This window comes from Cupriavidus sp. GW822-FHT02D05, assembly GCF_058802485.1.
Genome location: NZ_JBXAOE010000007.1, coordinates 169,521 through 282,907, shown reverse-complemented (window position 1 = coordinate 282,907; position 113,387 = coordinate 169,521). Strand labels below are relative to the sequence as shown.

The window sequence follows — 113,387 nt, the reverse complement described above, 5'->3', positions numbered from 1 at the left end:
GAGCGTCAGCACCATCGGCGCCTGGCTTGCCGCCTGGACCGGCGCGCGCGCGCGTAGCCGCACCAGGTAGGACAGCGCAGCGCCGAAGCGCAGTTCATCGCCGTCGCGTAGCCTGGCCGGCTGCTGTGCCACAGCCGCGCCATTGACGGTGGTGCCGTTCTTGCTGCCCAGGTCAGCGATATAGGCCGCGCCATGCTCGGAAAAAATGCGCGCATGACGGCGCGAGAGCACCGCGGCTACATCGGGCGGGTATGCCGCGAAAGGCGCTTCCGCGCGCCCCACGGCGAACAGGCTCTCGTCGATGCGGATCTCGCCGAGCTCAGGGTTGGAGATGGGCTCGAGCACGATATCGAACGCCTGCCCCACCTTTGCCCGCATCTCGACAATCAGAGCTTCGTCTGGAGCCATGTTTCGATACCACCAACAGCGCGTGCCACGACGCGTGCGCCAGCGGCAAGCCATGTTTCATGGCGACGGCGCGAGCCGGTGCGGCCCGCTGCGTCGTGAACGTGTTGACTAAGGACATAGTAGGCCACGCTTGCCCGTAGTCAAACGTCCGCCGGTGGCGTACTTCGCGCCTTGCCGGGCGTGCCCGGCTCCTCGTGCGCAACGGGTTGCAGGCCCCTACTTCGAGACCTGCTGCGACGCCTCCTTCGGCGCGTTGCTCACCTCGGTGCTTGGCCACCCGCCCCCTAGTGCCTTGTAGAGGGTGACAGTGTCGGCCAGGATCTGTTGGTGGTTGGCCAACAATTCCTGCTGCGCGCTCAGCAGCGATCGCTCGGTCTCGAATACATCGAGCTGGGACACCACGCCTTCCTTCAACTGGGCCTCGATCTGCGCCGACACCACACGCAGTTGCGCAACCTGCTGCTGCAGTTCGACGCGCTGCTTCTTGTGTGCGTCGACATTGACCAGCGCGTTCTCCACTTCCTCGAATGCCGTAATCACGGTGCGGCCGTATTCGCTCTCGGCGACCTTGGTCTGCGCCTCGCTGGTCTTCACCCGGGCACGCACGCCCGGGTCCAGCATGGGCAGATTGATGCTCGGCATGAAGCCGAAGGTGAAGGACTTCAGCAGGTCGCTCAGCGCGAAGCTCGCCGTGCCGCCGCGGCCCGTCAGGCTGACGCTGGGCAGTTGCGCCAGGCGCGCCTGGCCGACCAGGTTGACGGACTCGAGCACGCGATACTCCGCCGCCACGATGTCAGGGCGCCGCGAGAGCAATTGCGACGGCAGCCCCGCCGGCACCGCCGGCAGCTGCACGCGCTCCTGCAGTCGCCCGGCCGGCACCTTGAACACGCCAGCCGGCACGCCCACCAGCGTGGCCAGTGCGTTCTCGGAAATGTCGCGCGAGCGGCGCAGTTCCAGCAGGTCCTTGGTGAGCCGGTTGATCTCGGCCTGCTGCTGCATCACGCGGATCTTCGGAATCAGGCCGTTCTGGAACATGGCCTGGTAGGTGGCGAGGATCTGCTTGTTCCTCGCTAGTGTCTTGCTCTGCTGATCGATCTGTTCGTCGAACTGCAGTATCTGGAAGTAGGTGGTGGACACATCCGAGACCAGGGTGAGGTAGCCGGCACGCCAATCCGCTTCGGTTGCGTTGAATTCGGCGGTCTGGGCCTGCACACCCTTCTCCACCTTGCCCCATATATCGATGTCCCAGTTGACCTGGGTGCCGAGGTTGTAGGTCTTGACGAGCGACGTGCCTGTGCTCTTCTCGAAGCTTGCCCCTGCCCCCACGTCGAAGACGGGTAGCGCGCCGGCCTTGACCTCGGCAATCTGCGCGCCCGCCACCTTGATGCGTGCGGCCAGCACCTTGATGTCGTAGTTCCCCGCAATCGCCTTGTCGACCAGTCCGTCGAGGTACGGATCCCGGAATGCCTGCCACCAGTTCGGCACGATCGTGTCCGCCGGCGAAACCGTGATCGATCCCTGGCGCGCCCAGTCCGGCTTGGCCGGCGTTTCGGGCCGCTGGTACACCGGCGGACGAAAGTCGGCGCAAGCGGCCAGCACCAGCAGGCAGGCGCCTGCCATCAGGCATCGCCGCAACGCGGCGCGCGCACCATGCACGATGAACGGGGTGGAATGGTCTGGCACGATCGCCTCCTGCGAGCGTCGGCGGGGTGAGGAGGCCACGGCGGGCACCGGCCCCCGTCAGCCACATCGCCAGCGCCAGCTGCGCCGGGTCAGTCACGGCCCGGATGCAAAGGAGCCGCGCCATCAACACGCCATGCATGCATTGTGTATCCGCTAGCGGCGCGATCCAACCTGTAAATAGAGGCCCTGCGGCAAGAAAAGGGCCGCCCTGCCCGGCACGCCGGGAGGGCGGCGGTGGCTTCAACGATAGATGTTGTTCTCTGCGTTCTGCGTTGAGCTCACGTGGGACTTGATGTCGTCGGCAAAGGCCGTGTTGTTGCCGTTCATATTGACGACGTTTTGCGTCTGCCCAATCAGCTGCTGGGCATTGAAGGTCGAGTCGATCTTGACCGCGCTGAAGACAGGCATGAAGGGCACGAAGCCGCCGCGCACGGCGCGCATGGCGCGGGCGTCGAGTTCTTCGGTGACGGACAGGTCCTTGATGGCGAGGGTGGTAGTCATGGCAGTTCTCCGGGGTATTCAGTGGATTGCGAATTTGGCTTGGGGCGTGGCCCGCGGCTCAGTAGATGTTGTTGGTGGCGTTCTGGGTCGACGTCACGTGGGACTTGATGTCGTCGGCAAAGGCCGTGTTGTTGCCGTTCATGTTCACAACGTTCTGGGTCTGGCCGATCAGCTGCGAAGCATTGAAGTTCGAGTCGATCTTGGTCAGGCTGAAGACAGGCATGAAGGGCACGAAGCCGCCGCGTACGGCGCGCATGGCGCGGGCGTCGAGTTCTTCGGTGACCGACAGGTCCTTGATGGCGAGGGTGGTAGTCATGGCAGTTCTCCGGGGTATTCAGTGGATTGCGAATTCAGCTTGGGGCGTGGCCCGCGGCTTAGTAGATGTTGTTGGTGGCGTTTTGCGTCGAATCGACATGGGACTTGATGTCGGTCACGAAGGCGGCGTTGTTGCCGTTCATGTTCACGACGTTCTGGGTCTGGCCGATCAGTTGCGAAGCGTTGAAGGTCGAGTCGAGCTTGACCGAGCTGAAGACGGGCATGAAGGGCACGAAGCCGCCGCGCACGGCGCGCATGGCACGGGCGTCGAGTTCTTCGGTGACCGACAGGTCCTTGATGGCGAGGGTGGTAGTCATGGCAGTTCTCCTTGGGAGCGATTGGGACTTTGGTTCATTTGGGTTGAGCATCTGTGCTGCGCTCGGGAGGTACAAACGCATGGAGTGTGCCAAGGCGGGCCATGCCATCGCAGATCGCCCGCAAACGCAGGCTGGGCCTGGGGAAAAAATTTATCGAGCCGAAAAAGACGCGCCAGCAAGCGGTTCGGGGCAGCCTGGATCTGATGGGTGGCGGCCAACACAACAGACACCATGTGTTTGCTCGCTGGCGACAAACGTCCGCCTCATGCGGCGCGCACGGCCGGAGCGATGAAGACATGGGGGAGTTGTGCTACGAGCGCCGCCTGGAAAGCGCGCAATGAGATCCGCAGCGAAGCGCGAGCAGCACGCGTCATGCGGCGCAGCGAAAACAGCGCGAACCCGAATGAACGACCGGGGTTACTTCACGTAGATCGTGATCTTCTTGGAGTAGATCGGCGGGTTGTGCGGAATGTGCTTGTCGTCGGCCATCAGCAGTTGCAAGGTATGTTTGCCCGGCGGCAGCTCGATCGTGGTCTCGGTCTCGCCGGCGCCGAAATGCAGATGGTTGCGGTCGTTCGGGATTTCCTTGTCCATGGGCGGCAGGTCGGTATCGATCAGCAGATGGTGATGGCCGCTGTTCGGAAACTTCACGCCGCGCGGCGCCACGCCCATGCCGCGCAGCCCGAACCACACCTTGATCGGCTTGCCCGCCGGCAAGACCTGGTTGTTGTTGGGAAAGCCGATATACAGGTAGGCATGGGCGGGCGCGGGCGTGGCGTCCGCGCTTGCGCCGCTCGGCATGCCACCGATCAGAAGCAGGCTGGCGGCGAGCGCAGCAGCCGGAATGAGCTTACGCATGGACTGTCTCCCGCATCGTGCCGCCGGCCCGGCGGCCCGGGGCTCTATCTAACGGTGATGGTGATCTTCTTGGAGTAGATCGGCGGGTCGTGGGGCTTGTGATCCTTGTCGCCGAGCAGCAACTGCAAGGTGTGCTTGCCCGGCGGCAACTCGATCCGCGCCTCGGTCTCGCCGGCGCCGAAGTGCAGGTGGTTCCGGTCATTCGGAATCTCCTTGTCCATCGGCGGCAGGTCCGTGTCAATCAACAGGTGGTGGTGGCCGACGTTGGCCATGTCGACGCCCTTGGGGGCGATCCCCATATTGCGCAGGCCCATGCGCACCCAGAATTTTCCGCCATCGATCACGGCGCCGTCGGGCGGCCAGATGATGTAGACCTCGGCATTGGGTGGGGACGTCGTGGACAACGAGATCGAAGGCAACGGAGTCAGCAGCGACGCTGCCAATGTGCCGAGCACGGTTCGCCTGTGCATACGTTAGCCCTCCCGAACAGCTTGTCTCGAAACGCGGTGAATTCTTGCTATTGGTGCTTGGCTTTTGGCTGATTCGTTGATTGGCTTCAGGCCGGCGTGCTGCATTTCGTCATCCAATTTCGTCATTCAGCTTAGAACGGAAAACAGCAAAAAGATACTTGGCGATACCCTGCGCCGCGCCGGCGCCGCGCGGTTGTGAGCTTGCTACGCCACCCGGCGTTGCGAAGCACCTCCGGATTCACAATCGCTGTGCTATGGTTGATTGAGCCAGCCCAGTGCCGCTAGCGCTGCATCACGTCGGCGCAAAGGACAAGGCGGGCCGGCCAGGTGATGGCCGGGCATCATCGCTCTCGCGTGCCGCGTCACGCCGTTGGCACGTGGACCGCCGATGCACTTCGGCGCCGTACGAACAAGGCCTGCATATGTGGCGAAAATTCCTTGTCGTGTGCCTGCTCGGGTTGGCTGCGGTCGTGCGCGCCGAAGCCGGTATCGACACGCCTACCCTCCCCCCCGAGGCAAGGCACCCGGCCGCCGCCCCCGCGAGCGCTCCGGGCAGGCGCCTCGCCCTGGTCATCGGCAACGGCGCCTATGTGGACGAGCCGCTGCCCAACGCCGCCAATGACGCCCGGGCAATGCGCCGCACCTTGGCCGCGCTCGGCTTCGACGTCATGCTCCGCGAGAACCTGGACCGGGAAGGCATGGCGCGCGCGCTTGCCGAATTCCAGCAGCGCCTGCAGGCCGGCGGCACGGGGTTGTTCTATTTCGCGGGGCACGGCATCGAGGTCGCGGACACCCCGGTGATGATTCCCGTCGATGTGGGCAGCCGCACACCTGGCCGCTTGCTCACCGCGGGCACCGCGCTTGACGCCGTACTGGCCAGCATGTCGGCGCCAAGGCCGGACATGCTTAACGTGGTGATCCTCGATAGCTGCCTGGACAACCCCTATCGCGGCAGTGCCGTCAAGCCGCCCGCCGCCCCCGCCAACACGCTGATTGCCTATGCCACGGCCCCCGGCGCCGTGGCAGCCGAGGGCGCGCGGCACGGCGCGTTCACCGGCGCCCTGCTGCGCACGATGCGCATACCCGGCCTTGATGCCGAGGCCGCCCTGCGCCGGGCCGGCGAAATGGTGAGCCAGCACACCGGGCGGCGGCAGCAACCGTGGCTATCATCGTCGTTATCCGCCCCGCTCCGATTCGCGGCGAACGCCGCGGCCACCGGCGAAAACGACAACGACACGGACACCGTCAACGACAAGGACAACGCACCCTTCACGCTCGCGCACAGGCAAGCCCATCCGCTGATCCTTGCGCAGCATCGCGGCATCCTTCCCAAGGACAGCGACGAGCAGTACGAGCTCAGCTTCTGGGACTCCATCAAGAACAGCAATTTCGCAAGTGACTACGAGGCCTACCTTAAGGCCTATCCGAACGGCCGCTTCGCGCCGCTGGCGCGCGCCAGGATCGAGCGGCTGCGCGCGGCCGGGCCGCCTGCCGAGCGTGCTCGCACGCCAGGCGCCTCATCCGGGCAAGCCACCGCGCAAGGCACCGTCACGCCGCCGCCAGCACGCGCCCAGTCCGGCAAGGTGCAGGCGCCGCCTGCCGCGCCATCACCAACCGCGCCTGCCGCATCCACTCCACCCGCCCCGGCCGCAAGCGCGCCTGCACCCGCCACGCAACGAGCTGCCGCGGCCGGCGCCGTGACAGTCGAGATCAAGCCGGGCGAGGTCAAGGACTGCCCGGCCTGTCCCGTGCTGCACAGCCTGCCGGCGGGCAGCTTCACCATGGGCAGCAACGGCGGTGACCCGACCGAGAAGCCGCCGCATCACGTCACCATCGGCCAGCCCTTCGCGATCGGCAAGTACGAAGTCACGGTGGAACAATGGGGCGCCTGCGCTGATGCGGGGGCATGCCAGCGCATCGCCACTGTCGCCAACGCACCCAGGAACGCCCCCGTGCGCGATGTGAGCTGGGACGATGCCCAGCAGTACGTCGCCTGGCTGAGCAAGGTCAGCGGCAAGCACTACCGCCTGCCGACCGAAGCCGAGTGGGAGTACGCCGCCCGGGGCGGCACCACGACGCTCTACTGGTGGGGCGACCAGATGCGCAAAGGCACGGCCAACTGCAAGGACTGCGGCGAACCGTGGAATGCCGACGCGCCCGCCAACGTCGGCTCCTTTGCCGCCAATGGCTACGGCCTCCACGACATGAACGGCAGCGTGTGGGAATGGGTCGCCGACTGCTGGCATATCTCCTACAAAAACGCGCCTGCCGACGGACGCGCCTGGGACGAGCCCGGCTGCGGCGTGCGCGTGATCCGCGGCGGCTCATGGCATGAAGGCGCGAGCTATATGCTCTCCTCCACCCGCTTCAAGTACAGCGCGAGCGTACGCCAGTCGCAAAACGGCTTTCGCGTCGTGCGGGACCTGAAGTAGCCGCTGCCAATGGCGCCTTGCCTGGCTAGCGCGGGTTGGTGGATATCTGCACCATGTCGGCACCGATGTGGCTTTCTCCGTGCTTCGCCGCCATCGGACCCAGCTGCCTGTCGAGCGCGCGCAGGTAGTCCTGCCTGGGCTCCGACTCGGGGCGCAGCGCGTCGAACAGCGGCGCAGGCGTGGTGATCAGCACGATCAGCTCCGTGCCGAACGGCTTCGAGATCACCCAGTCCCCGAGGCTGCCCACGGCAGCGGTGTAGCTGGCGGGTGCCTGGTTGGCCTTGGCGCGCTGGCTTGGCACCATATGCACGACCTTGCCATCGGCCATGTAGTAGTCGACGTAGACATAGGTGTCGTAAGGCGGCGTGGTGATATCCACGATCAGTGGCGTTCCCTCCGTGAGTTGCGCGCCGGGCGCCCGGGTACGGATCGTGGTCAGCGCGGTTGCGCTGCGGCGCCCCGACCAGTATGGCGAGATCAGCTTGACCACGTCGCACTTGTCATCGCCCAGCGTCTGCACGTCCAGGTTTAGCGTCTGCACGCCGGGCACCGCGCCCAGTTCGTCTTTCAGGCGCTTGATGCCAAAGCGCTCCGCCACGTAGCCACGCACCTGCAGTACATGGTCCTGCCCGGTGGCCGACAGCAGCGAGCAAGGCGCGCGTGCCAGCACCGGCGCCACGGCCTGCATGGAGAGCGTGCGCTCGGGCCGGGCTTCCTCGCTCGGTTGCGCCGGCGGCGGCGAGCCCGGCGCGGCGGATGGCGTCACTGCGGCTTGGGGAGTGGCGGATACCACCGCGCTTGACGCGGATTGCGCCGCAGGTTGCTGTCCCTCCTGCGCGGTGCGCGCGCGCCACACGTAGTAACCCAGCCCGCCCGCCAGCAGCACACCGGCCACCGACGCAGCGCCAAGCTTGGCCATTGGCATGCCACCGTGGCGCTCGGTGCCCATGTCGGCCAGGAAACGCGCCACGGTAGGCGTGCGCGTCGCGCGATCGAAAGACAGCGCCGCGCGCAGTGCACGCCACTGCCCGCGGCTTAGCACCTTGGGGCGCTGTGGCTTGAGGCCGGCGCCGCGCGCCTGGTTGGCCGACAGCCGCTCATAGGGGTGCCTGCCGGTCAGCAGTTCATAGGTCACGCAGGCCAGCGCGTAGATGTCGTCGCGCGGATCCGGCTCGCGATGCTCGAACATCTCGGGGCTGGCATAAGCGGGGGTCATGCCGCCGAGCGTGCCGGGGTCGAACACGGTCGGGTCCGCGTCGTCCGCCGGTTGCTGGAAGACGCGCGCGATGCCGAAATCGATCACCTTCACTTCGCCGCTATCGGTGAGGAAGACATTGGCGGGCTTGAAGTCGCAGTGGACGAAGCCGCGCTCGTGCGCATAGGACAAGGCCCGGCCCATGCCGGTGATGATCGGCAGCGCCTTGGCGTAAGGCATGCCGGCAAAGTCTGGCGCGCGCAAGACACGATTGAGCGACTTGCCCGACAGGTACTCCATGGTCAGGTAGACCACCGAGCCATCGCGGTCGAAGTCATAGACCGTCACGATATTGCGGTGCGCCAGCGTCTGCGCCTTGCGCGCCTCGCGCTGCAGCGCGATCAGCGATTTCGGATGACCCCGGAACTGCACATTGAGGACCTTGATGGCGATGTACGGCTTGCGGTCCGAGGCCTCGAGCTTGCGCAGGTCGAGCGCCTTGTAGACCGTCCCCATGCCGCCCACGCCCAGGCACTCCTCCAGCACGAAGCGGCCATTCAAGGTATCGCCCACCCCTTTGGTCTGCTCCGCCCCGGCAATCGCCTGATCGCTCGCGGGCGCTTGCGATGGCAGGGAAGGCGCGGACGCCATGCCAGCGTGGCCAGTCTGCACGCGGGTTTCCTCGCCGCCATCCTCGAACTGGGTTGCCCCGCGGCGCTCGATGCGCCGCAACACCTCTTCATAAACGCCAGGCGGCAGCGGGAAGCGGGTGTTCTCCTCGCTGAGCATGTCCGCTAGCTGCGTGGCGCTTGCCTGGTCCGCGGCCAAGGTGCTGTCAATGCGGGCCAACAGTTCGTCGTGCGACAGACCACCGCTTTGGAAGGTACGTATCAGGTCTGGAATGCTAGGCATCGATGCAGCCACGACGTGATTGCGCGAAGTTGCGCATTGAGCGCCCACTCGCCCGTCTACAGCGAGTACCTGCCCACGATGGATACTAGTGCGCACTCACGCCAATCGCAAACCCCTCGTGCTTTGCATCAACGCCGGCAAGCCAAGCCAGCGGCACGATGGCGCCGCAAGAGCCACTACCTGTCGCACATGCGCGAACACCCGGTGTTGCTGTGTTGGCCGCCACCCATCAGATCCAGGCCACCCCGGACCGCTTGCTGGCACGTCTTTCCGGCTCGATGAATTTTTTCCCCAAGCCCCGCCTGCGTTTGCGGGCGATCTGCGATGGCATGGCCCGCCTTGGCACACTCCATGCATTTGTACCTCCCGAGCGCAGCACAGATGCTCAACCCAAATGAACCAAAGTCCCAATCGCTCCCAAGGAGAACTGCCATGACTACCACCCTCGCCATCAAGGACCTGTCGGTCACCGAAGAACTCGACACCCGCGCCATGCGCGCCGTGCGCGGCGGCTTCGTGCCCTTCATGCCCGTCTTCAGCCTGACCAAGATCGACTCGACCTTCAATGCTTCGCAGCTGATCGGCCAGACCCAGAATGTTGTGAACATGAACGGCAACAACGCCGCCTTCGTGGCCGACATCAAGTCCCATGTCGACTCGACGCAAAACGCCACCAACAACATCTACTGAGCCGCGGGCCACGCCCCAAGCCAAATTCGCAATCCACTGAATACCCCGGAGAACTGCCATGACTACCACCCTCGCCATCAAGGACCTGTCGGTCACCGAAGAACTCGACGCCCGCGCCATGCGCGCCGTGCGCGGCGGCTTCGTGCCCTTCATGCCCGTCTTCAGCGCGGTCAAGATCGACTCGACCTTCAATGCTTCGCAGTTGATCGGCCAGACCCAGAACGTCGTGAACATGAACGGCAACAACACGGCCTTTGCCGACGACATCAAGTCCCACGTGACGTCGACCCAGAACGCCAGCAACAACATTTATTGAATGGTCCCGGCACCGGCAAGAGGCGGCACCGCCGCCTGCGCTGCCAGCCAGTACCCGCCATTTCCAGCAATCAAGTCAAGTGAAGTCTAGGAGAACCATCATGTCATCCATCATCGTGCGCGACCTCGCCCTGAACCAAGACCTCGACAGCAAGTCCCTGGCCGCGGTGCGCGGCGGCAATTCCTGGTTGCAAGGACTGGGCCCGGTGGCCAACGTCAATGTCAACGTCAACCAGAACATCGCCCAGTTGCAGAGCATCAACGTGAACACGCTCAACAACGTCGGCGTGATCGGCTCCGGCTTCGGCCCGCTGAGCATCGACGTCAACCCGTCGCAGTGGGCCGCCACCCACGCCGCGGTCTGAGCGAGATGCGCCCCGCTCCGTGGAAACCCAAGGGTTTCCACGGCTGTTGCGCACGAGCTGGCACTGCCCCGGAGGTAAAACCCGTGGCCTATACTGATCTGGCTGGGCTTGCCGCATCGCGCGCACCCACCCGGCGAACCCCGGCCGAGCCGGCCTTCGCCACCCTGCAGGAGGAAGTCATGGCCGTCATCGTCATCAAGGATTTGCCGGACAGCGTGGATCTCGACAGAGAAGCCATGGTGGCAATCACAGGCGGCGCGAGAACGCGCGCCGGTCATGCATGGACGTCGCGCAAGCTCGGGGGAGCCTTGCGCGTCATCAGCTATCCGGAGGGCTTTCCAGGCCAACCGCTGGCAGGCACGCAGTCGCGGCCGGCCGGGGACATCAAGCGCAAGTAAGTCGAATCAGAAGCGCAAGGCAGCGATATTCTGCCCTCCGCGCCCGTTGCCCTGTCGGCAACGGGCGTCAGTGTTTTTGGGGGATGGGTTTTGGGAGCGTTGGCGATTACTTTGCTGGTTACTTTGCCGCTTAACGAGCCGCGTTGCGCTCGATCCAGGCGGCGTAGGTAGCCAGGTATTTGCCCAGGAAGCCGCGGGTGGACTCGCTGGCGATGCCGCCCTGCTCGTCGAAGAGCTTGTCGACGCCGCTGATGTAGGCTTCCGGTTGCTGGAGGACCGGGATATTGAGGAAGACGAGCGACTGGCGCAGGTGGTGGTTGGCACCGAAGCCGCCGACAGCGCCAGGCGAGGCGCTGATGACGCCGCCGGGCTTGCCGTCCCAGGCGCTCTGGCCGTAGGGGCGCGAGCCGACGTCGATGGCGTTCTTGAGCGCGGCCGGCACCGAGCGGTTGTGCTCGGGTGTCACGAAGAGCACGGCGTCGGCGCGCCGGATGCGGTCACGAAAGGCGACCCATGGCGCGGGCGGGCTGGCGTCGTCGTCCTGGTTGTACAGCGGCAACTGGCCGATCTCGACGATTTCGAGCTTGAGCCCGGCCGGCGCCATCGCGGCCAGCGCGAGTGCCAGCTTGCGGTTGAAGGAGTCCTTGCGCAGGCTGCCTACCAATACGGCTACATCACGTGGAGTACTCATCGCGATTCCTTTCTCGTTCACAGCACTATGGGTGGGCGGAGCCGGCGCTCGCGCACCGCATTGCTGCGCCGCGGGGCCGCTCCAAGCGTCACTCTAATCCATTTGCGCGAAAGGCACCGCCAGTCGCCAGCCTACAGCGCCGCCAGCGGATGCTCACCATGTGCCCAGGGGCTGTCGAAAAACGCGTGCACGCGCTCGCGGGTGACCTCATCAAGGCGCGCTGGCTGCCACTTCGGCGCGTGGTCCTTGTCGACTGCCAGCGCGCGAATGCCCTCGACGCCGTCGCCATGGCGGAACACGTAGTACATCATGTCCAGCTCCATGCGCAGCTCGTCGTTCAGCGCCATGGTGCGGGCGCGGCGGATCTGCTCCAGCGTGACGTTGAGCATCAGCGGCGAACGCGCGCGCAGCATGGCGGCCGTCTGCGCGGCCCAGTCGGAGCCGGCATCGCTCACCGCTGCCACGATCCCGGTCACCGAGGCGCCGGCAAACAGGCCGTCGATCTCGTCCTGCAGCTTGGCCAGCTGGCTTTCGCCCGGCAGGCAGGCGGCGCGGTGCGCCGCGGTGGCCTCGTCGATGCAGGCGAGCACGGCGTCGCCATCGGCAAACTGACGCGCGCGCAGCACCTCCACCAGTTCCGCCATGGCATTGCCCGGCAGGTAGGCATCCGCCAGGCCTGCGTACAGTGCGTCGGCAGCATGAATCATGGCGCCGGTCAGGCCCAGGTATTCACCCAGGCGGCCGGGCGTGCGCGACAGGAACCAGCCGCCGCCCACGTCCGGGAACAAGCCGATATTGGTCTCCGGCATTGCCATCTTGGTCCGCTCGGTCACCAGACGGCGGCGTGCGCCTTGCGAGATGCCCATGCCCCCGCCCATCACCACGCCGTCCATCAGCGCGATGTAAGGCTTGGCGTAGGTATGGATCAAGTGATTGAGCGCGTATTCCTCGACGAAGAACTGATCGAGCGCCGGATCGCCGGCGAGCGCGGCCTTGTGGAAAAAGCGGATGTCGCCTCCGGCGCAAAAAGCCTTGCCGCCCGCGCCGGCGATGACTACGGCCGCCACTTCGGGCGCCACCGCCCATGCGTTGAGCGCCTGGGTGATGGCGCGAATCATCTCGAGCGACAGTGCGTTGAGCGCCTGGGGCCGGTTCAGCGTCAGGTAGCCGATGCCACCCCGGATCTCGCTTGTGACCAAGTCAGTCATGTCTCTTTTCTCCGCGAATGCAACCCGCAACTTTACACCAGCCAAGCTGCGCGCCGCACCCCCCTGAGCGGCGTCCGAGACACTGCGCTCAGGCCACCCGAAATGCCGACATCAGCCCGGTGAGCCGCTGCGCCTGGTCCTCCAGCGAAGCCGCTGCCGCAGCGGCCTGCTCGACCAGCGCGGCGTTCTGCTGGGTCATGCCGTCCATCTGCGCCACCGCCTGGTTGACCTGCTCGATGCCGCGCGATTGCTCATCGGATGCCGAACTAATGCCGCCCATGATGCCGCTCACGCGGCGCACCGCACCCACCATTTCCTGCATCACCTGCCCCGCTTGCTCGACCATCTCGCCGCCGGCGCGCACGCGCGACACAGAGTCGCCGATCAGCGTGCGAATCTCCTTGGACGCGCCCGCGCAGCGCTGCGAGAGATCGCGCACATCGCCCGCGACCACCGCGAAACCTCGTCCGTGCTCGCCGGCCCGCGCGGCTTCCACCGCCGCGTTGAGAGCGAGGATATTGGTCTGGAATGCGATCTTCTCGATCACATCGATGATGTCGACGATCTTGTTGGCGCTGGCGTCGATCGCCTGCATGGTGCTGGCTACGCGCGCCACCGCGTCGCTGCCACGCTCCGCCAGGCCGGTGGCGCTGCTGGCCAGGTCATTGGCCTCGCGCGCGCTATCCGCGTTCTGGCGCACCGTGCCCGTGAGCTCCTCCATGCTGGACGCCGTTTCCTCGAGCGACGCGGCCTGCTGCTCCGTGCGTTGCGACAAGTCGCTGTTGCCGCTGGCAATCTGCTTGCTGGCGGCGGCAATGGAATCGGCCCCGCCACGCACGTCGCTCACCATCGCGGCCAGGCTCTCTTGCATGCGCCCGAGCATGGCGAGCATGCGGCCAGTCTCGCTGCGCTCCGCCTCGGCGCCGGAGCCAGCGCCATCCGCCTTCGCGCCAAGATCGCCGGCGGCGATGCGCTCGAAGCGGGCGATGGCCGTATCGAGCGGACCCACGATGGAACGCCGCAGGCGCCAGGCCACCACCGTGCTGAAACACAAGCCAAACCCCAGCACGCCGATCGACAGCGAGCGCAGCGTGGTGTAGCGCTCCTGCGACCCGTGATAGACCTCCAGCGCGCCGGCGAGCTGCAGCTTGCCCAACTCGGTATTGACGGCCGTGAAAGCGATATCGAGCTTGGGAATGGTTTCCAGCACGGCGCGCATCACCGCCTCGCGGTCGCCTTGCTTAAGCGCGGCGATCATCGGCGACACACCTTGCGTGAACAGCGCCTCGCGCTTGGCGGCGACGTCCGCGGCCGCGCGGGCTTCTTGCGCCGAACGCGGCAGCGCCAGATAGGCCTTCCAGGCCGCATCGGACTGGCGCGCAAAACCCTCGGCGGTATCAGCGCGCGCGCGAGCGTCGGCGGGATCGGCGGCGAAGGTGGCCTGGTCGAGCAAGACTCGCACGAGCAACTGGTTGGAACGCGCCTCGGCCAGGTTGACCGCGGCGGAGAGCTGATGCTGGTAGATCTGCCGCGTGGCGTCATTGCTGCGCGACATGCCAAGCCAGCCTACGGCACCGACAATCATCAACAGCGCATTGGTGACGATAGTCAGAATCCACAATCCTGTACCGATCGTAGTGTTGCGAAACATGAGGGCTCCCCGTTGGATTTAGTGCTGATGCGGCTCCGTTTTTGGCCGCCCCGCTATAACGGCGCCCCTCACCGCTCCTTGACCCCGCGCATGCGGATATTCAGTCATGCAAAATAATCAGGAATGCGAATGTGCGCAGGGAGCATTTTTGGGTGCGCTAGCGTACGCATTTGGCAACACCGCACGACCGTATAGAGGATCGCCTCCAGACAAAACCGACAGAATCAGGCAACACTTTGCGCATGACACCGTCAACAATCGATCCCGGCCTGATCCTGCTAGCATTCGCGCCAGTCTTCCTGCTGATCATCGGCGCGGAGGCCTGGTACTGGGCCCGCCGCGACCCCGCCATCTACAGCCTGCGCGATACCGCGTCCAACGCTGCGCTGGCGCTGATGCACCAGGCGTCGGACGCGTTCTTCCTGTGGCTGATGGTGCGCACGGTCTACACGTGGAGCTACCAGCATGGCCTGAGGGCGATGCCGCAGACGGTCTGGTCGTTCCTGCTATTGCTGCTGCTGCAGGATTTCCTCTACTACTGGTTTCATCGCGCTAGCCATCGGGTGCGCTGGATGTGGGCTTCGCACGTCACCCATCATTCCTCGGAGGGCATGAATTTCTCGACGGCGTTCCGCCAGAGCCTGACGTATCCGCTCTCGGGCATGTGGCTGTTCTGGATTCCGCTGGCGCTGATTGGCTTCACGCCCGACTGGGTGATCCTGGCGGTGGGGTTGAACCTGGCCTTCCAGTTTTTCGTGCACACCCGGCTGGGCGGCCGCTGGCACCGGCTTGAATGGCTGTTCAATACGCCGTCAGTACACCGGGTACACCATGCGCGCAACCCGCAGTACATCGACCGCAACTATGCGGGCGTGCTGACCGTGTGGGACCGCATGTTCGGCTCCTTCGTGCCCGAAGAGGCGCCGCCCGAATACGGCATTACGCGTCGCATCGTCAGCCATAACCCGATCACTCTCACCTTCCATGAATGGCGCGACATGTTCGCCGACGCGTGGCGTCATCGCGACCTGCGGCACCTCTGGAAACCGCCCGAGTGGCGTCATCCGCGCGACTTGGCGGCCAGGGACGTGCCGCTGGCCGGCACCGCATTTGGGACGGACCACAGCCAGGACGCATGATGGCTGAATAGGCCGAATAGGCTGGATAGCCGAAGGCGCCAAGAAAAACAGACAACAAAAAACCGCGCACAAGGCGCGGTTTATTTGCTGGCAAAGTAGCCTGGGACGAAAACGCTTACACGGATTCGCGCGAAGCACGCTTACGCTCGTGCTCCTTCAGGTGACGCTTGCGCAGGCGGATGCTCTTCGGCGTGATTTCCACCAGTTCGTCGTCGGAGATGAACTCCACGGCGTATTCCAGCGACATCTGGATCGGCGTGACCAGGCGCACGGCTTCGTCGGTACCCGAGGCGCGCACGTTGGTCAGCTGCTTGCCCTTGATCGGGTTCACAACCAGGTCGTTGTCGCGGCTGTGGATGCCGATGATCATGCCTTCGTACAGTGCATCGCCCGGCTTGACGAACATGCGGCCGCGATCCTGCAGCTTCCACAGCGCGTAGGCCACGGCGTCGCCGTCGTCCTGCGAGATCAGCACGCCGTTGTGGCGCTCACCCAGGCCGCCTTCGCGCAGGGGCGCGTAGTCGTCGAAGATGTGGCTGATCAGGCCGGTGCCGCGGGTCAGCGTCAGGAACTCGCCCTGGAAGCCGATCAGGCCACGGGCCGGAACGCGGTACTCGAGGCGGGTGCGGCCCTTGCCGTCGGACGCCATGTCGAGCAGTTCGCCCTTGCGGCGGCCCAGCTCTTCCATCACGCTGCCCTGGTGGCCGTCTTCGACGTCCACGGTCAGCAGTTCATACGGCTCGTGCTTGACGCCGTCAATTTCCTTGAACACCACGCGCGGGCGCGACACGGCCAGCTCGTAGCCTTCGCGGCGCATGTTTTCCAGCAGGATGGTCAGGTGCAGCTCGCCGCGGCCCGACACTTCGAAGATGGTGTCGTCGCCGGTCTCGGCCACGCGCAGCGCCACGTTCGACTTCAGTTCGCGGTCCAGGCGTTCGCGCAGCTGGCGGCTGGTCACGAACTTGCCTTCACGGCCGGCCAGCGGCGACGTGTTGACACAGAAGTTCATGGTCAGCGTGGGCTCGTCCACCTTCAGCATCGGCAGCGCGTCTTGCGCATCCGGTGCGCACACGGTGCAACCAATGCCCAGTTCTTCGATGCCGTTGATCAGCACGATGTCACCGGCTTCGGCTTCCGCCACGATTTCGCGCTCCAGGCCCTGGAACTTCAGCACCTGGTTGATACGACCCTTGATGGGGTTGCCTTCCGGGCCGAACTTGACCACCACGTCTTGCAGCGAACGGGCGCGGCCACGCGAAATGCGGCCTACGCCGATCTTGCCGACATAGCTGTTGTAATCGAGCGAGATGATCTGCAGCTGCAGCGGACCGTCCGGGTTGTCGTCACGGACCGGCACCTTGGCCAGCACGGTCTCGAACAGCGGCTTCATGTCGCCTTCGCGCACGTCGTCGGTCAGGCCGGCGTAGCCGTTCAGGCCGGATGCGTAGATCACCGGGAAATCGAGCTGCTCATCGGTGGCGCCCAGCTTGTCGAACAGGTCGAACGTCTGGTTGATCACCCATTCCGGACGCGCGCCCGGACGGTCGACCTTGTTGATCACCACGATCGGCTTCAGGCCCAGCGCCAGCGCCTTGCGCGTGACGAAACGGGTCTGCGGCATCGGGCCTTCGACAGCGTCAACCAGCAGCAGCACGCCGTCAACCATCGACAGCACGCGCTCCACTTCACCGCCGAAGTCGGCGTGGCCAGGGGTATCGACGATATTGATGTGGGTGCCGTTGTATTCGACAGCACAGTTCTTCGCGAGGATGGTGATCCCGCGTTCCTTTTCAATGTCGTTCGAGTCCATCACGCGCTCGACCATTTGCTGGTTGTCGCGGAAGGTGCCTGCCTGGCGCAGGAGTTGGTCGACCAGAGTGGTCTTGCCATGATCGACGTGAGCGATGATGGCGATATTGCGGATGGCGCGGGTCATTGCAGCGTCTCGCTTTGGGGCTGAGCATCAAAAGATAACCCGAAATTATAGCATGCTGCGGCGCAAAACCCGAGGACGACATTGGGAAGCTTCCCAAGCCGTCACCCCGTCACATACCCAATTATTGCGATATCCGCAATAGCAAATTGACGTCCTTGCGGATCGGCGAACGTGAACATATAGTTGCCACGGCAAACATTGCACCGACAAGCACCGAGCCGAGATGTCCGAGCAGAGCCAGCCCATTTCCGACGAAGCCTTCCCGTTCGACCCGGCCGAGTACCGCATGGGCGAAAGCATCGGCTATCTGATGGCACGCGCCAAGAACGTGCTGTCGCACGGCGTGGAGCAGGAGGTCGATGGCCTGGACATCACGCACGCCCAGGCCACCTGCCTGATGATGCTGGCCGCCGGCCGTGGCAGCACGGTGACTGACCTTGGCCGGGAGCTCAATTGCGATATGGGTTCGGTCACGCGCCTGCTCAGCCGCCTGGAAAAGCGCGGCCTGATCGAGCGTCAGCGCAGCGATGCCGACCGGCGTGTGGTCGACCTGTCGATCACGCCCGCCGGCCAGATCCTCGTGAACCAGCTGCCTCAGATCTATTGCCGCGTGCTGAACCGGCATTTCCGCGGCTTCTCCGAAGCCGAATTACAGACCTTCCGCTCGATGCTGCACCGGATCATCGGCAACAACAGCGGGTAGCGGCCAGGCTTGGCGGCCAGTGACGCCAGCGGCGCCACGATCTCTCAAATACAAGAACAAACACTAACGCTCTATCGCAGGGCACCCAGATGAACCAAGCTCTCTCTTCTTTTTCCGCTTTGTCGCCGCGCGCGCGCGCCGCGGGCCGCCGGACCGGCACGCTGGTGCTGAGCGCACTGGCGGCCGCGGTGCTGACGGGCTGCGCCGCGTTCGGCAACTCGCACAGCACGCAGACCGTTACCGCGCCGGCCTCGCTCGCCAGCGCCCAGGCGCTGCCCTCGCAGCATGGCCAGTGGCCTTCGCTTGACTGGGTCGACCAGTTCAAGGACCCGCAACTGCGCGCCCTGGTCGACGAGGCGGTAAAGGACAGCCCCAGCCTGCAAGCCGCTTTCGCGCGTGTGGAAGCTTCCCGCGCGATGGCGGACGCCACGCGCAGCGCGCTGTACCCGCACGTCGACTTTGACGGCAGCCTGGTGCGCCAGCGCTTCTCGCAAACGGACCTGTTCGAAGGCACGCCGCTGGCCGGCTCGTGGCAGAACCAGTCACGCCTGCAAGCCGGGCTCTCCTATGATTTCGACTTCTGGGGCAAGAACCGCAAGGCGCTCGAAGCCGCGCTGTCCGACGACCGCGCCGCCGAGGCCGAAAGCCAGGCTTCGCGCCTGATCCTGACTACGTCGGTCGCCCGCACCTATGCCCGGCTGGCCGCCTTGTACGCGCAACGCGACGTGGCTGAGCGCGCCATCGCCCAGCGCCGCGGCCTGAGCGATCTGTCACGCGACCGGCTCAACGCCGGCCTGGACACGCAGGTCGAAACCACGCAGGCACGCGGCACGGTGGCATCGGCTCAAACCGACCTGTTGCGCGTGGATGAAGACATCCTGCTGGCGCGCAACCAGCTCGCCGCGCTGCTGGGCAAGGGCCCGGACCGCGGCCTGGCGATCCAGCGCCCGACCATCCTGGCGCAAAGCACGCCGCTGCTGCCGGACAACCTCACCATCGACCTGCTGGGCCGCCGCCCGGACCTGGTTGCCGCACGCTGGCGCGTGGAGGCCACCAGCAAGGATATCGAGGTGGCGCGCACGGAATTCCTGCCGGCCGTCACCTTGTCCGCTTTTGCCGGCGTTGCGTCGCTGGACCCGTCCAACCTGCTGATGGGCATCAGCCGGACCTTTGGCATCGGCCCGGCGATCCGCCTGCCGATCTTCGAGGGCGGCAAGCTGCGCGCCAACCTGAAGGGCAAGTACGCGCAATACGACCTCGCCGTGGCCAACTACAACCAGGCGCTGGTCGATGCGCTGCGCGAAGCCGCCGACACGGTGGCCAGCATCCGCAGCGTGGACACGCAGATCACGGCCCAGCGCGAGGCGCTGGCTCTCGCCGAGCGCGCCTACTCACTGTCCACCATCCGCTACAAGGCCGGGCTGGGCACCCAGCTCACGGTGCTCAATGCCGAAAGCAACGTGCTGCAGCAACGCCGCCTTGCCACCGACCTGCAGGCGCGCCGCCTGGACCTGCAGATGGGCCTGATGAAGGCGCTCGGCGGGGGTTACCAGGAACAAGCCGAAAGCGCCGGGACGGATGCGCAGAAGCCAGCCGAGGCACGCGGCTAAACGGTTAGGTGGCTACGGCCAAGCGGCCGGAAAAACAACGAGCAGTACCGACAGCATTCTTAAAAGACGATCATGAGCGATAACAAGCAAGCGGCCCAGACTCCCGCCTCCCCGGCGGCTCCCGTCAACAACAACGGCAAGCGCAAGCGCCTGCTGCTCTCGCTGACCGCCGCGGTCGTGGTGGCCGGCGTGGCCTACGGCATCTACTGGGGCATGTACGCGCGCCACTTCGAGAGCACCGACGACGCGTATGTCGCGGGCAACGTGGTGCAGGTCACCCCACTGGTCGGCGGCACCGTGATTTCGATCGCGGCCGACGACACGCAACTGGTCACCGCGGGCCAGCCCCTGATCCAGCTCGACCGCGCCGACTCGCAGGTCGCCATGGAGCAGGCCGAGGCGCAACTGGCGCAAGCCGTGCGTGAAGTGCGCACGCTCTACGTCAACAACGGCTCGCTGGCGGCCAACGTGACCATGCGCGAAGCCGACGTGGCCAAGGCGCGTGAAGATCTGAAGCGCCGCGAGGCCATCGCCGGCTCCGGCGCGGTTTCGGGCGAAGAAATCTCCCACGCACAGACCGCCCTCACGGCCGCGCAATCGGCGCTCCTGGCCACGCGCGAGCAACTGGCATCCAACAAGGTGCTGACCGACCAGACCACGGTGGAGAAGCACCCCAACGTGCAGCGCGCCGCCGCCAACCTGCGCGCCGCCTATCTCGCGTTCGCACGCTCGACACTGCCCGCGCCGGTGACCGGCTACGTGGCCAAGCGCTCGGTGCAGGTCGGCCAGCGCGTGGCCCCGGGCGCACCACTGATGGCCGTGGTGCCGCTGGACCAGGTGTGGATCGACGCCAACTTCAAGGAAGTGCAGATCACGCATATGCGCGTAGGCCAGCCGGTCACGCTGGAGGCCGACCTGTACGGCTCCAAGGTGACCTACAACGGTAAGGTGGAAGGCTTCTCGGCCGGCACCGGCTCGGCCTTCTCGCTGCTGCCGGCGCAGAACGCCACCGGCAACTGGATCAAGGTGGTGCAGCGCCTGCCGGTGCGCATCGCGCTGGACCCGCAGCAGCTCAAGGACCACCCGCTGCGGGTTGGCCTGTCGATGAACGTGACGGTGGATGTGCGCAAGGAAGAAGGCGCGGCCATGACCAACGCCACGGTTGCGCGCCCGATGCAGACCGACGTCTATGAGAAGGTCGCGCAGGACGCCGACGCGCTGATCGCCCGCATCATCTCGCTGAACAACGGCGGCCGCCAGGCGACCGAGCCCATGGCAGCGCCAGTCTCGTCGGCGCCGGCCGCCGCCAAGCCCGCCAACACCTGAACATGGCTACCTCCCTCCCCGCGCGCGACGGCGCCTCGCCCGGCCCGACGGCGCCAGCGGCGCGCCCCGCCGCGCCAGTGCCGTTGTCGGGCGCAAAGCTGATCGTCGGCACGATCGCGCTGTCGCTGGCCACGTTCATGAACGTGCTCGACTCCTCGATCGCCAACGTATCGATCCCGGCCATCTCGGGCGACCTTGGCGTGGCACCCAACCAGGGCACTTGGGTCATCACCTCGTTCGCGGTGGCGAACGCCATCTCGGTGCCGCTGACCGGATGGATGACCACGCGCTTCGGGGCGGTGCGGCTGTTCATCACTTCGATCCTGCTGTTCGTGATCTCGTCGTGGCTGTGCGGTGTCGCGCCCAACCTCGAAGTGCTGCTGGCCGCGCGCGTGCTGCAGGGCGCAGTGGCAGGGCCAATGATTCCGCTGTCGCAATCGCTGCTGCTGTCGAGCTATCCGCCGCAGAAAAGCACCATGGCGCTCGCCCTATGGGGCATGACCACGCTGGTGGCGCCGATCATGGGGCCGCTGCTGGGCGGCTGGATCTCGGACAACATGACCTGGCCGTGGATCTTCTACATCAACATCCCGGTGGGCCTGGGCGCCGCCTATGCGACCTGGGCGATCTACCGCGACCGCGAGACGCCGATCAAGATCCTGCCGATCGACCGGATCGGGCTGGCGCTGCTGGTGATCTGGGTAGGCTCGATGCAGCTCATGCTCGACAAGGGCAAGGAGCTCGACTGGTTTCACTCGACCTCGATCGTCGTGTTGACGGTGGTGGCCATTGTGGGCTTCCTGTTCTTCCTGATCTGGGAGAGCTACGAGAAGCATCCGATCGTCGATATCACCTTGTTCAAGGGACGTAACTTCAGCGCGGGGGTGGTGGCCATCTCGGTGGCCTACGGCCTGTTCTTCGGCAACCTGGTGATCCTGCCGCTATGGCTGCAAACCATCGTCGGCTATACCGCGACGGATGCCGGCATCGTGATGGCGCCGGTCGGGATCTTCGCCATCCTGCTGTCGCCGCTGATCGGCAAGAACCTGCCCAAGATGGATGCGCGCTGGGTCGCGACCATGGCCTTCGTCACCTTTGGCGTGGTCAGCCTGATGCGCTCGGGATTCACCTTGCAGGTCGATACCCGCACGCTGATGATCCCCACGCTGATCCAGGGCGCGGCGATGGCGATGTTCTTCATTCCGCTGACCTCGATCATCCTGTCGGGCCAGCCGCCGGAGAAGATCCCGTCGGCCTCCGGGGTGTCCAACTTCGTGCGGATCACGTTCGGTGCGATCGGTGCGTCGATCTCGACCACCATCTGGGAAAACCGCACGGCGCTGCATCACGCGCAACTGGTTGAACAGGTCAACCCGTACAACCCGACCTATCTCGACCAGCTCAACCACCTGATGCAGATGGGCATGAGCCAGGCCCAGGCCAACGGCCAGATCGAGCGCAGCATTTCGCAGCAGGCGGCCATGCTGGGCGCCAACGATATCTTCTGGATCTCGGGCGTGCTGTTCTTCGTGCTGATTGTCTTTGTCTGGCTGACCAAGCCCAAGAAGGGAGGCGATCTGGACGCCTCCGCGGCCGGGGCCCACTAACTGCATTAGTTGCACTCAGTACACGCGCCGCACAGCGAGGCCGATGCCGTCACAGGCATCGGCCTCGTGCTTTCTGGCCCTGCCCCCTCACCCCAAGCTCAAGCCGTCAGGATTTCGTGCCCGATGCAGCCGCATTGGCCGCGTTAGAGCTTGACCAGCCGCTCGGGCCGCAAGGCGCCTTCACGCATGCGCGCCACGCCAAGCAAGCGGCGCGGCTCGCCGCCATAGACACTGGCGAGTTCGTCTTCCGCCAGCGCCACGCCCGCCGGCAGGTCGCGCTGCGCGATGCGCTGGCCCTGCAGGAAGCGCGCCATCGCGGCCTCGTCGAGCGTCACTGCTACGCAGCGTTGCAACAGCGCATCGACCGGCGCAAGCATTCCGGGGCGCTCCTCGTCGGAGCGCTGCTCAATCTGCTCCAGCGTGACCGCGCCTTCCAGGCTCAGGTCGCCTACCGCCGTACGGCGCAAGCCGGTCAGGTGGGCGCCACACCCAAGCGCCTCGCCGATGTCCTCGGCCAGGGTGCGGATATAAGTGCCCTTGCTGCAGGTCACGCGCATGCTGAAGGTGGGCACCTGCGGCAGCCCGCAATCGAGCAGCATGATTTCGTGGATGGTGACGCGGCGCGCGGCGCGCTCCACCGTCTGGCCGGCACGTGCGTATTCGTACAGTGGACGCCCGTCCTTCTTCAGTGCGGAATGCATCGGCGGCACCTGCTCGATTTCGCCGGCGAAGCGCAGCATTGCGGCGCGTAGCGCCGCGATATCGCAGGTTACCGGACGCTCGGCGATTACCTCGCCCTCGGCGTCGCCGGTCGCGGTCTTGAGGCCCAGCCGCACAGTGGCTTCGTACGTCTTGTCGGCCTCGAGCAGGTCCTGCGAGAACTTGGTCGCCTCGCCAAAGCACAGCGGCAGCAAGCCGGTGGCCAGCGGGTCGAGCGTGCCGGTGTGTCCGGCCTTTAGCGCGCGCAGCATGCGCTTGGCACGCACCAGCGCATCGTTGGACGAAAGGCCGAGCGGCTTGTCGAGCAGCAGCACGCCATGCACCTCGCGGCGCGGTTGCCGGGGCGGGCGATTGGTGTTGGGATGGGTCATGACGGGGAGCTATGTGACGCCGGCAAAGCTTCGGGGCCGGGCGCGACAGACAGGGACAAAGGAGACGCGAAGCAACCAGCGCGAACAAGAAAACGGCCCGTGGTTACGGGCCGTCTATCAGTCTTCTTTTGCGCGTGTGGAGTTGGCTTCTTTGATCAGCTTGGACATCTCGATCGCTTGTTCCACCGAGGTATCGTGGAAGAAGCGCAGCGTCGGCACGGTATGGATATGCAACCGCTTGTAGAGCAGCGAATGCAGGTAACCGGACTTTTCGTTGAGGATGCCCTCCACTTCCGTAGCATCAGCCGCCAGGACGGTGAAGTACACCTTGGCGTGCGCGTAGTCGGGGGTCAGCGTGACCGACTGCAGTGTGACGAGCCCCAGGCGGGGATCGCGCAGCTCACGCTGGATCATCTCGGCCAGGTCGCGCTGGATCTGGTCGGAAATCCGGAGATTACGAGAGGAGATATTGCCTTTCTTGGCCATTCAATACGCTTGCTGTCGAGAAGGGCAGCGGCGGGCCAGTTGGCCCGCCGCCCGCAACACGCCTTACAGCGTGCGCGCCACCTCGGTGATTTCATACACTTCGAGCTGGTCGCCTTCCTGAACGTCGTTGAAGTTCTTGATCGACAAACCGCACTCGAAGCCTTGCTTGACTTCCTTGACGTCATCCTTGAAGCGCTTGAGCGAATCAAGCTCGCCGGTATGGATGACCACGTTGTTGCGCAGCACCCGTACCAGGGCGGTACGCTTGACCAGCCCGTCGGTGACCATACAACCAGCCACCGCGCCAATCTTCGGCACGCGGAAGACCTGGCGCACTTCGACCGTACCCAGCGTGACTTCGCGCTTTTCCGGTGCCAGCATGCCCGACATTGCCGCCTTGATCTCGTCTACCGCATCGTAAATGATGTTGTAGTAGCGAATATCGATGCCGTTGTTCTCGGCCAGCTTGCGCGCGCCAGCATCGGCACGCACGTTGAAACCGATGATGACCGCCTTCGAGGCCGTAGCCAGGTTGACGTCCGACTCCGAGATGCCGCCCACGCCGCCGTGCACGATCTGTACGCGCACTTCTTCGGTGGAGAGCTTCTGCAGCGATTGCACCAGTGCTTCCTGCGAACCCTGAACGTCGGCCTTGACGATCAACGGCAGCGTCTGCACTTCGCCTTCGCTCATCTGTTCCAGCATCGTTTCCAGCTTGGCCGCCTGCTGCTTGGCCAGCTTGACGTCGCGGTACTTGCCTTGACGGAACAGCGCGATTTCGCGCGCCTTGCGCTCGTCCGGCAGCACCAGCACTTCTTCACCAGCTGCCGGCACTTCGGACAGGCCCTGGATCTCGACCGGAATCGAGGGACCGGCTTCCTTGGTCGGCTTGCCGGTTTCGTCCAGCATGGCGCGAACGCGGCCATAAGCGCTGCCAGCCAGCACCACATCGCCACGCTTGAGCGTGCCGCTGGTGACCAGGATGGTTGCGATCGGGCCCTTGCCCTTGTCCAGCTGGGCTTCCACCACCAGGCCCTTGGCCGGGGCGTCCACCGGTGCCTTCAGTTCCAGCACTTCGGCCTGCAGCAATACTTGCTCGAGCAGGTCGTCGATACCGGCTCCGGTCTTGGCGGATACCGGGACGAACGGCGAATCACCGCCGTACTCTTCCGGCAGCACCTGCTCGGCCACCAGTTCCTGCTTGACGCGGTCCGGGTTGGCTTCGGGCTTGTCGATCTTGTTGATCGCGACCACGATGGGCACGCCCGCCGCCTTGGCGTGGGCAATGGCTTCCTTCGTCTGCGGCATCACGCCGTCGTCGGCCGCGACCACCAGGATCACGATGTCGGTTGCCTTGGCACCGCGAGCACGCATGGCCGTGAAGGCCTCGTGACCCGGGGTGTCCAGGAAGGTGATCACGCCGCGCTCGGTTTCCACATGGTAGGCACCGATGTGCTGCGTAATACCGCCGGCTTCGCCCGCCGCAACCTTGGCACGACGGATGTAGTCCAGCAGCGAGGTCTTGCCGTGGTCGACGTGACCCATCACGGTCACCACCGGCGGACGCGGCAGCTGCTCGGCGTCGGTGTGGTCTTCACCACCCACGACCAGCAGCGCTTCCGGATCGTCAAGCTTGGCGGCAAACGCCTTGTGGCCCATTTCTTCCACCACGATCATGGCGGTTTCCTGGTCCAGCACCTGGTTGATGGTCACCATCTGGCCGAGCTTCATCATCTGCTTGATGACCTCGGAAGCCTTGACGGCCATCTTGTGCGCCAGGTCGGCCACCGAAATGGTCTCGGGGATGTGCACTTCGCGCACCACCGGTTCCGTCGGCGCCTGGAAATTCGTGCCGCGATCGTCTTGCTGGTGACGGTTGCCACGGCCGCGCGGACCGCCGCGCCAGCCGCCAACGCCACCGGACGAATCGCCGCGGGTCTTCAGGCCGCTGCCCTTCTTCTTCGAGCCTTCGTCCTGCCAGGTCGAGGAAGTCCCTGCCTTCACTACCTTGCCGGTCTTCTTGTCGACGGTGGTGGTAGCGGTGGCCGTGGTCGTTGCGGGCTTCTTCTCGTCTTTCTTGACTTCGGTGCCAGGCGGCTTGACCGGTTTGTGCAGCGTGCCGGTTTGCTCGGCCTTCTTTTCTTCAGCCTTGCGTTCCGACGGCGCCTTGAGCACGCGCGCCGGCGCATTCAGCATCTGCTGAATGGCACGGGCTTCGGCTTCGGCGGCCTCGCGGCGCTTGCGCGCTGCGTCCTGTTCGGCACGCGCCTTGTCGGCAGCCTGCTTGGCGTCGTCGGCGGCCTTCTGCGCGGCAGCGCGTTCGGCGGCCAGGCGAGCCTTTTCGTCTTCGGCCTTCTTGCGCGAATCGTCGTCTTCCGGCGCCTTGGCCGTAGCGGCGGCGCGCAGGGCGGCAGCTTCCTCTTCCGCCTTGCGGGCGGCGAGCTCAGCCTGGCGGCGCTCTTCAGCCTCCAGCGCTTCCTGCTTGGCGCGACGCTCGACCTCCTCGCGTTCGGCCGCTTCCTGGCGTGCCTTCGACTCGGCTTCCTGGCGTGCCAGCAACTCGGCTTGCTGACGATCTTCCTCATCCTGGCGTGCCTGCTCGGCCGCATCGACCGGAAGCTCGACCACTTCGTGGCCATCGGCGCCATCGGTGGTAGCCTCGTCGCGCTTGATCAGGACGCGCTTCTTGCGCACCTCGACCTGCACCGTGCGAGTCTTGCCGGTGGAATCAGCCTGGCGGATCTCGGAGGTCTCACGCTTGGTCAACGTGATCTTCTTGCGCGCGCTGTCATCGGCCGCCCCGTGGGAACGCTTGAGGTAATCCAGCAACTTGGTCTTGTCGGATTCGGTGATGATGTCGTCAGGCGTCACCTTGCCCACCCCAGCTGCCTGCAATTGTTCCAGCAGGGCAGCTGCGCTGCGGCTCAGTTCTGCGGCCAGTTGGGCAACTGTTGTGCTTGCCATTCAAACCCTTTCAATGCTCGGTTTATACGTCGGGACAATTGTGTGTGGAATGCGCGCTCAAGCAGCCTGGAAAAGCACTACGTGAGCGTGTCCCTCAGTTAAACCAATGTTCCCGTGCTTTCATGATCAGCGCGCGGGCATCATCCTCGCCAAGACCAACCATGTCGACGAGTTCGTCGACGGCCAATTCGGCCAGTTCGTCACGCGTGTGGATATTGCCTTCGGCCAGCTTGCCGATCAGTTCCGGGGTCAGGCCGTCGAGCGAGCGCAGATCCTGCGACACCTCTTCCACCTTTTCTTCCCGGGCCAGTTCCATCGTCAAGAGCGCATCGCGGGCGCGGTTGCGCAGCTCGTTGACGGTATCTTCATCGAAGGCGTCGATTTCCAACATCTCGCTGATGGGCACATAGGCCACTTCTTCCAGCGTGGAGAAACCTTCGTCGATCAAGATGTCAGCCACTTCTTCGTCCACGTCCAGCTTGGCCATGAACAACTTGCGCACCACGTCGCTTTCCTCGGCTTGCTTCTGTGCCGATTCTTCCTGCGTCATGATGTTGATCTGCCAGCCGGTCAGCTCGGACGCCAGGCGTACGTTCTGACCACTGCGGCCGATGGCGACGGCGAGGTTTTCCTCGTCGACCACCACGTCCATGCTGTGCTTTTCCTCGTCGACAACGATCGACTGTACCTGTGCCGGCGCCAGGGCGCCAATCACGAACTGCGCCGGGTCTTCCGACCACAGCACGATGTCGACCGCCTCGCCGCCAATCTCGTTACGCACCGCGGTCACCCGCGTGCCGCGCACGCCGACGCAGGTACCGATCGGATCGATACGCTTGTCATGCGCCACCACGGCGATCTTGGCGCGCACGCCGGGGTCGCGAGCGGCTGCCTTGATTTCCAGCAGGCCCTGCTCCATCTCCGGCACTTCGTTCTCGAACAGCTTGATCAGGAACTCGGGCGCGGTGCGCGAGAGCTCGATCTGCGGACCGCGTGCCGTGCGGTCCACATTCAGGATATATGCGCGGACACGGTCGCCGGTGCGCAGGTTTTCCTTGGGGATGATCTGGTCGCGGGCCAGCAGCGCTTCGACGCGACCGGACTCGACGATCAGGCCCTTCTTGTCGGCACGCTTGACCGTGCCGGTCATGACCTTCTCGCCACGATCAAGGTAATCGTTGAGGATCTGCTCGCGCTCGGCGTCACGGATCTTCTGCAGGATCACCTGCTTGGCGGCTTGCGCACCGATACGGCCGAACTCGACCGACTCGATCTGCTCTTCGACAAACTCATCAAGCTGGATGTCCGGATCCTGCTCGCGTGCCTCGAACATGAGGATCTGCTTGTCCGGCTCCTGCAGGCCCTGTTCATCGGGGACTACAAGCCAGCGGCGGAACGTCTCGTGCTCACCGGACTCACGATCGATGGCGACGCGAATATCCACGTCTTCCTCGAAACGCTTCTTGGTTGCCGAAGCGAGTGCCGCTTCCAGCGCACCGAATACCACATCCTTGTCGACGTTCTTCTCACGCGCAAGCGCATCGACGAGCAACAGAACTTCGCGGCTCATTGCTTGTTCCCTTTTTTCTGATTTCCTTTGAAGTCGATCACCGGCACCAGGCGTGCGCGATCAACATCGGATATGGTGAATTCCAGCAGCGCCGTGCCGTTCTGGCCTTCGAACTCGAGGCCAATCTGCTCTGCCCCCGGCTCACCGGTAGGCGTCTGCAAGATGCCGACGAAGTTCTTCTGCCCGTTGACCGGAAGGCGCAAGGTAACCCTGGCTTCCTGGCCCGCGAAGCGGACGAAGTCAGCCAGTTTCTTGAGCGGCCGGTCCAGCCCCGGCGAGGACACTTCGAGGCGCTCGTAGTCGATGTTCTCGACGGTGAGCACGTGGGTAAGCTGACGGCTTACCTTCTCGCAATCCTCAATGACGATGCCGGTTTCAGGCTGATCGATATAGACGCGCATGAGTCCGCCTGGAGCGCGCTCGAGCTCAACCAGCTCGTACCCCATGCCGTTCAGGGTGGTTTCGATCAAATCTGCCAGATGCACTGTATTCCCGAATAATGGCCATCAATACCGTGGCAGACCCAGCCCATCGGCACGGCCGTCTTGGTTGACGGCTTCAGCCAGCTTGCCTGCCAGTCATCCCGACCGGCGCGCCGCGAAACACGGCAAGCACACGAAACGGGCGAAGCAAAAAAAAATGGGCGCAATGCCCATCATTCGCCCACCCTTTTTGCAGGATGACTTTTGAATAGACTTTGATTATACGCTGTCGCGGTGCAAAAGGCAAAGGCACCCAGCTTTGGCAAGACAGGGATGCGGCCTGCGCCGCTCTTTTCCCTGCCAGGCCCGCCCAAGGCACCCTGCCTCGCATCGCTCAACGATTGCCGTCGCGGCCACCACCACGAGGACGGCGATTGCCGTTGGGCTTGCCGGCCTGCGGCATCACATTCCCATTGGCTTCGCCACCACCGCGGCGCTGGGAACGATTCTGACCGCCGCCCATACCGCCCATACCGCCCATGCCGCCGCCCATGCCAGCGCCACGGCCGCCACTGCGGCCGCCGCGGCCCGGGCCGCCCGGGCCGCGGGGGGAACCCGCCGCGCCACCACCCAGCTTGGTGGTATGGGACGTCAGCAGGGTCGGGCCACCGATGTAGCCCATCGACGTTTGCATCGGATCCGGCTGGCCGCGGCCAGCACCGCTGCCGCGCGGGCCGTTGCCGCGGTTGACGCGCGGCAGGCCGTCCATGCCGGTCGGCATCGGCATGCCGGCAATGGCTGCCTCGGTGCGCTGCTGCCGGCCACCCACCTTGCTGCCGCCGCGGGGACCGCTATCCCCCTTGGACGGCGCCTTCAGGCCGATGGATGCCATCAGCGCGCGCACGTCGTCCGCCGCGAGTTCCTGCCAGCGGCCGCGCTTCAGGCCGCGCGGCAGCAGGAACTGGCCGTAACGGGTACGGATCAGGCGCGACACGGTCAGGCCGACGGCCTCGAACATGCGGCGGACTTCGCGGTTGCGGCCTTCGGTCAGCGCCACGTGGTACCAGTGGTTGATGCCTTCGCCACCACCGTCCGCGATGCGCAGAAAATTAGCCTCGCCATCGTCGAGCTTGATGCCATGCAGCAGGCGCTGGCGATCGGCCTCGGCCAGCTCACCCAGCGTGCGCACCGCATATTCGCGCTCCACGCCGTAGCGCGGATGCATGAACTTGTTGGCGATATCGCCCGAGGAGGTAAAGATCAGCAAGCCCTCGGTGTTGAAGTCGAGGCGGCCCACGGCCACCCACTTCCCTGCCTTGATGCGCGGCAGGCTGTCGAACACGGTCGGACGGCCTTCCGGATCCGACTGGCTGACGATTTCGCCGGACGGCTTGTGATACAGCAGCACGCGCGGAGGCTTGGACGACACACGGCGATGAATCAGCTTGCCGTTGACCCGGACCTGGTCGGCCGGCAGGATGCGCTGGCCGATGTGGGCAGGCAGGCCATTGACCGAAACCCGGCCCTGCAGGATCAGCTCTTCCATTTCCCGGCGCGAGCCCAGTCCACCCTCGGCGAGCACTTTGTGCAGCTTGGGCGCATCATCGTCTGCAGACAGCTCGCGCACCGGCTTGACCCGGGCTTGCGGACCACTCGACTCTTCCTGGTCGTACTGACCGGAAATGACAAAGCGGAACAGGTCCTCGCCGCTCGCGGCGGCGGGCGCCTTCTCAGGCACACCCGCGGCTGGGCGCTGCGCGCCGCCTTTGCCCTTGTTACCCTTGCCTTGCTGGCGCGGGCCACCTTGCTGCCCTTCGGCGCCACCACGGCGAGCCGCGCCTTGCGGCTGCAGGCCTTGCTGCGGCTTGCGCTTGCGGGCGCCATTCCCGTTCGGGTTGGCGCGCGCGCCGTCACGCTGGCGCTCGCCCGTGGCTTCTCCGCCAGCTTCGCTTGCGCCTTCGGCATTGTCACCGCTGAAGTTCCGGCGGCCTCGCGGCGCCGGGCGTTCGCCCTGCTGCTCGCCGGCCTGCACAGCCTCGCCTTCCGCGAGCTTGCGTTTGCCACGCGTACGTCCCTTCCTTGCGCCGTCGCCACGCGCGTCTTGCGCGGCGCCCGCATCGGGGCCGCCCGCAGGGATTGCCGCCCCGCCGTCCGCGGCACGGTCGCCGTCGCGGTCCTGCGCGGCCTGGCGGCGCGTGGCCACCAGATTGCGCAAGCCACGGCGCAGGCCCTTGCGGCGCGGCGCGCCATCGGTGCCGGCGCCGCCTTCGGCGCCATTGCCGGCATCGCCGGCCGGCGTATCCGCCTGGCGGACGTCTTGATCAGAATCGGACAAGGTATTCACATTCGGATGTTGCATGGTGTTCAGTTGGACACGCGCTGGTCGTGCTCGTCGTGCTCGCTGGGGTGCGCCGGATTCGTCGTGGACGCCCCCGGGACTTCGGACGCCTGCTCGCCGGAGGCCACTTGTACGTGGTAACCGTTGGCGGGCGTGTCCGTTTGCTCATTTGTTTCACCGTCTTCGACGGCTTGCTCCGCGGCTATGTCGCCAGACAGCGCGCCGGCGGGCTCGGCGGACACCGGCTCGCTCCCTGGCTCACTGCCTGGCCCGGGCGTCGCCGGCACTTCCGCCTCGGCCTCGGGCGCGGGTGTGAACCCGGCTTCCGCTTGCGCCAAGGCCTCCTTCCTTTCAAACGCATCCACCAAATCGGCGATGCCATCCATGGCGCCGGCCGCAAGACCGTCGTGGGCAACCACGCCGGAAGAGGTCGGTTCACCCTCTCCGGCATCCGCCGCAACCAGCGCGGCAGCGCCGGCCTGATCAGCGCCAGGTTCCGCGAATGCCTCTTCGTCGCTATCCGCCGGCACCTTGCCCAGCGCCTCGAAGTCAATCGGCTCCTGATTCAGCAGCGCGACCTGCGCCTGGGCCTGGATGTCCTCCAGCGGCGGCAATTCATCGAGCGTGCGCAGGCCAAGGTCATCAAGGAAGTTCTTGGTGGTGGCATAAAGCGCAGGCCGCCCGGGCACGTCACGGTGGCCGATCACCTCGATCCAGCTGCGGTCCTCGAGCTTCTTCACGACTTCGGTGCTGACCGCGACACCACGGATTTCCTCGATATCGCCCCGCGTGACCGGTTGCCGGTAGGCAATGATCGCCAGCGTCTCCATCACGGCGCGGGAGTACTTGGGCGGCTTTTCAGGATTCAGCCGATCCAGGTATTCACGCATGACAGGGCGGCTCTGGAAACGCCAGCCACTGGCCAGTGCCACGAGTTCCACGCCGCGTTGCTCCCAGTCGCGGCGCAGCTCTTCGAGCAGCACACGAATGGTGTCGGCACCGACGTCGTCGGCAAACAGCCGGCGCAAGTCATTGACGCGCAAGGGTTCCTGCGCGCAGATCAGCGCGGTCTCGAGGACGATCTTCGCCTCTTGGGTATTCATGTTGATTGCGTGCAGCCTGTCTTTGCACCTGCGCCCCGGTTGATCCCGGGCGCACTGGAGATTGCGGGTTCAGCGGTAGGGATTGCCACCGCCATCTGGCCGCGCAGCCAACCGCATGCTTGATGCATGCCAGCCGTGCGCCTTCTTTTATTGCATCGGGTGCCGGACCTGACCGGCAGGAGATCGCCCGGCCACCGGCATTATCTGCCAGTCGACGGAGCCCTTGCGTCGCGCCTTCCCCCTGATGTGGCGGACCTGTCCGGCGCGGCGTTTATCATCGAACGCGCCGGGTGCAAGAAAATACGGATATCGGGCCTGCTGGCCTATTTCACCCCGCCCTGCCGTAGCTGGTCTTTTGAACCGAATCTTTTGAACCGGACGGCGGATGGGGAACGGTCCCTGGCGCTGATGCCTGCCTGGGTGTTCCTGGCATGCATCCCTGAGCAGCGGATGCTACCTGACGATGCCACGATGAAATACGTGCGCGATATCGCTGTTCTTGCGATTGTATGGCATTCCCTGGCAAACCTGCAACCGATTCGCACAGCTACCTCAGCGAAGAAGTGACAGATACACCACGAAGCAGCGCTTCAGAAGACCAGGCAGAATCCATGCGCGGCAAGCGTCTCAGGCAAAAGCAGCGCGCGCGCCACCCCGGCCAAGCCAAAGGCCACCACCGCAAGCCCAGCGCCAGCCCGCAACGCCGGGCGCCGCGAAAGCTGCCTGAGATAGCCGGACAGGCCCGAGATCACCAGCAGGTTCGGCAGGGTGCCCAGGCCAAACACGGCCATCACCAGCGCGCCCGACGGGGCATTGCCGGCCAGCAACGCCATGGCAAGAGCACCGTACACCATGCCGCACGGGACCAGCCCCCAGGCTAGCCCCATGCCGTAGCGGCGCAGCAACCGGCCCTGCCCATACGCCCGGGCCACAGCCGGCAAGCGCGCCCCGACGGCACCAAGGCCGCGCAGCAAGCCACCCGCGCCCCGGGCGGCGAGCCGCTCCAGCCAACCCGTACCCATGGTGCGCCCGCGCAACATCCACAAGCCCGACAGCACCAGCATTACACTGCCGACCCCGAACAGCCAGCGCTGCAGCGGCAGGTACTGCGTCTTCCAGACGCCGGCGCCAAGGGCGCCCAGCAAGCCTCCCAGCACCGCATACATGCTCAGCCGCCCGGCATGCATGACAAGCAGTTCCAGCAACCAATGGCCGGGACGCCGGAGCACCGTGGCAGGCACGCGCGCAACGCCGCCCTGCTCCGCCGCCAGCGCGATCCCGCCGCACATGGCGGCGCAGTGCACGCCGCCCAGCAAAGCCAAGGTAAATACGCTGATAAGCACGCCTATGGTCAACTTCTCCTCCCAATCACACAATCGCAACGTCTGGCGCGGTAAAATGCGGCGAACGCGCCCCCGCAGCTCCAAGAGGCGCTATCAACATGAGGCCTTGCGCCCGCGCACACCAGCGCGCTCGCACAACATGACGACGGGCACGGCAAGCCGCGCTGCACAGATAGCGCACTGCCGCAAGACCCGCGCGCCAGGCCGATGTGGATAGCGCTTCCAACCGACGACTCTCAACGTCAAGCTCTCAACTCAATGCGCCCGCCACATCGCGCTTGACTGACTGCGCTAAACCGACAGGCCCCAATTGCTCACCACCATTCCCATTACCGAGATGTCGCCCCGCTGCTCCACTTGCTCGCTCGGCCAGCTCTGCCTGCCCGTCGGCATGTCGCAGCAGGACCTCGAAAAGATGGATACGCTGGTCCAGGACCGGGTGCGCGTACGCAAGGGCGAAACCCTGTACCGCCTCGGCGATCCTCTCACCGCCGTCTACGCGATCCGCTTCGGCACGCTCAAGACCCACCTGACAATGGAAGACGGCCGCTCGCAGATCACGGGCTTCCACCTTCCCGGCGAAGTCGTCGGCCTCGACGGCCTTGGCGAGATGCAGCATGCGTCGGACGCCACCGCGCTGGAAGATACCGAAGTCTGCGTGGTACGCTTTGGCGATCTCCAGACGCTGTCCAACGTCCTGCCGTCGCTGCAGCATCAGTTCATGCGCCTGATGAGCAAGGAGATCTCGCAGGACCAGGTCATGTTGATCACGCTCGGATCGATGCGCGCCGAGGAGCGGCTTGCCGCTTTCCTGATCAACCTGTCCGAGCGCTTGTCCGCGCGCGGCTATTCGGCCTCCGAGTTCGTGCTGCGCATGAGCCGCGAGGAAATCGGCAGCTACCTGGGGCTCAAGCTCGAAACCGTCAGCCGCCTGTTCTCGCGCTTTGCGGAAGCCGGCCTGATCCAGATCCGCCAGCGCCACGTCAAGCTGGTCGACATGGTGGGGATCAAGCAGATCGTCAACAAGTCCTGCTGACCTGCACGTCGCGCGCCGCCCTCGCCCGCGGCGGCTCGCCGCGATGCCGCGCCTGCTGGCCTGAACCGGCAAGGCGCGCATCGCAATCACTCCAGCTCGTCCGTGTCCGCCAGCCGCGTGGGCATGGTGTACAGCGTCAAGCCGCTCGACAGCGCGCACAGCACCCACGCGATCAGGAAACCCACGGTGTAGACCGCCTCCCGCGATGCCTCGACCGGCTGGCCGAAGAAGCGCAGGTCGCCGGGATCGACCATGGAGAATACCAGCGCGGTCGTCAGCCCGGCGACCAGGAAAGCGGGCCACAGCACCCACATCAGCCAGCGTAGCCTCATGATCACCTCGCTTGCGCCGCGACCGGCGCTGCCTGGCGTGCCGCGCTGCCCGCCTTCTCAACCACCAGGCCGTGGCGCGCCACCCCTTCCTCAATGGGCGGATCCGGATGGGTCATGGCCAGCCAGATCGTGACCCCGCAGGCCACCATGGCCACGAACGGCCCACTCATCAGCAGCCACGGCCATGGCTCCTTCCACCAGGGATTACTTTGCTGCGTCATCTGGCCTCCTCTAGATCTAGATCGCGTATGTTGCGTACGGATTGGTGCAACCAGCGTCCCTGCCGCCTCATAGATTGCGCGGCACGATAAAGCTGGTGCTCTGTCGAATCTCCGCGCCATGGCTCCCCGCGCCCTCGTCGGGCACCGCGGTCACTGTGACCTCGATCTTGTGCGTGCCCTGCGCCGCGGACTCGATCGGCACGCGCACCCGGATGGGAATCAGGCGATTGGACGTGGGCTCCAGGTTGCCGGCAGCGTGATCATATTCCACAGCCAGGCCCTTGAGCTCATCGCTGCCCGCGCTGACGGCGACGCGCATTGGCGCCTCGGTCGTGTTGATCAGCTGCAGCCGGTACACGTTCTCGATCCAGCGCCCTTCCACTTCCCGCCCCAGCGCGCCGCGGTCGCGGATGATATCGACCTTGAGCGGCGTGCGCATGGCCAGCGAGGCCATGAAGCCGGCGACCAGCGCCAGCCAGATCACCGAGTAGATCACCGTGCGCGGCCGCACCAGGCGCTTGCGCGCCACGGTCTCGGAGAGCGCGCTGCGCATGGCGTTCTCGGACGTATAGCGGATCAGCCCGCGCGGGTAAGCCATCTTGTCCATGACCTGGTTGCAGGCGTCGATACAGGCGCCGCAGCCAATGCAGTCGTATTGCAGGCCATCGCGGATATCGATGCCAGTAGGACAGACCTGCACGCAGATGCTGCAATTCACGCACGAGCCCAGCCCGGCGGCCTTGTGGTCCGCCTTGCGCGAGCGGCTGCCGCGCGGCTCGCCGCGGCCCACGTCATAGGTGACCACATAGGTGTCGCGATCCACCATCACGCTCTGGAAGCGCGCATACGGGCACATGTACTTGCAGACCTGCTCGCGCATGAAGCCGGCGTTGCCCCAGGTGGCAAACGAGTAAAACAGCATCCAGAACGTCTGCCACGGACCCAGCGAGAGGCTCAGCACCTGCGCGCCGAGCGTGCGAATGGGCGAGAAATAGCCGACGAAGGTAAAGCCCGTCCATAGCGCGATCACGATCCAGAGCGTGTGCTTGGTGGCCTTCAGGCGCAGCTTGCGCACGCTCCAAGGATCGCCGTCCAGGCGGATGCGGGCAAAGCGGTCGCCTTCCACATGCCGCTCGATCCACATGAAGATCTCGGTGTACACCGTCTGCGGACAAGCGTAGCCGCAAAACAGCCGCCCCGCGATCGCCGTGAAGAGAAACAGCGACACCGCGGAGATCACCAGCAGCACGGCAAGGTAGATCACGTCCTGGGGCCACAGCACCAGGCCAAAGATATAGAACTTGCGCGCGCCGAGATCGAACAACATGGCCTGGCGGCCATTCCACTGCAGCCAGGGCATGCCATAGAAGAACAGCTGGGTCAGGACCACCATCCAGACCCGCCAGCTCGAGAACGCACCCGACACCGAGCGCGGATAGATCTTGCGGCGGACTTCGTACAGGGTCTCGTCCGACGTTTCCGCGTCCGCCGAATCAGGCGTGGGCGCTCGCAGCGGCGCCCACGCGGCCCCGTTCCTTTCAAGCGGCTCCGGTCCGGGGGCGTTCATGGGCGAACACCCCCGCCGCGGTGCGGGCCCGGCTGACAAGCATAAGCGCAGTGGCTCATTGCTTCGCCCCCTCGCCTGCGCCGCCGGTGTTGGACAGGCCCCAGACATAGGCCGTCAACATGCGGATACGCTCTGGCGTGAGGATTTCCTCGTGCGCCGGCATATGGTTGTTGTGGCCCTTCAGGATGGCGTCGACGATGTTCGCCTCCGAGCTGCCGTACAGCCACACGCGGTCCGACAGGTTAGGCGCGCCAAGCGCCTGGTTGCCCTTGCCGGTGGAGCCATGGCAGGCCGCGCAGGTGGACTTGAACGTGCTCTCGCCGCGCGAGGCGCGGATCGGGTCGTAAGACAGGCCGGACAGCGAGCGCACGTATTGCGCCACGTCGCCAGCGAGCTTGCCGTCGATGGTCGAGGCGAACGACGGCATCACGCCGTTGCGGCCCTTGGTAATGGTCTGCGTGATGGTCTCGGGCTCCCCGCCGTACAGCCAGTCGTTATCGGTCAGGTTGGGAAAGCCGCGGCTGCCGCGCGCATCGGAGCCGTGGCATTGCGCGCAGTAGTTGAGAAACAGGCGTTGCCCGATCTCGCGCGCCGCCGGGTCGGCCGCCACCTGCTTGACGTCCATCTGCATGTACTTGCCATAGACCTCGCGCTGCAGTTGTTCGGCCGCCTGGCGGTGCGCCTCCAGCTCAACCCGGCTGGAGGTCTTGAGCACGCCGGCGTAGGATCCCAGGCCGGGGTACAGCACTAGGTAACCCAGGCCAAAGATGCATGCCAGCAGGAACATCCACATCCACCAGCGTGGCAGCGGGTTGTTCAGCTCGCGCAGGTCGCCGTCCCACACGTGGCCGGTGTCCTCGGGCGCACCCACAATCTTGGTGACCTTGCGCTGGGAAAACAGCAGCCACACGCACCAGACGATGCCGACCAGCGCGATGGCGGCAATGTAGTAGCTCCAGAAATCCGTGAAGAAGTCGCTCATGACTCAGTGTTCCTGCTTGGTGTTGTTTGCGCCGCCGGCATGACGCGCGACGCGGTGGCCGGCATCGGGCCTGGCGTCTTGGCGTGCGGCCAGCGGCTCGTCGGGCAAGGCGAACGGCAGCATGGCCGACTCCTGGTTGGCGGCCTTGCGCCCTGACGACCAGGCCCACCAGCAGATGGCAATGAAGGCAGCCATCGAGACCACGGTGGAAAACGCGGTGATCATTGCCATGGCTTACTCCTTGGCCGGCGTGGCCGCGGGCTGCGCGGCAGCCGCGGTATCGACACGCACATTGCGCTTGGCGATGCCAAGCTCCTGCAGGTAGGCGACCATCGCGTCTTCCTCGGTCTTGCCGGCCAGCGTGGCAGGCGCCTGCTCAATCTCGGCGTCGGTGTACGGCACGCCGAGACGGCGCAGCGCACGCATGCGGTCGCGGACATCGTTGGTCTGCAACGGCGTTTTCTCCAGCCACGGGTAGGACGGCATCACCGATTCGGGCACCACGTCGCGCGGATTGCGCAAGTGGATGCGCTGCCAGTCATCGGAGTAGCGTCCGCCCACGCGCGCCAGGTCGGGACCGGTACGCTTGGAGCCCCACAGGAAGGGATGGTCGTAGACCGATTCGCCCGCCGTGGAGTAGTGGCCATAGCGCTCGACATCGCCTTGCAAGGTGCGCACCTGCTGCGAATGGCAGCCCACGCAGCCCTCGCGGATATAGATATCGCGGCCCATCAGGCGCAGCGCGGAGTACGGCTTGATACCCGCGTCGGGCTCGGTGGTGGAGTGCTGGAAGAACAGCGGCACGATCTGGACGAGCCCGGCGATGCTGACCACCAGGATGGTACAGATGATCAGCCACCCGATATTCTTCTCCAGGGTCTCGTGCGTAAAGAAGCTTCGTTTTTCGGACATCGTTTCTATCCTGGAATGATCAATGGGCGGAGGCGGAAACGCTGGTCGGGATCAGTGCATCCACGGCAGGCTTGCCGATGATGGTCCTGGCCACGTTGTATGCCATCAGCAGCATGCCTGAGAGGAAGCACAAGCCACCCAGCAAGCGGATCAGGTAGAACGGGTACTTGGCCTTGACCGCTTCCACGAAGGCGTAGGTCAGCGTGCCGTCGGGCTGGGTGGCGCGCCACATCAGGCCCTCCATCACACCGGCAATCCACATCGAGGCGATGTACAGCACCACGCCGATGGTAGCGATCCAGAAATGCAGCTCGATCAGGCGCACGCTGTACATCTCCTTCTCGCCAAAGAGCCGCGGGATCAGGTAGTAGAGCGAACCGATCGAGATCATCGCGACCCAGCCCAGCGCGCCGGAGTGCACGTGGCCAATGGTCCAGTCCGTGTAGTGCGACAGCGCGTTGACGGTCTTGATCGACATCATCGAGCCCTCGAAGGTCGCCATGCCGTAGAACGACAGCGCCACCACCAGGAACTTGAGGATGGGATCGGTGCGCAGCTTGTGCCAGGCACCCGACAAGGTCATGATGCCGTTGATCATGCCGCCCCACGAAGGCGCCAGCAGGATCAGCGAGAACACCATGCCGAGCGATTGCGCCCAGTCCGGCAGCGAGGTGAACTGCAGGTGGTGGGGACCAGCCCACATATAGGTGAAGTTGAGCGCCCAGAAGTGAACGATCGACAGGCGGTAGGAATAGATCGGGCGGCCGGCCTGCTTGGGGATGAAGTAATACATCATGCCCAGGAAGCTGGTGGTCAGGAAGAAGCCCACCGCGTTATGGCCGTACCACCACTGCACCATGGCGTCCTGCACGCCGGCATACGCCGAGTAGGACTTCCACATGCCCACCGGCATCTCGGCGTTGTTGACGAGATGCAGGATGGCGATGGTCAGGATGTACGCGCCGAAGAACCAGTTGGCCACGTAGATATGGCGGGTCTTGCGCTTCATGATGGTGCCGAAGAACACGATGGCATAAGCCACCCAGACCAGCGTGATCAGGATGTCGATCGGCCATTCGAGCTCGGCGTATTCCTTCGAGCTGGTGATGCCCAGCGGCAGCGTGATGACCGCGGCCACGATCACCAGTTGCCAGCCCCAGAACGTGAAGGCCGCCAGTGGGCCGCAGAACAGCCGCGCCTGGCAGGTGCGCTGCACGATGTAGTACGAAGTAGCGAACAGCGCGCTGCCGCCGAAGGCGAAGATGACCGCATTGGTGTGCAGCGGGCGCAAGCGTCCGAACGACAGCCATGGCGTGTTGAAATTAAGCTCCGGCCAGATCAACTGTGCCGCGAGCAGAACGCCTACGGCCATACCGACAATCCCCCAGACTACCGTCATGACGGCAAACTGCCGCACAACGCCGTAATTGAAGGTGTCGGCGCGAGAATACGCGGCGGTGACAGCCATTCAGACCCCCAGATTGGATAAACATGAATTGATGTTGTGACTGTAGGAAAAGCGCGCGCAAGCTGTCTTGATCTGTATCAAGCGCACCGGAAAGCATGGGAACTCAGGTGCAACGGCGTCTCACATCCGCACACACGGCAACGCGGCCGCGCACGGGCACGGCCGCATTGCCGTGATCACTCAGGGCTTATCGTTGTCGAGCAGAATGGCCTCGCCGGGCCGGTCGAGGTCGTCGTATTGCCCGGCGTGCAGCGCCCACCAGAGCGCGCCGGCGATCACCGCGACCAGCACCAGACTCATCGGCACCAGCAGGTAGAGCATGTCCATGGCGTCAATCTCCGGGCTTGCCGGCGCGCAGCAGGCGCCAGGCGTTGGCTACCACCAGCAGCGACGACACCGACATGCCGATGCCCGCCATCCAGGCGGTGACATAGCCGGTTGCCGCCAGCGGAATGGCGATCACGTTATAGGCAAAGGCCCAGGCGAGGTTCTGGCGCACCACACTGCGCGCACGGCGGGCCATCTTGAGCGCGTTCGCGATCTCCGCCACGCGGCCATGGGTCAGCACCGCGTCGGCGCCGGCCTGCGCCAGCGGCGCGCCGCTGCCGATGGCGATCGAGACTTGCGCCTGCGCCAGCACCGGCGCGTCGTTGATGCCGTCGCCCACCGCCAGCACCACGGCGCCGCCGCGCTGCAGGCGCGCCACGTACTCGCGCTTGCCTTCGGGCGTGACACCGCCCTCGCGGCGCGGGATCTGGAAATGATCGGCCCACCAGCCGACGGTGGCCGGCGTATCGCCCGAGACGAGATGGCAGGTCACGCCGAGCGCGCGCAACTCGCTGAGCAAGCGCGCGGATTGCTCACGCGCCACATCGGCCAACTCGAACACCGCCAGCGCACCGGCGGCGCTGCCCAGCCATACCAGCGTGGCGCCGCGGCGCTCGCTGCCGGCAAGTTCTGCGTGCCAGCTGGCGGCGCTGCCGTGCTCGCACAGCGCCTCCACGAACTCGCGCCGGCCAAGGCGGTAACGCTGCCCATCCAGATCGGCTTCAAGGCCCTGCCCCGGCACATTACGCATGCCGTCGATGGCGAGCGTCTCGTGCGCAAGGCCTTGGGCTTGCGCGGCGTCGACGATGCCGCGCGCGATCGGGTGCTCGCCGGAGCGTTCCATGGCCGCGGCCAGGCGCAGGCAGGTAGCGGCATCGGCATCGCCGCTGGACTGCGTGCGCACCAGTGCGAAACGCCCCTGCGTGAGCGTGCCGGTCTTGTCGAGCATCACGTCCGTGACGCTGGCCAGGGTCTCCAGCGCGTGGCCGCGCGTGAGCAGCAAGCCGCGGCGCGACAACGCGGCCCCGGCCGCGGCCAGCGCCGCCGGCGTGGCCAGCGAGAGCGCGCACGGGCAACTCACCACCAGCACCGCCACCGTCACAAGCAACGCGCGCGCGGGATCGATCCAGGCCCACCAGACGGCGCCGGTGACGGCCGCCAGCACCAGCAAGATGGCGACGAACCAGCCCGCCACGCGGTCGGCCACGGTGGCAAGGCGCGGCTTCTCGGCCAGCGCGCGGTCCAGCACGGCGACGATCTCCGCCAGCCGGGTGCCCGCCCCTACCTTGGCCACGCGCAACTCAAGCGGGCTCGCGGTGTTGAAGCAACCTGCCAGCACGGGATCCCCGATGCTGCGCGGCACCGGCCGGCTCTCGCCGGTCAGCATGGATTCATCGAGCTCGCTTGCGCCGGCGATCACCGTGGCATCGGCGGGTACCACCTCGCCCGCCTTGACGCGGATCAGGTCGCCAGCGCGCAGGCGTGCCACCGGCACCCGCTCGCCCGCGCCGCCCTCGGCACGCAGGCGCTCGCAGGTGGCGGGCAACTGCCGCGCCAGCATCTCGGCACCACTGCGCGATGCCTGGCGCACGCGCAACTCCAGGTAGCGCGCCAGCAGCAAGAACGCGACAAACATGGTGACGGAATCGAAGTACACCTCGCCGGTGCCGCGTAGCGTCGCCACGGTGCTGGCGATAAAGCCCGCCCCCACGCCCAGCGCCACCGGCACATCCATGCCCAGGTGGCGCTGCCGCAGCCCACGCCACGCCCCAGCGAAGATCGGCGAGGCCGAGTACAGCACCACAGGCAAGGTCAGCACCAGGCTGGCCCAGCGCATCAGCTGCAACTGGCCCGGATCGATGGTGGCTTCATGGGTATAGATGGGCCATGCGTACATCATCACCTGCATCATGCCGAGCATGGCCACCGCCATGCGCATCAGCAGGCCACGGCGCGCATGACGGTCCTGCCGGTCCGAGCGCGAAACCTCGAACGGCCACGCCAGGTAGCCGATCCCCGCCAGCGCAGCGAGCAAGGCGGAGACCGGCTGCTCGGCCGCGCGCCAGCGCACCACCACGCGGCGCGTGGCCACGTTGGCGATCACCGATTCCACACCGGGCAGGCTGCCCAGGTGCTGCTCGATCAGCCAGGCGCAGGCGGCGCAGCGGATATTCTCCGGCGCCAGCGTGATCTCGGCCCGACGTTCGTCCAGCGGGCGCACGAACTGGGCCCGTAACTCCTCGGTGTCGTAGGCGGCCCAGACAGGCTCGGCCTCGCGCCGCGCCGCGTCGTCGATCGGCCGGGCAAAGCGGGCCTGGTCGCCATAGAGATGGCCGAACCCGGCTGCGTGCAGTGTCTGCGCCAGGGCCTGGCAGCCACCGCAGCAAAACGCCTGTTCTTCGCCGTCGATGCTGGCATGCAAGGGCGGCTCGCCGGCCACGAGCGGCTGTCCGCAGTGGAAGCAGCCCGCACGCCCGGCGGCCGCAGGCACGCCGCTTGCGCGTGCAGGCGGCGGATTGGGCAGGGACCGGGCGGAATAGGCTGGGGCTGGGGAAGTCGGCATCGGGACTCTTTTTTACCATCTGCATGGTAAGAGTCCCGGTGGCAAGCCGCCTTGATACAGATCAAGCGGGTGGCCAGACGGCGCACGGCGCGCCGCCTGCGCAGGGCATCAGGTCAGAGAGGTGTCGACCGTACGGCGCGGCGCTTCCAGGTATTCGCGCGACTGCATCTCGATGATGCGCGACACCGTGCGGCTGAACTCGTTGGCCATCTGGCCTTCGGTGTAGAGTTCATCCGCCGGCACTTCCGCCGAGATCAGCAGCTTGACCTTGTGGTCGTAGAACACGTCGATCAGCCAGGTGAAACGGCGTGCCTCCGACGACATGCGCGGCGTCATCCTGGGCACGTCGGAGAGGATCACCGTGTGGAACTCGGTGGCGAGCTCCAGGTAGTCGTTCTGCGAGCGCGGGCCACCGCACAGCGTATTGAAATCGAACCAGACCACCCCGCCCGCCTTGCGCAGCGCGCGCAGTTCGCGGTGCTCGATATGCAGGATGGGGGATTCGTCGGCCACGCCGGCAATACCGGTAAAGGCATGGCGCAGGGCCGAGCTGGCCTCGGGTCCCAGCGGCGTGTGATACGCCTCCACCTGCTCCAGCGCGCGCTTGCGGTAGTCGATGCCGGCATCGACATTGAGCACGTCGAGCTTGTGCTGCAGCAGCGCGATGGCCGGCAGCACGCGATCCCGGTGCAAGCCGTCCGGGTACAGCAGGTCCGGCCGGTAGTTCGACGTCATCACGAACTGCACGCCATTCTCGAACATCTGCTGCAGCAGGCGGTGCAGGATCATCGCATCGGCCACGTCGCTGACATGGAACTCATCAAAGCAGATCAGGCGGAACCGCCGCGCGATGCGCTTGGCCAGTTCGTCCAGCGGATCCGGGCGCCCGCGCAGCTCTTCGAGCTGGCGATGCACCTCGCGCATGAATTCGTGGAAATGCAGCCGAGTCTTGCGCACCACCGGTACGCAGGTATAGAAGCTGTCCATCAGGAAGGACTTGCCGCGGCCGACCCCGCCCCACAGGTACACGCCCTTGGGCACGTCCGGGTGCACCAGCAGCTTTTTCAGCGTGCTGTTGCGCCGGCTCTTGTAGGCCACCCACTCGTCATAGCATTGCTGCAGGCGCTCGACGGCGCGCAACTGCGCGGGGTCGGTGGTGTAGCCACGTTGCTTCAGTTCCTGCTCGTAGTACTCACGGACGTTCATGCTGACTGCTTGCGCTGGATGCCGGGAGGCGCCGGCTTGAATGAGGATCGAGGCGCGTGACAGGGCCATCTGCCCCTGCCGCCCCGAAAGCGAAAACGGCGCGCCGCTGGAGCGGCGCGCCGGTACTCAACAATACGAAGGCTTATGCCTTACATATTGAGCTGGCGCTTGTCGACAGCGAGTGCGGCTTCGCGCATGACTTCCGACATCGACGGATGCGGATGGCAGGTGCGGCCGATGTCTTCGCTGGCAGCCTTGAACTCCATCGCCACCACGGCTTCGGCGATCAGGTCCGACGCGTTCGCGGCAACCACATGCACGCCCAGGATCTCATCGGTCTTGGCATCGGCCAGCATCTTGACGAAGCCATCCGAATGACCCATGCCCAGTGCACGGCCGTTGGCCATGAACGGGAACTGGCCGGACTTGTACTCGCGGCCTTCGGCCTTGAGCTGCTGCTCGGTCTTGCCCACCCATGCGATTTCCGGGAAGGTGTAGATCACCCACGGAATGCAGTTGTAGTCGATGTGCGGCTTCTGGCCGGCGATGCGCTCGGCAACCGCCACGCCTTCGTCCTCTGCCTTGTGGGCCAGCATCGGGCCACGCACCACGTCGCCGATGGCCCACAGGCCCGGCACCTTGGTCGCGCAGTGGTCATCCACCTCGATGAAGCCGCGCGGGTCGGCCGCCAGGCCGATGGCGTCGAGGCCGAGGTTGTCGGTGTTGGGCACGCGGCCAACCGACACGATCAGGCGATCGACTTCCAGGGTCTGGGCAGCGCCGTCCTTGTCGGTGTAGCTGACGGTGACGTTATCCTTGCCGGTCTTGACTTCATTGACCTTCACGCCCAGGCTGAACTTCAGGCCTTGCTTGGTCAGCAGCTTCTGCGCTTCCTTGGCCACGCCTTCGTCGGCGGCGCCCAGGAACGACGGCAGCGCTTCCAGCACGGTCACTTCGGCACCCAGGCGGCGCCACACGGAACCCAGCTCGAGGCCGATCACGCCAGCGCCGATCACGCCCAGCTTCTTCGGCACGCCGGCGAACTTGAGCGCGCCTTCGTTATCGCTGACCAGCACGTTGTCCACCGCGATACCCGGCAGGTGACGCGCCTTGGAACCCGTAGCGACGATGACCTGCTTGGCCGTCACGACTTCGGTACCTGCCTTGCCGGCGATCTCGACCTGGAAGCCCTCGGCGGTCTTGCCGACGAACTTGCCGTAGCCCTTGAGCAGCGTGACCTTGTTCTTGCGGAACAGGAACTCGATGCCCTTGGTCATCTTGCCGACGATATCGTCCTTGCGCTTGAGCATCTTGGCCACGTCGACCTTGACATCGCCAACCGTGATGCCGTGGTCGCCCAGGTGATGCTGTACGTTCTCGAACTCTTCCGAGGATGCCAGCAATGCCTTGGAGGGGATGCAACCCACGTTCAGGCAGGTGCCGCCCAGGCGCGGTTCGTCCTTGGGATCGTCGTAGGCATTGCCTTCGCAGCAGGCCACATTCAGGCCCAGCTGGCCGGCACGAATGGCGGCGATGTAGCCGCCGGGGCCGGCACCGATCACCAGCACGTCGAATTGTTTGCTCATGGAGATTCCTTTTGCAGCCACGGCGGGGCAACGTCGCCCGCCAGGCCGCTTTCAACTCTTCGGTCCGTCATGCCCGCCAGCGCCGCACCCGATGACAGGCGCGGCGGAGGAAATGCGGGCAAGACCTCAGGCTTTGCAGATGATTACAGGTCCAGCAGCAGGCGTGCCGGATCTTCCAGCGCGTCCTTCATGGCGACCAGGCCCAGGACGGCTTCGCGGCCGTCGATGATGCGGTGGTCGTAGGACATGGCGAGGTAGTTCATCGGACGGATCACGATCTGGCCGTCTTCCACCACCGGGCGGTCCTTGGTGGCGTGCACGCCCAGGATCGCGGATTGCGGCGGGTTGATGATCGGCGTCGACAGCATCGAGCCGAAGGTACCGCCGTTGGAGATCGAGAACGTACCACCGGTCAGCTCTTCCAGCGACAGCTTGCCGTCGCGGGCCTTGGCGCCGAATTCAGCGATCTTCTTTTCGATGTCGGCCAGGCTCATCTGGTCGGCGTTGCGCAGGATAGGCACCACCAGGCCACGCGGCGAGCCCACCGCGATACCGATGTCGAAGTAGCCGTGATAGACGATGTCGTTGCCGTCGATCGATGCGTTGATCAGCGGGAACTTCTTCAGCGCGTGAACCGCGGCCTTGACGAAGAAGGACATGAAGCCCAGCTTCACGCCGTGTTCCTTCTCGAAGCGGTCCTTGTACTTGTTACGCAGGTCCATCACCGGCTTCATGTTCACTTCATTGAAGGTGGTGAGGATCGCGTTGGTGCTTTGCGATTGCAGCAGGCGCTCGGCGATACGGGCGCGCAGGCGGCTCATCGGCACGCGTTCTTCCGGGCGGTCGCCCAGGGCGGCGAAGTCCATCGGGGCGGAAACCTGCTGCAGCGCCGGCTTGGCAGCGGCCGGAGCCGGTGCTGCCTTGGCGGCCGGTGCGGGAGCGGGTGCGGCGGTCGCGGCCAGCACGTCACCCTTGGTGATGCGGCCATCCTTGCCCGTGCCTGCAACCTGGCCAGCGGACAGGCCGCCTTCGGCCATCAGCTTGGCTGCCGAAGGCATGGCCACGGCGCCGGCTGCTGCCGGAGCGGCCGCGGCCGCGGCGGCCGGGGCAGCGGCAGCGGGTGCCGGTGCGGCAGCGGCGGGAGCGACGGCGCCAGCGGTGGCTTCAGTGTCGATCTTGGCGATCACTTCGTCGGCAACCACGGTGTCGCCGTCGTTGCGGATGATCTGCGACAGCACGCCAGCTGACGGGGCCGGCACTTCGAGCACGACTTTGTCAGTCTCGATTTCAATCAGGATTTCGTCTTGGGCAACAGCTTCGCCCGGCTTCTTCTTCCAGTTCAGCATGGTTGCTTCTGCAACCGATTCAGAGAGTTGCGGAACCTTGACGTCAACAATAGCCATGGTTGGAATTTCCTTGATGTATTCGTTTTTGCTTAAGGCAGGTGGCAAAAAACATGGCGGTGCGCGCTCTTCGCGCGCGCCGCCATGCTGGCCACGATCATTTGGTCAGGACAAAGCCCTTGAGCTTGGAGAACGCCGCATCCAGCAGCGCCTTTTGTTGCTCGTTGTGCTTGGCGTAGTAGCCCACCGCCGGCGATGCCGAGGCGGGACGACCCGCGTAACCGAGCTTCTGGCCCTCCGCCATGTTTTCCATGATGAAGTGCTGGACGAAGAACCAGGCACCCTGGTTCTGCGGCTCGTCCTGGCACCACACGATTTCGTTGGCGTTCGGGTACTTCTTCAGCTCGGCTGCCACTGCCTTGTGCGGGAACGGATACAGCTGTTCCATGCGGATGACGGCCGTGTCGGTAGCGCCGCGTTCCTTGCGGGTGTTGACCAGGTCGTAGTAGACCTTGCCCGAGCACATGATCACGCGCTTGACCTTGCTGGCGTTCAGTTCTTCGTGATCGGGGATGACCGTCTCGAAGTGACCCTTGGCCAGGTCGGACAGCGGCGAGACCGCTTCCTTGTTACGCAGCAGCGACTTCGGCGTCATGATCACCAGCGGCTTGCGGAACAGACGGATCATCTGGCGGCGCAGCAGGTGGAAGATCTGGGCCGGGGTGGTCGGCTGGCAGACTTGCATGTTGTGGTCCGCGCACAGCTGCAGGAAGCGCTCGATGCGCGCCGAGCTGTGTTCCGGGCCCTGGCCTTCGTAGCCGTGCGGCAGCATCAGGGTCAGGCCCGAGGCGCGGCCCCACTTCACTTCGCCGGAGGAGATGAACTGGTCGATCACCACCTGGGCGCCGTTGACGAAGTCGCCGAACTGGGCTTCCCAGATCACGAGTGCGTTCGGCTCAGCGGTGGAGAAGCCGTATTCAAAGCCGAGCACAGCCTCTTCCGACAGCACCGAGTCGATCACCGTGAACGGTGCCTGGTTTTCCGACACGTTCTGCAGGGGCACGTAGCTGCCGGCATCCCAGCGCTCGCGGTTCTGATCGTGCAGCACTGAGTGGCGGTGGGTAAAGGTGCCACGGCCGGCGTCCTGGCCGGTGATGCGCACCGGGTAGCCCGAAGCCACCAGCGAGGCGAAGGCCAGATGCTCGCCCATGCCCCAGTCCAGCGGCTGGTCGCCGCGGCCCATGTTGGCGCGATCCTTCACCACCTTCTCGACCAGCGGATGCAGCTTGAGGTGCTCGGGAATGCTGGTAATGCGTTCGGCCAGGCGCTTGAGCTCGGTCACCGGCACGGCGGTGTCGGCGGCGTCGGTCCACTTGCGGTTCAGGAACGGCATCCAGTCCACGGCGAACTTGTTCTTGAAGTTCGACAGGACGGGGTCGACCGTGTGCTTGCCCGCGTCCATCGCGGCACGGTATTCCTTGACCAGCTGGTCGCCGAAGTCGGCAGCCACCAGGTTCTGCGCGGTCAGCTTGTCAGCGTACAGCTTGCGCGTGCCCGGGTGCTGGGCGATCTTCTTGTACATCAGCGGCTGGGTAACGGCCGGCGTGTCCTGCTCGTTGTGGCCCAGCTTGCGGAAGCAGATGATGTCGACCACGACATCCTTCTTGAACTCCATGCGGAAGTCCACGGCCAGCTGCATGGCGAACACCACGGCTTCGGGATCGTCGCCGTTGACGTGCAGCACCGGTGCCTCGATCATCTTGACGACGTCGGTGCAATACAGCGTGGAACGCGAGTCGCGCGGGTCCGAGGTGGTGAAGCCGATCTGGTTGTTGATCACGATGTGCATCGTGCCGCCCGTGCCGTAGCCGCGGGTCTGCGCCAGGTTCAGCGTTTCCATCACCACGCCCTGGCCTGCGAATGCCGCGTCGCCGTGCACTTGCACCGGCAGCACTTCCGCATGGCCTGCGGGCTCGCCGCGGCGTTCCTGGCGGGCCTTGACCGAGCCCTCGACGACCGGGTTGACGATTTCCAGGTGGGACGGGTTGAAGGCGAGCGACAGGTGGACCGGGCCGCCTTCGGTGGAGACGTCGCTGGAGAAGCCCTTGTGGTACTTCACGTCGCCTGCCGGCAGGTCATCGACGTGCTTGCCTTCGAACTCGGCGAACAGGTCAGCCGGCATCTTGCCCAGCGTATTGACCAGCACATTCAGGCGGCCGCGGTGGGCCATGCCGATCACGATTTCCTGCACGCCCTTGCTGCCGCTGTGCTGGATCAGTTCGTCCATGGCAGCGATGAAGCTTTCGCCGCCTTCCAGCGAGAAGCGCTTCTGGCCAACGTACTTGGTGTGGAGGAAGCGCTCCAGGCCTTCAGCCGCGGTCAGGCGGTCGAGCACGTGCTTCTTCTTTTCGAGGGTGAACACCGGCTTGGAACGCGTGGTTTCCAGGCGCTCTTGCCACCAGCGCTTTTGCGCCTGGTCGCTGATGTACATGAACTCGGCGCCGATGCTGCTGCAGTACGTTTCGCGCAGGTTGTTGAGCAGCTCGCGCAGGCTCATCGATTCCTTGCCGAAATACGTATTGCTGGCGTTGAAGACGATGTCGAGATCGCTTTCGGAGAAGCCGTAGAACGCGGGGTCGAGGTCTGGCAGGGGCGGACGCTCCTGGCGCTTGAGCGGATCCAGGTCTGCCCAGTGCGAACCGATGTTGCGGTAGGCGGCGATCAGCTGCGTGGCAGCGACGCGCTTGCGCCCCATATCGGAGTCGGCCGAGGCAACAATAGTCTTGATCGGACCCGCCTTGGCACGCTCAGCGAACGAGGCGACGATGGGAGCGTGGGGGATATCGCGGGCGTTGGAGCCATCGACAGCCGGCACGTTCTGCATCGCGTCGAAGTACGCGCGCCAGTTATCGGGAACCGAGGAGGGATTTTCGAGGTAGGCCTCGTACAGCTCTTCTACATAGGGGGCATTGCCGCCGAAGAGGTACGAATTGCTCTGATACTGCTGCATCATGGGGCGCTCACTATTATCCGGGAATGCCGGAATAAAGCGGGTTCATCAACCTTCCGCGACACGGCTTGACCGGTTAGCGGATTGCAAACAACTCTTTCTGGGCAGCAACTGAAACACATTAAATGCATCATTATGCAAACGGCACCGCAGCGGGTGCCGATCTGTTCAGTCGCCCTGAAAGGGTCAGTTGTGCGTGGAAGGACCTAAGTCTTCACTCGCATAAGAATAGCACGTTTGCCGCGTGAGCCGAGGGAATTTTGCCGTAACGCGCGCGGGCCGATCCGCAGTGTTGCGAAGCGGCCAAGACCACCTCCCGAAGCAGATGACGAAACCCATGCGTTCGATAGCATGGAGCCGGAAACCAAAGGAGCGATCCGTGCATCTCTTGCCACACCCCCTGCGGGCCAGCGCCCGGCCCCGTCAATGATGCCCGCCCCCACCGCCGACGCCGCGGCGTCGGGCGCCGCTTCCGCCACATGGCGCGCGGACCTGGTGGCCGGCCTGGCCATCGCCGGGCTGCTGCTGCCCGAGGCCGTGGCCTATTCCGGCATTGCCGGGCTGCCGCCGCAAGCCGGCGTGATCGCGCTGTTCGCAGGCCTGCTGGTCTACGGCCTGCTTGGCAGCAGCCGCTTTGCGATCGTTTCGGCCACCTCGTCGTCTGCCGCGGTGCTGCTGGCAGCCACCACGGCTGCCGCCGAGGGCGACGCCGGACTGCGCATCGCCCTCGGCGCCGCCGTGATCCTGCTGGCGGGGGTGCTGTTCCTGCTGGCATCGCTGGCGCACCTGGGGGCGATCTCCAACCTGATCGCCAAGCCGGTGCTGCGCGGCTTCGCGCTGGGACTGGCGCTGACCATCGTGCTCAAGCAATGCCCGAAGGTCCTGGACGTGCATCCGGCGCACGGCGACTTCCTGCGCCTGGCCTGGGAACTGCTCGCCAGCTGGCGCCACTGGAACCTGGCAGGCGCGGCGGTGGCACTGGTTGCGCTGGCGCTGCTGCACGTGTTCGCGCGCTGGCGCGCCATGCCGGGCGCGCTACTGGTCATCGCCACCGGCATCATGCTCGACCTCAGCGGCTGGACCCAGGCGCATGGCGTGGCAGCCGTCGGCAACATCGCCCTGCAGTTCTCGGCGCCACGGGTGCCGGAACTGAGCACGGCCGACTGGATGCGGGTGGGCGAACTGGCCGCCGCGCTGGCCCTGATCCTGTACGCCGAGAGCTACGGCTCGATCCGCACCTTTGCCATGCGCCACGGCGACATCGTCTCGCCCAACCGCGACCTGGCAGCGCTGGGGCTGGCCAACCTCGCTTCGGGGTTGTTCCAGGGCATGCCGGTGGGCGCGGGTTTTTCCGGCACCTCGGCTAACGAAGCAGCCGGCGCGCAAAGCCGCCGTGCCGGCTTGATTGCGGGTGCCGTGGTCTTTGCCGCGGTATGCACCCTGCTCCCCTGGATCTCGCACACGCCAGAACCGGTACTCGCGGCCATCGTGATCCGCGCGGTCGGGCACAGCCTAAACCCGGGCAGCCTCAAGCCTTATTTCGACTGGCGGCGCGACCGCCTGGTCGCGGTGACCGCCTTTGCCGGCGTGCTGTTGCTGGGCGTGCTGCATGGGCTGCTGCTGGCAATCGGGGTCAGCCTGGCGATGCTGCTGCAGCGCTTGTCGCGCCCGCAGGTGAGCTGGCTGGGGCGTTGGGCCGATGGCCACGACTTCGTCGACACGGCGCGCCACCCCGAGGCCACCGCGCCCAAGGGACTGCTGATCGCGCGCCCGGAGGTACCGCTTTTCTTCGGCAACGTCGATAGCGTGCTGGGCACCGTGCGCCAGGCGCTGGCGCGCGAGCATCCCCAGTACGGCCTGATACTCAGCCTGGAAGAATCGTCGGACCTCGACGGCACTGCCCTTGAAGCCTTGGGCGAACTGGCGGTGTTCGCGAAGGCCCACGGCATGCCGCTATGGCTCGCGCGGGTCAAGGACGAGGTGCGCGACCTGCTGGCGCATGCGCGCAACCCCGCCCTGCCCGAGGAAATATGGCGCGGCTGGAGCGTGGACGATGCGGTGCGCGAAGCGTTGGCGCAGCCTGCATGAACAGGCCGCGCCGGCACCACCGGGCGGACTAGCCCTGACGCGGTGCGATCAGGTCGACCGCGTCGGTAATCAGTGTGTCCAGCCCCCAAGTCAGCAGTTCCGTCGCGCGCACCGGGTCATTGACGGTATAGCAGGCCACCCGGAAACCGGCCGCATGGGCCGCCTGGATGACCTCGGCGGTAAGCTCGCGATGGTTGGCATCGAGCGCCACGCAGTCCAGCCGGCGCAGCCGCTCCAGCCAGTCGGGCGGCAGCTTGTCCAGCAGCAGCGCGCGCGGCAGGCCAGGCGCGGCCTTGCGGGCCGCTTCCAGCGACTCTTCCGAGAATGACGACAGCAGCGGCAGCACATCGCTGCCGGCCCACAGTGCCTGCGCGTCGAGGGCTACCGCCGCGCCGGTGCGCCATTCCGCGCCGGGCACGGGCTTGATCTCGATATTGACGAAGAAGCCGTTGGCACGGGTATAGCGAGCAATCGCCGCCAGCGTGGGCACTGGTTCGCCGGCATAGGCAGGGCTGTGCCAGCTGCCCGCGTCCAGCATGGCGATCTCGCCCAGCGTCAGCGCATCGGCCCGCCCCTGGCCGTTGGTGGTGCGGTCCAGCGTGGCGTCGTGCAGCAGCACCGGGCGTCCGTCGCCCGACAGCTTCACGTCGAACTCGAACATGCGGTAGCCAAACGATGCCCCGTGGCGGAATGCCGCCAGGGTGTTCTCGGGTGCGAGCTTGCCCGCGCCACGATGGGCGACATGGCGCGGATAGGGCCAGGCGGCTAGGGTCATGTCAGGCCTCGATGCGCTTGCCGGAATCGGCGTCGAAGAAATGCAGGTGCTCGGCCGTGGCCGTGATCGGCAGGCGATCGCCGCTGCGCACAGGCATATTGCTGTCCAGCCGCACCACTACCGGCTGGCCGCCCAGTGTGCCATACGCATAGGAGTCGGCGCCAAGCGCCTCGACCAGGCGGACCTCGATCTCGGCGATCGCCTCATGCGCCGCACACGGCTCGATATGCTCCGGACGCAGGCCGAGCAGCGCGCGCTCGGGCAGGTGCAGGCCCATTGGCAAGTGGCCGAGGGTGGCGGGTACGCCTTGGGCACCCGGCTTCTGCTCCACGCGCATCTGCGCTTCGCCCTGCCCGCCATTGGTCCGCGCCACCGGAACCAGATTCATCGGCGGCGAGCCGATAAAGCTGGCCACGAAGGTACTGGCCGGGCGTGCATAGACTTCCAGCGGCGTGCCGATCTGCTCCACGCGCCCGCCATTGAGCACCATCATGCGGTCCGCCAGCGTCATGGCTTCGACCTGATCGTGGGTCACATACATGCTGGTGGTGCGCAGGCGGCGGTGCAACTCCTTCAACTCCAGGCGCATCTGCACGCGCAGCTTGGCGTCGAGGTTGGACAGCGGCTCGTCGAACAGGAACACGGCAGGCTCACGCACGATCGCGCGGCCCATGGCCACACGCTGGCGCTGGCCGCCCGACAGCGCGCGCGGCTTGCGCTCGAGCAGCGGCGCCAGCTCCAGGATGCCGGCGGCGTGCTTGACGCGCTGCTCGATCTCGCTCTTGTCCATGCCGCGGATCTTCAGCCCGTAGGCCATGTTGTCGTACACGCTCATATGCGGGTAGAGCGCGTAGTTCTGGAACACCATGGCGATGTCCCGCTCGGCGGGCTCGAGGTGATTGACGACCTTGTCGCCAATATGCACCTCGCCAACGCTGATGGCCTCCAGCCCGGCCACCATGCGCAGCAGCGTGGATTTGCCGCAACCCGAGGGGCCGACGATGACGATGAACTCGCCGTCGTTGATTTCCATATCGATGCCGTGCACAACCTTGACGTTGCCGGCGTAAGTCTTCTGTACGTTGCGAAGCGACAGTTTTGCCATTGCTATTCTTTCTCGCTGGGCAAGCGTGGCGGGCACGTCATCCTATGAGCGCCCCGCCCCGCCCGCTTATTTTTCGGTTTCGACCAGGCCCTTGACGAACCACTTCTGCATCAGCACCACCACGATCGCGGGCGGCACCATGGCCAGCATCACGGTGGCCATCACCAGGTTCCAGTCGGTCGCGGCATCCCCGGAGCGGGAGATCATCTGCGTGACCCCCACCACCACCGGCGTCATCGACTTCTGCGTGGTGATCAGGAGCGGCCACAGGTACTGGTTCCAGCCGTAGATGAACTGGATCACAAAGAGCGCCGCGATGCTGGTCTTGGACAGCGGCAGCACCACGTCCTTGAAGAAGCGCAGCGGCCCCGCGCCGTCGATGCGCGCGGCCTCGGCCAGCTCATCCGGAATGGTCAGGAAGAACTGGCGGAACAGGAAGGTCGCGGTTGCCGAGGCGATGATCGGGATGGTCAGGCCGAAGTAGCTGTCCAGCATGCCGAGATCGGACACCACCTTGTAGGTCGGCAGGATCCGCACTTCCACCGGCAGCATCAGCGTGATGAAGATCATCCAGAAGAAGGTCTTGCGCAGCGGGAACTTGAAGTACACCACCGCGAAAGCCGAGATGATCGAGATCGTGATCTTGCCCAGCGCGATGCCCAGCGCCATGATCAAGCTGTTCAACATCATGGTGGAGACAGGCGAGGCGGCATTGCCCACGCCGGCTACCAGCACGGTGCGATAGTTCTCCAGAAAATGGCTGCCCGGCAGCAGCGTCATCGGTGCCTGCAGCACCTCCTCGGCGGTCAGCGTCGAGGCAACAAACGTGACATAGACGGGGAAAGCCACTACCACTACGCCCAGCACCAGCATCAGGTGCGAGAGAAAATCTAGAAAGGGTCGTCGTTCTACCATTTTGCCAATCCTTCAGTACTGCACCTTGCGTTCCACGTAGCGGAACTGCACCACCGTGAGAACAATCACGATCCCCATCAGCACAACCGACTGCGCGGCCGAGCCGCCGATATCGAGTCCGCGGAAGCCATCCTGGTAGACCTTGTAGACCAGCGTATTGGTAGCGTTGACGGGGCCGCCATGGGTCACCGCGTCGATAATGGCAAAGGTGTCGAAGAAGGCGTACACCACGTTGATCACCATCAGGAAGAACGTGGTCGGCGACAGTAACGGGAATATGATCGACCAGAACCGGCGCCAAGGCCCCGCGCCATCGATGGCGGCTGCCTCGATCAGCGATTTAGGGATGCTCTGCAAGCCGGCCAGGAAGAACAGGAAGTTGTAGCTGATCTGCTTCCACGCTGCAATCAGCACCACGAGCAGCATGGCCTGGTTGCTATTGAGCAGGAAGTTCCAGTCCACACCGAACCGATGCAGCGCGTAGGACACCACGCCCAGCGTCGGGTTGAACATGAACATCCACAGCACGCCCGCCACCGCCGGCGCCACGGCATACGGCCAGATCAGCAGCATCTTGTAGCCACTGGCGCCCCGCACCACGCGATCGGCGAAGTAGGCAAGCATCAGCGAGACCGTCAGCCCGACCAGCGTCACCCCGACGGCGAACACCCCCGTGACGCGAAACGAGTTCAGGTACTGCGCATCACTGAACAGATCGCGGAAGTTCTCCAGGCCAACGAACTGGAGATCAATACCGAAGGCATCCTGCCGCAGCACAGACTGGTACAGCGCCTGCCCGGCCGGCCAAAAAAAGAAGATCAGCGTCACCGCCATCTGCGGAAGCACCAGCAGATAAGGCAACCATGAAGATCGGAATACGACCCGTTTTTCCATCACGCATCCAAGCCACCGCTATGCGCGGCGCGTCATCAGTCATAGCCAGTGCGGCGAGGCCGCCGCACAAACCAAAGACGGAGGCACAGCCTCCGCCTCCCAAACACTCAAGAAGCCGCAGCGCTTATTCGCGGACCGTCTTCTGGAAACGCTCCAGCAATTCATTGCCGCGCGCAACCGCCGAATCCAGTGCTTCCTTAGGTTGCTTCTTGCCGGTCCACACCGCTTCGAGCTCTTCGTCGATCACCGTACGGATCTGTGGGAAGTTGCCCAGGCGGATGCCTCGCGACTTGTCGGTGGTCTTGACAATCATCTGCTTGACCGCCACGTCCGCGCCGGGGTTCTTCTCATAGAAGCCCGATTTCTTGGTGAGTTCGTAGGCTGCCGTCGTCACCGGCAGGTAGCCGGTCGACTGGTGCCAGTCGGCCTGCACCTCGGGGCGTGACAGATAGGTGAAGAACTTGGCTACGCCCTTGTATTCCTCGGCCTTCTTGCCGCCCATCACCCACAACGAAGCCCCGCCGATGATGGTGTTTTGCGGAGCGCCCGGCACGCCTTGCTCGTACGGCAGCTGCGCCACGGTGAAATCGAACTTGGCGTTCTTGCGGATATTCGCCAGCGCCGCCGAGGAACCGGTCAGCATCGCGCACTGGCCGGCAATAAACTTCGCCTTCGGCTCGTCCTTGCGGCCGCCATAGACAAAGTAGCCCTTCTGCTGCATGTCGAGCAGGTTGGCAATATGCTTGACGTGCAGCGGCGAATTGAACACCAGGCGCGCGCCCGTGCCACCGAAGCCATTGTTCTCGGTGGCGAACAAGACGTTGTGCCAGGCCGAGAAGCTTTCCAGCTGCACCCACGACTGCCAGTCGGTGGTGTAACCGCAAGAGATGCCGGCAGCCTTGAGCTTGGCGGAATCGGTGGCCACCTCTTGCCAGGTCACGGGCGGCTTGTTCGGATCCAGCCCGGCCTTCTTGAAGGCGTCCTTGTTGTAGTACATCACCGTGGTGGAGCTATTGAACGGGAACGACAGCATCTCACCCTTGTTCGAGGTGTAGTAGCCAGCCACCGCCGGGATGTACATCTTGGCGTCGAACTTCTCGCCAGCGTCCTTCATGACCGTCGCCACCGGCTTGATGGCACCCTTGGCGCTCATCATGGTAGCCGTGCCCACCTCGAATACCTGCAGGATCGCCGGCGCGTTGCCCGAGCGGAAGGCAGCGATGCCCGCGGCCAGCGATTCGTCGTACTGGCCCTTGTAGATCGGTACGATCTTGTAGTCGGACTGGCTGGCATTGAACTGCGTGGCGATCGCGTTCACCTTCTCGTTGAGCGCACCTTCCATCGAATGCCACCACTGGATCTCGACGGCGGCATTGGCCGATCCTGCGCCGGCCAGCATGGCAAAAGCGGCCAGGGTCAACGCGGTACGTTTTACGGTCATGGAAATCTCTCCTGTTCTATCTTGCGGCATTGGACAAAAATCGTCCGACTGTATGCAGTTTTTGTGACAGGCGGATGTTACCCCGCCTTGTTGGATTGGAAAACCGGGCATTTCTACTAAATTACAATAATATGACAACGATTTATCGGCAGCTTGACAGGGTAGAATCTCGCGCTATGCAAGCCATACAAAGCCTTCCCGCCCCGGCGTTGCGCCGGATTCGCGGCGTACTGACCGATATCGACGGCACCATCACCACCGACGGCAGGCTGCCGGCGGCCACCTACCTGGCGCTCGACCGCCTCAAGGCAGCCGGGCTGCACGTGATCCCGGTCACGGGACGCTGCATCGCCTGGGCCGAGATCCTGACGCGGTTATGGCCGGTGGACGCCATCATCGGCGAAAACGGTGCGTTCTACTCCCACCTGCGCGCGGGCAAGCTGGTGACCCGTTACCTGGACGACGCCGCCACCCGAGCCGACAACCTGGCGCGCATCCACGCGCTTGGCAAACGCATCGTGCAAGAGGTGCCAGGCTGCGCGCTGGCCTCGGACCAGGCCTGGCACGCCGCCGACCTGGCCGTCGACCACGCCGAGGACGTCGCGCCCCTGCCGCCCGCCGCGGTCGAGCGCATTGCCGGGCTGATGCGCGAAGCGGGCATGACCGCCACGGTCTCGTCCATTCACGTCAATGGCTGGTTCGGTGATCACGACAAGCTCAGCATGAGCCGTTTGTGCGCCGCGGAATTACTGGGCGCCGACCTGGATGCCGAACGGGAGGAATGGCTGTTTATCGGCGACTCAGCGAACGACGCCAGCATGTTTGCTCATTTCCCGCTGTCGGTCGGGGTGGCCAACATCCGCGACATCCTGCCTCAGCTGCCAGCCAAGCCGGCCTATATCACCGAGGCGGCCTGCGGCGAGGGCTTTGCGGAAATGGCCGAACTTCTGCTGGCCGCGCGCGGCTGACCTGCCAAGAGCGCGCCGACAATAAAAAAACAGCCGGGCAAGCCCGGCTGTTTTTTTATGCGCTGCAACGACGGCCATGACCCGATTCAATCGAAGCCCAGCTCCTGCAGCTTGCGCGTGATGGTATTGCGGCCGATGCCCAGGCGCGTGGCCGCCTCGACGCGGCGCCCGCGGGTAACGCCCAGCGCAGCCTCCAGCACTGCCTTCTCGAAACGCCGCGTCAGCGCATCCATGACTTCCGGCTGGCCGGACTCCAGCATGGCGCGGGCCTCCCCCGCCAGCAGGTGCTCCCAGCCGGCCAGCGCGCTGGCCGCGGCCGAGCGGCCGGCGTAAGCCAGCGCGGTGTCTGGCTCCCCACCCAGGGTGGAAGGCGCGGCGCCGTAGTCGACGGCGTCATGGCCGTCGGCATCGTCCGCCCTGCCCTCTGCCCGGAACTCCGCCTGGCGCGCCGCGCCGGCACCGCCGCCCGGCGCCGTGCCGGTGCCGATCATCTCGGCTGGCATGTCCTTGACCTCGATGGTCTGCGCGGGCGCCATCACGGTCAGCCAGTTGCACAGGTTCTCCAGCTGACGCACGTTGCCAGGGAACGGCAGTGTGCTGACATAGGCCAGGGCCTCGTCCGACATGCGCTTGGGCTCCACGCCCAGTTCCTTGGCACTCTTCTGCAGGAAATGACGCGCCAGCAGCGTGATGTCTTCCGGCCGTTCGCGCAGCGGCGGCAAGCGCAGGCGGATCACGTTGAGGCGGTGGAACAAGTCCTCGCGGAACAGCCCTTCCTTGACGCGCGTTTCCAGGTTCTGGTGGGTGGCGGCAATCACGCGCACGTTGGCGCGCAGCGGATTGTGGCCACCCACGCGGTAGAAATTGCCATCCGACAGCACACGCAGCAGGCGCGTTTGCAAGTCGAACGGCATGTCGCCGATTTCGTCGAGGAACAGCGTGCCGCCCTCGGCCTGCTCGAAGCGGCCGCGGCGCATGGTCTGCGCGCCGGTAAAGGCGCCGCGCTCATGGCCGAACAGCTCCGACTCCAGCAAGTCCTTCGGAATGGCCGCGGTATTGAGGGCGATAAAGGGCCCGTTGGCGCGCGGGCTGTGCTTGTGCAGCGCCTGCGCCACCAGTTCCTTGCCGGTACCGGACTCGCCGGTGATCAGCACTGTCACGTTAGATTGCGACAGGCGGCCGATGGCGCGGAACACGTCCTGCATGGCCGGCGCCTGGCCGAGGATTTCGGGCGCGTCGACCAGGCGGTCTTCGAGCTCCTCCTCGCGCAGGCTTTCCTGCAGCGCGCGGCGAATCAGCTCGACCGCCTTATCCACATCGAAGGGCTTGGCCAGGTATTCGAAGGCGCCGCCCTGGAAGGCCGCTACCGCGCTATCCAGGTCGGAGTATGCCGTCATCACGATGACGGGCAGCCCCGGATGCCGCGCCTTGAGCGCTTGCAGCAGGTCCAGGCCCGAGCCACCCGGCATGCGGATATCGGAGATCAGGACCTGTGGCTCGTCGTCTTCCAGTGCGGCCAGTACGTCGCGCACGTTGGTGAAGCTGCGTGAGAGCAGGCTTTCGCGGGCGAGGGCCTTCTCAAGAACCCAGCGGATTGATTGATCGTCGTCGACTATCCAGATCGGCTTCATGTGCGTCGCTTGTCTGCTCGGTGTCATTTGGTCTTCCGTGAACCTGGCCGCACACCGCCGGCAAGCCGGTCGGCAGCAATCATTGGGGCAGTTCCAATTGCTGTCGCCGATGCGATCAATGCAGGGGCAGCAGGATACGGAAGTCGGTACAGCCCGGCCGGCTCTCGCATTCGATCAAGCCCTCGTGCTGCTGCACGAAGGTTTGAGCGAGTGTGAGACCGAGGCCGCTACCGCCATCCCTGCCCGACACCAGCGGGTAGAAGATGCGTTCGCGGATATCCTCGGGGATGCCCGGACCGTTATCAATGACATGCAAGTCCAATGCCAGCTTGAACAATCGCTTCGCTATGGTTACCTGGCGGGCCACCCGGGTCCGCAGGATGATCTGCGCATCGCCCCGCGCCACGCGCTCCGCGAGTGCCTGGGCCGCGTTGTGGACGATGTTGAGCACGGCCTGGATCAACTGCTCCATGTCGCCGCGCAGGTCGGGCAGGCTCGCGTCGTAGTCGCGCACGATATCCAGCCCGGAGGGGAATTCGGCCAGCACCACCGAGCGCACGCGCTCCAGCACCTCGTGGATGTTGAGGTCGGACACGATGTGCGGATGGCGGTGCGGCTCCAGCAGGCGGTCCACCAGCGTCTGCAGGCGGTCCGACTCCTTGATGATGACCTGGGTGTACTCCCGCAGCGAACGGTCAGGCAACTCGAACTCGAGCAATTGCGCCGCGCCGCGGATGCCGCCCAGCGGGTTCTTGATCTCATGCGCCAGATTGCGGATGAGCTCCTTGTTGGCCGAGGTCAGGTCGAGGATGCGCTCCTCGCGGTCGCTGCGGACCTTTTGCTCGTTGGGCAGCACTTCCACCAGGACCGTGTCGGCCGTGGCATCCAGCGCGCCGATCACCACGTGCGCGTGCATCGGCTCCTGCAGGGGCGGATGCAGTACCACATCCTGCCTGCGCGCATCGAACTGCCGTGAAATCACGGTCTCGATCATGCTGCCGAGCTCTTCCGAAGCGCCGAACAGGTCTGCCAGCGACAACTCCACCATGGCTTTGCGCGACACCGCGAAGCTGGCCTCGGCGGCGGGATTGGCGTAGACGATGCGCAGGCCGGGCTGGCGCACCAGCAACACGGGGTTGGCGACCACGTCCAGCCCCTGGTGGTAGGACACATCGCCCAATGGCAGCACCATGGCTCCACCCTCGGCCGGCGTGCCAGCCCCGGCCGAAGCCACCTTGCGCGAGACGCTGCGAATCAGGCGACGCATAGTGCTAGTCCTTCAAATTGGAGAGTTCGCGCCGCAGCGAAGCGGCATTGGCCTCGCCACGCGCGATGTCGTCGCGCAGCGTGGCGGTGCGGTCGAGGTACTTCTGGTAGTTACGTTCATTGCCCTGGCGCTCGGGCTGGCCGTTGTTGAACTCGGCGCGCAGCGCGGCCAGCTTGGCCTCCTCGCTTTGCAGCTCCTGCTCAAGCACCGCGCGGCGCTCGCCATCGCGGCTTTTCTGGGTCGCGCTGTCCACGCGCGGAAACGCGGTGGGCGCCATCGCGGGCCCGGCGCCCTTGCCCGCCGAAGGGGCGCTCACGCGCCCGCCCGGCACCGTCGTGACTTCCGGCAGGCTGAGCCGCTTGCAGCCCTTGCCCCCGTTGCCGTTGCGGTATTCAGGCACGCCGTTGGGGCCAGCGCAGACATAGATATCCGACTGCGCCGGGGCCGGCCGGCTCCAGCACACCAGCACAAGCGCCAGCATGGCGCAGGCAGCCGCCGATACGTGCATGGAGGCACTGAACCGGTGCATCGGTCGAAGCGAGGAAAGCGGGAATTCGAGCGCGTCCATTGACATCAGCAGGGATGGTGGGAAAGGAGCCCCATTCTAGCGATCAAACCGGCGAACAAAACAAAAAGGGACAGCCGAGGCCGCCCCTTCCTGGTGCAACTGTTGCCCGGTCACAACCTGGCAACGCCTCGCCTTACAGCGAGTAGTACATATCGAACTCGATCGGGTGCGTCGTCATGCGGAAGCGGGTCACTTCTTCCATCTTCAGCTCGATGTAGGCATCGATCATGGAGTTGGAGAAGACGCCGCCGCGCGTCAGGAACTCGCGGTCGTTGTCGAGGTACTCCAGAGCCTGATCGAGGCTGTTACACACGGTCGGGATCTTTGCATCCTCTTCCGGCGGCAGGTCGTACAGGTTCTTGTCGGCAGCTTCGCCCGGGTGGATCTTGTTCTGCACGCCGTCCAGGCCAGCCATCAGCAGCGCCGAGAAGCCCAGGTACGGGTTCATCAGCGGATCCGGGAAGCGGGTCTCGATACGACGGCCCTTCGGGTTGGCAACGTACGGAATACGGATCGATGCCGAACGGTTGCGAGCCGAGTAAGCCAGCTTGACCGGTGCTTCGAAGCCCGGCACCAGACGCTTGTACGAGTTCGTGCCCGGGTTGGTCAGGGCATTCAGCGCGCGAGCGTGCTTGATGATGCCGCCAATGTAGTACAGCGCGAACTCCGACAGGCCGGCGTAGCCGTTGCCCGCGAACAGGTTCTGGCCATCCTTCCATACGGACTGGTGCACGTGCATGCCCGAACCGTTGTCGCCAACGACCGGCTTCGGCATGAAGGTGGCGGTCTTGCCGTAGGTGTGGGCGACGTTCTGGATCACGTACTTTTGCAGCTGGGTCCAGTCGGCGCGCTGCACCAGCGTGCTAAAGCGGGTGCCAATTTCGTTCTGGCCCTGGCCGGCGACTTCGTGGTGGTGCACTTCCACGGGGATGCCCAGCGATTCCAGAATCAGGCACATTTCCGAACGGATGTCCTGGAACGTATCGATCGGGGCAACGGGGAAGTAGCCGCCCTTCTTGCCCGGACGGTGACCGCTGTTGCCGTGCTCGAATTCCTTGCCCGACGACCACGGTGCTTCTTCCGAGTTGATCTTGACGGAGCAACCCTGCATGTCGATGTTCCAGGTCACGCCGTCGAAGATGAAGAACTCGGGTTCCGGGCCAAAGTAGGCGGTGTCGCCCAGGCCGGTGCTCTTCAGGTAAGCCTCGGCGCGCTTGGCGATGGAACGCGGGTCGCGGTCGTAGCCCTTGCCATCCGACGGCTCAACCACGTCGCAGGTCAGGATCAGGGTCGGTTCTTCGTAAAACGGATCGACGTTAGCGGTATTCGGATCCGGCATCAGCAGCATGTCCGAAGCCTCGATACCCTTCCAGCCGGCGATCGACGAACCGTCGAAAGCGTGGCCGCTTTCAAACTTGTCTTCATCGAAGTGCGACACGGGTACCGACACGTGCTGCTCTTTGCCTTTGGTATCGGTGAAACGGAAGTCGACGAACTTGACGTCGTTTTCCTTCACAAGCTTCATCACATCTGCAACGCTGTGGGCCATGCCTATCTCCTGGAAATTCGGCTGAATCTAGAAAAGCCATTCTTGCGTCGATCCCCGCTGTGCAACGCATCAAAGACGTTTGCATCAATACAAAGATCGGCCACGAAAGGGACGAGGAATGTTAGCAGAAAGCATGCCAAGGCAACCCCCTAGTTACCCCTGCGTTCCCGAAAAAAGTGCAGCCAGACGGCGCGATACGGGGGCCCAGGCGCGTTTCGGGTGCCGCATATGGCATACGCATAAATCCGTTTGGCTTCCGCCTCATTCCGGGAACGCCAGCGGCTCTCCCCGCCCTCCATGAAAATCACCAAAAACGTGCATACGCACGCCTCATTGCCCAATTTTGGTGCCTACGCACCAGATTAGAACATTTTGGTGCAAAGCGAATGCCGTTGCCTGCTTGCGGTGCAAGATCCTGCTACCAAGGTACCCGCAGCGCGCGACCAAGCCGGCGCAACTCCGGCACAACCGATGCCGCTAGCTGCCGTTCGCATCCAAAGGCCGCCGGCGAGCACGCCCGCCGCGCTAGAATATCCCGCAGCCTCTGCCAGATGCCATTTCACCCACCGATTTTGTCACCCAGATGACCACCCGAGACGATCTACTCCAAGCGGCGCGTGAGCGCCAGCAGCAAAACCAACTGCCGTACTTCGGCGCCCTCTCCCCGCAGGAAGCCTTTGCACTGCTGCAGGGCGACCCGACCGCCGTGATGGTGGACGTGCGCACGCAAGCTGAGCTCGACTGGATCGGCGGGCCGGACCTGCCGGAAGCCCAATCGGCGCATGTGGAATGGAGCAGCTATCCGGGCGGCGCGCAGAACGCCGCCTTTATCGCGCAGCTCAAGGCTCGCGTGCGCGCGGATGTGCCCGTGCTGTTCCTGTGCCGCAGTGCGGCACGCTCCAAGCACGCCGCCCGCGTCGCCACGGAAGCCGGCTATCAGTTCGCCATGGACGTGCTGGAAGGCTTCGAAGGCGCTCGCGATGAACAGCACCACCGCAAGACGGTGGAAGGCTGGTGCTTCCGCGGCCTGCCCTGGCACGGCGGCTGAAGCTCGGGAACGCGTAAATCGCGTAAATCACCTGCATCGTGCCAGAAAAAGCAAAACGGGACAGCATGGCTGTCCCGTTTTTTCATTGCACCGGCCACGCCCGCCCCGCGGCTCAGTCCCCTGCCGGATCTCCCGGGCGCCGCGCCGCCACCTCCACCAGCTCGAAGCCCATCGCCTGCACGCCTTCGCGCAGCATGGCATAGGCTGGCTCGACCAGGTCGGCCAATCCCTTTACACCCAGGTCGATGTGGCGGCGCGCATAGAGCTCGCCGCGCTTGGCGTCGCCCACTGACGGCAGGCTGAACACGCGGACGCCCTCGAAGGCGGCCTCGACCCGCTCCATCAGCGGCGTCAGCGTGGATTCCGGCGCCTCGAACACCAGGAACGACCGCTCCACTTGCACCGCCTGATGGAACAGGTGGGAATAGTAGGTATCCAGCACCCATTCCATCATCGGCCACGCCATGACCGGGAAGCCAGGCATGAAATGATGGTCCGCCACGGAAAAACCCGGGATGCGGTTGTAGCTGTTCGGGATGATGCGCGCCCCGGCGGGGAATTCGCCCATCTTGAAGCGATGCTGGTTCTCCGGCAGGTTCAGGTCGGCCTTGGCGGGATCGCCCGCCGCGGTCTCCGCGATCCGCAAGGCGATCTGCTCGCGGGCGTCCGGATGCAGTTCCAGCGGCACGCCGAGCGCGGCCGCGGCGCACTGCCGGGTGTGGTCATCGGGCGTGGCGCCGATGCCGCCGGTGCAGAACACCACATCATTGCCCGCGAACGTGCGGCGCAGTGTGGCGGTGATGCGCGCGCGCTCGTCGCCCACGTACTCCGCCCAGTCCAGCGCCAGCCCGCGCGCCGCCAGCAGTTCGATGGCACGGCGCATATGCTTGTCTTCGCGCCGCCCCGACAGAATCTCGTCACCAATGACGATCAGGCCGAAACCCATGATGCCCTCGCTTCAGGATTGTTCAATGCGCCGTACATCGGACGGCGCCAGGTCGATAACGTCCACCACCGGCGCCGCCGCGGCTGCCGCGGCAGCGCGCTCGGCGCGCAATTGCTCCAGCGCGCGCAGGCAGAAATGGCCAAACCACAGTGCCGAGAAAATAAAGATCAGCACATACAGCCACAGCGTGCCCGCGAGCACGAACGGGAACAGGAAAATCAGCGCCGCCGAAGCCACCCAGATCAGCGTCGGCGCCGAGCCCAGCAGGCCCACTGCCACGCCGATGGAGAGCAACGCCATGCGATGGCGCTTCATCAGCGTCTTGCGCTCCTCTGGCGTGGCATGCTGCGCGAGCGCGTCGTAGGTCATCACGCGATAGGTCAGCCAGCCCCACAGCACGGGTGGGATCAAGGCAAAGAAAGGCGGGATCAGCCACAGCGGCAGCGTCACCAGCGCCAGCAACAGGAACACCATGGTGCTGCCCAGCGCCTGAAACACGCTGCCCACCATGCTGCCACCCTTGGCCTTCACCAGGTCCGGATAGCTGCGCTCCAGGTGCCGCACCGCGGCTGGCACCGAGAACAAGCTGATAAACACCAGCATGGAGGCAATCACCAGCGGGATCATCAGCGCTATCACGAACAGCGGCGCCACCACCGTGCGCAAGGACTGCAGGCCGAACCAGTCGAGCGCGCCGTAGATCCAGCTGGTCAGCACCGACGTCTCGAGCACGCCGCGCGCGGCCGTCATGATCGGCTCCCACCCCCACAGCAGCAGGCCACCCCACAGCCCGGTGGCGAGCAGGAAAGGAATGACGGTAAGCATCAGCATGCGCGGATGCAACTGGCTGATCAGGGCACGGCCTAGCGCGCGAAAAATATCGTTCATGCAGTAAATTGGGGTTCCACAAAGGCGGGGATAACTAGACTAGCACACGTCATAAGTGCCGCGGGGGACGCGTGCGCCGCTAGCGCAAGACGGCAGGGCGCGGGGCGCGCACCTTGCGAGGAAATACGCGCTCACGGGGCTGCCACGGCAGGCGCCCCGCCGCTTCAGCCGAGCCGCAACAGGCGCTTGATCCCGTACCACTGCTGGGACAGGAAGCCAGCGCCGTAGTCGCGCCCCTTGCCTGCCGGTGGCGGCATCTGGTCGCGCACACCGGTGGGGTAGTAGGCGTCGGTGAACACGGCGGTGCGGAACAACATGTCCCACCACGGAAAGATCACCCCATAGTTGCATCCGCCCAGCTTGGTGGGCCGGCCGATGGCTTCGTGGCCGACGCCAACCGCATGGTGGGTGCGGTGAAAGCGCGGTGAGACCAGCAGCCGCTCGCCCAATGTGCCAAAGTGCAGGCGCAGGTTGGCATGCTGCAGGCTCTGCAGCAGTTGCGACAGCGCCACCAGCAGCACGTACTGGGAAGGCTCCACGCCCACCGCGAGCGCCGCCACCGCAAACACCACGTCGCGCAGCATGTCGTCGAGCAGGTGGTTGCGGTTATCGCTCCATAGCGTCATCTGGCGCTGGCTGTGATGCAGCGAATGCAGGCTCCACCACCAGCGGTAGGTATGCGAGAGGCGGTGGTACCAGTAGTCGAGCAGGTCGAACAGCAGCAGGTAGATAAAGAAGCTGACCAGCGGGATCGACGTCACCGCCGGCCACCAGTCTTCCACATTGACCCGCTGCCAGCCGAGCAGGCGCAGATGCCCTTCCACACCGTCCATCAGCGGACCGAGCAGGAAGAACATGGCCAGCCGGAACAGGCCGAGGCGATGCACGACGGTGTAGAGGATGTCGGTGCGAATGGCGGCGCGGTCGGTCACGGCTTCGACCGGGCGCAGCTTTTCCAGCGGCCCGAGGATCAGCACCATCACCACGATCTGCACCAGCCCGACCAGCAGCCATTCGGTGCCGGTGAAGGCGTCCTCGGCATAGCCGCCCAGCCCAAGCTGGTAGACCACCGGCAGGATCACGTCCTGGAACAGCGTGGCTTCAATCTGGCCGATCCAGCCGTTGAGCAGGTCGAGCATCAGCGGCTCCCGGCTGGTTGTCCGGCCACCGTGGCGGACTGCCCGCGCTGCCAGTCGCGATAGGCGGGATGCTCGCGCAACGTGGCAAAGCAGAAACCCTTGCGCTCCAGGCCGCTGATCAGCGGCTCGAGCACGCCGGGCGCCCAGGGGTCCTTGCGCGACCAGATCCCGAGGTGCGCCATGGCGATGTCGCCATCGCGCAGGCCGCTCAATGCGCGCTCCAGCAGCGCCTTGTTCGGGAAACGCTCGGACGAAAGCTCGTCACCCAGGAAGCCGGCTGGCGCCCAGGCCACGTGCTTGAACCCGCATTGCTCGGCCCATTGCAGCGTCTGCGGCGCGGTATGGCCGCCCGGCGCCCGCCACAGCGGCGACATGGTCGCGCCGCTGAGGTGCTTCAGCGCCTGCGCGCTGCGGTTCAGCTCGCTGCAAAAGCTTTGCTGGTCCATCACCACGTCCTGCCCCGCATGCGCGCCGAACTGCGGCCGCATGGTGACCTTGCCGTCGCGTACGCCGCGCAGGTAGACATGATCGAACGTGTGGCTGCCAAAAACATGGCCATCGGCGGCCAGCGTCTTCCAGTACGCCGCCCAGCCCGGGTCGAGCGAGCTGTCCTTGTTGATGGTGGGTTCGTTGGCGAGGAAGAACGTGGCCTTGATATGGTGCCGGCGCAGCGTATCGGCGATCAGCGCCGCCTGGCTCATGCTGCCGGTGTCGAAGGTCAGGTAGAGCGTGCCGGCGCGGCAGGCCTGGGGCGCGCCGGCAGGCACCGGGCCCGCCGAACTGGCCGGCCCGGCGGCCAGCGCCAGTCCGGTGGCTGCAAGCCCGGCAGCCACCGCGCGGACCAAAGCGCGGGGCAACCGGGGCTGCGAATGCTTGCTCATGATGCCTGTCCTGATTTCCTGTGACTGCATTGGAGTGGCGGCGGCCATACTAGTTCGATGCCGCGCCCGCCATGGCGTTCCCGGACGGGCGCCCTCTCTCAATAAAGCGGTGCGCGGGTACGGAAATAAATGCCGTGCGGCGAGCGGCCCACGCGGATGGTCTTGACCAGCTTGCGGCTGGCCACGTCGATCAGGCCCACCGAACGCGCCCAGCGGAAGCTCACCCACAAGGTCTTGCCGTCGGCGGTCAGCTCCATGTCATCGGGGCCAGCCGGCAGGCCGGTGATGTCGCCAACCTTGGTCAGGGTCTGCTGGTCGATGATGCTGATGGTGCCGGAGACCCGGTTGGACAAGAACAGATGGCGCTTGTCGCCCACCGCGCGGAAATTGTGCGCGCCCTTGCCGGTCTGGATCTGCTTGACCACGGTGCGGGTATGCCAGTCGATCACGGCGACATAGTCGGCACCGGTCATGCCCACCAGCAGGTATTTCTGGTCCGGCGTAACCCACACGCCCGCCGGCGCCGAACCGGCGTTCATGCGCCACATCACGGTCTGCGTGGGCAGGTCGATGGCGACCACTTCGTTGGAGTCCTGCAGCGTGACGAAGGCAACACGGCTGTCGGCGGTAAAGGCGATATGGCTCGGCGTCTTGGCCAGTGGCAGTTGCTTGGCGATCTTGAGCGCCTTGCCGTCCCAGCGATACACGTCGACGCGATCAAGGCGGTTGCCCGTGGTCAGGAACCACTTCTGGTCGGGCGAGAAGCCGATCTGGTAGGGATCGTCGATATTGGCCACGCGCTGCTGGACCTTGCCGGTAACCGGGTCGAGGAACACGAGGTCGTTGCCGACCGCATTGGCAACGATCAGCGATTTGTCGTCGGGCGTGGCGATCAAGTGGTGCGGCTCCTTCCCGACCGGGAACGTCTCCAGCACCTTCTGGGTGTCCTTGTCGATCAAGGTGACGGTAGCATCACCCGAATTGAGCACCACCACCACTTCCGCCAACGCCGGCGCCGCTACCATCCCCAGGGCCAGGGTGCCGATGGCGGCAAACCCGGAAACTACACGACGCAATGCGAGCATAAGACTGTTAAACAATGACTTAATCGACCATTCTAACGTTTTCGGACTGTGATCCGATGACGAAGCGCAACAAACTAACATTTGGTCACAATCTCCGCGCGGGCTAGCGTTCGCGCGAAAGGCCGGCAACCCTGGTTTCAGCGCTGCATCGCTTCCCACACCTTTTGCAGACGCTTGACCGACATCGGCACAGGCGTGCGCAACTCCTGCGCGAACAGCGCCACACGGAGTTCTTCCAGCATCCAGCGGAACTCGTCCAGGCGCGCGTCTTCCACGCCCCGCCCCTGCTGCCGCAACTGCGTCTCGGCCCGCTGCCATTGCTGCAGCAGCGGCGTGATTTCCTGCAACCGCTGGGTGTCGCGCGCGGGATCGCCCTTGATCTTGTCGATGCGCATGGCGATGCCCTTCAGGTAGCGCGGGAAATGCACCAGTTGCAGGTAAGGCGTATCGGCCACAAAGTGCTTGCCCATCAGCCGCGTCAGCTGCGCCTGCATGTCGGCGTGCGCCGCGGCGAACGGCTTGGCCTGGATCAGCTTGCGCGGCAGCGTCGCGTACTCGGCCAGCACTGCCCCTACCAGCCGGGCAATCTCCTGCGCCAGCAGGCTCAGGCGCGAGCGCCCTTCTTCCTTGCGGGCGGCGAACTCAGCCTCGTTGCGCGGCAGCGGCGCCTGCAGGCAGGCCCGCTCCAGCGCCAGCATCACGATCTGGTCGCGCAACATTTCCTGCGTGCCCAGCGTCATGTACTGCATCGCCATCTGCTGCATGCCGGGGATGTTCTTCTCCAGGAACTTCACCTGCTCGCGCAACTGCAACGCAAACAGGCGGCGTAGCCCGGCTTGATGGATGCGCGCAGCTTCCTGCGGATCGTCGAACACCTCCACGTCGCAATGCGTGGCGTGGTCGACCAGCGCAGGATAGCCGTACAGCGTCTGGTTGCCCTTGCGGACCTCCAGCAGCTCGGGCAGTTCGCCGAAGGACCAGCTGGTCAGGTTTTCGTATTGCCCCGCCTCGGCCGCCGGCACATCGCGCGCGGCGATGTTCTGGAACGACTGCTGCGCCTGCCCGCCAAACTCGGCGCGCAACTGCGCCAGGTTGCGGCCCATGTCCAGTTGCCGGCCGTGCTCGTCCACCACCTTGAAGTTCATGGCGTGGTGGGCGGGCAAGGTTTCCAGCTTGAAGTCGGCGCGCTTGACCATGGTGCCGGTCTGCTCGCGGATGTCGGCAATCAGCACATCCAGCAACTCGCCCTCGCCAAAGGCATTGCGATCGACGAAGCCCGCCGCGTAATCCGGCAGCGGCACGCAATGGCGGCGCAGCTTCTGCGGCAGCGACTTGAGCAGCAGGTGCACCTTCTCCTTGACCATGCCCGGCACCAGCCAGTCCGCACGCTCCTGGCGCACCTGGTTGAGCGCATACAGCGGCACCGTCAGCGTCACGCCGTCGCGATGGCTGCCGGGCTCGAAGTGGTACGTCAGCGACATATCCACGCCCGCCACCGGCATCAGCTTGGGGAACAGGTCCGTGGTGATGCCGGCCGCCTCGTGGCGCATCAGCTCCTCGCGGTTCAGGTAAAGCAGCTTGCGCTCGCGCGCGCTCTCGGCCTGGTACCACTGCTCGAAGGTGGCCTGCTGGTGAATCTCGGCGGGGATCAGGCGATCGTAGAACGCGAAGATCAGCTCATCGTCGACCAGAACGTCCTGGCGGCGCGCCTTGTGCTCCAGGTTTTCGATCTCGCGCGTCAAGCGCTGGTTATGGGCGAAGAACGGCAGCTTGGTATCGAACTCGCCTTCCACCAGCCCGCGGCGGATAAACAGCTCGCGCGCCTCGGCCGGGTTCATCGGCCCGTAGTGCACGCGCCGGTGCTGGTAGACCACCAGCCCATACAGCGTGGCGCGCTCCATTGCCATCACCTGGCCGGATTTCTTCTCCCAATGCGGATCGCTCCAGCTGACGCGGAGCAAATGGCGGCCGACCTGCTCCAGCCATTCCGGCTCGATCTTGGCCAGCGTGCGCGCAAACAGCCGGCTGGTTTCGATCAGCTCGGCGCCGATGATCCAGCGGCCGACCTTGCGCGCGATCAGCGAGCCGGGCCACAGGTGGAACTTGATGCCGCGCGCGCCCAGGTACTCGCGCCCGCGGCCGTCGGCGTCTTCAATCTTGCAACCTACGTTGCCGAGCAACCCCGTGAGCAGCGCCTTATGCACCTGCTCATAGGTGGGCTCGCTCTCGTTGAGCTTCCAGCCCTGCTCGGTGACGGTAGTCAGCAGCTGCGAATGCACGTCGCGCCATTCGCGCAGGCGCACATGCGACAGGAAACTGGCGCGGCACTGGTCCTGCAGCTGGCGGTTGGTCTTCTTGTGCGCCACCGCGTCCTCGAACCACTTCCACATCTTGACCCAGCCCAGGAACTCGGAGCGTTCGTCCATGAACTTGCGGTGGGCCTGGTCGGCGGCTTCCTGCGCCTCCTGCGGACGATCGCGCGGATCCTGCACCGACAGCGCGCTGGCGATGATCAGCACCTCGCGCAGGCAATGGTGCTCGCGCGCGGCCAGCGTCATGCGGGCCACGCGGGGGTCCAGCGGCAGGCGGGCCAGCTGGCGGCCGACCTGGGTCAGCGCGTTGGCGTCGTCGCCCACGCTTTCCACCGCGCCCAGCTCCTGCAACAGCTGGTAGCCGTCGGCAATGGCGCGGCCCAGCGGCGGCTCGATAAAGGGGAATTCCTCGATCGCCGTCAGCTTCAGCGCCTTCATGCGCAAGATCACCGCGGCCAGCGACGAGCGCAGGATCTCCGGATCGGTAAAGCGCGCCCGGCTGACGAAATCGGCCTCCTCGTACAACCGGATACACACGCCGTCGGCCACCCGGCCGCAACGCCCGGCACGCTGGTTGGCGGCGGCCTGCGAGATCGCCTCGATCTGCAACTGCTCGACCTTGTTGCGGTAGGAATAGCGCTTGACCCGCGCCATCCCGGTATCCACCACATAGCGGATGCCCGGCACGGTCAGCGAGGTTTCTGCCACGTTGGTGGCCAGCACGATGCGCCGCGCGTTGGAAGGCCGGAACACCCGTTCCTGCTCCTGCACCGACAAGCGCGCGAACAGCGGCAGGATCTCGGTATGCGGCGGATGGTGCTTGCGCAGCGCCTCGGCAGCCTCGCGAATTTCGCGCTCGCCGGGCAGGAACACCAGCACATCGCCCGGGCCGAGGCGGCACAGTTCGTCCACCGCCTCGACGATGCCGTCGAACAGGTCGCGATCTTTCGATTGCGCGGACTTGGGCGCGCCCTCGCCGGGCGCCGGCTTGTCCTTCTCGATCGGCCGGTAGCGGATCTCCACCGGATACAGGCGCCCGCTGACCTCGATCACCGGCGCGGGCTTGCCGCCCTGCGCAAAGTGCTCGGCAAAGCGATTGGCGTCGATGGTGGCCGAGGTGATGACCAGCTTGAGGTCTGGCCGCTTTGGCAGGATCTCCTTCAGGTAGCCGATCAGGAAATCGATATTGAGGCTGCGTTCGTGCGCCTCGTCGATGATGATGGTGTCGTAGGCGCGCAGCAACGGATCGTTCTGCGTCTCGGCCAGCAAGATGCCGTCGGTCATCAGCTTGACCGACGCGCCCGCCGACATGGTGTCGTTGAAACGCACCTGGTAGCCCACGTGCTCGCCGAGCGGCGTGCCGATCTCCTGCGCGATGCGCTTGGCCGTGGAGGTGGCGGCAATCCGGCGTGGCTGCGTGTGGCCGATCAGGCCGCCGGTGCCGTCGGCACCCGGACCGCGCCCGATCGACAGGCAGATCTTGGGCAACTGGGTGGTTTTGCCGGAGCCGGTCTCGCCGGAGACGATCACCACCTGGTTGGCCAGCAGCGCCTGTGCGATCTCCTCGCGGCGGCCGGATACCGGCAGCGCCTCGGGGAAGGTGATGGGCGGGAGCAGGTTGGCCTGGCGCACCGGGCGGCGTGCCTCGCGGGGCGGGCGTTCGGTGCGCTCGGTGCGCTCCGGGCGAGGCGGCCGGGGAGGCCGGGGCGTGCCGTTTGCCGGCTGCGGCCTGGCTTGCCGGGCCTGGCCCGGCTGCCGAGGTTGGCGTTCGGCCGGCGGGCCGGCGGCCGGCGTGGTGGACACGGCCGGCGCGCGCGCCGGCCTGGCGACAGGCTGGACAGCAGGCTGGGCTGGCGAGGGGGCGGCCTTGGGCGCGGGGCGGCCGGCATCGGTTTTCCGATCCGGCGACAAAGGTTTGGCGGGGCGTTGTGCTGACATTGGCCGGGATTATAATCCGCGGCATGAATGCAAGAACCGACACGCCAGCCGACGCGCCCGCGCCGTCCGAAATGGACGAGCCCCTGCCCGTCACCGCCCCTTCCACGCTGCCCGCGCACGCTACCGGCGCCGACCCCGTCGAGCGTGGCGCCCCCGACCACCAGCAGTTCGTCGACTGGCTGCGAGCGGTTGCGCCCTATATCCACGCCTTCCGCGGCAAGACCTTCGTGATCGCCTTCGGCGGTGAGCTGGTCAAGGCCAACATCCTTAACGCCCTGGTCAATGACGTGGCCCTGCTGCACGCCATGGGCATGCAGATCGTGCTGGTGCACGGCTCGCGCCCGCAGGTGGAAGAGCAGCTGGCTCTGCGCCATGTCGAGTCGCAATTCGCCGACGGCGTGCGCGTGACCGACAACGCGGCGCTGGAGTGCGCCAAGGAAGCCGCCGGCGAACTGCGCCTGGATATCGAGGCCGCCTTCAGCCAAGGCTTGCCTAACACGCCCATGGCTGGCGCCCAGCTGTCGGTGATCTCCGGCAACTTCGTCACCGCCCGCCCGCTCGGCATCGTCGACGGCGTGGATTACCAGCACACCGGGCTGGTGCGCAAGATCGACGGCGAGTCGGTTCGCATGTCGCTGTCGCACGGCAAGATCGTGCTGCTCTCGCCGCTTGGCTTCTCGCCCACAGGCCAGGCCTTCAACCTGTCGATGGAAGACGTGGCCAGCGCTACCGCCATCGCCCTGAAGGCCGACAAGCTGGTATTCATCACCGAAGTGCCAGGCGTGCAGGACCCCGTTGGCAAGCTGATGCCGGAAATGTCGCTGCGCACCGCCATCGAGCGGCTGCAGAACAACCACCTGCCGCCCGATGTCTCCTACTACCTGGAACACCTGGTCAAGGCGCTCAAGGGCGGCGTGCCGCGCGCCCACCTGATCCCCTTCCAGCTGGACGGCTCGGTGCTGCTGGAGCTGTTCCTGCACGACGGCGTCGGCACCATGATCTCCGACACCGACCTGGAAAGCCTGCGCGAAGCCACGCTGGACGACGTCGGCGGCATCCTGCAGCTGATCGCCCCGCTGGAGCAGGACGGCACGCTGGTGCCACGCGGGCGCCACCTGATCGAGCGCGACATCGCCAACTTCTCGGTGATCGAGCACGATGGCGTGCTGTTCGGCTGCGCCGCGCTCTACCCCTACCCGCGCGAAGGCATGGCCGAGATGGCCTGCCTGACTGTGTCATCCGAAGCCCAGGGCACCGGCGACGGCGAGCGCCTGCTCAAGCGCATCGAGCGCCGCGCCCGCAGCCTCGGCCTTGACCGCCTGTTCGTGCTCACTACCCGCACGGAGCACTGGTTCCTCAAGCGCGGCTTTGTCCACGCCACCGTGGACGACCTGCCGGAAGACAAGCGCAAGCTCTACAACTGGCAGCGCAAGTCGATGGTGCTGATGAAGAAACTGTGACGGCGGTGGGGGTAGCCTGAAGGCCGGCCCCCGCTTCGTTACAATAGCGGCACCGCAACGGTCGGCCCCTCGCCGCGCCGGCTACATCACACGACAACAAGGAGTTCCCATGGCCCGCATGGTTCAATGCGTCAAGCTCAACAAAGAAGCCGAAGGGCTAGACCTGCCGCCGCTGCCGGGCGAACTTGGCAAGAAGATCTGGCAAAGCGTGTCGAAGGAAGCCTGGGCCGGCTGGCTCAAGCACCAGACCATGCTGATCAACGAAAACCGCCTGAACATGGCCGACACCCGCGCTCGCCAGTACCTGCTCAAGCAGACCGAGAAGTACTTCTTCGGCGAAGGCGCGGACCAGGCACAGGGCTACGTGCCGCCGCCGGCTGCCTGATCTGGCTGAGCGCGGCTTGGCGCCGCGCGGTGGAAAACAAAAAGGGTGCCTGTTACGGCACCCTTTTTCATGTAACGATCCTCCAACGGGACCGGCAAACTCAATAATCGCTGCGCTTCACGCCCTCTGGCGTGCCCAGCAACAGTACGTCCGCGCCGCGCAGGGCAAACAGCCCCACCGTGACCACGCCCGGCATGTGATTGATGGCTTCTTCCATCGACTTCGGATTGTTGATCTTCAGGCCTGCCACATCCAGGATCACATTGCCGTTGTCGGTCTTGAAGATACCGCCTTCCTTGGTCATGCGCAGGCGCGGCTGGCCGCCAAATGCGGCCAGTTGGCGTGCGACCGCGGCGCGTGCCATCGGAATCACTTCCACCGGCAGGGGAAACGCGCCCATCACATCCACCAGCTTGCTGCCGTCGGCGATGCAGACAAAGCGCTTGGCCACCGAGGCCACGATCTTCTCGCGCGTCAGCGCGCCGCCGCCGCCCTTGATCATGGCGCCGCTGGCATCGATCTCGTCCGCGCCGTCGACATACACGGGGATCTCGTCGACCTCATTCAGGTCCAAGACCTGGAAGCCGTGCTGCTGCAGGCGGCGCGTGGACGCCTCCGAGCTGGAGACCGCGCCGGAAAAGCGTTCCTTGAACGCCGCCACCGCATCGATAAAGAGGTTGGCCGTGGAGCCCGTGCCCACGCCCAGCACCGCGCCCGCCGGCACTACCTCTTTGACATAGTCGGCCGCGGCTTGCGCCACCAGCGCCTTGAGTTCATCCTGTGTCATGACAACAGCCCATCTGCTTTGGGGGAAACCGCATAGTGTACCGGAATGCCGTGACATCCCCGGCGTAGGCGCGAGCCGACGGTACAATGACCCGAGGCATGCATCAGCGCGGCGCCCGGGGCCTGCCGTTTTGGTCCTGCGCCATCACCAACCCTTAAAAGCAACTCACTGACCATGAACCAGCTCGATCAGCTCAAGCAGTTCACCACCGTGGTGGCGGACACCGGCGATTTCCAGGTGATGAAGCAGTACACGCCGCAGGACGCCACCACCAATCCTTCCCTGATTCTGAAGGCCGTCCAGAAGGCCGAGTACCGTCCCCTGCTGGAAAAGGCCGTGCGCGGCAATGAAGGCACCGACGCCGTGATGGACGCCCTGCTGATCGCCTTTGGCTGCGAGATCCTGGCCATCGTGCCGGGCCGTGTGTCAACCGAGGTCGACGCCCGCCTGTCCTTCAACACTGAAGCCACACTGGCCAAGGCCCGCCACCTGATCTCGCTGTATGAGCAGCGCGGCGTGGCCCGCGAGCGCGTGCTGATCAAGATCGCCTCCACCTGGGAAGGTATCCGCGCAGCTGAAGTGCTGCAGCGAGAAGGCATCAACTGCAACATGACGCTGCTGTTCTCGCTGGCCCAGGCCGTTGCCTGCGCCGAGGCCGGCGCGCAACTGATCTCGCCCTTCGTTGGCCGCATCCTGGACTGGCACAAGAAGCAAGCCGGCGACAAATGGGACACTGCCGCCAACGCGGCCGACAACGATCCCGGCGTGCGTTCCGTGCGCCAGATCTACGACTACTACAAGAAGTTCGGCCACCCCACCGAAGTGATGGGTGCCAGCTTCCGCAGCACCGAGCAGATCCTGGCGCTGGCCGGCTGCGATCTGCTCACCATCAGCCCGGACCTGCTGGAGAAGCTGGCCGCCAGCGAAGGCACCGTGGAGCGCAAGCTGTCGGTCGACCAGGCGCAGGCCGGCAATATCGCCCGCATCGAGTGCGGTGAGGCGGCTTTCCGCTGGCAGCTCAATGAAGACGCGATGGCGACGGAAAAGCTGGCAGAGGGGATCCGCGCATTTGCGGCGGATGCGGTCAAGCTGGAGGCGTTGATTACGGCTTGAGAGGGGGGAATTGAGAGGGAGAAAACAGAAGCCGCCCGGGAATCCAGGCGGCGAGCCGGTTCAAGCTGGTGTCGCGCTCACACCGTCCCACAGCAAAGGCAAGACCACCCCGGCCGGTCCGCGCAGCACCAGATCGGCGGTCTGGTCCAGCGCCGAAGGCTCGGGATTGACCACGATGACATGCGCGCCATGGTCCTTGGCAGCGCCGGGCAAGCCGGCTGCCGGATAGACCAGCCCGGAGGTGCCCACCACGATGCACAGATCGCACTGCTCGGCCGCGTGCTCGGCGCGATAGCGGGCCACGCGCGGCAGTTCCTCGCCGAACCACACCACGCCGGGGCGCATCATGGCATTGCAAAGGGAGCAGCGCGGCGGCATGCCCGGCACGGCGGTCGCCGGGTCGCAACGGCCGCAGCCGTCAAGCCACTTGTTGGCGAACAGGTTGCCGTGCAGCTCGATCACCTCGCGGCTGCCGGCGCGCTGATGCAGGCCATCCACGTTTTGCGTGACCAGGGTCACGGCCTTCTGCGCGGCGAGCGCCACCAGGGCGATATGCGCTGGGTTGGGATCGGTGGCCGCCACCAGCTCGCGCCGGTGCAGGTACCACTCCCAGACCAGCGCGGGCTGTCGCCGGTAGGCGTCTTCCTGGGCCAGCTCCTCGGGATTGAAGCGCGACCACAAGCCGGTCATGGCATCGCGGAACGTGGGCACGCCGGACTCGGCGGATACGCCCGCGCCGGTGAGCACCATGATATTGGTGGCTTCGCCGATCAGGCGGCGCGATGCCGCGAGCGCCTGCGCGTCGATGTACGCCGTCATGGATGCCGCCCCAGCGCTCAGCGCTTCAGGCGGCGCTGGCGCACCGCCTCATACAGGCACACGCCGCTGGCCACGGAAACGTTCAGGCTTTCCACGCCGCCGGCCATCGGGATGCTCACGAGCTCGTCACAGGTTTCGCGGGTGAGGCGGCGCATGCCCTCGCCTTCGGCGCCCATCACCAGGGCAACCGGCCCCTTGAAATCGACGTCATAGAGCGTCTTTTCCGTGCCGTCGTCCGTACCGATCACCCAGATGCCGCGTTCCTGCAACTCGCGCAGCGTGCGTGCCAGGTTGGTGACAGTGATGTAGGGGACGGTTTCCGCCGCACCGCTGGCCACCTTGGCCACCGTGGTGTTCAAACCCACGCTGCGGTCCTTCGGAGCGATCACAGCGTGCGCGCCAGCGCCATCGGCCACGCGCAGGCAAGCGCCCAGGTTGTGCGGATCGGTGACGCCGTCGAGCACCAGCAGCAAGGGCGTGCCCTCGATGCCGTCGAGCAGTTCATCAAGATTGAGGGCCAGCGCCACATCTTCGGCGCGGGCGACCACGCCTTGGTGGCGGTCGGTGCCGGCCATGCCGCGCAGGCGCTCGGCATCCACCGGATGCAGGCGCACTTTGAGGCTTTCGGCAAGGCGGATGAAGTCCTGCATGCGGCGGTCACGCCGCGCGGATTCTACGTAGACATCGGTGACGCCAGCGGCGTCCTGGCGCAGGCGCGCGGTGACGGCGTGAAAGCCGATCAGGAGTTTTTGTTTAGCCATGGCGAGATTGTACATTCCCGCCGGAGCTTGCCCCGTGTCCGCAGCCATGGCGCCGGAACCGGGCAAGCCGGCGCCGGCGCCATGGCCGTCAGGTGCGCTTGCGCGAAGCGCGGCTGCTCTTGCCGGCCGGCTTGGCGCCGCCCTTGTGCGTCGAGCCCAGATGCTGCGGCTTGGGCTTGGCGGCGCGCTTGGCCGGCTTGCCGCCGGCCTTGGCGCCCTGCCCCACGTGCGGCTTGACCGGCGTCATGACAGCTTCGAACACCGGCTGCTCTTCGATCACGCGGTCCAGCGTTTCGTCGAACGACTCTTCCGGCTTGGAGCTGCCACCCAGCAGCGCGGCCAGCTGACGGCCCTTCTTACGCGCGGGCACGGCGTGCGCGGCGGGCACGCGCGGCGCGGCATCGACGGTCGGGGCGCGGCCACGCAGGTTCTTGGCTGAGGGCTCCTGCACCAGGCGGAAGTCGATCTTGCGCGCATCGAGGTCCACGCGCGAAACCTGCACGCGAACGCGGTCGGTGAGGCGGTAGCGGATGCCGGTACGCTCGCCGCGCAGTTCATTGCGCGCCTCGTCGTACTGGAAGTAATCGCTGCCCAGTTCGGTGACATGGACCAGGCCTTCGACATAGAGCTCGTCGAGCTGCACGAAGATGCCGAACGAGGTGACCGAGCTGATGGTGCCCGAATACTCGCTGCCAAGCTTGTCGCGCATGAAGTAGCACTTGAGCCAGGCCTCCACATCGCGCGAGGCTTCATCGGCGCGGCGCTCGTTGGCCGAGCAGTGCAGGCCGAGTTCGTCCCAGATGGCTTCGTTGCGCTGGGCGCGCGCGGCGCTTCGCTCTGCCTTCTCGGCGGCGTCCTTGGCCTGCATGCGGCGCGCCTTGGGCGCGATCGCGGTGTTCAGCGCGGTGCCCGGCGCAAATGCCGGCCGGTACTTGGTATGGGCCAGCACGGCCTTGATGGCGCGGTGCGTGAGCAAGTCCGGATAGCGGCGGATCGGGCTGGTGAAGTGGGCGTAAGCCTCGTACGACAAGCCGAAGTGGCCGATGTTGTCCGGGCTGTAGACCGCCTGCTGCATCGAGCGCAGCAGCATGGTCTGCAACATCGGCGCGTCGGGACGGCTCTTGATCTTGTCCATCACGTCGGCGTAGTCGCCCGCTTGCGGCTTGTCGCCACCGGCCAGCGAAAGCCCGACGGTGCGCAGGAACTCACGCAGGTTCTTCAGCTTTTCCTCGCTCGGGCCGGCGTGGATCCGGTACAGCGTGGGATGCTTGAAGCGTTCGAGAAAGTCGGCGGCGCACACGTTGGCGGCCAGCATGCATTCCTCGATCAGGCGGTGGGCGTCGTTGCGGGTGCGCGGCAGGATCTGCTCGATCTTGCCCTGCGCATTGCAGACGATATAGGTCTCGGTGGTATCGAAGTCGATCGCGCCACGCTCGCGCCGCGCCTTGAGCAGGACCTGGAACAACTCGTACAGGTTCTGCAGGTGCGGCACCAGGTCGGCACGCTTGTGCGCCTCCGGGCCCTTGGTGTTGGACAGCACCGACCAGACCTCGTTATAGGTCAGGCGCGCCGCCGAATGCATCACGGCGGGATAGAACTGATAGCCCTTGAGCTCGCCCTTGGCGGTGATCACCGCATCGCACACCATGCACAGGCGGTCGACTTGCGGGTTCAGCGAGCACAGGCCGTTGGAGAGCTTTTCCGGCAGCATCGGGATGACGCGGCGCGGGAAGTACACCGAGGTGGCGCGATCCAGCGCATCGGCGTCGAGCGCCGTGCCAGGGCGCACGTAGTGCGACACATCGGCAATCGCCACCACCAGGCGCCAGCCCTTCGAGCGGCCGATCTTGACGGGTTCGCAGTAGACGGCGTCGTCGAAGTCGCGCGCGTCTTCGCCGTCGATCGTCACCAGCGGCACGTCGCGCAGGTCGATGCGGTGCTCCAGGTCGGACTCGCGCACCTCGTCGGGCAGGCCGGCGGCTTCTTTGGCGCAGGCATCCGAGAATTCATGCGGCACGCCGTACTTGCGCACGGCGATTTCGATTTCCATGCCGGGGTCGTCGAAGTCCCCCAGCACTTCCACCACTCGGCCCACGGGCTGCACGTAGCGATCGGGGTAGTCGATGATCTCGACGCTGACCACCTGGCCGACTTGCGCCTTGCCTTGCGACTTCGGCGGGATCAGGATGTCCTGGCTGATGCGCTTGTCTTCGGGCGCCACCACGAGCACGCCGCCTTCGCTCAGCAGGCGGCCGATCACGTAGCGGTTGGCGCGCTCAAGGATCTCGACGATCTGGCCTTCGGGCCGGCCGCGCCGGTCGTAGCCGATCACGCGCACCTGGGCACGGTCGTTGTGCATGGCCTTCTGCAGCTCGCGCTCCGGCAGGAAGATGTCGTCATCGCCATCGTCGCGGATCAGGAAGCCGAAGCCATCGCGGTGGCCCTGCACACGGCCGACCACAAAGTTAGGCTGGTTGGCCAGCTCGTAGCGACCCTTGCGGTTGAGTTCGATCTGGCCATCGCGCTCCATGGCGGCGAGGCGCTTCTGGAAGCCGTCGTGTTCTTTGCGCGTGACAGCGAGCGCCTTGGCGATATCGCCGCCCGACAAGGGCGACCCCGACGTCCGCAGGACGCCAAGGATTTCTTCCCGACTAGGGATCGGATAGTTATTCTGATTCAATTTTTTCTAGAATTATTTGACAAACGATTTGCGGTCGCTATAATGAGCGCTTCGGTTGTTTCGACGCCCGCCCAGGTGGCGAAATTGGTAGACGCACTAGGTTCAGGTCCTAGCGGTGGCAACACTGTGGAGGTTCGAGTCCTCTCCTGGGCACCAGATCAAACGGAAAACCCGCAGCGCTTTCGAGCCCTGCGGGTTTTTTGTTTTCCGGCGTCTGATCTTGCAACTTGGCACTCCCGATTCGATATTGGCGCGACTGCGCGACTTAACTATTAACTATTGACTAAATACCAGTCGCAGCAACGACCGCTCCGGGGCGTGGAGTCCGCTCTTGCCTGTTGAGGCAGAGGCATCCACACAGCCTGGCGCTCACACGAACTGCCAGGGCGCGACCGGAGCAGCAGCCGACTGCTGCGCTGCGGGTGAGTGTATCAGTTTCAGTGGCGCTCCCGGCATTCTTCCGCCATTCACACGCTGGAATGTCGCGTTTTCCGACGTATTCAGGCGCAAACCACCCTATTGCTGCAGGCGTATGCCACACCGGCATGCCTGCGTGGCCCGCCAGTCGCTTGACAGCGACGGCCATCTGTAACTAATATAGTTTCACATCGCCTCACCCACCATGACCACCAGCAGCCGATTCGCCGTCGCCGTCCACATCCTCACCTTGCTGGCCAGCGCCGCGGAGCCCTTGCCGTCGTCATTGATCGCGGGCAGCGTGGGCACGAACCCGGTCCTGATCCGCCGCCTGGTCAGCCAGTTGGCCGAGGCGGGGCTGGTGAGCACGGTGATGGGCAGCAACGGCGGCGCCTCGCTGGCGCGCGCGGCGGCATCGATCACGTTGCTCGATGTGTTCCGTGCGGTGGAGTCGGCCACGCTGATCGCGCCGCACCACAGCGTGCCCAATCCGGCGTGCATGGTGGGACGGGAAATTACCGGCGCGCTGAAGCACGCCGCGGACCGCGCCCAGGCCGCGATGGATGGTGCGCTGGCCGAGATCACGATTGCCGGCATGCTCGCCGATGTGGAGCGCGCGGCCCGGCAACGCAAGCCGTAAAAATTTTTATCCCGATATGTAACTAAATTAGTTTCATATCGATATTCAACAGCGCAACAAAGGAGTCAACATGAAGATCGCAATCATCGGCGCCACCGGCCGTGTCGGCACCCGCCTCATCGACGAAGCCCTGAGCCGCGGCCACACGGTCACCGCCATCGCGCGCCAGGCCGACAAGCTGGCCACGCGGCCGGGCCTCGCCACGATCAATGCAGATGTCGCGGACACCAAGGCCCTGGCGGCCGCCCTCGCCGGCCACGACGTGGCAATCAGCACAGTACGTTTCCTGCAGACCACGGCCGAACAGATCACCTCCGCGGTCAAGGCCGCCGGCGTGCCTCGCCTGCTGGTGGTGGGCGGCGCGGGCAGCCTCTTCGTAGCACCAGGCGCGCAACTGGTCGATACGCCGCAGTTCCCGGAAGCCTATAAGGCGGAGGCCCTCGCTGGACGCGACTTCCTCAACGCCCTGCGCAACGAGACAGCGATCGACTGGACCTTCCTGTCCCCCGCCGCCCTGTTCGAGCCGGGCACGCGCACGGGCAAGTTCCGCGTGGGCGAGGAGACGCTGCTCTCCGACGCCAGCGGCAAGAGCTGGATCTCGATGGAGGACTATGCCATCGCCATGATCGACGAAGTGGAAAAACCGGCGCACTCGCGCCAGCGCTACACGGTCGCATACTAAGCAGGAAACAGGCAGGTGCCTCCGAAACATGCGTGCCATGGCGCGTGGCCATCGCGGCAAGCACGACGGAGGGCATAAAGAATAATGGCCGCCCTGCTGGCGGCCATTTGCGGCGAGCCGTGAAAGCGCAGGTTAGCCGAAGCGCCTGCTCCGCGGCGGTGCATTGCGCACTGCCTGCACGATGGGGGCACAAGGATGGGGCGAGCCCGCTCACCTCGGCGGCCATCTTCGATATCGGGCCGCCCGGGAATCAGGCCTGCGAGCTGCCGGCGGCGTGCTTGCCGCGCTTGAGCCAGGCCGCCAGGTTATGCGGACGCAGCGTGTCGTACTCTTCGAACGGCTGGTGAATCCAGGGATTCGTCGGCAGGAAGGTCACGTGGTAGTCCGGCTTGACCTTGGAGCAGGCCTTGTACCACAGCACGGACGAACGCACTTCCGTCACGGCGGGATAGCGCTCCTGCAAATGGCGGCCCACGCGCTCCAGCGTGACGCCGGAATCCACCAGGTCATCGACCAGCAGGATCTTGCCGGAGAGGTCGCCCTTGGTCATGGTGATGTACTGCGCGATATCGAGGTCGCCCTGCTGTGTGCCCGCTGCCTCGCGGTAGCTGCTGGTGGCCAGGATGGCGAGAGGCACGTCGAAGATACGGGACATCTGGTCGCCGACGCGCAGGCCACCGCGGGCCAGGCACAGGATCTTGTCGAACTTCCAGCCCGACTCGTGGACGTTCAGCGCCAGGCGCGCGATCAGGCTGTGGTAGTCGTCCCACGAGATCCACAGGTTCTCTTCGTCGTTCGATGGCAGGGTCATGATTGTTTTAGCTCTTCGGCTTTAGGCATAAGGTCTGTCGACCGATAAAGTTTCGGCCCGCTTGCGCGGGCCGATTTGCTCTTGTGCATCTGCCGTCTTTTTGCCTGCGCGGCTTCGTTCAGCCGCGCGGCGCCCTTACGGGCAAGACAGCATCAGGCTACGTACGGGTGACGCAGCAGGATGGTTTCGTCACGGTCAGGGCCGGTCGAGATCATGTCGATCGGGATGCCGACCACTTCCTCGACGCGCTTCAGGTAGGTGCGAGCCTGTTCCGGCAGCGCATCCCAGGCCTTCACGCCGAAGGTGGATTCGTTCCAGCCCGGGAATTCCTCGTACACCGGCACGCAGCGCGCCACGGCATCCGAACCACGCGGCAGGATGTCGACGGTCTTGCCGTCCAGCTCATAGCCCACGCACAGCTTGAGGGTTTCAAGGCCATCCAGCACGTCGAGCTTGGTCATGCAAAGACCCGACACGCCGTTGATCTGCACTGAACGCTTGAGCGCGGCGGCATCGAGCCAGCCGGTACGGCGGGGTCGCCCGGTCACCGAGCCGAATTCCTTGCCGACGTTGGCCAGGCGCACACCCACCGGGTCCTGGCGCTTGGGGTTGTCGTTGTCGTACAGCTCGCTGGGGAACGGACCTGCGCCCACGCGGGTGCAGTACGCCTTGGTGATGCCCAGGATGTAATTCAGGCGGCCCGGGCCAACGCCAGCACCGGCGGCGGCCGCACCGGCCACGCAGTTGCTGGAGGTGACGAACGGATAGGTGCCGTGGTCGACGTCGAGCAGCGTGCCTTGCGCGCCTTCGAACATCAGGTTGCCGCCGGCAGCGTTGACCGCGTAAAGCTCCGCCGACACATCGGCCACCATCGGGGCCAAGCGCGGCGCGTAGGCCAGCATTTCGTCCAAAGTCTGCTGGAAGTCGACTGCTTCCGCGCCCAGGTACTGGGTCAGCATGAAGTTATGCAGGTCGAGGTTCTCGCGCAGCTTCTCGGCGAAGCACTTGGGATCGAACAGGTCCTGCACGCGCAGCGCGCGGCGGGCCACCTTATCTTCGTAGGCCGGGCCGATGCCGCGGCCGGTGGTGCCGATCTTGTCGGCGCCACGGCGCACTTCACGGGCCTTGTCGATGGCCACGTGGTACGGCAGGATCAGCGTGGTCGCTTCGGAAATGCGCAGGCGGTTCTGCACCTGCAGGCCGGCGGTTTCCAGTTCCTCGATCTCACGGAACAGCGCCTCCGGCGACAGCACGACGCCGTTGCCGATGTAGCAGATCGTGCCTTCACGCATGATGCCCGAGGGGATCAGGCGCAGGATGGTCTTCTTGCCGCCGATGATGAGCGTATGGCCGGCATTGTGGCCGCCCTGGAACCGCACCACGCCCTTTGCATGATCGGTAAGCCAATCGACGATTTTTCCCTTGCCTTCGTCACCCCATTGGGTGCCGATCACGACGACATTGCGTCCCTGGCTTACTGCAGAAGCGGACATGTTGATTTTGGTCAGTGGGTTAAAAACGTATTTTACTCTCGTTGCAGGTCAACTCCCCGATTTTGGGGAGATCGGCCTGCAACGCGGGGGAATTCCGCGGCCTGGCGCTTGCGCTCAGGCCCCGGCGCTGCGTGGAATCACCGTCCAGCCGCCATCCTGGCGGACCAGTTGGCGGTCGCAGTTGAACTCGTCGAGCTGGTGCGTGTGCCCCGGCAGCGACTGGATGACGATCTCGCCGGCGGCGCGCAGCGCGGTAATCGCGGCACGCAAGGCAGGATCCGCATCCCACGGCGCGAAAATGGCAAAAGCACGCACTTCCAGCGGAGAAAGCGAGGCAACTTCGCGCAAATCCAGCGAAAAGCCGGTTGCCGGCCGCGCGCGGCCAAAGGCCTCGCCGACCTTGTCGTAGCGGCCACCGCGCGCCACGTAGTTGGGCAGGCCAGCCACGTAGGCAGTGAACATCACGCCACTGTGATAATGGTAGCCGCGCAGGTCGGACAAATCGATATTGACGCTCGCCCCGCTCACTTCCGCGGCCAGTGCAGCCAGTTCGTCCAGCGCACGGCCAATCGCCGGGCTCGCCGGCAGGGTCGCGCGGGCGCGCTCGATCACCTCCACGCCGCCGTACAGCGTCGGCAGCGCCAGCAGCGCGTCGCGCTCGGCCTGCGGCATGCCTTCGGTCAACTCGCGCAGCGCTGACACATCCTTGGTCTCCAGGGCCGCAAACAGCACATCCTCGATCCTGCGGCTGGACGGCAGGCCGTCCAGCAAGGCTTCCAGGATGCCCGCGTGGCAAAGGTCGAGGCGGATCTCGGTCAGGCCGGCAACCTGCAGCGCGGCCAGCATCAGGGCCTGGATTTCCACATCCGCTTCCAGGCCGGCATGGCCGTAGATCTCCGCGCCAACCTGGATCGGCTCGCGGGTTGCGCGAAAGCCGGCCGGGCGAGCGTGCAGCACATTGCCGGCGTAGCACAGCCGGGTCACGCCGGAGCGGTTCAGCAAGTGGGCATCGATGCGGGCGACTTGCGGCGTGATGTCGGCGCGCAGGCCCATGGTGCGGCCGGAGAGCTGGTCGACCAGCTTGAGCGTGCGCAGGTCGAGGTCGTGCCCGGTCCCGGTGAGCAGCGATTCCAGGTATTCCAGCATCGGCGGCATGACCAGCTCGTAGCCGTAGGTGCGGAACAAGTCCAGCATGCGGCGGCGCAGTTCCTCGATCTTGCGGGCCTCCGACGGCAGCACGTCGGCGATGTTTTCAGGCAGGAGCCAGTGATTGGACATGGTAAATCTCTTCACTTCACACAGTTGCCGGGGGGCCTTGAGCCACCCGTTGAAATTCGATCCCGCCGCGTGCCGTGCCGGGGGCACCAGCCGCAAGCGGGGAGCCAGTCACCTGGCATGGCGGATGAGACGGCAGCGACGCCCCTCGGGAGCCTCACTTGCCGCCCCTCCAGCCGGACAAAACCCCGGCAAGCCGGGGTTTTGTCGAAGCGCCTGGCGGACGGAACCGCCTAGCTTAGCGACGGCTCGCCGGAGGCGCCGCCGCCGGCGCCGCTGCGCCGCCCGACGACCGCATATAGCGGAAGAACTCGGAATTGGGCTCCAGCACCAGCACGTCGCGCTTGTCGCGGAACGTATTGCGGTAAGCCTCCATGCTGCGCCAGAACTGCGCGAACTGGGGATCTCGGCCAAACGATTCGGCGTAGATCTGCGAGGCGCGGGCATCGCCCTCGCCCTTGATCTTCTGCGCATCGCGGTAGGCCTCGGCCAGCACGACTTCACGCTGGCGATCGGCATCGGCGCGGATCTTCTCGCCCTCGGCCGCGCCGGTGGAGCGCAGCTCGTTGGCCACGCGCTTGCGCTCGGCTTCCATGCGGCGATACACCGATTCGCTGATCGCGGGCAGCAGGTCGACACGCTTGAGGCGCACGTCGATGATCTCGACGCCCACGGACTGCGCATAGTCGGCCATCGCGGAGCGGATATTCTGCATCACCTTCTCGCGCTCGCCGGCCACCAGCTCCGCCACCGTGCGCTTGCCGAATTCCTCGCGGGCGACGGAGTCGATACGCTGGGTCATGCGGTCCTGCGCCCCGCGGATGTTGCCATTGAAGGCCACGTAGAACTTGCGCGGATCGGTGATGCGCCACTTGACGAACCAGTCCACCACCATGCTCTTCTTCTCGGCCGTCAGGAAGCGCTCCGAAGCGGCCACGTCGATCGTCAGCAGGCGGCGATCCATGAAAATCACGTTCTGCAGCGGCGGCGGCAACTTGAAGTGCAGGCCCGGCTCGTTCACCACCTGCTTGATCTGGCCAAAGGCAAACACCACGGCGTACTGACGCTGGTCCACCACGAACACCATCGAGGAGCCAATCGCCAGCACGATGAAGAGGCCGATTACTACGGAAATCAGTCGGTTCATGTCGGGTCTCCTCAGCGCGAATCGCGGTCACGGTTGCGCAACAGCTCGCGCGACCGGTTATCGCCGCTGGCATCGGGCGCGGGAGACGTGCCGCTGCCCGCGGCAGGGGCCTGCGCGGTGCCGGAAGCCGGCGCGCGCGCATCCACCGCCGATTGCGACATCAGCTTGTCCAGCGGCAGGTAGAGGAGATTGTTACCCTGGCGTGAATCCACCAGCACCTTGGTCGAATTGGTATAGATCTGCTGCATGGTCTCGATATAGATGCGATCACGCGTCACCTGCGGGGCCTTGGCATACTCGGCCTGGACCTGGCGGAAACGCGAGGCATCGCCTTCGGCCTGGGCGATCACTCGCGCCTTGTAGGCTTCAGATTCTTCGTTCAGGCGCGCGGCGGTACCCTTGGCACGCGGAATCACGTCATTGGCGTAGGCCTGGCCTTCGCTGATGGCGCGTTCGCGGTCCTGGCTGGCCTTGTTGACATCGTCAAAGGCCGCCTGGACCTGCTCGGGCGGCTGCACGCTCTGCACGTTGACGGAAATCACGCGGATGCCGGTCTTGTACGCGGTCAGGATCGACTGGATCGACTTGGCCAGGTTCTGGGCAATCTGTTCACGGTTCTCGTAAAGCACCGCGTCCATCTTGTTGCGCCCGACGATCTCGCGCACCGAGGTCTCGGCAGCCTGGGTCACCAGTTCTTCGTCGCCACCTCGGTCGGTCTTGTTGTAGAACAGGAATTCGCTCGCGTCCTGGATGTCGTACTGCACCGTGAAGCGGACGTCGATGATGTTCTCGTCCTGCGTCAGCATCGACGCGTCCTTCAGGTTGCTGTCCTTGATCGAGGTGGAACGGCCCACTTCAACCGAGCGCACGCCCGACAGGTTGACGATTTCGGCGGACTGGATCGGGTACGGCAGGCGCCAGTTGATACCCGGGCCCGTGGTGTACTTGAACTTGCCGAACTGGAGGATAACGGCCGTCTGGCCTTCCTGCACCATGAAGAAACCGCTGGCCAGCCAGATGCCAACCGCTGCGATCACCACCACGCCGGCGCCGATCCCCGAGCCCTTGCCCGGCGTGCGCGCACCGCCGCCAAAGCCCTGGTTGCCGCCACCACCGTTGTCCTTGCGGCCAAGCAGGCCGTTCAGGCGACGGTTGAAATCGCGCCAGAGCTCGTCGAGGTCGGGCGGGCCATCCTGGGGCGGACGCTGGTTTTGCTGGCGATTGTTGTCGCGACTATCCTTGTCCTTGTCTTTGTCTTCGTCATCCGGGCCGCCCCTACCCCAACGGGGATCGTTCAAAGACAGGATCGCGCGCAAACGCTGCCAGGCCGTTCGCGACGGTGCATGGCCGCCGTTGCGGCCACCTGCGCGGCTGCCAAAGGCATGGCTCGATTCAGAATTCCGGGGAAACAGGGGCATGAAGTGCACGGGTCCGGGATAGTTGGAACAAGGGGATTCTAACAGTCATCGACGCCACTTTTACCCATTTGGGGCAATCTGGCTGCGATTTCCGTCGAACTGGCTCACTGCGTGTCGGGTTCTTCCGGATCCACCCGGGTGTCATCGCCGTCAAAACCGCTGTCGAGATCGTCGTCCGGGTAAGGCTGCGCATCGGCAAGGCGCGGATCCAGCGGGGGGCGCTCTGGCGGGCGCTCGGCCAGCCAGCGCGCCACCTCCACCAGCGCCTCGCGCAAGGCATCCAGGCCAATGCCGTCGCGCGCGCTGACGAACACGCGGGTCGGCACACCCTCCTCGTTGCGCTCCACGCGGGGGCCCTGCTCGAGCAGTTCCGGCGACGCGTCGATCTTGTTCATCACCACGATCTGCGGGATGTCGTCGGCATTGATTTCGGCCAGCACACGGTTGACCTGCTCGACCTGCTCATGGCGCACCGGGCTGGAAGCATCAACCACATGCAGCAGCAGGTCCGCGTGCACGGTCTCCTCCAGCGTGGCGCGGAACGCGGCCACCAGCTGGGTCGGCAGGTCGCGGATGAAGCCCACGGTATCCGACAGCACCACGTTGCCCACGCCTTCCAGGTACAGCCGGCGCGAAGTGGTATCCAGCGTGGCGAACAGCTGGTCAGCGGCGTAGGCCCGGGCCTTGGTGAGGGCGTTGAACAGTGTCGACTTGCCGGCGTTGGTATAGCCGACCAGCGAGATGCTCAGGGTGTCGTTGCGCGCGCGCGCGCGCCGCTGGGTGCTGTGCTGGCGCTGCAGTCGCGTCAGGTCAGCCTTCAGCCGCTTGGCGCGCTCATCCAGCAGGCGGCGGTCGAGCTCGAGCTGGCGCTCGCCCGGGCCGCCACGCATGCCAATGCCCCCCTTCTGCCGCTCCAGGTGGCTCCAGGCGCGGACCAGCCGCGAGGCCTGGTACTGGACCTGGGCGAGCTCGACCTGCACCTTGCCGACGTGGCTCTGCGCCCGCTGGCCGAAGATGTCCAGGATCAGCCCCGTTCGGTCGATGACATGGCGCTGCAGGAAGCGCTCTAGATTGCGTTGCTGGGCAGGGCTGAGCGAGTGGTTGAACACCACCACGTCGGCATCGAGTGCATCGGCGGCCTCCTTCAGCTCCTCCGCCTTGCCGGAGCCGATGAACAGCGCCGGGTCGGGACGGGACCTGCGTCCGGTCAACGTGTGCACCGGCGTGGACCCCGCGGTCGACGTCAGCAACGCCAGCTCGCTCAGGCTTTCCTGGAAATCATGCTTGCCGAAATCGACACCAACGAGGATGGCGCGGGAGGACTCGGAATTGGAAGTGGCTCTAGATTGCAAACGGGAGGATCGCGAAACGCGAGAAAGGAAAACGGGTTGGAGGCTACTGGGAGGCAGCGGCTGGCGCCGTTAGGCAGAAGCCCTGGCCTGGGGAAGACGCTTGAAGCGGGGACTCTGTCCGTGGCGGAATGCACCAGGGTGAAGCATGTCCGTGCCCGTGGCCACTCTGCAGCCAGGATGGGCTGGCGTCTTTTGGTGTCGCGCCGGAGCATCTGGCCCCTGCGCGACACCGGCAACTGGCGGCCGTGCCGTGGTACGACTGGCCTGCCGGAAAACTGCGGTGCTATCCGCGAATGATCAGCCTTCAGCCGTTTCGTCCACGCGGAAATTCACGGCGCGGGCCGGTACGACGGTGGAAATCGCATGCTTGTAGACCATCTGCGTCACGGTGTTGCGCAACAGGACGACGTACTGGTCGAACGACTCGATATTGCCTTGCAGCTTGATGCCATTGACGAGGTAGATGGAAACCGGTACGTGCTCTTTGCGCAGCGCGTTCAGGAACGGGTCTTGTAGCAATTGCCCTTTGTTGCTCATGGCACACTCCAAATTTATAGATTTAGTGATAGATGATGGGGACGGTAATCCCCGATTCAAGTCAAACGGCGCAAGCCGCGCCAAAAAAAGATCAAAACGGTACCAAGCTAGCATCGCCTCGCAGGGAACCCCCTGCTACCGTGAATTTAGCCTCAGTTCCAAACGAACGCAAACGAAACTTGCCCGCCCGGGCTCCCGTCGACTGACTCAATCCTTCGAGTCGGCATATGGGTTTTTGTTCGTTCTAAATTCGATGCGAAGCGGTGTGCCCTTCAGTTTGAAAGCCGAGCGGAAACGGTTTTCGAGATAGCGCCGATATGTGTCGGCGATGCCGGAAAGCGAATTGCCGTGCACGATGATGATGGGCGGATTGGACCCGCCCTGGTGCGCGTAGCGCAGCTTGGGCCGCGTCGCGCCGACACGCCGCGGCTGCTGGAACTCGACCGCTTCCTGCAGGATCCGCGTGAGCTGCGGCGTGGGCAGCTTGACCATGGCCGCGGCATACGCGTCGTCCACCGAGCGCAGCAGCGCGCTGATGCCCGTGCGCTGCTGCGCGGACACAAAGTGGAAGTTGGCGAAGTCCAGGAACTGCAGCTTGCGCTCCAGATCGTGCTTGATACGGTCGCGGCTATGGCCGTCGAGGCCGTCCCACTTGTTGACGCCAACCACCAGCGCGCGCCCGGATTCCACGATGAAGCCGGCGATGTGCGCATCCTGCTCCGACACGTCCTGCTGCGCGTCGAGCAGCAGCACCACGACGTTCGCATCAGCAATCGATTGCAGCGTCTTGACCACCGAAAACTTCTCGATGGCCTCGAACACCTTGCCGCGCTTGCGCAGGCCGGCCGTGTCGATCAGCGTATAGGGCTTGCCGCCGCGCTCGAACTCCACATAGATGGCATCCCGCGTGGTGCCGGGCATGTCGAACGCGATCACGCGTTCTTCGCCGATCAGGGTGTTGACCAGCGTGGACTTGCCCACGTTCGGCCGGCCCACGATAGCGATCTTGACGCCGCGCTGGGCGCCCTCGTCTTCCTCGGCGAGTTCCGGGCGCTCTTTCACCGCCAGTTCCAGCGCCTCGTCGACCAGCTCGCGCACGCCATCGCCGTGGGTCGACGAAATGGCATAGGGATCGCCCATGCCAAGCTCGTAGAACTCCGACACCACGGTGGTGTATTTCATGCCCTCGGCCTTGTTCACGGCCAGCATGACGCGGCGCCCGGTCTTGCGCAGGTAATCGGCGATCACGCGGTCCTGGGGCGCCAGCCCGAGGCGGCCGTCGACGAGGAAGATCACCACGTCGGCCTCGACCACCGCCTGGCGGGTCTGCTTGGCCATTTCGGCAACGATGCCTTCCTTGGCCACCGGCTCGAAGCCGCCGGTGTCGATGGCGATGAACGGACGTTCACCGATGCGGCCTTCGCCATAGTGGCGATCGCGCGTGAGCCCGGGCAGATCGGCGACAAGCGCGTCGCGCGAACGGGTCATGCGGTTGAATAGCGTCGACTTGCCCACATTGGGACGGCCGACCAGAGCGATAACTGGTTTCATGCAATAAACGGAAATGGGGGCCGGCAGATGCCGCCCCCCAGGAACTCCGGAGTGATATGGGTCCGACGGCCGGGCGTCGCGCGCCTGGCCACTTTTCCTGTCGGGTGATCAGGCTTGCATTGCAACCCGACCTCGTTCACCTGCACGGCCAGAAGGGCCGTGCTACCGGATTGGCGCCGCCCGTGCCGACAGGTGCACGGACAGTCGCCATGAATGTCGACCGCCTCAGTCCGGCACGAAGCCGTAGAGGTTGCCGTCGCGTGTCTGTACCACCAGCGACGGGCCCGCCACCACCGGCGCAGCGGTAATCTCGCTGCCATCGGTCTTCAGGCGTGCCACGAACTGGCCGTCCTCGCGCGACAAGAAGTGTACATAGCCTTCGTAATCGCCCGCCACCACCGAACGTCCCACCGCCAGCGGCGTGCCGAGACGGCGATACAGCAGTTGATCGTTCTTCCAGCGTTCAGTGCCGTTCTGGCGGTCAAATGCATGGACCACGGAGCGCTCATCCCCGGCGTACAGCGAAGTGTCATCCTGCGCGGGGCCGGTCGGCGAAGAAAAATCCTTGCCCCACTGCGGCTGGCCATTGGTCAGCTCAAGGCAGGCGATCCGGCCCTGGAACGTGGTCGCGCAGACCTGGCGGCCATTGACCATGGGCTGGCCCGTCACGTCATTAAGCCGTTCGATCTCGGACACGCCCTTCGGATAGGAAACCGTGCTCTCCCAGCGCAGCACGCCGTTGCCCGGAGCCAGCACACCCAGCTTGCCGCCGGGGAAGCCCATCACGATGCCGTCGCCGGCGAACACCATGCCCATCGAGGCGCGCAGGTTGAGCGCGGTCTGCGAGCGCTGGTAGATCCAGCGGCGCTCGCCGGTCTGCGCATCCAGGCCAAGCACCCGGGTATCGGTCGTGCGCACGACCACCAGGCCGTTGCCGACCAGCGGCGCCGAGAGAACCTCCCCATTGACCTGCTTCTTCCAGATCTGCTTGCCGCTGGCGTCAAAGGCAAAGACCGCGCCCTTCTCGCCCGCCACCGCCGTGACGGTGCCGTCGCTGCCGGGGCCGGAGGTCAGGTCGATGTCGGTCTTGGCCTCCCACAAGGTGCGTCCCGTGACGCCATCGAGCGCCAGCACCTTGCCGCCATTGGAAGATGCATAGACGGTGCCACCGGAGACAGAGGGTTGCAGCGAGTACGGGCCGCTCTTGCCGACGCTGGCCTTCCAGGCCTGGCGCACCGACAACGTCTGTGTGATCGGCTTGAGTTCGACCGGCGTGCGCTTGTCAGCCTTGCTGAACAGCGAGCAGCCGCCCAGGCTGGCGACGCTGGCCGCACAAGCGGCGGCCACCACCAGGCCGCGGACAGATTTGCCGTGTTGCTGGTTCTGGGCCGTGCCGGAAAACAATGACTTCATGAGGTTCCGATCCTGATTTAAGTTGAGGCGCAAGGGTGCGGGCAAGCGGGGCATGCATGGCATGCGAATCCCGCGGGCCTGCCGGCGAGCCGGGCCAACCGCCTTCAGGCGGTGCCCAGCGCGTCAAGCTTGAACTGAATGATCTGGCGCATGGCGGCATCGTTGGCGCTCAGCTTGTCTAGCGCCTTCTGGTAGGCCGAGCGGGCTTCCGGGCGCTTGTCCTGGGCAGCCAGCAGATCGCCCCGGCGGTCCGCATACAGCGCCACGAACGGTGCCGGCGGCTCGTCCTTGAGCAATGCCAGGCCCTGGTCGTAGGCCTTCTCGTCAAGCAGCACGCCAGCCAGGCGCACGCGCGCGAGGTGAGCGTACTCGCCATCGCCATGGTCGATCGCCCATTGCAACTGGGCCTTCGTACCTGCCAGGTCGCCTGCATCGTACAGCACCTTGGCCGATACCAGCGCGGTCATGGGGCCATAGGCGGTCTTGCCGAACTTTTCCTCGAGGTCGCCGGCGGCGCGCTTGATCCGCTCGACATCGCGGCTCTCGGCCGCCTTGACCACCTGCTCGTACAGCAGCGCCGCTTCTCCAGCCTGCTTGCGTTGCCAGTAGTTCCAGCCGCTCCAGGCAGCGAAGGCCAGCAAGCCGGCGATCAAGGCCCAGGTCACGGTGTTGCCGTACTGGCGCCACCAGGCCTTGAGGCTCTCAAGCTGTTCCTGTTCTTCTAGATCGTAAGCCATGTCGAGGGATCCACCCGCGTTTGTTTGTATGAAGGACCGCGCTCTTGCGGTCCCTGGTTCCGATACTGCCTGCTGACCAGCAGGCTTACTCGCTGGCGCCAACCATGGCGTCGATGATGTGGTCAACCAGTTTTTCAGCCTCCACCGTCACCTGCGCGCCGCCGCCTTCGGCCTGGGCGCCCTGGCGCAGGTCCTTGACCTGTGCCGTGCCCGCCACCACCTCATCCTCGCCAATGATAACGGCATAGGCCGCACCGCTACCGTCGGCGCGCTTCATCTGCGACTTGAAGCTGCCGCTCTTGCCGTCGGGCGTGGCATGCAGCAGCACGTCGAGGCCGGCATCGCGCAGGCGCTCGGCGATGATCATGGCCTGCTGGCCAGCCGCTTCGCCCTGGTGGACGAGGTACACATCGGCACCTTCCGCCTGCGGCACGAGCTTTTCCTCTCGCAGCAGTTCGATGATGCGCTCGATGCCCATCGCCCAGCCACAAGCTGGTGCCGCCTTGCCGCCCATCCGCGCGATCAGCGGATCGTAGCGGCCGCCGCCGGCGATGGTGCCCTGCGCGCCGAGCTTGTCGGTGATCCACTCGAACACCGTCAGGTTGTAGTAGTCCAGCCCGCGCACCAGGCGCGGATTGATCTTGAACGGGATGTTGTTGGCCTTGAGCAGGCGCTGCACGCCGTCGAAGTGGGCAAGCGACTCCTCGCCCAGGAAATCGATCAGCTTGGGCGCGTTGCTTGCCATTTCCTGCAGCGCGGGATTCTTGGTATCCAGCACGCGCAGCGGGTTGGTGTACAGGCGGCGCTTGCTGTCTTCGTCAAGAATGTCCTGGAAGCCTTCCAGGTACTTGATCAGTTCTTCGCGGTGCGCGGCGCGCTCCTCGGCCTGGCCCAGCGAATTGAGCTCGAGGCGCACGCCGACCAGGCCCAGGTCATCCCACAGGCGCTGGCACATCATGATGATCTCGGCGTCCACGTCCGGGCCGGCAAAGCCGAGGGCCTCGGCGCCGAGCTGGTGGAACTGGCGATAGCGCCCGCGCTGGGGACGCTCGTGGCGGAACATCGGGCCGGTGTACCACAGGCGCTTGGGGCCGTCGTACAGCAGGTTGTGCTCGATGGTGGCCCGCACTGCGGCCGCCGTGCCCTCGGGGCGCAGCGTCAGTTGCTCGCCGTTGAGCGCATCGGTGAAGGAATACATTTCCTTCTCGACGATGTCGGTGACTTCGCCGATGCCGCGCACGAACAGCTGCGTGTGCTCAACGATGGGCGTGCGGACCTGCTGGTAGCCGTAGGCACGCAGCATCGCGCGCGAGGCGTTCTCGAAATGCTCCCACAGCGGTGCGTCGGCGGGCAGCATGTCGTTCATGCCCTTGACGCCCTGCAGGGCTTTCACTGCCTTGCTCTTGCTCTCTGCCTTGCTGTCGGCAGCCTTGGCGCCATCGCTGGCGGCCGCCGGATTCACGGGTTGGTTCATTGTGTCTTGTCTTTCCCTGTAGCGCCTAGCCGCAACGGCTCAGGCTGCCACCTCATTGCCGGCGCTCCCGGCCTTGTTGCCGTAGTGGGTGCGCACATAATCGTCCACGATCGCCTGGAATTCCTCGGCGATGCGATCGCCGCGCAGCGTCTTGACCTTCACGCCGTCGACAAATACCGGCGCCGCCGGCGATTCGCCTGAGCCCGGCAGCGAGATGCCGATATTGGCATGCTTGCTTTCGCCCGGCCCGTTCACGATGCAGCCCATCACGGCCACATCCATTTCTTCCACGCCAGGGTAGGCGGTCTTCCAGGTCGGCATCTGCTCGCGCAGGTAGCTCTGGATGCTGGACGCCAGTTCCTGGAAGGTGGTGCTGGTGGTACGGCCGCAGCCCGGGCAGGCAATCACCATCGGGGTGAAGTTGCGCAGGCCCATGGTCTGCAGGATCTCCTGCCCCACGTAGACCTCCTTCTCGCGCGCAGCGCCGGGTTCCGGCGTCAGCGAAATGCGGATGGTGTCGCCAATGCCTTCCTGCAGCAGCACCGACAGCGCGGCGGTGGAGGCCACGATCCCCTTGCTGCCCATGCCCGCCTCGGTCAGCCCGAGGTGCAATGCGTAGTCGCAGCGCTTGGTCAGCTCGCGGTACACAGCGATCAGTTCCTGCACCTGCGAGACCTTGCACGACAGGATGATCTGATCACCCGAAAGCCCGATTTCCTCGGCCTTCTTCGCCGACTCGATCGCGGAGGTGATCAACGCCTCGACCATCACGTTCTGCGCCGGCCACGGCTCGGCGCGCAGGGCGTTCTCGTCCATGATGCGCGCCAGCAGCGACTGGTCCAGGCTGCCCCAGTTCACGCCGATGCGCACCGGCTTGTCGTAGCGGCAGGCCATTTCGATCATCTGCGCGAATTGCGTGTCGCGCTTGGCACCCTGCCCCACGTTGCCGGGGTTGATGCGGTACTTCGACAACGCCTGGGCGCAGTCGGGATAATCGCGCAGCAGCGTGTGGCCGTTGTAGTGGAAGTCGCCCACCAGCGGCACGTTCACGCCCATGCGGTCCAGCTGCTCGCGCAGGGCGGGCACCGCAGCCGCGGCTTCCGGCGTATTGACCGTGATGCGCACAATTTCGGAACCGGCACGCGCCAGTTCCTTGACCTGGATCGCGGTGCCGATGGCGTCCACCGTGTCGGTGTTCGTCATCGACTGCACGCGCACGGGAGCGTCGCCACCGATCGTGACCACATTGTCGCCCCACACCACGCGCGCCTGGCGCGTTTTGCGGCGGGGCAGCGGGCCGGGCAGCACCGGCATACAAGCCTTTTGGTTCATAGCATTACCACCTTGCAATGCGGCGTTGCGCATGGCTGGAGAAACGATGTTCAGGGCAGCGTCAGGCGCGCCACGTTATTGCGGTTGGCCGCTTGCAGGTCGACCGGCGTGCCGTTGCGCGTCAGCGACTCGACGCCCTTGACGTTGCCGATCACGATTTTGTACGGTGGCGTACCGCCGCCGCTGAGATCCTGGCCCGCACGCGCAGTACCGCCGAGCACAACCTTGCCGCTGCGGTCGCGGATCTCGTACCAGGTATCCGATGCGAAACGGATGCGCAGCTCGGCAGCACCGTCTGCCGCTGCGGGGGCAGGCACTGCCGCTGAAGCAGCTACCGCGGAGACGGCGGCCACGGCGGCCGGAGACGGCGCCGCCGAAGGTGCGGGTGCTGCCGAAAGCGCTGGCGCCACCGCCACCGGGCCGCTGGCGGGCAGTGACTCGGACGGCGCGGGGGCATCGGACGCGGCCATCACCGGCGGCAGTGCGGCCGTGACGGTACCGGGCTCGCTGCCTTGCACCGTGGCTTGCGCCGCCGGGGCCGCCGTGAGGGTTTCCTTGCGCGCCTCGATCCATTGCTTGAAGTGGTCCAGCCCGAACAGCACCCCGCCACCGATCACGGCGACCACCAGGGCCAGCCAGATCCACCGGCCGCCGGAGCCGCCGGAGCCAAAGCGGTTACGGTCGTCGAAGCTCTCGTTCAGGCCACCTTCGCGGCGCATGCCGATTTCCACCACCGGCACAGCCTGCGCGTGGAAACGCGCCAGCAAGGCGTCGATGTCGATCTGGAGCATGCGCGCGTAGGCGCGCATCACACCCTTGGCAAAGGTCACGTCGGGCAGCGCCGCGACGTCGCCCTGCTCGATGGCGGCCAGCTTGTGCGAGGCGACCTTCAGCCGCGCACTGACATCCTCCAGCGAGAAACGCTGGTCCTTGCGCGCTTGCGCCAGGCGTTCGCCAATCTCGCGCGCCACCGCCTCGCGCCCGGCATCCGCAGGGGTCCCCCCCGCATGACCCGTCGCTGCAGTCTGGCCTTCGGCGCGCTCGTGCTCACTCATCCCATGCTCCTTGTTCGTATGCGGTCAACTCACGCGAATCGGGGAAACGGCTGCGCAACTGTGCCACCAGGGCATTCTGCGCCGCTACATCACCCTGACGGCGGGCAATGCGCGCACCCAGCCAGAGGGATTGCGCGCTGACGAAATTGCTGCTGTTGATGCGGCCGACATACTGCTGGGCACGCTGGTAGTCCCCGCGCTGGTAATACAGCAGCGCCAGGTTGTTGTTGGCTACCGGGTTGTTGCGATCGTAGCGCAAGGCGCCAAACAAGCTCTTCTCGGCTGCCTCGCTGCTGCCATTGCGTAGCTGGCAGGCGCCAAGGCTGGTCAGTGCCTTGCCAGGCCCGCTTGCCGAGGGCGCGTTGACCGCGCGCTCCAGGTAAGGCACGGCCTCGGCATAGCGTCCGTTCACGCACAAGAACCAGCCGTAGTTGTTCAGCACGTCGCCGTCATCGGCACGCATGGCCAGCGCGCTACGGAAGCTCTCTTCCGCCAGCACGCGCTCGTTCATGTTCATGTAGACCAACGCGCGGATATGGTACGCGTCGACCAGCGTCGGGTCGATGGCAATGGCCTGCTTGGCCTCGTCCAGCGCGACGGTGTACTGCCCTGCCTCAAGGTAGCTGGTAGCCAACTGGAGACGGATGGTGGCACGCCGGCTCAGCTCGGTCTGGTCGGATGCGGTCTGCAACTCGGGCTTGACCGGCGGCGGCAACTGGCACGCGGACAGCAGCACCAGCCCCATCAGCGCCGCAACTATCAGACGGGTCATGCAGGCCGGGCCTCTTGCGGCTGGCCGGCCGCGGGCGCCGCCACAATCGGCGTGATCTTGCCGAACTTGCCACGCTGGGCCAGGCGGGTACGGTCCTTGACCTCACCCGCGAGCTGGCCGCAGGCGGCATCGATATCGTCGCCGCGCGTCTTGCGGATGGTGGTGACGATGCCGGCGTCCATCAGGACCTGGGCGAAGCGGCGGATCTGCTCGTTGTTTGAGCGCTTGAGGCCCGACTCCGGGAAGGGGTTGAACGGGATCAGGTTGAACTTGCAGGGCACATCGGCCACAAGCTTCAGCAGTTCCCGGGCATGCTCGACGCCGTCATTGACGCCATCCAGCATGCAGTATTCGAAAGTGATGAAATCGCGCGGGGCGAATTCCAGGTAGCGGCGGCAAGCCGCCATCAGCTCGGCCAGCGGGTACTTCTTGTTGAGCGGCACCAGCATGTCGCGCAGCGGATCATTGGACGCGTGCAGCGATACCGCCAGCGCCACGGGCAAATCCTTGGCCAGCCGGTCCATCATCGGCACCACGCCAGAGGTGGACAGCGTCACGCGCCGGCGCGACAGCCCGTAGGCATGGTCGTCCAGCATCAGGCGCATGGCGGGCACAACCTGGTCATAGTTGAGCAGCGGCTCGCCCATGCCCATCATCACCACGTTGGAGATGACGCGGTCGTCCTTGGCGCCACGGCCCAGTTGGGCACGCATGGCAAACTCGGCCATCCACAGCTGGCCGATGATCTCGCCAGTAGACAGGTTGCGCGAGAAGCCTTGCTTGCCGGTCGAGCAGAACCGGCAATTGACGGCGCACCCCGCCTGCGAAGACACGCACAGCGTGCCGCGCGTCTCCTCAGGGATGTACACCGTCTCCACCGCATCGCCGGCGCCAACGTCCAGCAGCCACTTGCGCGTGCCGTCGGCCGACAGGTTGTCGGTGATGACGGCAGGCGAGCGGATCTCGGCGCGCGTGGCGAGCTTTTCGCGCAGCGACTTGGCGAGATCGGACATGGCATCGAAACGGCTGGCGCCGAACTGGTGAATCCAGCGCTGCAACTGCCGCGCACGAAACGGCTTCTCGCCGAGCTCTCCGCAATAGGCGGTAAGCGCGTCCGCATCCAGATCGAGCAGGTTGACGAGAGTGTTCATGACGGCAGTATCAACTTCTAAAGCAGTCTAGTCTTGTGGAATAGACCAGACAATCAGCGGCTGTAAACGTTCATGCCGGGGAAGAAGAAAGCGATCTCGACGGCAGCGGTTTCTGCTGCGTCCGAGCCGTGAACGGCGTTGGCGTCGATGCTGTCAGCGAAGTCAGCGCGGATCGTGCCGGCTTCAGCCTTCTTCGGGTCGGTTGCGCCCATCAGGTCGCGATGCTTGGTGATGGCGTTTTCGCCTTCCAGGGCCTGGATGATGACCGGGCCGGAAACCATGAAGTCCACTAGGTCCTTGAAGAACGGGCGCGCAGCGTGCACTGCGTAGAATTGCTCGGCTTCACCGCGCGACAGGTGAACCATCTTGGCAGCCACGATCTTCAGGCCTGCGGCCTCGAAACGAGCGTAAATCTGGCCGATGACATTCTTTGCCACGGCATCCGGCTTGATAATCGACAGGGTGCGTTCGATCGCCATAAAAACTCCAAAAAATGAAGGGGTTACAAGTCAAGTAAACGTGCAATTCTAGCACGAGACGGTTATGGTTTCGAGAAGGCCCATGGCCGCAGGTTCCCGGGAGCCAACCAAGGCACGGCACACACCATAAAGTTACCAATAATGCACTTTTAATGACGTGCCACGCGCAGGGAACGCGAGAGGCCAGTTGCGATCAAATCACCACTGGCAGCGCGGATTTTGCGAAAATGTGGCTGATACGTTCCCTCAACCCTTGCAATTCCATTACTGCGATGCCACATTGGCGTTGTGCCCGCCTGGGTTACCCCGGCGCCTCACCGTTTTGAGACAGGAGTCACCATGGATAACAAGCTGAACACATACAGTTTCGGCAGCGGCACCGCGACGAGCGACGTCGTGGTGCGCAATCGGGTCATGCGCAACACCTACTGGTTGCTTGCCATTTCGATGATCCCCACCGTCATCGGTGCGTGGATCGGAGTCACCACGGGCTTCAGCCTGATGAAAGGCAGCCCCGGCCTGTCGATGATCCTGTTCCTGGGCATCGCGTTCGGCTTCTTCTATGCCATCGAGAAGACCAAGAACAGCAGCATGGGCGTGGTCCTGCTGCTGGCCTTCACCTTTTTCATGGGGCTGATGCTGTCGCGCCTGATCGGGTCGGTGCTGCAGTTCTCCAATGGTCCTGCACTGATCATGTATGCCTTTGGCGGCACAGCGGCGGTGTTCGGCGCCATGGCCACCATCGCGACTGTCAGCAAGCGCGATTTCTCCGGGCTGAGCAAATTCCTGTTCGTCGGCGTGATCCTGCTGATCCTGGCCAGCGTCGCCAACATCTGGCTGCAACTGCCGTCGCTGATGATCACGGTTTCGGTGATCGCCATCGGCATCTTCTCCGCCTACATCCTCTTTGACGTGCAGCGCGTGCTGAACGGCGGCGAGACCAACTACATCACGGCAACACTGGCGATCTACCTGGACGTGTACAACGTCTTCGCCAACCTGCTGGCGCTGCTGGGCATTTTCGGCGGCAACCGCGACTAAGGCGGCGGCCCGGCCGCCCTGCCCCGGACTAAAAAGGCCAGCGCATCCGCGCTGGCCTTTTTCTTTGCCGCGGCCGCAAGGCCGCGCCCGCCTTCCTCAGCCGCTCAGGCGCGGTCGAACACCGCAATCGATTCCACGTGCGAGGTGTGCGGGAACATGTTGACCACGCCAGCACCGGAAAGCCGGTAGCCGGCCTCGTGCACCAGCAGGCCGGCGTCGCGCGCCAGCGTGGCCGGGTTGCACGAGACGTAGACGATGCGCTTGGGCAGCACGTCGCTGCCAGCCTGGGCCAGTTCACCCAGTGCCTTGCTGACCGCCAGCGCACCTTCGCGCGGCGGGTCGATCAGCCAGCGGTCGAAACGGCCCAGTGCGGCGATGTCTTCCGCACCCACCTCGAAGAGGTTCCTGCAGGCAAATTCGGTTTTGTGGTCCAACCCGTTGATGACCGCATTGGCCAGTGCCCGGGTGGTCAGGACCTCGCTGCCTTCGATGCCCATCACCGAGCGGCCGCGCGTGGCCAGCGGCAGCGTGAAATTGCCAATGCCGCAGAACAGGTCGAGCAGCCGGTCATCCGGCTGGGCATCCAGCAAGCGCAGCGCCCGGCCAATCAGCGCGCGGTTGATCTGGTGGTTGACCTGGGTAAAGTCGGTCGGCTTGAACGGCATGCGGATACTGAATTCCGGCAGCGTGTAGGCCAGTTCGCGGTCCAGCGGGTAGAACGGCACCACGGTGTCCGGGCCCTTGGGCTGAAGCCAGAACTGCACGCCGTGCTGGTCGGCGAAGGCGCGCAGCAGTGCCTCGTCGGCCTCGGTCAGCGGCATCAGGATGCGCAGCACCAGCACCGTCACATCCTGCCCCACTGCCAGCTCGACCTGCGGCAGGCGGTCTCGGATCGACAAACCCGTGATCAGTTCCCGCAGCGGCACCAGCAGGTCCGATACGTGCGGCGGCAGAACTTTGCAGCTCGCCATATCGGCCACATAGCTGCTCTTGCGCTCATGGAAGCCGACCAGCGCCACGCCTTTCTTTGCCACGTAGCGCACCGTCAGGCGCGCCCGGTAGCGGTAGCCCCAGTCCGGGCCGGCGATCGGGCGGAACACCACGTCCGGGCGCAGCTTCGACAAGTGCCAGAGATCGTCTTCCAGCACGCGTTGCTTGATGGCCACCTGCGCGCGTGCGTCCAGGTGCTGCATCGAACAACCGCCGCAAACGCCAAAATACTCGCAGCCCGGCTTCACGCGCATTGACGAGGCCTTCTTGATCATGCCCAGGTTGGCCTGCTCGAAGCTGGCCTTGCGCTTGAAGCTGCTGTAGCTGACGGTTTCGCCCGGCAGCGCGCCCTCGACAAAAATCACCTTGCCCGGGCTGCCATCCTCATTGACCAGCCGGCCAACGCCGCGCGCCTCCATGTCGAGGCTGTGGATCTGCACGACGGGCAGTTGCACGGGCGCAGGCTTGACCGGTGCGGGTACGGCCGGGGAGGCGAAGGCGCCACCTTCTGGCGCAGAATGGGCTTGCGTAAGAGTCACGGCTTGAGACACCTGGGGAACCTGACGTATTGTTTTGTGAAAGCGCGATTGTAGTCCAGACGCACAGCCGGGCGGCCCTGCGGCAAGCCCGGCGGCATGAAGACCGGGACAAGCGCGCGAGATAGGCGCAACATGGGTGCAGCACGCGCGAGGCACTCCCGGCACAGAACACCTGCACCGCGCGCCGTGGCAACCGAGCAGGGGGCGACATGGAACTGATTTCCTGGAACATCCAGTGGGGTCGTGGCGCCGACGGGCGCGTCGACCTGGCCCGCACCGTCAGGACGCTGCACGCGATCGCCGACGCCGATGTAATCTGCCTGCAGGAGGTGACGCGCGGCTATTCCGACCTCGCAGGCGAGCCTGGGCCCGACCAGGTGGCCGAGCTGGTAGCGCTGCTGCCCGGCTACCGGATCCTCTACGCGCCTGCGGTGGACCGTTTCACCGCGGACGGCGCGCCACGCCAGTTCGGCAACCTCATCGCCACCCGCCTGCCCTTGCTCGAAGTGTTTCGCCATGCCCTGCCCTGGCCCACCGATCCAACCGTCCCGTCGATGCCGCGCGTGGCGCTGGAAGCGACGGTAATGGCGGCAGAGCGTCGCCTGCGCGTAATCTGCACCCACCTGGAGTATTACTCGACACATCAGCGCGCGGCCCAGACCGACGCGCTGCGCGCCTGGCACCGCGAGGCCTGCGAGCACGCCAGCCAACCCGGCCTGCGCGAGACTGGGCCCGGCCCGTTCACGCCCGAAGCGCGGCCCGCTTCCGCCGTGCTGTGCGGCGATTTCAACGGCGCGCCGGACGATATCGCTTACCTGCGCATGTTGGCGCCATACGACGGTTGCCACGAAACCGGCATCATCGGCTGGCACGACGCCTGGACGCATACCCACCCCGGCAAGCCCCATGCGCCAACTTGCGCCCTGTATGACAAGGAGCAATGGCCGCAGGCGCCGTTTGCCTGTGACTTCGCATTCCTGACAGAGGACCTGCTGTCGCGTGTGCTGTGCTGCGAGGTGGATGGCGAAACACGGGCATCCGACCACCAGCCGATCTACCTGTCGCTGGCGGACGAATAGGGGCCTGTAACGGAGCGGCGCTTAGATTTCCGGTTCTTCGTCGTCATCGCCGCCGGCATATACCGGCTTGATGCGGAAAGACTGGAGGTACTGGATCCACTGCGAACCCGGCAACTCGGCGAGCGACTCCTGCACGAATTCGATTTCGGTATCGAACTGCTTCGGCGTCAGGCCGCCGCGCATCAACTGGAAACGGCAGTACACCAGGTAGGTATTGACGACATCGGTTTCGCAGTAATCGCGGATCGCGGGCAACTGGCCGTCCTGGTAGGCCTGCCAGACCTTGCTGCCGTCCATGCCCATCTTGCCGGGAAACCCGCACAGCTTGGCGAGATCGTCCAGCGGTGCGCTAGCGCGCGGCTGGTACATCGCCAGCAAGTCCATCAGGTCCAGGTGCCGCATGTGGTAACGACTGATGTAGTTGTTCCACTTGAATTCGCGGCTGTCGGACTCGCTGCCTTCGCCCATTTCCCAGTAGCGCGGCGCCACGATGCCATGCACCAGCCCGCGGTAATGCAGCACGGGCAGGTCGAAGCCGCCACCGTTCCACGACACCATCTGGGGCGAGTAGCGCGCCACCAGGTCATAGAACTTCTGGATCAGCACCGCCTCGCCGTCTTCCAGCGTGCCAAGCGAGCCCACATGGAAAACCGGTGTGCCGTCGCGCTGATTACGGCGCAGCACGCAGGAAATGGCCGCGATGCGCTGCAGGTAGTGTGGCAGGAAATCGGTGCCGTTTTTCTCGCGGCGGGCCGCGAAAGCATGTTCGGCGACCTCGGCATCGGTCATGGAATCGGGATGGTCGTGCAGACGACGCAAACCATCGACATCGGGAATCGTCTCGATGTCGAATACCAGCACAGGTGTCATAGAACAGCGTCCTTGCGCACGCCTTGCGAAGCAAAATGGCGTTTGAGCTTGACCAGCGCCTCTTGCTGGATCTGGCGCACACGCTCGCGCGTCAGCCCCATTTCCTCGGCAAGTTCTTCCAGCGTGGCCGGCTCGATGTGATTAAGCCCGAAGCGGCGCTCGACAACATAGCGGTGCTTTTCGGACAAACGCGCCAACCATTGTTTCATCAGGTTTTCCAGCTCGCGGTGGGCGACTTCCTGGTCGGGCGCGGCGTTGTGCTCGTCCGAGAGGAAATCAAGCAGGCTGGATCCGGGATCGAGATCGAATGGCGTGTCGAGCGAGGTGGTGTGCTCGTTGAGCGCGAGCACGTCTTGTATTTCGTCAGGGGTCTTGCCCAGCAGGTGGGCAATATCTTCCAGGCTGGCATCGCGGCCGTCGGTGCCGCCCTTCTCCAGATGACGCTTGGCGCGCAGCACCTGGTTGAGTTCGCGGATGACGTGGACCGGCAGGCGTACGGTGCGCGCCTGGTTCATGATGGCGCGCTCGATGCTCTGGCGGATCCACCATGTGGCGTAGGTCGAGAAACGGAATCCGCGGGAGGGGTCGAATTTCTCGATGGCGTGCATCAGGCCGAGATTACCTTCCTCGATCAGGTCCAGCAGCGGCACGCCGCGATTGAGGTAGCCCTTGGCGATGCTGACCACCAGCCGCAGGTTGCGCTCGATCATGACCTGCCGCGCCGAGAAATCGCCGCCCTTGGCCAGGGTAGAAAAATGCAGCTCCTCCGGCGCAGACAGCAGCGGCTTGATGCTGATGCGATTCAGGTAATGCTGGACGGTGTCGGCTGCCAGTTCGGTGTGCAGCACGGTGCGGAAGTCGTCATGATCGGGCGCAGCCGGCTCGGCTGCGGCCTCGCCTTCTTCTTCGTCCTCGGACTCTTCTTCGTCCTCGTCGCGGGCCTGGCGCTCGACTTCCTCGACCATCAGGTCGGCCTCGCGCAGGCCTACCGCCGTACCCGTGGTGATGGGCTCATCGGTAAGCGGCACCAAGTCGGCGGCCGGGTCCTGGCCGTAGGACTCGGAATCTGCATCGGCATCGGCTTGCGCCACGCCAGTGGACTGCTGCAACTCCGGCTGCTTGGGACGCCGAGCGCGGCTGGTGCTTCCGGTGGAGACAGTTTTCTGGCGTGGCATGAACCCTCACTGTGGCGGCAAATACCGCATCGGATCGACTGGTTTCCCGTTCTTGCGTACCTCGAAATGCAGCTTCACACGATCGGTGTCACTGTTGCCCATCTCTGCAATCTTTTGTCCCTTGCGGACCGTTGCCTGCTCCGTCACCAGCACCTTGTCGTTGTGGCCGTACGCAGTGAGATATGTATCGTTGTGTTTGATGATGACAAGATTCCCGTAGCCGCGCAAGGGGCCAACGTGAATCACGCGGCCATCGTCGGCTGCTTGCACCGGATCGCCCTTTTTGCCGGCAATATCAATGCCCTTGTTGCCTTTTTCGTCGAAACGCCCGATCAGTTGGCCGGTGACCGGCCATGCCAGCTTGACCGAGCCATCGGCGGCTGGCGCGGAGCCCGCCGCCACGGGCGCGGAAGCCCCGCCAGCAGTGGCTGTCGACGGAACCGGCGTGGGCACAGGACGCGCCTGGTCGATCGGCTGGCCCTGCACGCCGCCTGGCGCCACCGGCATGGTGGCGACGCCGGTGCCCGCGTTGACGTCGGCGCCAGGAGGCGCCACGCGCAACAATTGACCCACTTCGATCTGGTTGGCATTGGCCAGCGAATTCCAGGCCGCGACATCGCGATAGGACTGGCCGTTCTCGAGCGCGATTCGATAAAGCGTATCGCCTCGCTTGACGCGATAGTACCCAGGCGGCGCGGGCTCCAGCGGGACGACACCGGCGACGCCGGCTCCGGAGGTGCGGTCCACCACGGGCGCCGGCATGGGCGAGGAGGCGCAGGCGGCCAGCAAGGCCAGCAGCAGGGAGGCGGTAGCGAGCTGCCCGGCGCGGGCGAAACGTTCCGTGTTCACGATATTGTGCATAGTTCGACTCAGATAGTGCCCGATTTTAATGGCACAAAGAAAACGGCTTCAAGCGCGGTCCGGTGAAATCGATGCCGGTTACGCCGCTCGATCAACAATAATTGCTGTGTGACGGTCTGCCCTGGGCTGCCGGCGGAGGGAGGTACCGCCACGGGCGCGATCAGCCGCCCGCCAATGGCAAGCTGCTCCAGCAACGCCTGAGGCACCTCCATGCCGGCCGCCGCCAGGATAATCGACGAAAACGGCGCCGCCTGGGGTAAACCCAGCATGCCATCGCCATAATGCAGGCGCAGGTTTGGCACCCGCAGCGGCCGCAAGTTCGCCTTGGCTTGTTCGTGCAGCGGACGAATCCGCTCGATAGAGAACACTTCGCGCGCCACCAGGCTCAGCACGGCCGCCTGATAGCCGCAGCCGGTGCCGATTTCCAGCACGCGCTCCAGCGGCTCATCCGCGCCGAGGCCATCGCGCAACAACTCGATCATGCGAGCCACCACCGACGGCTTGGAGATGGTCTGCTGGTGGCCGATCGGCAACGCCGCATCTTCATACGCTTGCGACGACAGGCCGGGCTCGACAAACAGGTGGCGCGGGATGGTAGCAATCGCGTCGAGCACGCGGTCGTCGCGGATGCCGGCCGCGCGCAGCCGCGCCGCCAGCGCGCCACGCGCGCGTTCCGAGGCCATGCCGCCGCCGCCCGCCGTGGCGGCACTGGCGCGCGCCTGCACGGCGCTCGCTGCCGGGGTGGGCGCAGCGGGCGCCTTGGCCGCGCGCGATTTGGCAGCCATCGCCGCGCCGCGCGCGCCGCCCACGGCAGGCATGCCAGCGGTACGCGCCGGCGCGGGCTTGCGCTCGACCACCGCGTCCAGCGACAGGGGAAATTTTGGGCGACGCGGGACGGAACTCATGACGGCCGGCTACTGCGCGGGCAAGGGCTTATGCCAGCCACTGGTTGACCTGCTCGAGCTGCCCGCGGTGAGTCAGGTCCAGCTGCAAAGGGGTCAGCGACACGAAGCCTTCGCCCGTGGCATGGAAATCCGTGCCCTCGCTCGCATCGCGCGCGTCGCCGGCGGGCCCGATCCAATAGTTGGTATCGCCGCGCGGGTTGACCTGTTTGATCACCGGCTGGGACGGATGGCGCTTGCCGAGCCGGGTGGCACGGTAGCCGTTGATGTGTTCGAACGGCAGGCTGGGAATATTGACGTTGAGCAGGAACGGCTCGGCCGAGGGCCTGGCGATATAGCGCTCGACAATGTCGCGTGCCACGCGCGCGGCGGCGTCAAGATGGGTCCAGCCCTTGTCCACCTGCGAAAAAGCGATCGAGGGAATGCCAAGCAGGAAGCCCTCGATAGCGGCGGCGACGGTGCCGGAATACAGCACGTCCTCGCCCATGTTCTGGCCCTGGTTGATGCCGGACACCACCAGGTCGGGTTTCTCGTCGAGCAAGCCGGTCAGCGCGATATGCACGCAATCGGTCGGCGTGCCGTTGACGAAGCGGAACCCTTTCTGCACGCCCTCCCGGGCTTCATAGATGGACAGTGGCCGCTGCAAGGTCAGCGAGTTGGATGCACCACTGTGGTTTTGCTCAGGTGCAATCACCGTGATGCGCGCCAGCGGCGCCAGCGCGGCATGTAGCGCGGCTAGCCCCGGCGCCAGGTAACCGTCATCGTTTGCGAGGAGGATATGCATGGCCGGGATTGTACCTGACAAGGCTGCCGCAAGCGGCCCGTCCGCAGCGCAAATCCTGCTGCAAAAACAGTAGCCGGCGGCGGCTCGCCAGCTTGTAACAGAACGACCGTGCTATTTTTGCGCTACACTTGCCCGGGCCTGCCTGGCGCAACTGGCATGGACCACGCGTGCACCGCGCATGCACCCTTTTGCGCCATCTTCTGCCGGGCATCGAACATATCACCGGAGACATGATGAAAGCCGTACTTTGCAAAGCCTGGGGCCCGCCTGATTCGCTGGTGCTCGAAACCCTGCCGGACCTGGTGCCCGGCCCGGGCGAAGTCGTCATCGATGTGAAGGCGGCTGGCGTGAATTTCCCCGACGTCCTCATCATCCAGAACAAATACCAGGCCAAGCCGCAACTGCCCTTCTCGCCCGGCTCGGAACTGGCCGGCGTGGTCAATGCGGTGGGCGAAGGGGTGACGCACGTCAAGCCCGGCGACAATGTGATCGCCTACCTGGGCAACGGCGCCTTTGCCTCGCAGGCCAAGGCCCCCGCCGCCGCCGTGGTGCCGATGCCGCCGGGCATCGACTTCGAGACCGCCGCGGCATTCACCCTCACCTACGGCACCTCGCACCACGCGGTGATCGACCGCGGTGAGCTGAAAGCGGGCCAGACCATGCTGGTGCTCGGCGCTGCCGGCGGCGTGGGCCTGGCCGCCATCGAAATCGGCAAGGCCATCGGCGCGCGCGTGATCGCGGCCGCCTCCACCGACGAAAAGCTCGCGGTCTGCAAGGACCATGGCGCCGATGCGCTGATCAACTACAGCACCGAAGACCTGCGCGAACGCGTGAAGGCGCTGACCGATGGCCGCGGCCCCGACGTGATCTATGACCCGGTGGGCGGCATCTACGCCGAGCCGGCGTTCCGCTCGATCGGCTGGCGCGGCCGCTACCTGGTGGTGGGCTTCGCCAATGGCGAAATCCCCAAGCTCCCGCTGAACCTGGCGCTGCTCAAGGGCGCCTCGCTGGTGGGCGTGTTCTGGGGTGACTTTGCGCGGCGCGAGCCCAAGGCCAATCAAGCCAACATGGCGCAGATGCTGGGCTGGATGAAGGAAGGCAAGATCCGCCCGCATATCTCCGCGCGCTATGCGCTGGAGCAGGCGCCGCAAGCCCTGAAAGACATGGAAGCCCGCAAGGTCACCGGCAAGATCGTCATCGTGCCCTGACGTTGCGCGCCTCTGGCGCCGTGCAAGAGCAAAAAAAGCGCCTGGTGCCGTAGCACCAGGCGCTTTTTTCTTGCTCGGCGGCGTTTCACGCAGCCATCACTGCGCGCATCAGAAGCGATGCTGCAAGCCAGCGGTCACCCCCACCTGGTTGTTTGCATAGCCGATGAAGTCCCTGGACAAGCTCACATTCTGCCCGTTGCGCGCCTTGGCATAGCCGCCCGACAGGTAAGCCGTGGTGCGCTTGGACAGCGCGTACTGGGCGCGCACCGAGAACAGGATCGGATCGGCATCGCTGCCGCCCTTGATATTCTGCTTGTAGACCGCGCCATACAACGTGAACGCCGGCGTGAAGTCATACGACGCGCCGCCCCAATACATATCGCTGCGATGAGACGCGGCTGCCGTGGTGAAGGTCCGCTTGTAGTTGCGGTAGCCCGCGTAAAGCTTCAGGTCGCCGAAGTCATAGCTGGCGCCAGCGTGGATGCCCTGAATGTAGTCCGTGACATCGGCCGGCGTGGTGCTGGTGCCTGCGCCGTTCTGGCGATCCCAGGTGGCGGCCGCGGCAAAGCCGCCCGCACTGTAGCCCACGCCGAAATCGTACTTGGACGAGCTCTTGAAGCTGCCGGCCACTTCGCCCAGCGCCAACGTGGCGCCCAGCTTCACGCCGCCAAACGTGCCGTCGTAGCGGATCGCGTTGGACGCGCGCGAGAACAAGCCATCCTTGCGCTCGCCGGTAGCGGTCGCCGAGGTCGCCCACGAGTAATTCGGCGCGTAGCCCATCGGGTCGAACGGCAGCATGAAATCATAGGTGGTGGTGAAGGTGCGGCCCAGCACCACTTGGCCGTACTTGCTGGACAAGCCAACAATGGCGCGCCGATCGAACAGCGTGCCATCGGAATCCAGCCGGCCTGTATCGATGGCGATGCCGCTCTCCAGCTGGAACAGTGCCTTGAGCCCACCGCCAAGGTCCTCGCTGCCGCGCATGCCCCAGCGCGACGTGTTCTTGCCACCCGAAGTCATCTTGACCACCGAACCATTCGGGCCGGCATGGCTGGCGTATTCGATGCCGGCATCCATGATGCCGTACAGGGTCACGCTGGATTGCGCCGCTGCGCCACCGGCCAGGCTCATGCCGACTGCTGCCAGCGCGATCGATTTCAGCTTCATGCTGTCTCCTCTTGTGATTTGTGAGTTGTGATTGTTGTGGTGATGTCCGGGCAGGCCCCCGGGATGGCACGCATGGTATGGCAGGCGCACTTTCAGTTCGCTTTCGAAATTCGACGGATTTCATCGCCGCGCCGGCGTTCGGGGTTGGGAGTTTCCCTAGCTTCAAAGTCGGGCCGGATACCTGTATTTCTCAGCGCGGCCCGCCTTCGCGGCCCTCCCCCGCTTTTACCGATTTCACCCGGGCGCCCTGCCCGCCAAGAGAATGCGAATCCTGCTCGTTGAAGACAATGTGATGCTGGCGAATGCCCTGGTCGAGGCGCTCAGCCAGGCGGGCTTCGCCGTGGACTGCATGCACGATGGCCGCGCGGCAGATCACCTGCTCTCGACTCAGGACTACGCGCTGGTCATCCTCGACCTGGGCTTGCCCAAGCTCGATGGCCTGGAGGTGCTGCGGCGCCTGCGGCAACGGCGCAATGCCATGCCCGTGCTGATCCTGACCGCGCACGGCTCAGTCGAGGACCGTGTGAAGGGGCTCAATCTTGGTGCGGACGACTACCTGTCCAAGCCGTTCGACCTGTCGGAGCTGGAGGCGCGCGCGCGCGCGCTGATACGCCGCAGCTTTGGTCACGAGAGCACGCAACTGCAATGCGGCCCACTGTGCTATGACGGCATCAGCCGAGCCTTCGTGCTGGGCGGCGAGCCCCTGGCGCTGACCCGGCGAGAGCGCGCCGTGCTCGAGGTGCTGATGCTGCGCGACGGACGCGCCGTCAACAAGGAAGCCATGTCGGAGAAGATTTTCGGCATCGACGAATCGGTCAACCCGGATGCCATCGAAATCTACGTGCACCGCCTGCGCAAGAAGCTCGAAGGCAGCGGCGTGGCCATCGTGACCCTGCGCGGGCTGGGCTACCTGCTCGATGCCTGCGCACAAGCGAACATGGCCACGCCGGCTGCCCGATGAGAGTCCCGAGCCTGCGCCTGCAACTGTCACT

The 113,387-nt window shown here is 65.1% G+C and carries 100 protein-coding genes, 1 tRNA gene and 1 pseudogene (2 of these 102 cut by a window edge); 27 read left to right on the top strand and 75 right to left on the bottom strand.

The window, feature by feature from the left end:
• The 5 genes from AC1RQK_RS12150 to AC1RQK_RS12130 all read right to left on the bottom strand — a co-directional run.
• On the bottom strand, positions 1-408 hold the start of the coding sequence (locus tag AC1RQK_RS12150; RefSeq protein ID WP_492809192.1) for an FHA domain-containing protein. 2,181 nt of this gene lie to the left of the window's left edge; 408 of the gene's 2,589 nt are visible here — the first part of the coding sequence; it begins with the start codon at positions 406-408; its stop codon lies off the left edge, out of view.
• 216 nt (positions 409-624) lie between these two features.
• A complete protein-coding gene (locus AC1RQK_RS12145; protein WP_492373632.1) occupies positions 625-2,028 on the bottom strand; it encodes an efflux transporter outer membrane subunit in 1,404 nt (467 codons plus the stop codon).
• A 303-nt stretch (positions 2,029-2,331) separates the two neighbouring features.
• Positions 2,332-2,592 carry a hypothetical protein gene (locus AC1RQK_RS12140; protein WP_492809191.1) on the bottom strand — a complete coding sequence of 87 codons (261 nt, stop codon included), beginning with the start codon at positions 2,590-2,592 and terminating at the stop codon, positions 2,332-2,334.
• Between the two features lie 58 nt (positions 2,593-2,650).
• On the bottom strand, positions 2,651-2,908 hold the full coding sequence (locus tag AC1RQK_RS12135) for a hypothetical protein (protein ID WP_492809190.1): 258 nt from the start codon (positions 2,906-2,908) through the stop codon (positions 2,651-2,653).
• A gap of 58 nt (positions 2,909-2,966) precedes the next feature.
• A complete protein-coding gene (locus AC1RQK_RS12130) occupies positions 2,967-3,224 on the bottom strand; it encodes a hypothetical protein (RefSeq protein ID WP_253933126.1) in 258 nt (85 codons plus the stop codon).
• Positions 3,225-3,325: 101 nt separating this feature from the next.
• On the opposite strand from AC1RQK_RS12130, the gene AC1RQK_RS12125 reads away from it, so the two are divergent.
• Positions 3,326-3,565, top strand: coding sequence for a hypothetical protein (locus AC1RQK_RS12125; protein WP_492809189.1), 240 nt, complete (start codon positions 3,326-3,328; stop codon positions 3,563-3,565).
• Between the two features lie 76 nt (positions 3,566-3,641).
• Here AC1RQK_RS12125 and AC1RQK_RS12120 read toward each other — a convergent pair whose 3' ends face one another.
• Complete coding sequence (locus AC1RQK_RS12120) at positions 3,642-4,082, bottom strand: DUF4399 domain-containing protein (RefSeq protein ID WP_492809188.1); 441 nt, start codon at positions 4,080-4,082, stop codon at positions 3,642-3,644.
• 44 nt (positions 4,083-4,126) lie between these two features.
• Positions 4,127-4,552, bottom strand: a complete 426-nt coding sequence (locus tag AC1RQK_RS12115) for a DUF4399 domain-containing protein (protein WP_492376779.1) — start codon at positions 4,550-4,552, stop codon at positions 4,127-4,129.
• A 422-nt stretch (positions 4,553-4,974) separates the two neighbouring features.
• Between AC1RQK_RS12115 and AC1RQK_RS12110 the strand changes: the two genes are divergently transcribed.
• A complete protein-coding gene (locus AC1RQK_RS12110) occupies positions 4,975-6,984 on the top strand; it encodes an SUMF1/EgtB/PvdO family nonheme iron enzyme (RefSeq protein WP_492809187.1) in 2,010 nt (669 codons plus the stop codon).
• A gap of 25 nt (positions 6,985-7,009) precedes the next feature.
• On the opposite strand, the gene AC1RQK_RS12105 is transcribed toward AC1RQK_RS12110, so the two are convergent.
• A complete protein-coding gene (locus tag AC1RQK_RS12105; protein ID WP_492809186.1) occupies positions 7,010-9,091 on the bottom strand; it encodes a serine/threonine protein kinase in 2,082 nt (693 codons plus the stop codon).
• 432 nt (positions 9,092-9,523) lie between these two features.
• On the opposite strand from AC1RQK_RS12105, the gene AC1RQK_RS12100 reads away from it, so the two are divergent.
• From AC1RQK_RS12100 to AC1RQK_RS12085, 4 genes are all read left to right on the top strand, one after another.
• On the top strand, positions 9,524-9,781 hold the full coding sequence (locus AC1RQK_RS12100; protein WP_492809185.1) for a hypothetical protein: 258 nt from the start codon (positions 9,524-9,526) through the stop codon (positions 9,779-9,781).
• Between the two features lie 58 nt (positions 9,782-9,839).
• On the top strand, positions 9,840-10,097 hold the full coding sequence (locus AC1RQK_RS12095) for a hypothetical protein (protein WP_492809184.1): 258 nt from the start codon (positions 9,840-9,842) through the stop codon (positions 10,095-10,097).
• Positions 10,098-10,197: 100 nt separating this feature from the next.
• The gene (locus tag AC1RQK_RS12090; protein WP_253933418.1) at positions 10,198-10,461 is read left to right on the top strand and encodes a hypothetical protein; all 264 of its coding nucleotides are present in this window, start codon (positions 10,198-10,200) and stop codon (positions 10,459-10,461) included.
• Between the two features lie 179 nt (positions 10,462-10,640).
• On the top strand, positions 10,641-10,859 hold the full coding sequence (locus tag AC1RQK_RS12085) for a hypothetical protein (RefSeq protein WP_174428212.1): 219 nt from the start codon (positions 10,641-10,643) through the stop codon (positions 10,857-10,859).
• 130 nt (positions 10,860-10,989) lie between these two features.
• Here the strand turns inward: AC1RQK_RS12085 and AC1RQK_RS12080 are convergent, their stop codons facing one another.
• The 3 genes from AC1RQK_RS12080 to AC1RQK_RS12070 form a co-directional block, all read right to left on the bottom strand.
• Positions 10,990-11,550, bottom strand: coding sequence for an NADPH-dependent FMN reductase (locus AC1RQK_RS12080; RefSeq protein ID WP_492372393.1), 561 nt, complete (start codon positions 11,548-11,550; stop codon positions 10,990-10,992).
• Positions 11,551-11,681: 131 nt separating this feature from the next.
• Positions 11,682-12,758 carry an enoyl-CoA hydratase/isomerase family protein gene (locus tag AC1RQK_RS12075; RefSeq protein WP_492372394.1) on the bottom strand — a complete coding sequence of 359 codons (1,077 nt, stop codon included), beginning with the start codon at positions 12,756-12,758 and terminating at the stop codon, positions 11,682-11,684.
• Positions 12,759-12,846: 88 nt separating this feature from the next.
• Positions 12,847-14,409: a methyl-accepting chemotaxis protein gene (locus AC1RQK_RS12070; protein ID WP_492809183.1), complete on the bottom strand. Its 1,563-nt coding sequence runs from the start codon at positions 14,407-14,409 to the stop codon at positions 12,847-12,849.
• Between the two features lie 242 nt (positions 14,410-14,651).
• Between AC1RQK_RS12070 and AC1RQK_RS12065 the strand changes: the two genes are divergently transcribed.
• Positions 14,652-15,548 (top strand): sterol desaturase family protein, encoded by an 897-nt coding sequence (locus tag AC1RQK_RS12065; RefSeq protein ID WP_492809182.1) that lies wholly within the window; start codon positions 14,652-14,654, stop codon positions 15,546-15,548.
• 115 nt (positions 15,549-15,663) lie between these two features.
• Here the strand turns inward: AC1RQK_RS12065 and typA are convergent, their stop codons facing one another.
• Complete coding sequence (gene typA, locus AC1RQK_RS12060; RefSeq protein ID WP_174428207.1) at positions 15,664-17,484, bottom strand: translational GTPase TypA; 1,821 nt, start codon at positions 17,482-17,484, stop codon at positions 15,664-15,666.
• A gap of 223 nt (positions 17,485-17,707) precedes the next feature.
• Between typA and AC1RQK_RS12055 the strand changes: the two genes are divergently transcribed.
• The 4 genes from AC1RQK_RS12055 to AC1RQK_RS12040 all read left to right on the top strand — a co-directional run bounded on the left by AC1RQK_RS12055 (position 17,708) and on the right by AC1RQK_RS12040 (position 22,730).
• On the top strand, positions 17,708-18,187 hold the full coding sequence (locus AC1RQK_RS12055; protein WP_052494620.1) for a MarR family winged helix-turn-helix transcriptional regulator: 480 nt from the start codon (positions 17,708-17,710) through the stop codon (positions 18,185-18,187).
• Between the two features lie 89 nt (positions 18,188-18,276).
• Positions 18,277-19,797, top strand: coding sequence for an AdeC/AdeK/OprM family multidrug efflux complex outer membrane factor (locus AC1RQK_RS12050; protein ID WP_492809181.1), 1,521 nt, complete (start codon positions 18,277-18,279; stop codon positions 19,795-19,797).
• Positions 19,798-19,869: 72 nt separating this feature from the next.
• Entirely contained in the window at positions 19,870-21,123 is a 1,254-nt protein-coding gene (locus AC1RQK_RS12045; RefSeq protein WP_477134416.1) for an HlyD family secretion protein, read from the top strand.
• Positions 21,124-21,125: 2 nt separating this feature from the next.
• Positions 21,126-22,730 (top strand): DHA2 family efflux MFS transporter permease subunit, encoded by a 1,605-nt coding sequence (locus AC1RQK_RS12040; RefSeq protein WP_492372398.1) that lies wholly within the window; start codon positions 21,126-21,128, stop codon positions 22,728-22,730.
• A gap of 143 nt (positions 22,731-22,873) precedes the next feature.
• Here the strand turns inward: AC1RQK_RS12040 and truB are convergent, their stop codons facing one another.
• The 7 genes from truB to scpB form a co-directional block, all read right to left on the bottom strand.
• Positions 22,874-23,821 (bottom strand): tRNA pseudouridine(55) synthase TruB, encoded by a 948-nt coding sequence (gene truB / locus AC1RQK_RS12035; protein WP_492372399.1) that lies wholly within the window; start codon positions 23,819-23,821, stop codon positions 22,874-22,876.
• A 117-nt stretch (positions 23,822-23,938) separates the two neighbouring features.
• Positions 23,939-24,307, bottom strand: coding sequence for a 30S ribosome-binding factor RbfA (gene rbfA, locus AC1RQK_RS12030; RefSeq protein WP_492372400.1), 369 nt, complete (start codon positions 24,305-24,307; stop codon positions 23,939-23,941).
• Between the two features lie 63 nt (positions 24,308-24,370).
• Positions 24,371-27,271 carry a translation initiation factor IF-2 gene (infB, locus tag AC1RQK_RS12025; RefSeq protein ID WP_492372401.1) on the bottom strand — a complete coding sequence of 967 codons (2,901 nt, stop codon included), beginning with the start codon at positions 27,269-27,271 and terminating at the stop codon, positions 24,371-24,373.
• 94 nt (positions 27,272-27,365) lie between these two features.
• Positions 27,366-28,841: a transcription termination factor NusA gene (nusA, locus tag AC1RQK_RS12020; RefSeq protein ID WP_043347317.1), complete on the bottom strand. Its 1,476-nt coding sequence runs from the start codon at positions 28,839-28,841 to the stop codon at positions 27,366-27,368.
• On the bottom strand, positions 28,838-29,326 hold the full coding sequence (rimP, locus tag AC1RQK_RS12015) for a ribosome maturation factor RimP (protein WP_043347318.1): 489 nt from the start codon (positions 29,324-29,326) through the stop codon (positions 28,838-28,840). The genes nusA and rimP overlap by 4 nt, the downstream gene beginning before the upstream one ends.
• A 331-nt stretch (positions 29,327-29,657) precedes the next feature.
• The gene (gene rluB, locus AC1RQK_RS12010; protein WP_492809180.1) at positions 29,658-31,622 is read right to left on the bottom strand and encodes a 23S rRNA pseudouridine(2605) synthase RluB; all 1,965 of its coding nucleotides are present in this window, start codon (positions 31,620-31,622) and stop codon (positions 29,658-29,660) included.
• Between the two features lie 5 nt (positions 31,623-31,627).
• Positions 31,628-32,704 (bottom strand): SMC-Scp complex subunit ScpB, encoded by a 1,077-nt coding sequence (gene scpB, locus AC1RQK_RS12005; protein WP_492809179.1) that lies wholly within the window; start codon positions 32,702-32,704, stop codon positions 31,628-31,630.
• 126 nt (positions 32,705-32,830) lie between these two features.
• On the opposite strand from scpB, the gene AC1RQK_RS12000 reads away from it, so the two are divergent.
• Positions 32,831-33,271, top strand: coding sequence for a hypothetical protein (locus AC1RQK_RS12000; RefSeq protein ID WP_492809178.1), 441 nt, complete (start codon positions 32,831-32,833; stop codon positions 33,269-33,271).
• Between the two features lie 23 nt (positions 33,272-33,294).
• Here the strand turns inward: AC1RQK_RS12000 and AC1RQK_RS11995 are convergent, their stop codons facing one another.
• Complete coding sequence (locus tag AC1RQK_RS11995; RefSeq protein WP_492809177.1) at positions 33,295-34,059, bottom strand: sulfite exporter TauE/SafE family protein; 765 nt, start codon at positions 34,057-34,059, stop codon at positions 33,295-33,297.
• 298 nt (positions 34,060-34,357) lie between these two features.
• Here AC1RQK_RS11995 and fnr point away from each other — a divergent pair, with 298 nt between their 5' ends.
• On the top strand, positions 34,358-35,083 hold the full coding sequence (gene fnr, locus AC1RQK_RS11990; protein WP_150990999.1) for a fumarate/nitrate reduction transcriptional regulator Fnr: 726 nt from the start codon (positions 34,358-34,360) through the stop codon (positions 35,081-35,083).
• An 86-nt stretch (positions 35,084-35,169) separates the two neighbouring features.
• Here the strand turns inward: fnr and AC1RQK_RS11985 are convergent, their stop codons facing one another.
• The 13 genes and pseudogenes from AC1RQK_RS11985 to AC1RQK_RS11925 all read right to left on the bottom strand — a co-directional run bounded on the left by AC1RQK_RS11985 (position 35,170) and on the right by AC1RQK_RS11925 (position 50,603).
• Entirely contained in the window at positions 35,170-35,415 is a 246-nt protein-coding gene (locus AC1RQK_RS11985; RefSeq protein WP_253927466.1) for a hypothetical protein, read from the bottom strand.
• A gap of 2 nt (positions 35,416-35,417) precedes the next feature.
• Positions 35,418-35,636, bottom strand: coding sequence for a membrane protein (locus tag AC1RQK_RS11980; protein WP_043347331.1), 219 nt, complete (start codon positions 35,634-35,636; stop codon positions 35,418-35,420).
• Positions 35,637-35,703: 67 nt separating this feature from the next.
• Positions 35,704-37,203, bottom strand: a complete 1,500-nt coding sequence (ccoG, locus tag AC1RQK_RS11975) for a cytochrome c oxidase accessory protein CcoG (protein ID WP_492372405.1) — start codon at positions 37,201-37,203, stop codon at positions 35,704-35,706.
• A gap of 55 nt (positions 37,204-37,258) precedes the next feature.
• Entirely contained in the window at positions 37,259-38,185 is a 927-nt protein-coding gene (gene ccoP, locus AC1RQK_RS11970) for a cytochrome-c oxidase, cbb3-type subunit III (protein ID WP_492372406.1), read from the bottom strand.
• 96 nt (positions 38,186-38,281) lie between these two features.
• Positions 38,282-38,416 (bottom strand): annotated as a pseudogene (locus tag AC1RQK_RS11965) (cbb3-type cytochrome oxidase subunit 3); the annotation flags it as partial.
• 3 nt (positions 38,417-38,419) lie between these two features.
• On the bottom strand, positions 38,420-39,097 hold the full coding sequence (gene ccoO / locus AC1RQK_RS11960; RefSeq protein ID WP_150990991.1) for a cytochrome-c oxidase, cbb3-type subunit II: 678 nt from the start codon (positions 39,095-39,097) through the stop codon (positions 38,420-38,422).
• A 19-nt stretch (positions 39,098-39,116) separates the two neighbouring features.
• Positions 39,117-40,565, bottom strand: a complete 1,449-nt coding sequence (gene ccoN, locus AC1RQK_RS11955; protein ID WP_043347346.1) for a cytochrome-c oxidase, cbb3-type subunit I — start codon at positions 40,563-40,565, stop codon at positions 39,117-39,119.
• A 180-nt stretch (positions 40,566-40,745) separates the two neighbouring features.
• Positions 40,746-40,892, bottom strand: a complete 147-nt coding sequence (ccoS, locus tag AC1RQK_RS11950; protein WP_006162067.1) for a cbb3-type cytochrome oxidase assembly protein CcoS — start codon at positions 40,890-40,892, stop codon at positions 40,746-40,748.
• A 4-nt stretch (positions 40,893-40,896) separates the two neighbouring features.
• Positions 40,897-43,455 carry a heavy metal translocating P-type ATPase gene (locus tag AC1RQK_RS11945; protein WP_492372407.1) on the bottom strand — a complete coding sequence of 853 codons (2,559 nt, stop codon included), beginning with the start codon at positions 43,453-43,455 and terminating at the stop codon, positions 40,897-40,899.
• A 108-nt stretch (positions 43,456-43,563) separates the two neighbouring features.
• Positions 43,564-44,661 carry a cell division protein ZapE gene (gene zapE, locus AC1RQK_RS11940; protein WP_043347352.1) on the bottom strand — a complete coding sequence of 366 codons (1,098 nt, stop codon included), beginning with the start codon at positions 44,659-44,661 and terminating at the stop codon, positions 43,564-43,566.
• A 149-nt stretch (positions 44,662-44,810) separates the two neighbouring features.
• Positions 44,811-46,247 (bottom strand): dihydrolipoyl dehydrogenase, encoded by a 1,437-nt coding sequence (gene lpdA / locus AC1RQK_RS11935; RefSeq protein ID WP_492809176.1) that lies wholly within the window; start codon positions 46,245-46,247, stop codon positions 44,811-44,813.
• 143 nt (positions 46,248-46,390) lie between these two features.
• Positions 46,391-47,650, bottom strand: coding sequence for a 2-oxoglutarate dehydrogenase complex dihydrolipoyllysine-residue succinyltransferase (gene odhB / locus AC1RQK_RS11930; RefSeq protein WP_492372409.1), 1,260 nt, complete (start codon positions 47,648-47,650; stop codon positions 46,391-46,393).
• A 97-nt stretch (positions 47,651-47,747) separates the two neighbouring features.
• On the bottom strand, positions 47,748-50,603 hold the full coding sequence (locus AC1RQK_RS11925) for a 2-oxoglutarate dehydrogenase E1 component (protein WP_174423274.1): 2,856 nt from the start codon (positions 50,601-50,603) through the stop codon (positions 47,748-47,750).
• A 423-nt stretch (positions 50,604-51,026) separates the two neighbouring features.
• On the opposite strand from AC1RQK_RS11925, the gene AC1RQK_RS11920 reads away from it, so the two are divergent.
• Entirely contained in the window at positions 51,027-52,688 is a 1,662-nt protein-coding gene (locus AC1RQK_RS11920; RefSeq protein WP_492809175.1) for a SulP family inorganic anion transporter, read from the top strand.
• A gap of 28 nt (positions 52,689-52,716) precedes the next feature.
• Here the strand turns inward: AC1RQK_RS11920 and ugpQ are convergent, their stop codons facing one another.
• The 5 genes from ugpQ to ugpB all read right to left on the bottom strand — a co-directional run bounded on the left by ugpQ (position 52,717) and on the right by ugpB (position 57,818).
• Positions 52,717-53,463 (bottom strand): glycerophosphodiester phosphodiesterase, encoded by a 747-nt coding sequence (gene ugpQ / locus AC1RQK_RS11915; protein ID WP_492372411.1) that lies wholly within the window; start codon positions 53,461-53,463, stop codon positions 52,717-52,719.
• A 1-nt stretch (position 53,464) separates the two neighbouring features.
• Complete coding sequence (locus tag AC1RQK_RS11910; protein ID WP_492809174.1) at positions 53,465-54,568, bottom strand: sn-glycerol-3-phosphate import ATP-binding protein UgpC; 1,104 nt, start codon at positions 54,566-54,568, stop codon at positions 53,465-53,467.
• A 66-nt stretch (positions 54,569-54,634) separates the two neighbouring features.
• Positions 54,635-55,483 carry a sn-glycerol-3-phosphate ABC transporter permease UgpE gene (gene ugpE, locus AC1RQK_RS11905; protein ID WP_492372413.1) on the bottom strand — a complete coding sequence of 283 codons (849 nt, stop codon included), beginning with the start codon at positions 55,481-55,483 and terminating at the stop codon, positions 54,635-54,637.
• A gap of 12 nt (positions 55,484-55,495) precedes the next feature.
• Positions 55,496-56,377 carry a sn-glycerol-3-phosphate ABC transporter permease UgpA gene (ugpA, locus tag AC1RQK_RS11900; protein ID WP_174423278.1) on the bottom strand — a complete coding sequence of 294 codons (882 nt, stop codon included), beginning with the start codon at positions 56,375-56,377 and terminating at the stop codon, positions 55,496-55,498.
• 124 nt (positions 56,378-56,501) lie between these two features.
• On the bottom strand, positions 56,502-57,818 hold the full coding sequence (ugpB, locus tag AC1RQK_RS11895; RefSeq protein WP_174423279.1) for a sn-glycerol-3-phosphate ABC transporter substrate-binding protein UgpB: 1,317 nt from the start codon (positions 57,816-57,818) through the stop codon (positions 56,502-56,504).
• Between the two features lie 176 nt (positions 57,819-57,994).
• Between ugpB and AC1RQK_RS11890 the strand changes: the two genes are divergently transcribed.
• Positions 57,995-58,786, top strand: a complete 792-nt coding sequence (locus AC1RQK_RS11890) for an HAD-IIB family hydrolase (RefSeq protein ID WP_492372414.1) — start codon at positions 57,995-57,997, stop codon at positions 58,784-58,786.
• Positions 58,787-58,872: 86 nt separating this feature from the next.
• Here the strand turns inward: AC1RQK_RS11890 and ntrC are convergent, their stop codons facing one another.
• The 4 genes from ntrC to AC1RQK_RS11870 form a co-directional block, all read right to left on the bottom strand.
• Positions 58,873-60,417, bottom strand: coding sequence for a nitrogen regulation protein NR(I) (ntrC, locus tag AC1RQK_RS11885; protein ID WP_183035096.1), 1,545 nt, complete (start codon positions 60,415-60,417; stop codon positions 58,873-58,875).
• 115 nt (positions 60,418-60,532) lie between these two features.
• Complete coding sequence (glnL, locus tag AC1RQK_RS11880) at positions 60,533-61,684, bottom strand: nitrogen regulation protein NR(II) (RefSeq protein ID WP_253927479.1); 1,152 nt, start codon at positions 61,682-61,684, stop codon at positions 60,533-60,535.
• A gap of 4 nt (positions 61,685-61,688) precedes the next feature.
• Positions 61,689-62,252 (bottom strand): DUF4124 domain-containing protein, encoded by a 564-nt coding sequence (locus AC1RQK_RS11875; RefSeq protein ID WP_416049048.1) that lies wholly within the window; start codon positions 62,250-62,252, stop codon positions 61,689-61,691.
• A gap of 133 nt (positions 62,253-62,385) precedes the next feature.
• On the bottom strand, positions 62,386-63,801 hold the full coding sequence (locus AC1RQK_RS11870; protein WP_459371289.1) for a 3-hydroxylaminophenol mutase: 1,416 nt from the start codon (positions 63,799-63,801) through the stop codon (positions 62,386-62,388).
• Positions 63,802-64,384: 583 nt separating this feature from the next.
• On the opposite strand from AC1RQK_RS11870, the gene AC1RQK_RS11865 reads away from it, so the two are divergent.
• Positions 64,385-64,849, top strand: coding sequence for a rhodanese-like domain-containing protein (locus AC1RQK_RS11865; protein WP_492809173.1), 465 nt, complete (start codon positions 64,385-64,387; stop codon positions 64,847-64,849).
• Positions 64,850-64,961: 112 nt separating this feature from the next.
• Here AC1RQK_RS11865 and AC1RQK_RS11860 read toward each other — a convergent pair whose 3' ends face one another.
• The 6 genes from AC1RQK_RS11860 to hrpA form a co-directional block, all read right to left on the bottom strand.
• A complete protein-coding gene (locus AC1RQK_RS11860) occupies positions 64,962-65,795 on the bottom strand; it encodes a competence/damage-inducible protein A (RefSeq protein ID WP_492372416.1) in 834 nt (277 codons plus the stop codon).
• Between the two features lie 12 nt (positions 65,796-65,807).
• Entirely contained in the window at positions 65,808-66,683 is an 876-nt protein-coding gene (locus AC1RQK_RS11855; RefSeq protein WP_492809172.1) for an EI24 domain-containing protein, read from the bottom strand.
• A 164-nt stretch (positions 66,684-66,847) separates the two neighbouring features.
• Positions 66,848-67,822: a sterol desaturase family protein gene (locus tag AC1RQK_RS11850; RefSeq protein WP_492372417.1), complete on the bottom strand. Its 975-nt coding sequence runs from the start codon at positions 67,820-67,822 to the stop codon at positions 66,848-66,850.
• Positions 67,822-68,703 carry a polysaccharide deacetylase family protein gene (locus AC1RQK_RS11845; protein WP_492372418.1) on the bottom strand — a complete coding sequence of 294 codons (882 nt, stop codon included), beginning with the start codon at positions 68,701-68,703 and terminating at the stop codon, positions 67,822-67,824. Before AC1RQK_RS11845 ends, AC1RQK_RS11850 begins: the two co-directional genes overlap by 1 nt.
• Before the next feature lie 98 nt (positions 68,704-68,801).
• Positions 68,802-69,728, bottom strand: coding sequence for a YVTN family beta-propeller repeat protein (locus tag AC1RQK_RS11840; RefSeq protein WP_492372450.1), 927 nt, complete (start codon positions 69,726-69,728; stop codon positions 68,802-68,804).
• Between the two features lie 197 nt (positions 69,729-69,925).
• Positions 69,926-74,038 (bottom strand): ATP-dependent RNA helicase HrpA, encoded by a 4,113-nt coding sequence (gene hrpA / locus AC1RQK_RS11835; RefSeq protein ID WP_492372419.1) that lies wholly within the window; start codon positions 74,036-74,038, stop codon positions 69,926-69,928.
• Positions 74,039-74,061: 23 nt separating this feature from the next.
• Between hrpA and argA the strand changes: the two genes are divergently transcribed.
• Together argA and AC1RQK_RS11825 are read left to right on the top strand one after the other, a co-directional pair.
• A complete protein-coding gene (gene argA, locus AC1RQK_RS11830) occupies positions 74,062-75,498 on the top strand; it encodes an amino-acid N-acetyltransferase (protein ID WP_492372420.1) in 1,437 nt (478 codons plus the stop codon).
• A gap of 109 nt (positions 75,499-75,607) precedes the next feature.
• The gene (locus AC1RQK_RS11825) at positions 75,608-75,883 is read left to right on the top strand and encodes an oxidative damage protection protein (RefSeq protein WP_006157784.1); all 276 of its coding nucleotides are present in this window, start codon (positions 75,608-75,610) and stop codon (positions 75,881-75,883) included.
• A 100-nt stretch (positions 75,884-75,983) separates the two neighbouring features.
• Here AC1RQK_RS11825 and rpiA read toward each other — a convergent pair whose 3' ends face one another.
• Entirely contained in the window at positions 75,984-76,670 is a 687-nt protein-coding gene (rpiA, locus tag AC1RQK_RS11820; protein ID WP_492372421.1) for a ribose-5-phosphate isomerase RpiA, read from the bottom strand.
• 174 nt (positions 76,671-76,844) lie between these two features.
• Here rpiA and tal point away from each other — a divergent pair, with 174 nt between their 5' ends.
• A complete protein-coding gene (gene tal, locus AC1RQK_RS11815) occupies positions 76,845-77,783 on the top strand; it encodes a transaldolase (protein WP_492372422.1) in 939 nt (312 codons plus the stop codon).
• Between the two features lie 60 nt (positions 77,784-77,843).
• Here the strand turns inward: tal and AC1RQK_RS11810 are convergent, their stop codons facing one another.
• The 3 genes from AC1RQK_RS11810 to rnr all read right to left on the bottom strand — a co-directional run bounded on the left by AC1RQK_RS11810 (position 77,844) and on the right by rnr (position 82,043).
• Positions 77,844-78,602 (bottom strand): SIR2 family NAD-dependent protein deacylase, encoded by a 759-nt coding sequence (locus AC1RQK_RS11810; protein ID WP_492372423.1) that lies wholly within the window; start codon positions 78,600-78,602, stop codon positions 77,844-77,846.
• A 17-nt stretch (positions 78,603-78,619) separates the two neighbouring features.
• Complete coding sequence (gene rlmB, locus AC1RQK_RS11805) at positions 78,620-79,363, bottom strand: 23S rRNA (guanosine(2251)-2'-O)-methyltransferase RlmB (RefSeq protein WP_043352050.1); 744 nt, start codon at positions 79,361-79,363, stop codon at positions 78,620-78,622.
• Between the two features lie 88 nt (positions 79,364-79,451).
• Positions 79,452-82,043 carry a ribonuclease R gene (gene rnr, locus AC1RQK_RS11800; protein WP_174423294.1) on the bottom strand — a complete coding sequence of 864 codons (2,592 nt, stop codon included), beginning with the start codon at positions 82,041-82,043 and terminating at the stop codon, positions 79,452-79,454.
• A 69-nt stretch (positions 82,044-82,112) separates the two neighbouring features.
• Between rnr and AC1RQK_RS11795 the strand changes: the two genes are divergently transcribed.
• The 3 genes from AC1RQK_RS11795 to AC1RQK_RS11785 all read left to right on the top strand — a co-directional run bounded on the left by AC1RQK_RS11795 (position 82,113) and on the right by AC1RQK_RS11785 (position 83,782).
• Positions 82,113-82,199, top strand: a tRNA-Leu gene (locus AC1RQK_RS11795).
• Positions 82,200-82,665: 466 nt separating this feature from the next.
• Positions 82,666-83,100: an Rrf2 family transcriptional regulator gene (locus AC1RQK_RS11790; protein WP_043347423.1), complete on the top strand. Its 435-nt coding sequence runs from the start codon at positions 82,666-82,668 to the stop codon at positions 83,098-83,100.
• 70 nt (positions 83,101-83,170) lie between these two features.
• Complete coding sequence (locus AC1RQK_RS11785) at positions 83,171-83,782, top strand: NAD(P)-dependent oxidoreductase (RefSeq protein ID WP_492372424.1); 612 nt, start codon at positions 83,171-83,173, stop codon at positions 83,780-83,782.
• 250 nt (positions 83,783-84,032) lie between these two features.
• Here the strand turns inward: AC1RQK_RS11785 and AC1RQK_RS11780 are convergent, their stop codons facing one another.
• The 16 genes from AC1RQK_RS11780 to ndk all read right to left on the bottom strand — a co-directional run bounded on the left by AC1RQK_RS11780 (position 84,033) and on the right by ndk (position 101,779).
• Entirely contained in the window at positions 84,033-84,593 is a 561-nt protein-coding gene (locus AC1RQK_RS11780; protein ID WP_043347431.1) for a phosphoribosyltransferase, read from the bottom strand.
• Between the two features lie 152 nt (positions 84,594-84,745).
• A complete protein-coding gene (locus AC1RQK_RS11775) occupies positions 84,746-86,086 on the bottom strand; it encodes an adenylosuccinate synthase (RefSeq protein ID WP_174423299.1) in 1,341 nt (446 codons plus the stop codon).
• A 114-nt stretch (positions 86,087-86,200) separates the two neighbouring features.
• Positions 86,201-87,364 carry an ATP phosphoribosyltransferase regulatory subunit gene (locus tag AC1RQK_RS11770; RefSeq protein ID WP_492372425.1) on the bottom strand — a complete coding sequence of 388 codons (1,164 nt, stop codon included), beginning with the start codon at positions 87,362-87,364 and terminating at the stop codon, positions 86,201-86,203.
• Between the two features lie 235 nt (positions 87,365-87,599).
• Complete coding sequence (gene hflC / locus AC1RQK_RS11765) at positions 87,600-88,508, bottom strand: protease modulator HflC (RefSeq protein WP_492372426.1); 909 nt, start codon at positions 88,506-88,508, stop codon at positions 87,600-87,602.
• 11 nt (positions 88,509-88,519) lie between these two features.
• On the bottom strand, positions 88,520-89,926 hold the full coding sequence (gene hflK / locus AC1RQK_RS11760; protein ID WP_492372427.1) for an FtsH protease activity modulator HflK: 1,407 nt from the start codon (positions 89,924-89,926) through the stop codon (positions 88,520-88,522).
• Between the two features lie 104 nt (positions 89,927-90,030).
• Positions 90,031-91,278: a GTPase HflX gene (gene hflX / locus AC1RQK_RS11755; RefSeq protein ID WP_492809171.1), complete on the bottom strand. Its 1,248-nt coding sequence runs from the start codon at positions 91,276-91,278 to the stop codon at positions 90,031-90,033.
• A gap of 297 nt (positions 91,279-91,575) precedes the next feature.
• Positions 91,576-91,815: an RNA chaperone Hfq gene (hfq, locus tag AC1RQK_RS11750; RefSeq protein ID WP_006157757.1), complete on the bottom strand. Its 240-nt coding sequence runs from the start codon at positions 91,813-91,815 to the stop codon at positions 91,576-91,578.
• A 207-nt stretch (positions 91,816-92,022) separates the two neighbouring features.
• A complete protein-coding gene (gene der, locus AC1RQK_RS11745; RefSeq protein ID WP_043347450.1) occupies positions 92,023-93,366 on the bottom strand; it encodes a ribosome biogenesis GTPase Der in 1,344 nt (447 codons plus the stop codon).
• Between the two features lie 225 nt (positions 93,367-93,591).
• The gene (bamB, locus tag AC1RQK_RS11740; protein ID WP_492372429.1) at positions 93,592-94,779 is read right to left on the bottom strand and encodes an outer membrane protein assembly factor BamB; all 1,188 of its coding nucleotides are present in this window, start codon (positions 94,777-94,779) and stop codon (positions 93,592-93,594) included.
• 104 nt (positions 94,780-94,883) lie between these two features.
• Positions 94,884-95,516 carry a YfgM family protein gene (locus AC1RQK_RS11735; protein WP_441640348.1) on the bottom strand — a complete coding sequence of 211 codons (633 nt, stop codon included), beginning with the start codon at positions 95,514-95,516 and terminating at the stop codon, positions 94,884-94,886.
• Between the two features lie 85 nt (positions 95,517-95,601).
• Positions 95,602-96,882 (bottom strand): histidine--tRNA ligase, encoded by a 1,281-nt coding sequence (hisS, locus tag AC1RQK_RS11730; protein ID WP_492372451.1) that lies wholly within the window; start codon positions 96,880-96,882, stop codon positions 95,602-95,604.
• Between the two features lie 147 nt (positions 96,883-97,029).
• Complete coding sequence (gene ispG, locus AC1RQK_RS11725; RefSeq protein ID WP_492372430.1) at positions 97,030-98,322, bottom strand: flavodoxin-dependent (E)-4-hydroxy-3-methylbut-2-enyl-diphosphate synthase; 1,293 nt, start codon at positions 98,320-98,322, stop codon at positions 97,030-97,032.
• A gap of 50 nt (positions 98,323-98,372) precedes the next feature.
• On the bottom strand, positions 98,373-99,377 hold the full coding sequence (locus AC1RQK_RS11720; RefSeq protein WP_492372431.1) for a RodZ domain-containing protein: 1,005 nt from the start codon (positions 99,375-99,377) through the stop codon (positions 98,373-98,375).
• The gene (gene pilW, locus AC1RQK_RS11715; RefSeq protein ID WP_492372432.1) at positions 99,370-100,149 is read right to left on the bottom strand and encodes a type IV pilus biogenesis/stability protein PilW; all 780 of its coding nucleotides are present in this window, start codon (positions 100,147-100,149) and stop codon (positions 99,370-99,372) included. Before pilW ends, AC1RQK_RS11720 begins: the two co-directional genes overlap by 8 nt.
• Positions 100,146-101,300: a dual-specificity RNA methyltransferase RlmN gene (gene rlmN, locus AC1RQK_RS11710; protein ID WP_006157748.1), complete on the bottom strand. Its 1,155-nt coding sequence runs from the start codon at positions 101,298-101,300 to the stop codon at positions 100,146-100,148. The genes pilW and rlmN overlap by 4 nt, the downstream gene beginning before the upstream one ends.
• 53 nt (positions 101,301-101,353) lie before the next feature.
• A complete protein-coding gene (gene ndk, locus AC1RQK_RS11705) occupies positions 101,354-101,779 on the bottom strand; it encodes a nucleoside-diphosphate kinase (protein ID WP_492372433.1) in 426 nt (141 codons plus the stop codon).
• A 339-nt stretch (positions 101,780-102,118) separates the two neighbouring features.
• Here ndk and AC1RQK_RS11700 point away from each other — a divergent pair, with 339 nt between their 5' ends.
• On the top strand, positions 102,119-102,820 hold the full coding sequence (locus AC1RQK_RS11700) for a Bax inhibitor-1/YccA family protein (protein ID WP_006157746.1): 702 nt from the start codon (positions 102,119-102,121) through the stop codon (positions 102,818-102,820).
• Between the two features lie 104 nt (positions 102,821-102,924).
• Here AC1RQK_RS11700 and rlmD read toward each other — a convergent pair whose 3' ends face one another.
• A complete protein-coding gene (rlmD, locus tag AC1RQK_RS11695) occupies positions 102,925-104,259 on the bottom strand; it encodes a 23S rRNA (uracil(1939)-C(5))-methyltransferase RlmD (RefSeq protein ID WP_492372452.1) in 1,335 nt (444 codons plus the stop codon).
• A 299-nt stretch (positions 104,260-104,558) separates the two neighbouring features.
• Between rlmD and AC1RQK_RS11690 the strand changes: the two genes are divergently transcribed.
• Complete coding sequence (locus AC1RQK_RS11690) at positions 104,559-105,428, top strand: endonuclease/exonuclease/phosphatase family protein (RefSeq protein WP_492809170.1); 870 nt, start codon at positions 104,559-104,561, stop codon at positions 105,426-105,428.
• A 21-nt stretch (positions 105,429-105,449) separates the two neighbouring features.
• Here the strand turns inward: AC1RQK_RS11690 and AC1RQK_RS11685 are convergent, their stop codons facing one another.
• Genes AC1RQK_RS11685 through surE form a run of 5 tightly spaced genes read right to left on the bottom strand, consistent with a single transcriptional unit; the run spans position 105,450 to position 110,020 of the window.
• Positions 105,450-106,298, bottom strand: a complete 849-nt coding sequence (locus AC1RQK_RS11685; RefSeq protein WP_174423309.1) for a 3'-5' exonuclease — start codon at positions 106,296-106,298, stop codon at positions 105,450-105,452.
• A complete protein-coding gene (gene rpoS, locus AC1RQK_RS11680; RefSeq protein ID WP_492372435.1) occupies positions 106,295-107,473 on the bottom strand; it encodes an RNA polymerase sigma factor RpoS in 1,179 nt (392 codons plus the stop codon). The genes AC1RQK_RS11685 and rpoS overlap by 4 nt, the downstream gene beginning before the upstream one ends.
• A 6-nt stretch (positions 107,474-107,479) precedes the next feature.
• Positions 107,480-108,334 (bottom strand): peptidoglycan DD-metalloendopeptidase family protein, encoded by an 855-nt coding sequence (locus AC1RQK_RS11675; RefSeq protein ID WP_492372436.1) that lies wholly within the window; start codon positions 108,332-108,334, stop codon positions 107,480-107,482.
• Positions 108,335-108,342: 8 nt separating this feature from the next.
• A complete protein-coding gene (locus AC1RQK_RS11670) occupies positions 108,343-109,239 on the bottom strand; it encodes a protein-L-isoaspartate(D-aspartate) O-methyltransferase (RefSeq protein ID WP_492809169.1) in 897 nt (298 codons plus the stop codon).
• A gap of 28 nt (positions 109,240-109,267) precedes the next feature.
• On the bottom strand, positions 109,268-110,020 hold the full coding sequence (surE, locus tag AC1RQK_RS11665) for a 5'/3'-nucleotidase SurE (protein ID WP_492372437.1): 753 nt from the start codon (positions 110,018-110,020) through the stop codon (positions 109,268-109,270).
• 233 nt (positions 110,021-110,253) lie between these two features.
• On the opposite strand from surE, the gene AC1RQK_RS11660 reads away from it, so the two are divergent.
• Positions 110,254-111,228 (top strand): NADPH:quinone oxidoreductase family protein, encoded by a 975-nt coding sequence (locus tag AC1RQK_RS11660; protein ID WP_253927666.1) that lies wholly within the window; start codon positions 110,254-110,256, stop codon positions 111,226-111,228.
• A 108-nt stretch (positions 111,229-111,336) separates the two neighbouring features.
• Here the strand turns inward: AC1RQK_RS11660 and AC1RQK_RS11655 are convergent, their stop codons facing one another.
• Positions 111,337-112,395 carry a porin gene (locus AC1RQK_RS11655; protein ID WP_492809168.1) on the bottom strand — a complete coding sequence of 353 codons (1,059 nt, stop codon included), beginning with the start codon at positions 112,393-112,395 and terminating at the stop codon, positions 111,337-111,339.
• Positions 112,396-112,657: 262 nt separating this feature from the next.
• On the opposite strand from AC1RQK_RS11655, the gene AC1RQK_RS11650 reads away from it, so the two are divergent.
• Both AC1RQK_RS11650 and AC1RQK_RS11645 read left to right on the top strand, forming a co-directional pair.
• Positions 112,658-113,356, top strand: a complete 699-nt coding sequence (locus AC1RQK_RS11650) for a response regulator (protein ID WP_492809167.1) — start codon at positions 112,658-112,660, stop codon at positions 113,354-113,356.
• On the top strand, positions 113,353-113,387 hold the start of the coding sequence (locus AC1RQK_RS11645; protein ID WP_492809166.1) for a sensor histidine kinase. It continues 1,405 nt past the right edge of the window; only the first 35 of its 1,440 coding nucleotides appear in the window; it begins with the start codon at positions 113,353-113,355; its stop codon lies beyond the right edge, outside the window. Before AC1RQK_RS11650 ends, AC1RQK_RS11645 begins: the two co-directional genes overlap by 4 nt.

What these genes read in the sequence shown, in the direction of transcription:
- AC1RQK_RS12145 (WP_492373632.1), bottom strand. Translation starts at nt 2,028, where the DNA reads ATGGCAGGCGCCTGCCTGCTGGTGCTGGCCGCTTGCGCCGACTTTCGT.
- AC1RQK_RS12140 (WP_492809191.1), bottom strand. Translation starts at nt 2,592, where the DNA reads ATGACTACCACCCTCGCCATCAAGGACCTGTCCGTCACCGAAGAACTC.
- AC1RQK_RS12135 (WP_492809190.1), bottom strand. Translation starts at nt 2,908, where the DNA reads ATGACTACCACCCTCGCCATCAAGGACCTGTCGGTCACCGAAGAACTC.
- AC1RQK_RS12130 (WP_253933126.1), bottom strand. Translation starts at nt 3,224, where the DNA reads ATGACTACCACCCTCGCCATCAAGGACCTGTCGGTCACCGAAGAACTC.
- AC1RQK_RS12125 (WP_492809189.1), top strand. Translation starts at nt 3,326, where the DNA reads ATGCCATCGCAGATCGCCCGCAAACGCAGGCTGGGCCTGGGGAAAAAA.
- AC1RQK_RS12120 (WP_492809188.1), bottom strand. Translation starts at nt 4,082, where the DNA reads ATGCGTAAGCTCATTCCGGCTGCTGCGCTCGCCGCCAGCCTGCTTCTG.
- AC1RQK_RS12115 (WP_492376779.1), bottom strand. Translation starts at nt 4,552, where the DNA reads ATGCACAGGCGAACCGTGCTCGGCACATTGGCAGCGTCGCTGCTGACT.
- AC1RQK_RS12110 (WP_492809187.1), top strand. Translation starts at nt 4,975, where the DNA reads ATGTGGCGAAAATTCCTTGTCGTGTGCCTGCTCGGGTTGGCTGCGGTC.
- AC1RQK_RS12105 (WP_492809186.1), bottom strand. Translation starts at nt 9,091, where the DNA reads ATGCCTAGCATTCCAGACCTGATACGTACCTTCCAAAGCGGTGGTCTG.
- AC1RQK_RS12100 (WP_492809185.1), top strand. Translation starts at nt 9,524, where the DNA reads ATGACTACCACCCTCGCCATCAAGGACCTGTCGGTCACCGAAGAACTC.
- AC1RQK_RS12095 (WP_492809184.1), top strand. Translation starts at nt 9,840, where the DNA reads ATGACTACCACCCTCGCCATCAAGGACCTGTCGGTCACCGAAGAACTC.
- AC1RQK_RS12090 (WP_253933418.1), top strand. Translation starts at nt 10,198, where the DNA reads ATGTCATCCATCATCGTGCGCGACCTCGCCCTGAACCAAGACCTCGAC.
- AC1RQK_RS12085 (WP_174428212.1), top strand. Translation starts at nt 10,641, where the DNA reads ATGGCCGTCATCGTCATCAAGGATTTGCCGGACAGCGTGGATCTCGAC.
- AC1RQK_RS12080 (WP_492372393.1), bottom strand. Translation starts at nt 11,550, where the DNA reads ATGAGTACTCCACGTGATGTAGCCGTATTGGTAGGCAGCCTGCGCAAG.
- AC1RQK_RS12075 (WP_492372394.1), bottom strand. Translation starts at nt 12,758, where the DNA reads ATGACTGACTTGGTCACAAGCGAGATCCGGGGTGGCATCGGCTACCTG.
- AC1RQK_RS12070 (WP_492809183.1), bottom strand. Translation starts at nt 14,409, where the DNA reads ATGTTTCGCAACACTACGATCGGTACAGGATTGTGGATTCTGACTATC.
- AC1RQK_RS12065 (WP_492809182.1), top strand. Translation starts at nt 14,652, where the DNA reads ATGACACCGTCAACAATCGATCCCGGCCTGATCCTGCTAGCATTCGCG.
- typA (WP_174428207.1), bottom strand. Translation starts at nt 17,484, where the DNA reads ATGACCCGCGCCATCCGCAATATCGCCATCATCGCTCACGTCGATCAT.
- AC1RQK_RS12055 (WP_052494620.1), top strand. Translation starts at nt 17,708, where the DNA reads ATGTCCGAGCAGAGCCAGCCCATTTCCGACGAAGCCTTCCCGTTCGAC.
- AC1RQK_RS12050 (WP_492809181.1), top strand. Translation starts at nt 18,277, where the DNA reads ATGAACCAAGCTCTCTCTTCTTTTTCCGCTTTGTCGCCGCGCGCGCGC.
- AC1RQK_RS12045 (WP_477134416.1), top strand. Translation starts at nt 19,870, where the DNA reads ATGAGCGATAACAAGCAAGCGGCCCAGACTCCCGCCTCCCCGGCGGCT.
- AC1RQK_RS12040 (WP_492372398.1), top strand. Translation starts at nt 21,126, where the DNA reads ATGGCTACCTCCCTCCCCGCGCGCGACGGCGCCTCGCCCGGCCCGACG.
- truB (WP_492372399.1), bottom strand. Translation starts at nt 23,821, where the DNA reads ATGACCCATCCCAACACCAATCGCCCGCCCCGGCAACCGCGCCGCGAG.
- rbfA (WP_492372400.1), bottom strand. Translation starts at nt 24,307, where the DNA reads ATGGCCAAGAAAGGCAATATCTCCTCTCGTAATCTCCGGATTTCCGAC.
- infB (WP_492372401.1), bottom strand. Translation starts at nt 27,271, where the DNA reads ATGGCAAGCACAACAGTTGCCCAACTGGCCGCAGAACTGAGCCGCAGC.
- nusA (WP_043347317.1), bottom strand. Translation starts at nt 28,841, where the DNA reads ATGAGCCGCGAAGTTCTGTTGCTCGTCGATGCGCTTGCGCGTGAGAAG.
- rluB (WP_492809180.1), bottom strand. Translation starts at nt 31,622, where the DNA reads ATGCAACATCCGAATGTGAATACCTTGTCCGATTCTGATCAAGACGTC.
- scpB (WP_492809179.1), bottom strand. Translation starts at nt 32,704, where the DNA reads ATGAATACCCAAGAGGCGAAGATCGTCCTCGAGACCGCGCTGATCTGC.
- AC1RQK_RS12000 (WP_492809178.1), top strand. Translation starts at nt 32,831, where the DNA reads ATGCCAGCCGTGCGCCTTCTTTTATTGCATCGGGTGCCGGACCTGACC.
- AC1RQK_RS11985 (WP_253927466.1), bottom strand. Translation starts at nt 35,415, where the DNA reads ATGAGGCTACGCTGGCTGATGTGGGTGCTGTGGCCCGCTTTCCTGGTC.
- AC1RQK_RS11980 (WP_043347331.1), bottom strand. Translation starts at nt 35,636, where the DNA reads ATGACGCAGCAAAGTAATCCCTGGTGGAAGGAGCCATGGCCGTGGCTG.
- ccoG (WP_492372405.1), bottom strand. Translation starts at nt 37,203, where the DNA reads ATGAACGCCCCCGGACCGGAGCCGCTTGAAAGGAACGGGGCCGCGTGG.
- ccoP (WP_492372406.1), bottom strand. Translation starts at nt 38,185, where the DNA reads ATGAGCGACTTCTTCACGGATTTCTGGAGCTACTACATTGCCGCCATC.
- ccoO (WP_150990991.1), bottom strand. Translation starts at nt 39,097, where the DNA reads ATGTCCGAAAAACGAAGCTTCTTTACGCACGAGACCCTGGAGAAGAAT.
- ccoN (WP_043347346.1), bottom strand. Translation starts at nt 40,565, where the DNA reads ATGGCTGTCACCGCCGCGTATTCTCGCGCCGACACCTTCAATTACGGC.
- ccoS (WP_006162067.1), bottom strand. Translation starts at nt 40,892, where the DNA reads ATGGACATGCTCTACCTGCTGGTGCCGATGAGTCTGGTGCTGGTCGCG.
- AC1RQK_RS11945 (WP_492372407.1), bottom strand. Translation starts at nt 43,455, where the DNA reads ATGCCGACTTCCCCAGCCCCAGCCTATTCCGCCCGGTCCCTGCCCAAT.
- zapE (WP_043347352.1), bottom strand. Translation starts at nt 44,661, where the DNA reads ATGAACGTCCGTGAGTACTACGAGCAGGAACTGAAGCAACGTGGCTAC.
- lpdA (WP_492809176.1), bottom strand. Translation starts at nt 46,247, where the DNA reads ATGAGCAAACAATTCGACGTGCTGGTGATCGGTGCCGGCCCCGGCGGC.
- odhB (WP_492372409.1), bottom strand. Translation starts at nt 47,650, where the DNA reads ATGGCTATTGTTGACGTCAAGGTTCCGCAACTCTCTGAATCGGTTGCA.
- AC1RQK_RS11925 (WP_174423274.1), bottom strand. Translation starts at nt 50,603, where the DNA reads ATGATGCAGCAGTATCAGAGCAATTCGTACCTCTTCGGCGGCAATGCC.
- AC1RQK_RS11920 (WP_492809175.1), top strand. Translation starts at nt 51,027, where the DNA reads ATGATGCCCGCCCCCACCGCCGACGCCGCGGCGTCGGGCGCCGCTTCC.
- ugpQ (WP_492372411.1), bottom strand. Translation starts at nt 53,463, where the DNA reads ATGACCCTAGCCGCCTGGCCCTATCCGCGCCATGTCGCCCATCGTGGC.
- AC1RQK_RS11910 (WP_492809174.1), bottom strand. Translation starts at nt 54,568, where the DNA reads ATGGCAAAACTGTCGCTTCGCAACGTACAGAAGACTTACGCCGGCAAC.
- ugpE (WP_492372413.1), bottom strand. Translation starts at nt 55,483, where the DNA reads ATGGTAGAACGACGACCCTTTCTAGATTTTCTCTCGCACCTGATGCTG.
- ugpA (WP_174423278.1), bottom strand. Translation starts at nt 56,377, where the DNA reads ATGGAAAAACGGGTCGTATTCCGATCTTCATGGTTGCCTTATCTGCTG.
- ugpB (WP_174423279.1), bottom strand. Translation starts at nt 57,818, where the DNA reads ATGACCGTAAAACGTACCGCGTTGACCCTGGCCGCTTTTGCCATGCTG.
- AC1RQK_RS11890 (WP_492372414.1), top strand. Translation starts at nt 57,995, where the DNA reads ATGCAAGCCATACAAAGCCTTCCCGCCCCGGCGTTGCGCCGGATTCGC.
- ntrC (WP_183035096.1), bottom strand. Translation starts at nt 60,417, where the DNA reads ATGAAGCCGATCTGGATAGTCGACGACGATCAATCAATCCGCTGGGTT.
- glnL (WP_253927479.1), bottom strand. Translation starts at nt 61,684, where the DNA reads ATGCGTCGCCTGATTCGCAGCGTCTCGCGCAAGGTGGCTTCGGCCGGG.
- AC1RQK_RS11875 (WP_416049048.1), bottom strand. Translation starts at nt 62,252, where the DNA reads ATGGACGCGCTCGAATTCCCGCTTTCCTCGCTTCGACCGATGCACCGG.
- AC1RQK_RS11870 (WP_459371289.1), bottom strand. Translation starts at nt 63,801, where the DNA reads ATGGCCCACAGCGTTGCAGATGTGATGAAGCTTGTGAAGGAAAACGAC.
- AC1RQK_RS11865 (WP_492809173.1), top strand. Translation starts at nt 64,385, where the DNA reads ATGACCACCCGAGACGATCTACTCCAAGCGGCGCGTGAGCGCCAGCAG.
- AC1RQK_RS11860 (WP_492372416.1), bottom strand. Translation starts at nt 65,795, where the DNA reads ATGGGTTTCGGCCTGATCGTCATTGGTGACGAGATTCTGTCGGGGCGG.
- AC1RQK_RS11855 (WP_492809172.1), bottom strand. Translation starts at nt 66,683, where the DNA reads ATGAACGATATTTTTCGCGCGCTAGGCCGTGCCCTGATCAGCCAGTTG.
- AC1RQK_RS11850 (WP_492372417.1), bottom strand. Translation starts at nt 67,822, where the DNA reads ATGCTCGACCTGCTCAACGGCTGGATCGGCCAGATTGAAGCCACGCTG.
- AC1RQK_RS11845 (WP_492372418.1), bottom strand. Translation starts at nt 68,703, where the DNA reads ATGAGCAAGCATTCGCAGCCCCGGTTGCCCCGCGCTTTGGTCCGCGCG.
- AC1RQK_RS11840 (WP_492372450.1), bottom strand. Translation starts at nt 69,728, where the DNA reads ATGGTAGCGGCGCCGGCGTTGGCGGAAGTGGTGGTGGTGCTCAATTCG.
- hrpA (WP_492372419.1), bottom strand. Translation starts at nt 74,038, where the DNA reads ATGTCAGCACAACGCCCCGCCAAACCTTTGTCGCCGGATCGGAAAACC.
- argA (WP_492372420.1), top strand. Translation starts at nt 74,062, where the DNA reads ATGAATGCAAGAACCGACACGCCAGCCGACGCGCCCGCGCCGTCCGAA.
- AC1RQK_RS11825 (WP_006157784.1), top strand. Translation starts at nt 75,608, where the DNA reads ATGGCCCGCATGGTTCAATGCGTCAAGCTCAACAAAGAAGCCGAAGGG.
- rpiA (WP_492372421.1), bottom strand. Translation starts at nt 76,670, where the DNA reads ATGACACAGGATGAACTCAAGGCGCTGGTGGCGCAAGCCGCGGCCGAC.
- tal (WP_492372422.1), top strand. Translation starts at nt 76,845, where the DNA reads ATGAACCAGCTCGATCAGCTCAAGCAGTTCACCACCGTGGTGGCGGAC.
- AC1RQK_RS11810 (WP_492372423.1), bottom strand. Translation starts at nt 78,602, where the DNA reads ATGACGGCGTACATCGACGCGCAGGCGCTCGCGGCATCGCGCCGCCTG.
- rlmB (WP_043352050.1), bottom strand. Translation starts at nt 79,363, where the DNA reads ATGGCTAAACAAAAACTCCTGATCGGCTTTCACGCCGTCACCGCGCGC.
- AC1RQK_RS11790 (WP_043347423.1), top strand. Translation starts at nt 82,666, where the DNA reads ATGACCACCAGCAGCCGATTCGCCGTCGCCGTCCACATCCTCACCTTG.
- AC1RQK_RS11785 (WP_492372424.1), top strand. Translation starts at nt 83,171, where the DNA reads ATGAAGATCGCAATCATCGGCGCCACCGGCCGTGTCGGCACCCGCCTC.
- AC1RQK_RS11780 (WP_043347431.1), bottom strand. Translation starts at nt 84,593, where the DNA reads ATGACCCTGCCATCGAACGACGAAGAGAACCTGTGGATCTCGTGGGAC.
- AC1RQK_RS11775 (WP_174423299.1), bottom strand. Translation starts at nt 86,086, where the DNA reads ATGTCCGCTTCTGCAGTAAGCCAGGGACGCAATGTCGTCGTGATCGGC.
- AC1RQK_RS11770 (WP_492372425.1), bottom strand. Translation starts at nt 87,364, where the DNA reads ATGTCCAATCACTGGCTCCTGCCTGAAAACATCGCCGACGTGCTGCCG.
- hflC (WP_492372426.1), bottom strand. Translation starts at nt 88,508, where the DNA reads ATGAACCGACTGATTTCCGTAGTAATCGGCCTCTTCATCGTGCTGGCG.
- hflK (WP_492372427.1), bottom strand. Translation starts at nt 89,926, where the DNA reads ATGCCCCTGTTTCCCCGGAATTCTGAATCGAGCCATGCCTTTGGCAGC.
- hfq (WP_006157757.1), bottom strand. Translation starts at nt 91,815, where the DNA reads ATGAGCAACAAAGGGCAATTGCTACAAGACCCGTTCCTGAACGCGCTG.
- der (WP_043347450.1), bottom strand. Translation starts at nt 93,366, where the DNA reads ATGAAACCAGTTATCGCTCTGGTCGGCCGTCCCAATGTGGGCAAGTCG.
- bamB (WP_492372429.1), bottom strand. Translation starts at nt 94,779, where the DNA reads ATGAAGTCATTGTTTTCCGGCACGGCCCAGAACCAGCAACACGGCAAA.
- AC1RQK_RS11735 (WP_441640348.1), bottom strand. Translation starts at nt 95,516, where the DNA reads ATGGCTTACGATCTAGAAGAACAGGAACAGCTTGAGAGCCTCAAGGCC.
- hisS (WP_492372451.1), bottom strand. Translation starts at nt 96,882, where the DNA reads ATGAACGACATGCTGCCCGCCGACGCACCGCTGTGGGAGCATTTCGAG.
- ispG (WP_492372430.1), bottom strand. Translation starts at nt 98,322, where the DNA reads ATGAACCAAAAGGCTTGTATGCCGGTGCTGCCCGGCCCGCTGCCCCGC.
- AC1RQK_RS11720 (WP_492372431.1), bottom strand. Translation starts at nt 99,377, where the DNA reads ATGAGTGAGCACGAGCGCGCCGAAGGCCAGACTGCAGCGACGGGTCAT.
- pilW (WP_492372432.1), bottom strand. Translation starts at nt 100,149, where the DNA reads ATGACCCGTCTGATAGTTGCGGCGCTGATGGGGCTGGTGCTGCTGTCC.
- rlmN (WP_006157748.1), bottom strand. Translation starts at nt 101,300, where the DNA reads ATGAACACTCTCGTCAACCTGCTCGATCTGGATGCGGACGCGCTTACC.
- ndk (WP_492372433.1), bottom strand. Translation starts at nt 101,779, where the DNA reads ATGGCGATCGAACGCACCCTGTCGATTATCAAGCCGGATGCCGTGGCA.
- AC1RQK_RS11700 (WP_006157746.1), top strand. Translation starts at nt 102,119, where the DNA reads ATGGATAACAAGCTGAACACATACAGTTTCGGCAGCGGCACCGCGACG.
- AC1RQK_RS11690 (WP_492809170.1), top strand. Translation starts at nt 104,559, where the DNA reads ATGGAACTGATTTCCTGGAACATCCAGTGGGGTCGTGGCGCCGACGGG.
- AC1RQK_RS11685 (WP_174423309.1), bottom strand. Translation starts at nt 106,298, where the DNA reads ATGACACCTGTGCTGGTATTCGACATCGAGACGATTCCCGATGTCGAT.
- rpoS (WP_492372435.1), bottom strand. Translation starts at nt 107,473, where the DNA reads ATGCCACGCCAGAAAACTGTCTCCACCGGAAGCACCAGCCGCGCTCGG.
- AC1RQK_RS11675 (WP_492372436.1), bottom strand. Translation starts at nt 108,334, where the DNA reads ATGCACAATATCGTGAACACGGAACGTTTCGCCCGCGCCGGGCAGCTC.
- AC1RQK_RS11670 (WP_492809169.1), bottom strand. Translation starts at nt 109,239, where the DNA reads ATGAGTTCCGTCCCGCGTCGCCCAAAATTTCCCCTGTCGCTGGACGCG.
- surE (WP_492372437.1), bottom strand. Translation starts at nt 110,020, where the DNA reads ATGCATATCCTCCTCGCAAACGATGACGGTTACCTGGCGCCGGGGCTA.
- AC1RQK_RS11660 (WP_253927666.1), top strand. Translation starts at nt 110,254, where the DNA reads ATGAAAGCCGTACTTTGCAAAGCCTGGGGCCCGCCTGATTCGCTGGTG.
- AC1RQK_RS11655 (WP_492809168.1), bottom strand. Translation starts at nt 112,395, where the DNA reads ATGAAGCTGAAATCGATCGCGCTGGCAGCAGTCGGCATGAGCCTGGCC.
- AC1RQK_RS11650 (WP_492809167.1), top strand. Translation starts at nt 112,658, where the DNA reads ATGCGAATCCTGCTCGTTGAAGACAATGTGATGCTGGCGAATGCCCTG.